This is a genomic window from Kribbella polygonati (assembly GCF_050320105.1).
Classification (GTDB): domain Bacteria; phylum Actinomycetota; class Actinomycetes; order Propionibacteriales; family Kribbellaceae; genus Kribbella.
Window position 1 is genome coordinate 342,547 of sequence record NZ_CP190129.1, and the last position, 112,145, is coordinate 454,691.

General features: G+C 69.3%; 108 protein-coding genes, 2 tRNA genes and 1 riboswitch (1 of these 111 running past the window's edge). Of the genes, 74 read left to right on the forward strand and 36 right to left on the reverse strand.

Features of this window, described 5'->3' with window-relative positions; all coding sequences use genetic code 11:
• Positions 1-18 precede the first annotated feature (18 nt).
• Complete coding sequence (locus ACQHIV_RS01530; RefSeq protein ID WP_427890914.1) at positions 19-540, forward strand: winged helix-turn-helix domain-containing protein; 522 nt, start codon at positions 19-21, stop codon at positions 538-540.
• A gap of 104 nt (positions 541-644) precedes the next feature.
• Here the strand turns inward: ACQHIV_RS01530 and ACQHIV_RS01535 are convergent, their stop codons facing one another.
• Positions 645-5,051 carry a S8 family serine peptidase gene (locus ACQHIV_RS01535; protein ID WP_427890916.1) on the reverse strand — a complete coding sequence of 1,469 codons (4,407 nt, stop codon included), beginning with the start codon at positions 5,049-5,051 and terminating at the stop codon, positions 645-647.
• 241 nt (positions 5,052-5,292) lie between these two features.
• On the opposite strand from ACQHIV_RS01535, the gene ACQHIV_RS01540 reads away from it, so the two are divergent.
• Entirely contained in the window at positions 5,293-5,850 is a 558-nt protein-coding gene (locus ACQHIV_RS01540; protein WP_427890917.1) for a winged helix-turn-helix domain-containing protein, read from the forward strand.
• Between the two features lie 11 nt (positions 5,851-5,861).
• Positions 5,862-7,025, forward strand: coding sequence for a threonine synthase (locus ACQHIV_RS01545; RefSeq protein ID WP_427890919.1), 1,164 nt, complete (start codon positions 5,862-5,864; stop codon positions 7,023-7,025).
• Between the two features lie 331 nt (positions 7,026-7,356).
• Here the strand turns inward: ACQHIV_RS01545 and ACQHIV_RS01550 are convergent, their stop codons facing one another.
• Entirely contained in the window at positions 7,357-9,345 is a 1,989-nt protein-coding gene (locus ACQHIV_RS01550; protein ID WP_427890921.1) for an alpha-1,4-glucan--maltose-1-phosphate maltosyltransferase, read from the reverse strand.
• A 161-nt stretch (positions 9,346-9,506) separates the two neighbouring features.
• On the opposite strand from ACQHIV_RS01550, the gene glgP reads away from it, so the two are divergent.
• On the forward strand, positions 9,507-12,101 hold the full coding sequence (gene glgP / locus ACQHIV_RS01555; RefSeq protein WP_427890923.1) for an alpha-glucan family phosphorylase: 2,595 nt from the start codon (positions 9,507-9,509) through the stop codon (positions 12,099-12,101).
• Positions 12,102-12,129: 28 nt separating this feature from the next.
• On the opposite strand, the gene ACQHIV_RS01560 is transcribed toward glgP, so the two are convergent.
• Positions 12,130-13,584 carry an MFS transporter gene (locus ACQHIV_RS01560; protein WP_427890925.1) on the reverse strand — a complete coding sequence of 485 codons (1,455 nt, stop codon included), beginning with the start codon at positions 13,582-13,584 and terminating at the stop codon, positions 12,130-12,132.
• A 51-nt stretch (positions 13,585-13,635) separates the two neighbouring features.
• Here ACQHIV_RS01560 and ACQHIV_RS01565 point away from each other — a divergent pair, with 51 nt between their 5' ends.
• Positions 13,636-14,220 carry a TetR/AcrR family transcriptional regulator gene (locus ACQHIV_RS01565; RefSeq protein ID WP_427890927.1) on the forward strand — a complete coding sequence of 195 codons (585 nt, stop codon included), beginning with the start codon at positions 13,636-13,638 and terminating at the stop codon, positions 14,218-14,220.
• Here the strand turns inward: ACQHIV_RS01565 and ACQHIV_RS01570 are convergent.
• The 4 genes from ACQHIV_RS01570 to ACQHIV_RS01585 all read right to left on the reverse strand — a co-directional run bounded on the left by ACQHIV_RS01570 (position 14,210) and on the right by ACQHIV_RS01585 (position 17,071).
• Positions 14,210-15,082, reverse strand: a complete 873-nt coding sequence (locus ACQHIV_RS01570; protein WP_427890929.1) for a transglutaminase-like domain-containing protein — start codon at positions 15,080-15,082, stop codon at positions 14,210-14,212. The genes ACQHIV_RS01565 and ACQHIV_RS01570 overlap by 11 nt on opposite strands.
• Positions 15,082-15,906, reverse strand: coding sequence for a MerR family transcriptional regulator (locus tag ACQHIV_RS01575; protein WP_427890931.1), 825 nt, complete (start codon positions 15,904-15,906; stop codon positions 15,082-15,084). Before ACQHIV_RS01575 ends, ACQHIV_RS01570 begins: the two co-directional genes overlap by 1 nt.
• Before the next feature lie 76 nt (positions 15,907-15,982).
• Positions 15,983-16,570: a hypothetical protein gene (locus tag ACQHIV_RS01580; protein ID WP_427889181.1), complete on the reverse strand. Its 588-nt coding sequence runs from the start codon at positions 16,568-16,570 to the stop codon at positions 15,983-15,985.
• Between the two features lie 102 nt (positions 16,571-16,672).
• Positions 16,673-17,071 (reverse strand): hypothetical protein, encoded by a 399-nt coding sequence (locus ACQHIV_RS01585; protein WP_427890933.1) that lies wholly within the window; start codon positions 17,069-17,071, stop codon positions 16,673-16,675.
• 294 nt (positions 17,072-17,365) lie between these two features.
• On the opposite strand from ACQHIV_RS01585, the gene ACQHIV_RS01590 reads away from it, so the two are divergent.
• The 4 genes from ACQHIV_RS01590 (at position 17,366) to ACQHIV_RS01605 (ending at position 20,088) form a co-directional block, all read left to right on the forward strand.
• Positions 17,366-17,782 carry a PadR family transcriptional regulator gene (locus ACQHIV_RS01590; protein WP_427890934.1) on the forward strand — a complete coding sequence of 139 codons (417 nt, stop codon included), beginning with the start codon at positions 17,366-17,368 and terminating at the stop codon, positions 17,780-17,782.
• A 73-nt stretch (positions 17,783-17,855) separates the two neighbouring features.
• Positions 17,856-19,151: an alpha/beta fold hydrolase gene (locus ACQHIV_RS01595; RefSeq protein ID WP_427890936.1), complete on the forward strand. Its 1,296-nt coding sequence runs from the start codon at positions 17,856-17,858 to the stop codon at positions 19,149-19,151.
• Positions 19,148-19,639 carry an RNA polymerase sigma factor gene (locus ACQHIV_RS01600; RefSeq protein ID WP_427890937.1) on the forward strand — a complete coding sequence of 164 codons (492 nt, stop codon included), beginning with the start codon at positions 19,148-19,150 and terminating at the stop codon, positions 19,637-19,639. Before ACQHIV_RS01595 ends, ACQHIV_RS01600 begins: the two co-directional genes overlap by 4 nt.
• Positions 19,636-20,088 carry a hypothetical protein gene (locus ACQHIV_RS01605; protein ID WP_427890938.1) on the forward strand — a complete coding sequence of 151 codons (453 nt, stop codon included), beginning with the start codon at positions 19,636-19,638 and terminating at the stop codon, positions 20,086-20,088. The genes ACQHIV_RS01600 and ACQHIV_RS01605 overlap by 4 nt, the downstream gene beginning before the upstream one ends.
• Here ACQHIV_RS01605 and ACQHIV_RS01610 read toward each other — a convergent pair.
• On the reverse strand, positions 20,078-20,818 hold the full coding sequence (locus tag ACQHIV_RS01610; protein WP_427890940.1) for an SGNH/GDSL hydrolase family protein: 741 nt from the start codon (positions 20,816-20,818) through the stop codon (positions 20,078-20,080). The genes ACQHIV_RS01605 and ACQHIV_RS01610 overlap by 11 nt on opposite strands.
• Before the next feature lie 66 nt (positions 20,819-20,884).
• A complete protein-coding gene (gene glgX, locus ACQHIV_RS01615; RefSeq protein WP_427896388.1) occupies positions 20,885-22,945 on the reverse strand; it encodes a glycogen debranching protein GlgX in 2,061 nt (686 codons plus the stop codon).
• Positions 22,946-23,112: 167 nt separating this feature from the next.
• On the opposite strand from glgX, the gene ACQHIV_RS01620 reads away from it, so the two are divergent.
• From ACQHIV_RS01620 to ACQHIV_RS01645, 6 genes are all read left to right on the forward strand, one after another.
• Positions 23,113-24,129: a Gfo/Idh/MocA family protein gene (locus ACQHIV_RS01620; protein ID WP_427890941.1), complete on the forward strand. Its 1,017-nt coding sequence runs from the start codon at positions 23,113-23,115 to the stop codon at positions 24,127-24,129.
• Positions 24,126-25,169 (forward strand): Gfo/Idh/MocA family protein, encoded by a 1,044-nt coding sequence (locus ACQHIV_RS01625; RefSeq protein ID WP_427890942.1) that lies wholly within the window; start codon positions 24,126-24,128, stop codon positions 25,167-25,169. Before ACQHIV_RS01620 ends, ACQHIV_RS01625 begins: the two co-directional genes overlap by 4 nt.
• A gap of 219 nt (positions 25,170-25,388) precedes the next feature.
• Complete coding sequence (locus tag ACQHIV_RS01630; RefSeq protein ID WP_427890944.1) at positions 25,389-26,168, forward strand: enoyl-CoA hydratase/isomerase family protein; 780 nt, start codon at positions 25,389-25,391, stop codon at positions 26,166-26,168.
• Complete coding sequence (locus ACQHIV_RS01635; protein ID WP_427890946.1) at positions 26,168-27,118, forward strand: class I SAM-dependent methyltransferase; 951 nt, start codon at positions 26,168-26,170, stop codon at positions 27,116-27,118. The genes ACQHIV_RS01630 and ACQHIV_RS01635 overlap by 1 nt, the downstream gene beginning before the upstream one ends.
• Before the next feature lie 21 nt (positions 27,119-27,139).
• Positions 27,140-28,003 carry an acyltransferase gene (locus ACQHIV_RS01640; RefSeq protein ID WP_427890947.1) on the forward strand — a complete coding sequence of 288 codons (864 nt, stop codon included), beginning with the start codon at positions 27,140-27,142 and terminating at the stop codon, positions 28,001-28,003.
• A gap of 1 nt (position 28,004) precedes the next feature.
• Positions 28,005-29,081 (forward strand): hypothetical protein, encoded by a 1,077-nt coding sequence (locus tag ACQHIV_RS01645; RefSeq protein ID WP_427890949.1) that lies wholly within the window; start codon positions 28,005-28,007, stop codon positions 29,079-29,081.
• Here the strand turns inward: ACQHIV_RS01645 and ACQHIV_RS01650 are convergent.
• Both ACQHIV_RS01650 and ACQHIV_RS01655 read right to left on the reverse strand, forming a co-directional pair.
• Entirely contained in the window at positions 29,068-29,847 is a 780-nt protein-coding gene (locus tag ACQHIV_RS01650; RefSeq protein WP_427890951.1) for a class I SAM-dependent methyltransferase, read from the reverse strand. The genes ACQHIV_RS01645 and ACQHIV_RS01650 overlap by 14 nt on opposite strands.
• A 3-nt stretch (positions 29,848-29,850) precedes the next feature.
• A complete protein-coding gene (locus ACQHIV_RS01655; protein ID WP_427890953.1) occupies positions 29,851-31,038 on the reverse strand; it encodes an RNA-guided endonuclease InsQ/TnpB family protein in 1,188 nt (395 codons plus the stop codon).
• A gap of 235 nt (positions 31,039-31,273) precedes the next feature.
• Between ACQHIV_RS01655 and ACQHIV_RS01660 the strand changes: the two genes are divergently transcribed.
• From ACQHIV_RS01660 to ACQHIV_RS01675, 4 genes are all read left to right on the forward strand, one after another.
• Positions 31,274-32,056 (forward strand): electron transfer flavoprotein subunit beta/FixA family protein, encoded by a 783-nt coding sequence (locus ACQHIV_RS01660; protein WP_427890955.1) that lies wholly within the window; start codon positions 31,274-31,276, stop codon positions 32,054-32,056.
• Positions 32,057-32,066: 10 nt separating this feature from the next.
• The gene (locus ACQHIV_RS01665) at positions 32,067-33,014 is read left to right on the forward strand and encodes an electron transfer flavoprotein subunit alpha/FixB family protein (RefSeq protein WP_427890957.1); all 948 of its coding nucleotides are present in this window, start codon (positions 32,067-32,069) and stop codon (positions 33,012-33,014) included.
• A 126-nt stretch (positions 33,015-33,140) separates the two neighbouring features.
• Positions 33,141-33,365, forward strand: coding sequence for a hypothetical protein (locus tag ACQHIV_RS01670; protein ID WP_427890959.1), 225 nt, complete (start codon positions 33,141-33,143; stop codon positions 33,363-33,365).
• 685 nt (positions 33,366-34,050) lie between these two features.
• Entirely contained in the window at positions 34,051-34,479 is a 429-nt protein-coding gene (locus ACQHIV_RS01675) for a hypothetical protein (RefSeq protein WP_427890961.1), read from the forward strand.
• A 148-nt stretch (positions 34,480-34,627) separates the two neighbouring features.
• On the opposite strand, the gene ACQHIV_RS01680 is transcribed toward ACQHIV_RS01675, so the two are convergent.
• Positions 34,628-36,151: a hypothetical protein gene (locus ACQHIV_RS01680; RefSeq protein ID WP_427890963.1), complete on the reverse strand. Its 1,524-nt coding sequence runs from the start codon at positions 36,149-36,151 to the stop codon at positions 34,628-34,630.
• Positions 36,152-36,261: 110 nt separating this feature from the next.
• Between ACQHIV_RS01680 and ACQHIV_RS01685 the strand changes: the two genes are divergently transcribed.
• The 6 genes from ACQHIV_RS01685 to ACQHIV_RS01710 all read left to right on the forward strand — a co-directional run bounded on the left by ACQHIV_RS01685 (position 36,262) and on the right by ACQHIV_RS01710 (position 43,543).
• Complete coding sequence (locus ACQHIV_RS01685) at positions 36,262-37,464, forward strand: cysteine desulfurase family protein (protein WP_427890965.1); 1,203 nt, start codon at positions 36,262-36,264, stop codon at positions 37,462-37,464.
• Positions 37,464-38,552, forward strand: coding sequence for a tRNA 2-thiouridine(34) synthase MnmA (mnmA, locus tag ACQHIV_RS01690; protein WP_427890967.1), 1,089 nt, complete (start codon positions 37,464-37,466; stop codon positions 38,550-38,552). The genes ACQHIV_RS01685 and mnmA overlap by 1 nt, the downstream gene beginning before the upstream one ends.
• Complete coding sequence (locus ACQHIV_RS01695) at positions 38,549-39,517, forward strand: methionine synthase vitamin-B12 independent (RefSeq protein ID WP_427890969.1); 969 nt, start codon at positions 38,549-38,551, stop codon at positions 39,515-39,517. Before mnmA ends, ACQHIV_RS01695 begins: the two co-directional genes overlap by 4 nt.
• 36 nt (positions 39,518-39,553) lie before the next feature.
• The gene (ligA, locus tag ACQHIV_RS01700) at positions 39,554-41,656 is read left to right on the forward strand and encodes an NAD-dependent DNA ligase LigA (protein WP_427890970.1); all 2,103 of its coding nucleotides are present in this window, start codon (positions 39,554-39,556) and stop codon (positions 41,654-41,656) included.
• A gap of 101 nt (positions 41,657-41,757) precedes the next feature.
• Complete coding sequence (locus ACQHIV_RS01705) at positions 41,758-43,302, forward strand: hypothetical protein (protein ID WP_427890972.1); 1,545 nt, start codon at positions 41,758-41,760, stop codon at positions 43,300-43,302.
• 16 nt (positions 43,303-43,318) lie between these two features.
• A complete protein-coding gene (locus ACQHIV_RS01710; RefSeq protein WP_344188287.1) occupies positions 43,319-43,543 on the forward strand; it encodes a hypothetical protein in 225 nt (74 codons plus the stop codon).
• Between the two features lie 56 nt (positions 43,544-43,599).
• Here ACQHIV_RS01710 and ACQHIV_RS01715 read toward each other — a convergent pair whose 3' ends face one another.
• Positions 43,600-44,244: an ACT domain-containing protein gene (locus tag ACQHIV_RS01715; protein ID WP_427890974.1), complete on the reverse strand. Its 645-nt coding sequence runs from the start codon at positions 44,242-44,244 to the stop codon at positions 43,600-43,602.
• Positions 44,245-44,446: 202 nt separating this feature from the next.
• Here ACQHIV_RS01715 and gatC point away from each other — a divergent pair, with 202 nt between their 5' ends.
• From gatC to gatB, 3 genes are read left to right on the forward strand one after another with little or no spacing between them, the layout of a single operon-like run.
• Positions 44,447-44,743, forward strand: coding sequence for an Asp-tRNA(Asn)/Glu-tRNA(Gln) amidotransferase subunit GatC (gene gatC, locus ACQHIV_RS01720; RefSeq protein WP_427890976.1), 297 nt, complete (start codon positions 44,447-44,449; stop codon positions 44,741-44,743).
• Between the two features lie 2 nt (positions 44,744-44,745).
• Positions 44,746-46,251: an Asp-tRNA(Asn)/Glu-tRNA(Gln) amidotransferase subunit GatA gene (gene gatA / locus ACQHIV_RS01725; RefSeq protein ID WP_427890978.1), complete on the forward strand. Its 1,506-nt coding sequence runs from the start codon at positions 44,746-44,748 to the stop codon at positions 46,249-46,251.
• Positions 46,248-47,744, forward strand: coding sequence for an Asp-tRNA(Asn)/Glu-tRNA(Gln) amidotransferase subunit GatB (gatB, locus tag ACQHIV_RS01730; protein ID WP_427890980.1), 1,497 nt, complete (start codon positions 46,248-46,250; stop codon positions 47,742-47,744). The genes gatA and gatB overlap by 4 nt, the downstream gene beginning before the upstream one ends.
• Positions 47,745-47,797: 53 nt before the next feature.
• Here gatB and ACQHIV_RS01735 read toward each other — a convergent pair whose 3' ends face one another.
• The 4 genes from ACQHIV_RS01735 to ACQHIV_RS01750 all read right to left on the reverse strand — a co-directional run bounded on the left by ACQHIV_RS01735 (position 47,798) and on the right by ACQHIV_RS01750 (position 52,122).
• Positions 47,798-48,208: a hypothetical protein gene (locus ACQHIV_RS01735; RefSeq protein ID WP_427890982.1), complete on the reverse strand. Its 411-nt coding sequence runs from the start codon at positions 48,206-48,208 to the stop codon at positions 47,798-47,800.
• A gap of 171 nt (positions 48,209-48,379) precedes the next feature.
• Positions 48,380-49,348: a PQQ-dependent sugar dehydrogenase gene (locus ACQHIV_RS01740; protein WP_427890984.1), complete on the reverse strand. Its 969-nt coding sequence runs from the start codon at positions 49,346-49,348 to the stop codon at positions 48,380-48,382.
• A gap of 111 nt (positions 49,349-49,459) precedes the next feature.
• The gene (locus ACQHIV_RS01745) at positions 49,460-50,746 is read right to left on the reverse strand and encodes a class I SAM-dependent methyltransferase (protein WP_427890985.1); all 1,287 of its coding nucleotides are present in this window, start codon (positions 50,744-50,746) and stop codon (positions 49,460-49,462) included.
• Positions 50,743-52,122: an FAD-binding oxidoreductase gene (locus ACQHIV_RS01750; protein WP_427890987.1), complete on the reverse strand. Its 1,380-nt coding sequence runs from the start codon at positions 52,120-52,122 to the stop codon at positions 50,743-50,745. The genes ACQHIV_RS01745 and ACQHIV_RS01750 overlap by 4 nt, the downstream gene beginning before the upstream one ends.
• 76 nt (positions 52,123-52,198) lie before the next feature.
• Here ACQHIV_RS01750 and ACQHIV_RS01755 point away from each other — a divergent pair, with 76 nt between their 5' ends.
• From ACQHIV_RS01755 to ACQHIV_RS01770, 4 genes are read left to right on the forward strand one after another with little or no spacing between them, the layout of a single operon-like run.
• On the forward strand, positions 52,199-53,131 hold the full coding sequence (locus ACQHIV_RS01755; RefSeq protein WP_427890989.1) for a 2-hydroxyacid dehydrogenase: 933 nt from the start codon (positions 52,199-52,201) through the stop codon (positions 53,129-53,131).
• Positions 53,132-53,144: 13 nt separating this feature from the next.
• Positions 53,145-54,239 carry a WD40/YVTN/BNR-like repeat-containing protein gene (locus ACQHIV_RS01760; RefSeq protein ID WP_427890991.1) on the forward strand — a complete coding sequence of 365 codons (1,095 nt, stop codon included), beginning with the start codon at positions 53,145-53,147 and terminating at the stop codon, positions 54,237-54,239.
• Positions 54,236-54,499: a MoaD/ThiS family protein gene (locus ACQHIV_RS01765; protein ID WP_427890993.1), complete on the forward strand. Its 264-nt coding sequence runs from the start codon at positions 54,236-54,238 to the stop codon at positions 54,497-54,499. Before ACQHIV_RS01760 ends, ACQHIV_RS01765 begins: the two co-directional genes overlap by 4 nt.
• Positions 54,500-54,517: 18 nt before the next feature.
• Positions 54,518-55,057: an AAA family ATPase gene (locus ACQHIV_RS01770; RefSeq protein ID WP_427890995.1), complete on the forward strand. Its 540-nt coding sequence runs from the start codon at positions 54,518-54,520 to the stop codon at positions 55,055-55,057.
• Positions 55,058-55,113: 56 nt separating this feature from the next.
• Here the strand turns inward: ACQHIV_RS01770 and ACQHIV_RS01775 are convergent, their stop codons facing one another.
• Both ACQHIV_RS01775 and ACQHIV_RS01780 read right to left on the reverse strand, forming a co-directional pair.
• A complete protein-coding gene (locus tag ACQHIV_RS01775) occupies positions 55,114-55,980 on the reverse strand; it encodes a 5-aminoimidazole-4-carboxamide ribonucleotide transformylase (protein ID WP_427890997.1) in 867 nt (288 codons plus the stop codon).
• A 19-nt stretch (positions 55,981-55,999) separates the two neighbouring features.
• A riboswitch (ZMP/ZTP riboswitch) is annotated at positions 56,000-56,077 on the reverse strand.
• 27 nt (positions 56,078-56,104) lie between these two features.
• On the reverse strand, positions 56,105-56,824 hold the full coding sequence (locus tag ACQHIV_RS01780; RefSeq protein WP_427890999.1) for a class I SAM-dependent methyltransferase: 720 nt from the start codon (positions 56,822-56,824) through the stop codon (positions 56,105-56,107).
• Between the two features lie 311 nt (positions 56,825-57,135).
• Between ACQHIV_RS01780 and ACQHIV_RS01785 the strand changes: the two genes are divergently transcribed.
• The 5 genes from ACQHIV_RS01785 (at position 57,136) to serA (ending at position 63,565) form a co-directional block, all read left to right on the forward strand.
• Positions 57,136-58,887, forward strand: coding sequence for an acetolactate synthase large subunit (locus tag ACQHIV_RS01785; protein WP_427891000.1), 1,752 nt, complete (start codon positions 57,136-57,138; stop codon positions 58,885-58,887).
• Positions 58,887-59,522: an acetolactate synthase small subunit gene (gene ilvN, locus ACQHIV_RS01790; RefSeq protein ID WP_427891002.1), complete on the forward strand. Its 636-nt coding sequence runs from the start codon at positions 58,887-58,889 to the stop codon at positions 59,520-59,522. The genes ACQHIV_RS01785 and ilvN overlap by 1 nt, the downstream gene beginning before the upstream one ends.
• Positions 59,523-59,549: 27 nt before the next feature.
• Positions 59,550-60,569, forward strand: coding sequence for a ketol-acid reductoisomerase (gene ilvC, locus ACQHIV_RS01795; protein ID WP_427896390.1), 1,020 nt, complete (start codon positions 59,550-59,552; stop codon positions 60,567-60,569).
• Positions 60,570-60,670: 101 nt separating this feature from the next.
• Positions 60,671-61,849 carry a trypsin-like peptidase domain-containing protein gene (locus ACQHIV_RS01800; protein ID WP_427891004.1) on the forward strand — a complete coding sequence of 393 codons (1,179 nt, stop codon included), beginning with the start codon at positions 60,671-60,673 and terminating at the stop codon, positions 61,847-61,849.
• A gap of 117 nt (positions 61,850-61,966) precedes the next feature.
• Positions 61,967-63,565, forward strand: coding sequence for a phosphoglycerate dehydrogenase (gene serA, locus ACQHIV_RS01805; protein WP_427891005.1), 1,599 nt, complete (start codon positions 61,967-61,969; stop codon positions 63,563-63,565).
• 98 nt (positions 63,566-63,663) lie between these two features.
• On the opposite strand, the gene ACQHIV_RS01810 is transcribed toward serA, so the two are convergent.
• Positions 63,664-64,230, reverse strand: a complete 567-nt coding sequence (locus ACQHIV_RS01810) for an O-methyltransferase (RefSeq protein ID WP_427891007.1) — start codon at positions 64,228-64,230, stop codon at positions 63,664-63,666.
• Between the two features lie 146 nt (positions 64,231-64,376).
• On the opposite strand from ACQHIV_RS01810, the gene ACQHIV_RS01815 reads away from it, so the two are divergent.
• From ACQHIV_RS01815 to ACQHIV_RS01865, 11 genes are all read left to right on the forward strand, one after another.
• A complete protein-coding gene (locus ACQHIV_RS01815; protein ID WP_344188266.1) occupies positions 64,377-64,535 on the forward strand; it encodes a hypothetical protein in 159 nt (52 codons plus the stop codon).
• Positions 64,532-65,581 (forward strand): 3-isopropylmalate dehydrogenase, encoded by a 1,050-nt coding sequence (locus tag ACQHIV_RS01820; protein ID WP_427891010.1) that lies wholly within the window; start codon positions 64,532-64,534, stop codon positions 65,579-65,581. The genes ACQHIV_RS01815 and ACQHIV_RS01820 overlap by 4 nt, the downstream gene beginning before the upstream one ends.
• Before the next feature lie 80 nt (positions 65,582-65,661).
• The gene (locus ACQHIV_RS01825) at positions 65,662-66,744 is read left to right on the forward strand and encodes a branched-chain amino acid aminotransferase (protein WP_427891012.1); all 1,083 of its coding nucleotides are present in this window, start codon (positions 65,662-65,664) and stop codon (positions 66,742-66,744) included.
• Between the two features lie 119 nt (positions 66,745-66,863).
• Positions 66,864-67,262, forward strand: a complete 399-nt coding sequence (locus ACQHIV_RS01830) for a hypothetical protein (RefSeq protein WP_427891014.1) — start codon at positions 66,864-66,866, stop codon at positions 67,260-67,262.
• Between the two features lie 228 nt (positions 67,263-67,490).
• Positions 67,491-69,080, forward strand: coding sequence for a citramalate synthase (gene cimA / locus ACQHIV_RS01835; RefSeq protein WP_427891016.1), 1,590 nt, complete (start codon positions 67,491-67,493; stop codon positions 69,078-69,080).
• Positions 69,077-69,319, forward strand: a complete 243-nt coding sequence (locus ACQHIV_RS01840; RefSeq protein WP_427891018.1) for a hypothetical protein — start codon at positions 69,077-69,079, stop codon at positions 69,317-69,319. Before cimA ends, ACQHIV_RS01840 begins: the two co-directional genes overlap by 4 nt.
• Before the next feature lie 47 nt (positions 69,320-69,366).
• Positions 69,367-69,810, forward strand: coding sequence for a MarR family winged helix-turn-helix transcriptional regulator (locus tag ACQHIV_RS01845; RefSeq protein ID WP_427891020.1), 444 nt, complete (start codon positions 69,367-69,369; stop codon positions 69,808-69,810).
• A complete protein-coding gene (locus tag ACQHIV_RS01850; protein WP_427891022.1) occupies positions 69,807-71,132 on the forward strand; it encodes an MFS transporter in 1,326 nt (441 codons plus the stop codon). Before ACQHIV_RS01845 ends, ACQHIV_RS01850 begins: the two co-directional genes overlap by 4 nt.
• 12 nt (positions 71,133-71,144) lie before the next feature.
• Complete coding sequence (locus tag ACQHIV_RS01855) at positions 71,145-71,723, forward strand: isochorismatase family protein (RefSeq protein WP_427891024.1); 579 nt, start codon at positions 71,145-71,147, stop codon at positions 71,721-71,723.
• Positions 71,724-71,790: 67 nt separating this feature from the next.
• Positions 71,791-72,954, forward strand: coding sequence for an alginate lyase family protein (locus ACQHIV_RS01860; protein WP_427891026.1), 1,164 nt, complete (start codon positions 71,791-71,793; stop codon positions 72,952-72,954).
• A 67-nt stretch (positions 72,955-73,021) separates the two neighbouring features.
• Positions 73,022-73,858 carry an alpha/beta hydrolase gene (locus ACQHIV_RS01865; RefSeq protein ID WP_427891028.1) on the forward strand — a complete coding sequence of 279 codons (837 nt, stop codon included), beginning with the start codon at positions 73,022-73,024 and terminating at the stop codon, positions 73,856-73,858.
• Positions 73,859-73,861: 3 nt separating this feature from the next.
• Here the strand turns inward: ACQHIV_RS01865 and ACQHIV_RS01870 are convergent, their stop codons facing one another.
• Genes ACQHIV_RS01870 through ACQHIV_RS01885 form a run of 4 tightly spaced genes read right to left on the reverse strand, consistent with a single transcriptional unit; the run spans position 73,862 to position 79,621 of the window.
• The gene (locus tag ACQHIV_RS01870) at positions 73,862-76,606 is read right to left on the reverse strand and encodes a fibronectin type III domain-containing protein (protein WP_427891030.1); all 2,745 of its coding nucleotides are present in this window, start codon (positions 76,604-76,606) and stop codon (positions 73,862-73,864) included.
• Between the two features lie 23 nt (positions 76,607-76,629).
• Positions 76,630-77,469: a carbohydrate ABC transporter permease gene (locus tag ACQHIV_RS01875; RefSeq protein WP_427891032.1), complete on the reverse strand. Its 840-nt coding sequence runs from the start codon at positions 77,467-77,469 to the stop codon at positions 76,630-76,632.
• The gene (locus ACQHIV_RS01880; protein ID WP_427891034.1) at positions 77,466-78,335 is read right to left on the reverse strand and encodes a carbohydrate ABC transporter permease; all 870 of its coding nucleotides are present in this window, start codon (positions 78,333-78,335) and stop codon (positions 77,466-77,468) included. Before ACQHIV_RS01880 ends, ACQHIV_RS01875 begins: the two co-directional genes overlap by 4 nt.
• Positions 78,332-79,621 carry an extracellular solute-binding protein gene (locus ACQHIV_RS01885; protein WP_427891036.1) on the reverse strand — a complete coding sequence of 430 codons (1,290 nt, stop codon included), beginning with the start codon at positions 79,619-79,621 and terminating at the stop codon, positions 78,332-78,334. The genes ACQHIV_RS01880 and ACQHIV_RS01885 overlap by 4 nt, the downstream gene beginning before the upstream one ends.
• A gap of 81 nt (positions 79,622-79,702) precedes the next feature.
• Between ACQHIV_RS01885 and ACQHIV_RS01890 the strand changes: the two genes are divergently transcribed.
• The 3 genes from ACQHIV_RS01890 to ACQHIV_RS01900 are packed head-to-tail and all read left to right on the forward strand — an operon-like array spanning position 79,703 to position 82,213.
• Positions 79,703-80,431 carry a GntR family transcriptional regulator gene (locus tag ACQHIV_RS01890; RefSeq protein ID WP_427891038.1) on the forward strand — a complete coding sequence of 243 codons (729 nt, stop codon included), beginning with the start codon at positions 79,703-79,705 and terminating at the stop codon, positions 80,429-80,431.
• Positions 80,428-81,462, forward strand: coding sequence for a mannonate dehydratase (locus ACQHIV_RS01895; protein WP_427891040.1), 1,035 nt, complete (start codon positions 80,428-80,430; stop codon positions 81,460-81,462). The genes ACQHIV_RS01890 and ACQHIV_RS01895 overlap by 4 nt, the downstream gene beginning before the upstream one ends.
• A complete protein-coding gene (locus ACQHIV_RS01900) occupies positions 81,455-82,213 on the forward strand; it encodes an SDR family NAD(P)-dependent oxidoreductase (RefSeq protein ID WP_427891042.1) in 759 nt (252 codons plus the stop codon). Before ACQHIV_RS01895 ends, ACQHIV_RS01900 begins: the two co-directional genes overlap by 8 nt.
• 55 nt (positions 82,214-82,268) lie before the next feature.
• Here the strand turns inward: ACQHIV_RS01900 and ACQHIV_RS01905 are convergent, their stop codons facing one another.
• The 4 genes from ACQHIV_RS01905 to ACQHIV_RS01920 all read right to left on the reverse strand — a co-directional run bounded on the left by ACQHIV_RS01905 (position 82,269) and on the right by ACQHIV_RS01920 (position 88,229).
• Positions 82,269-83,309 (reverse strand): ribonucleotide-diphosphate reductase subunit beta, encoded by a 1,041-nt coding sequence (locus tag ACQHIV_RS01905; RefSeq protein WP_427891044.1) that lies wholly within the window; start codon positions 83,307-83,309, stop codon positions 82,269-82,271.
• A complete protein-coding gene (locus ACQHIV_RS01910) occupies positions 83,306-86,116 on the reverse strand; it encodes a ribonucleoside-diphosphate reductase subunit alpha (protein ID WP_427891045.1) in 2,811 nt (936 codons plus the stop codon). The genes ACQHIV_RS01905 and ACQHIV_RS01910 overlap by 4 nt, the downstream gene beginning before the upstream one ends.
• Positions 86,117-86,314: 198 nt before the next feature.
• On the reverse strand, positions 86,315-86,893 hold the full coding sequence (locus tag ACQHIV_RS01915) for a DinB family protein (RefSeq protein ID WP_427891047.1): 579 nt from the start codon (positions 86,891-86,893) through the stop codon (positions 86,315-86,317).
• 70 nt (positions 86,894-86,963) lie between these two features.
• Complete coding sequence (locus tag ACQHIV_RS01920; RefSeq protein WP_427891049.1) at positions 86,964-88,229, reverse strand: Fic family protein; 1,266 nt, start codon at positions 88,227-88,229, stop codon at positions 86,964-86,966.
• 79 nt (positions 88,230-88,308) lie between these two features.
• Here ACQHIV_RS01920 and ACQHIV_RS01925 point away from each other — a divergent pair, with 79 nt between their 5' ends.
• Positions 88,309-89,130, forward strand: coding sequence for a class I SAM-dependent methyltransferase (locus ACQHIV_RS01925; protein ID WP_427891050.1), 822 nt, complete (start codon positions 88,309-88,311; stop codon positions 89,128-89,130).
• Complete coding sequence (locus tag ACQHIV_RS01930) at positions 89,127-89,753, forward strand: class I SAM-dependent methyltransferase (protein ID WP_427891052.1); 627 nt, start codon at positions 89,127-89,129, stop codon at positions 89,751-89,753. Before ACQHIV_RS01925 ends, ACQHIV_RS01930 begins: the two co-directional genes overlap by 4 nt.
• Here the strand turns inward: ACQHIV_RS01930 and ACQHIV_RS01935 are convergent.
• Entirely contained in the window at positions 89,740-89,934 is a 195-nt protein-coding gene (locus tag ACQHIV_RS01935) for a hypothetical protein (protein ID WP_380196510.1), read from the reverse strand. The genes ACQHIV_RS01930 and ACQHIV_RS01935 overlap by 14 nt on opposite strands.
• A gap of 132 nt (positions 89,935-90,066) precedes the next feature.
• Between ACQHIV_RS01935 and ACQHIV_RS01940 the strand changes: the two genes are divergently transcribed.
• Positions 90,067-90,378 carry a hypothetical protein gene (locus tag ACQHIV_RS01940; RefSeq protein WP_427891054.1) on the forward strand — a complete coding sequence of 104 codons (312 nt, stop codon included), beginning with the start codon at positions 90,067-90,069 and terminating at the stop codon, positions 90,376-90,378.
• Here the strand turns inward: ACQHIV_RS01940 and ACQHIV_RS01945 are convergent.
• Positions 90,357-91,229 (reverse strand): 3-methyladenine DNA glycosylase, encoded by an 873-nt coding sequence (locus tag ACQHIV_RS01945; protein ID WP_427891056.1) that lies wholly within the window; start codon positions 91,227-91,229, stop codon positions 90,357-90,359. The two genes, ACQHIV_RS01940 and ACQHIV_RS01945, sit on opposite strands and share 22 nt — an antisense overlap.
• Entirely contained in the window at positions 91,226-91,708 is a 483-nt protein-coding gene (locus tag ACQHIV_RS01950; protein WP_427891058.1) for a GNAT family N-acetyltransferase, read from the reverse strand. Before ACQHIV_RS01950 ends, ACQHIV_RS01945 begins: the two co-directional genes overlap by 4 nt.
• A 206-nt stretch (positions 91,709-91,914) precedes the next feature.
• On the opposite strand from ACQHIV_RS01950, the gene ACQHIV_RS01955 reads away from it, so the two are divergent.
• The 10 genes from ACQHIV_RS01955 (at position 91,915) to ACQHIV_RS02000 (ending at position 100,445) form a co-directional block, all read left to right on the forward strand.
• Positions 91,915-92,703 carry a fumarylacetoacetate hydrolase family protein gene (locus ACQHIV_RS01955; RefSeq protein WP_427891060.1) on the forward strand — a complete coding sequence of 263 codons (789 nt, stop codon included), beginning with the start codon at positions 91,915-91,917 and terminating at the stop codon, positions 92,701-92,703.
• Positions 92,696-94,207 carry a glutamate--tRNA ligase gene (gene gltX, locus ACQHIV_RS01960; protein ID WP_427891062.1) on the forward strand — a complete coding sequence of 504 codons (1,512 nt, stop codon included), beginning with the start codon at positions 92,696-92,698 and terminating at the stop codon, positions 94,205-94,207. The genes ACQHIV_RS01955 and gltX overlap by 8 nt, the downstream gene beginning before the upstream one ends.
• Positions 94,204-95,109, forward strand: a complete 906-nt coding sequence (locus ACQHIV_RS01965; protein ID WP_427891064.1) for a CPBP family intramembrane glutamic endopeptidase — start codon at positions 94,204-94,206, stop codon at positions 95,107-95,109. The genes gltX and ACQHIV_RS01965 overlap by 4 nt, the downstream gene beginning before the upstream one ends.
• Before the next feature lie 120 nt (positions 95,110-95,229).
• Positions 95,230-95,301 (forward strand) — tRNA-Gln (locus ACQHIV_RS01970).
• 78 nt (positions 95,302-95,379) lie between these two features.
• Positions 95,380-95,455, forward strand: a tRNA-Glu gene (locus ACQHIV_RS01975).
• Between the two features lie 132 nt (positions 95,456-95,587).
• Entirely contained in the window at positions 95,588-96,898 is a 1,311-nt protein-coding gene (locus ACQHIV_RS01980) for an ABC transporter substrate-binding protein (protein ID WP_427891066.1), read from the forward strand.
• Positions 96,895-97,755 carry a carbohydrate ABC transporter permease gene (locus ACQHIV_RS01985; protein WP_427891068.1) on the forward strand — a complete coding sequence of 287 codons (861 nt, stop codon included), beginning with the start codon at positions 96,895-96,897 and terminating at the stop codon, positions 97,753-97,755. Before ACQHIV_RS01980 ends, ACQHIV_RS01985 begins: the two co-directional genes overlap by 4 nt.
• Positions 97,752-98,567, forward strand: a complete 816-nt coding sequence (locus tag ACQHIV_RS01990) for a carbohydrate ABC transporter permease (RefSeq protein WP_427891070.1) — start codon at positions 97,752-97,754, stop codon at positions 98,565-98,567. The genes ACQHIV_RS01985 and ACQHIV_RS01990 overlap by 4 nt, the downstream gene beginning before the upstream one ends.
• 8 nt (positions 98,568-98,575) lie before the next feature.
• Positions 98,576-99,481 carry a nucleoside hydrolase gene (locus ACQHIV_RS01995; protein ID WP_427891072.1) on the forward strand — a complete coding sequence of 302 codons (906 nt, stop codon included), beginning with the start codon at positions 98,576-98,578 and terminating at the stop codon, positions 99,479-99,481.
• Entirely contained in the window at positions 99,453-100,445 is a 993-nt protein-coding gene (locus ACQHIV_RS02000; RefSeq protein WP_427891074.1) for a LacI family DNA-binding transcriptional regulator, read from the forward strand. Before ACQHIV_RS01995 ends, ACQHIV_RS02000 begins: the two co-directional genes overlap by 29 nt.
• On the opposite strand, the gene ACQHIV_RS02005 is transcribed toward ACQHIV_RS02000, so the two are convergent.
• The gene (locus ACQHIV_RS02005; protein WP_427891076.1) at positions 100,442-101,008 is read right to left on the reverse strand and encodes an HdeD family acid-resistance protein; all 567 of its coding nucleotides are present in this window, start codon (positions 101,006-101,008) and stop codon (positions 100,442-100,444) included. The genes ACQHIV_RS02000 and ACQHIV_RS02005 overlap by 4 nt on opposite strands.
• An 80-nt stretch (positions 101,009-101,088) precedes the next feature.
• On the opposite strand from ACQHIV_RS02005, the gene ACQHIV_RS02010 reads away from it, so the two are divergent.
• Complete coding sequence (locus ACQHIV_RS02010) at positions 101,089-101,478, forward strand: VOC family protein (protein WP_427891077.1); 390 nt, start codon at positions 101,089-101,091, stop codon at positions 101,476-101,478.
• 22 nt (positions 101,479-101,500) lie between these two features.
• Positions 101,501-101,917: a 2'-5' RNA ligase family protein gene (locus tag ACQHIV_RS02015; RefSeq protein ID WP_427891079.1), complete on the forward strand. Its 417-nt coding sequence runs from the start codon at positions 101,501-101,503 to the stop codon at positions 101,915-101,917.
• Here the strand turns inward: ACQHIV_RS02015 and ACQHIV_RS02020 are convergent, their stop codons facing one another.
• Positions 101,918-102,637 carry an IclR family transcriptional regulator gene (locus ACQHIV_RS02020; protein WP_130387568.1) on the reverse strand — a complete coding sequence of 240 codons (720 nt, stop codon included), beginning with the start codon at positions 102,635-102,637 and terminating at the stop codon, positions 101,918-101,920.
• Between the two features lie 106 nt (positions 102,638-102,743).
• On the opposite strand from ACQHIV_RS02020, the gene leuC reads away from it, so the two are divergent.
• From leuC to ACQHIV_RS02040, 4 genes are all read left to right on the forward strand, one after another.
• Positions 102,744-104,168, forward strand: coding sequence for a 3-isopropylmalate dehydratase large subunit (gene leuC, locus ACQHIV_RS02025; protein ID WP_427891082.1), 1,425 nt, complete (start codon positions 102,744-102,746; stop codon positions 104,166-104,168).
• 14 nt (positions 104,169-104,182) lie between these two features.
• Positions 104,183-104,782, forward strand: coding sequence for a 3-isopropylmalate dehydratase small subunit (leuD, locus tag ACQHIV_RS02030; protein WP_427891084.1), 600 nt, complete (start codon positions 104,183-104,185; stop codon positions 104,780-104,782).
• 247 nt (positions 104,783-105,029) lie between these two features.
• Positions 105,030-106,196 carry a magnesium/cobalt transporter CorA gene (gene corA / locus ACQHIV_RS02035; RefSeq protein WP_427891085.1) on the forward strand — a complete coding sequence of 389 codons (1,167 nt, stop codon included), beginning with the start codon at positions 105,030-105,032 and terminating at the stop codon, positions 106,194-106,196.
• A gap of 181 nt (positions 106,197-106,377) precedes the next feature.
• Entirely contained in the window at positions 106,378-106,947 is a 570-nt protein-coding gene (locus tag ACQHIV_RS02040) for an HU family DNA-binding protein (RefSeq protein WP_427891086.1), read from the forward strand.
• A gap of 92 nt (positions 106,948-107,039) precedes the next feature.
• Here the strand turns inward: ACQHIV_RS02040 and ACQHIV_RS02045 are convergent, their stop codons facing one another.
• Positions 107,040-107,246: a hypothetical protein gene (locus ACQHIV_RS02045; RefSeq protein WP_427891088.1), complete on the reverse strand. Its 207-nt coding sequence runs from the start codon at positions 107,244-107,246 to the stop codon at positions 107,040-107,042.
• A 1-nt stretch (position 107,247) separates the two neighbouring features.
• Positions 107,248-107,919 (reverse strand): 2-phospho-L-lactate guanylyltransferase, encoded by a 672-nt coding sequence (cofC, locus tag ACQHIV_RS02050; RefSeq protein ID WP_427891089.1) that lies wholly within the window; start codon positions 107,917-107,919, stop codon positions 107,248-107,250.
• Positions 107,920-107,935: 16 nt separating this feature from the next.
• Here cofC and ACQHIV_RS02055 point away from each other — a divergent pair, with 16 nt between their 5' ends.
• The 3 genes from ACQHIV_RS02055 to ACQHIV_RS02065 are packed head-to-tail and all read left to right on the forward strand — an operon-like array spanning position 107,936 to position 110,630.
• Positions 107,936-108,718 carry a lysophospholipid acyltransferase family protein gene (locus tag ACQHIV_RS02055; RefSeq protein ID WP_427891090.1) on the forward strand — a complete coding sequence of 261 codons (783 nt, stop codon included), beginning with the start codon at positions 107,936-107,938 and terminating at the stop codon, positions 108,716-108,718.
• On the forward strand, positions 108,715-109,719 hold the full coding sequence (locus ACQHIV_RS02060; protein ID WP_427891092.1) for an NAD(P)H-dependent glycerol-3-phosphate dehydrogenase: 1,005 nt from the start codon (positions 108,715-108,717) through the stop codon (positions 109,717-109,719). Before ACQHIV_RS02055 ends, ACQHIV_RS02060 begins: the two co-directional genes overlap by 4 nt.
• The gene (locus ACQHIV_RS02065; protein ID WP_427891094.1) at positions 109,716-110,630 is read left to right on the forward strand and encodes an aminoglycoside phosphotransferase family protein; all 915 of its coding nucleotides are present in this window, start codon (positions 109,716-109,718) and stop codon (positions 110,628-110,630) included. The genes ACQHIV_RS02060 and ACQHIV_RS02065 overlap by 4 nt, the downstream gene beginning before the upstream one ends.
• 279 nt (positions 110,631-110,909) lie before the next feature.
• Here ACQHIV_RS02065 and ACQHIV_RS02070 read toward each other — a convergent pair whose 3' ends face one another.
• Positions 110,910-112,025: an ROK family protein gene (locus ACQHIV_RS02070; protein WP_427891096.1), complete on the reverse strand. Its 1,116-nt coding sequence runs from the start codon at positions 112,023-112,025 to the stop codon at positions 110,910-110,912.
• A 75-nt stretch (positions 112,026-112,100) separates the two neighbouring features.
• Here ACQHIV_RS02070 and ACQHIV_RS02075 point away from each other — a divergent pair, with 75 nt between their 5' ends.
• On the forward strand, positions 112,101-112,145 hold the 5' end (the start) of the coding sequence (locus tag ACQHIV_RS02075) for a Gfo/Idh/MocA family protein (RefSeq protein WP_427891098.1). The gene runs 1,050 nt beyond the window's last position; the window shows 45 of its 1,095 coding nt (coding positions 1-45); its start codon is at positions 112,101-112,103; its stop codon lies beyond the right edge, outside the window.

Below are 112,145 nucleotides of genomic sequence, written 5' to 3' on the forward strand. Positions count from 1 at the left end.
ACTGGGGAGGGGCTTGCTGTGCTGCCGATCGCTGCTGGGCCGGAAGACAGGCCGTCCGAGACGTCGCTGATCGTCGGGGTGGCCGCGTCCACCGCCGAACGGGTGCACCTGGCCCGCCTGCTGGGTGGGGCCGACGCGCTGCTGCTGGTGTCGAACGCCGACCAGGCACGCGCGTTCTTCGAACTGGCGGGTACGGCGCCGCGGATCGTCACCGCGCACGAACCCCCACAGATCAAGGCGGTCCCGGAGCCGATCGCCGAACTGCGGCTGGATGTCGAACGTCGCGTGGTCCGCTGGAAGGACCGCGAGCAGCCGCTGACCCGGCTCGAGCACGACTTCCTGCACTGCCTGGTCGCGGAACCCGGGCAGGTGTGGACGTACGAGCGCCTGCACCACGAGGTCTGGGGCAACGAGCACCTCGGCCACGGCTCGCACATCCACTCGGTCGTCAAACGTTTGCGCCAGAAACTCACCAACCTCGGCGCGGCCGTCACCATCCACGCCGTCCGCGGCGTCGGCTTCCACCTCTTGCCCGCCTGATCTTTGCGGAACTTTTCCGGCACCAGCCGCAGGAAAAGTTCCGCAGTACAAGGCTCGGCCCCCGCGACCAAGTGGTCGCGGGGGCCGAGCTTCGGGCTACCTGCCTACTTGATCGACTTCAGGGCGAAGTCTTCGACGACGGGGATCCCGCTGACCAGCTTGGTGGTGCGGGTCTGGGGCTTGTAACCGTCCTTCGCGGCGATCAGCGTGAGCGGGTTGTTGCGACGGTCCAGCCAGTACGCGTACTGGCCGTTGGTGTCGGTGATGAACGTGTAGGACTGCGCCCACGAGTCCACCTCGACGATCGCACCCGCGAGCGGGGCGGACGCGCCGGCCGAGCTGACGCCCGTGACCGTGCCCATCAGCTTGCTCCAGGTGGTGGGCGGAGTGACGTTCATCGTCACGCCGACCGGAGCGACCGTGTAGGGGGTGTTCTCACCGATCGTCACGGCACCCGTGTAGGCGCCGGGCTGGTCGACGCTCGCGGAGAGCGTGACCTTGACGGTCGTCGACTGTCCCGGGGCCAGCGTGGCCTCGGTCTGGTCGAGCGACAGCCAGCTCACGTCCGCCGACGACTCCGCACAGTCCTCGAGACCCGGCAGGGCCTCACTGTCCACGGTCGCCGTGAAGCCGCCGGACGAGCCGCCGACCTTGTAGAAGCCGCACGCCGCGCCACCGCGGTACCGCGGCAGGTTCGCGTTCGGCAGTGCCGACCAGGTCTCGGCCGACGGGTCATAGGCGAACCCGGCGTTGGTGACCGCACCGGCCTGGACGCCGCCGACGATCAGCAGCTTCCCGCCGGCGACGGCGTACGACGCCGCCCAGTGGTCGGCCGGGGCGTCCGCGATCGCGGTCCAGGAGTCCGCTCCCGGATCGTAGACGTAGGCCGACTTGAGCGAGTTCGTGCCGTCGTTGCCGCCGGCGCAGTACAGCTTGCCGTCGATGGCGCCGCAGGACGCGAACGCGACCGACTTCGGGTAGTTCGCCAGCGTCTGCCAGCTGTTGGCGTCGGCGTCGTACCGCACCACGGTGTTGCTCATCGGGGTGCAGTTCGCGGTGGTGCAGCCGCCGACGGCGTACAGCTTGCCGTCGAGCACGGCCTGGCCGGCGGCGGCCCGGGGAGCCGGGTTGGCCGCGACCGCGGTCCAGGCGTTGGCAGCCGGGTCGTACGACCAGGTGTCTGCGGCCGGACCGGAGGATCCCCAGCCGGAGCTGGCGACGATCTTGCCGCCGACGACGCCGACGGTGATCGCGTTGCGAGCGCCCGGCAGCGGGGCGATCGCGGTCCAGGCGAGCGACGCCGGGTCGTACACGTAGCTGTTCGCCGTCGACGCGCTACCGTTGCCACCGGCAATCGAGTAGATCTTGCCGTCGAGGTTGACCACCCGGTTGTCCATCACCGTCGCCGGGTAGTCGGCGATGTCGGCCCACGGAGCCGCCATCGGCTTCGCGGCCGCCGTCGGCGTGCCGGTCTTGCCGGACAGCATCCGGGCGAACGACGTGTCCACCGCGAGCCGCTGCAGCGGGGCGCCGACCCCGTTCTCCACCTCGGCCTTGGAGGTCTTGGTGCCGTTCGCGTTCTCCAGCACGAAGCCGCTGTTCTTCTCGCCGAACTTCACGTCCACCGGCGCGCCGCCGGTGTTGGTGACCTTGAACGACTTGGTCACCTTGCCGGTCGGCAGCCTCAGGCTGCCGGTGATGCTGCCCGGCGTGACGGCCAGCCGGCCGGCCTTCAGCGTGTAGTCGGCGGTGGTGGCCCAGTCCGCCTCGACCCCGACGGTGGCGGTCGAGCTGACGTAGTTGCCGGCCTTGGCGGTGAAGCCCTGGTTGCCGTCGGCCGCCGTGTACAGCCAGTAGAAGCCGTCGTTCAGACCGGTGTCCTCGGGCGTCGCCGCGGTGGTGGCGCTCTCGGTGGTGCCGTCGTGGCTGACGACCGCGCCGTTCACGTAACCGTTCGTGTTGGCGTCCTTGACGTTGCCGACGACGATGCCGCCGCCGGTCGGCACACAGGTGACCTGGCTGCCGATCAGGACGTTGTCGACCTCCCACCACCACGCGTACTTCGCCTCGTAGTAGTGGAACCGGACCTGCACTGATGCCTGTCCGGCCGCCTGCGGGATCGCGATCTCCTTCTGGCCGGTGGCGTTCGCGGTCTGCGCCAGCACGGTGGTCCAGGTGGCACCGCCGTCCAGCGACAGGTCCACGTCGGCCTTGTCACCCAGCCGCTTGAAGTCCTGGTTGAACCGGATCACCGGAGCGGCGACCGAGGTCAGGTCCACGACCGGGCTGACCAGCGAGGTGTCCTGCTGCCCGCCGCTGCCGTACTTGTCGGAGTCGGCGATCGCGAAGTTGCCGCTGCCGCCGGAGGTGTTGCCCCGGTTGCCCGGGTTGTCGAACTTCCAGACCTGGCCGTTGCCCTTGCCGTCGACGACCGTCCAGCCGTTCGGCGCGGAGGTGCCGTCGAAGGTCTCGTACACGCCGTCCGAGCCCCACTTGTAACCGGGCGCGGTGGTGCACGAGGTGGAGTCGGCCGGGACCGAGATGTTCTGCGTCAGGTTGCCGCTGCCGACCGTGATCGGCTGGCTGACCGTGGCGTACCCCGGGTACTTCGACTCGATCTTCAGCGAGTAGGCCGCACCCGACGGGACCTTGAGGCTGTACCGGCCGTTGCTCGGGGTGGTGTAGTCGAACACGCCGCCCGGACCCTCGACCGAGACCTTCGCGTACAGCGGCCAGCCGTGGCCGGAGCCGTCCGTGACGGTACCGCCGACACTCACCTGCGGAGTGCTCTCCAGCGCGAAGTCCTTGGTGGTGGTCTGACCGGTCGTGATGGTCGCGGTCGCGGTGGCGGTCTTGTAACCGAAGGACGAGACCGTCAGGTTGTAGTCGCCGGCCGGCAGCACGGACGAGAACGTGCCGTTGCTGCTGGTGGTCAGCGTCTTGTCGGCCTGGCCGTCGGCCTTGATCGTCACGCTCGCACCGGCCAGCGCGGCACCACCGGTGGCGGCGGTGACGGTACCGGACAGCGTGCCGGTGTCGCCGATCGGCGCGGCGCTCACCAGCGCCAGCGCGTCCAGGCGGCCCTGGCCGAAGACGTTGTTGTTCGCGTCGGTGCCGCCGCACTGGCTGTCCGGCGTGTCGATCGCGGTCTGGTTCAGCAGCGCGCGGGTCGCGGCCACGTCACCCTTGAGGGCCGGCGACGCGGACCACAGCAACGCCACGGTGGCCGTCAGGTGTGGTGTCGCCATCGACGTACCGTTGAACGCGCCGTACGTGTTGCCCGGCAGGCTGGAGCGGACGTTCACCCCCGGCGCCGAGATGTTCGGCTTGATGGTGCCGTTCTGCCCCGCACCGCGGCCGGAGAACGACGCGATGTTGTTGTTGATGTCGTAGGCGCCGGCCGAGTAGTTGCTCGTCAGGCTTCCTGGCGAACCGCTGCTCTGACAGGCCGATCCGCTGTTGCCGTTGGCGAACGCACCGAAGATCCCGGACGCGGTCCAGGCCAGGGTGATGTCCTCCATGAACGGGTCGTTCGACGGCAGCGTGGAGCCCCAGGAGTTGTTGATGACGTTCGGGCGCTTGCTCGCGTCCGGGTTCTGGCCCTGGAGGTCGGTCGGCTCCAGCATCCACTGGCCCGACGAGATCAGCGCGGCGTCGCTCGGGCAGCAGCCGTTCGCGGCGATCCACTTCACGCCCGGCGCGACACCGATCTGGTTGCCCGCGCCGTCGTCGCCGACCATGGTGCCCATCGTGTGGGTGCCGTGGCCGTTGCCGTCGGACGGTGCGTTCGGCGAGGTGCCGGCCGCGTCGAACCAGTTGTAGTTGTGGTTGAAGGTGCCGTCGCCGTTGTTGCCGCGGTACTGGTGCACCAGCGCCGGGTGGTCGTACTGCACCCCGGTGTCGATGCTGGCGACGACGATGCCCTCACCCTTGTCGCCGTACTGCGACCAGACCTGGTTCGCCTTGATGTTCGCGACGCCCCACTCGACCGACTGGACCGCCTTCTCCTGCGTGCCCGGCGTGACCTTCGGTACCTCGATCTGGACCGGTGCGTACAGGCCCTCGACCTCGGAGTGGGTGGCCAGGTCCTGGGCGAGCGCGAGCGAACCGTTCTCGATCCGGATCGCGTTCGTACCCCAGAAGGCCTGGTACTTCACGTGTTGCGCGTCCAGGTCGGCGCGGATCTTCGCCTGGCTGTCCGCGGCGGCCTTCTTCAGCGCGGCGGCGACCGCCGTACCGCGCTCGTTCCAGTTGCTGATCTTGCTGGCGGCGGTCAGGTCGGCCTTGGCTCCGAACCGGACCCAGTAGTCGGACGCCGACTTGGCGTCCTGGCCCTCCAGCAGGTTTTTGAGTTCCGGCTTGATCTTGGCGGCGGGCGATGGCGTGGCTTCCGGTTTGGTCGGTGGCGACGCCTGGGCCTGGCCGGCGGCGGCCATCCCGGTCGCGACGACGGCCAGCGCCGCCAGGGTGCTCACCAGTGATCTGGCGAGCCCCTTCCGTTGATGTGACATCTCTGCAGCCCCTCACTTGTACGACCCCGAGTCGACTCCCCCGAGCCATCTGCTGCAGCAGCGCGGCATGTGACACCGCGAGCCTGACGTGGACCTTATGTGTCAGAACAACGTGGTAACAAGCACACTTGGTGAGCAACTTGTGACTAGCTGTCGCGCCGATCGAGGCAACTGTGAGCAAACTGAGCAAACGTCGTCAGTTTCGTTGACGATCGAAGGCGGCGATTGTCATCGTGATCAGATGGTCACCGCCCGTGAACCCGCCCCAACGGACGATCTGCCAGAGACCTTCCCGCTGCTGATCGCGGTCGCCGCGTCGCCGGACCAGCGCGTCCGGCTGGCCGAGCTCGTCGACGACGTCGCGCCGCTGCTGCTGGTCTCCAGCCTCGACGAACTCCGTCGGCTGCTCGCGCCCGCCCAACCGCCGCCGCCCGCCGTACCGGCTCCGGACGCGGGCGCCGCGCCGGCGCCGGGGGAGGACGACCAGCTGACGGTCGACCCGGCCCGCTCGGTCGCCCGGTGGGGTACCCGCGAGATCCAGCTCACCGACCTCGAGCAGGAGCTGCTCGGCCGGCTGATGTCGGCGCCGCTGCGGGTCTGGTCGTACGACGCCCTGCACCAGAGCGTCTGGCCCGGCCGCGACGTCCGCGGCACCGCCGACGTGCACTCGGTGGTGAAACGCCTGCGCCGCAAACTCGACGACCTCGGTACGACCGTGACCATCGACGCCGTCCGCGGGATCGGGTTCCGGCTCACCGATCACCAACGCCCGCTGATCAGCGATCTGCGCGCGGGGTAACGTCGCCTGGCGTGACCTTCTCTGCTTCGTTTTCTGCGCTCAGCCATCTCGAATGCCCGCGGTGCGGGGCGACCCATGACGCCGACCAGATCATCGGGCTGTGCCCGTGCGGATCGCCGCTGCTCGCGCGGTACGGCGTACCCGATCTGAAGAAGGCGGATCTGGCCGGGCGGGCGCCGGATCTGTGGCGGTACCACGAGCTGCTGCCGGTGCGGTCGCCGGAGAACGTGATCACGCTGGGGGAGGGGATGACGCCGCTGCTGCCGCTGCCGCGGTATGGCGCGGAGCTCGGGGTGGAGCGGCTGCTGATGAAGGACGAGGGGCTGATCCCGACCGGTACGTTCAAGGCCCGGGGCGCCGCCGTCGGGGTGTCGCGCGCGTACGAGGTCGGCGTACGGAAGATCGCGATGCCGACGAACGGCAACGCCGGGTCCGCGTGGGCGGCGTACGCGGCACGGGCCGGGATGGAGGCACTGATCGCGATGCCGGTCGCGGCGCCGGAGATCTGCCGGCGCGAGGTGACCGTCGTCGGTGCGCGGCTGCAGCTGATCGACGGGCTGATCGGCGACGCGGCGGCTTATGTGCGGGAGCAGTCCGGGTACTTCGACGCGTCGACGCTGAAGGAGCCGTACCGCATCGAGGGCAAGAAGACGATGGGCCTGGAGATCGCCGAACAGCTCGACTGGCAGCTGCCCGACGTGATCGTCTACCCGACCGGCGGCGGCGTCGGCATCATCGGCATCTGGAAGGCCCTCAACGAACTCCGCGACCTCGGCTGGATCAACGGCCCCCTCCCACGCCTGGTCGCCGTCCAGTCCACCGGGTGCGCGCCGATCGTGCGCGCCTGGGAGCAGGGCCTGCCCGAGAGCGAGCCCTGGCCGGACGCCCGCACCGTCGCGTTCGGCATCACCGTCCCCAAGGCACTCGGCGACTTCCTCGTCCTGCAGGCAATCGCCGAAACCGGCGGCTGCGCCGTCGCCGTGGACGACAAGGACATCCTGGCCGAACAACACCGCGTCGCCCGCCTGGAAGGCATGTTCATCTGCCCCGAAGGCGCCGCCAACTTCGCCGCGATCCGCGAACTCAGCGATGCCGGCTGGATCCACCCCGGCGAACAGGTGATAGCCCTCAACACCGGCGCCGGCCTGAAGTACCCGGAAACCGTTCCGCTCTGAACAACTGATCCGACCCCACGCGGTGCTACCCGCCGCTCACACCCGCCCCCGGGCTGGTACCCGGAAGCCTCTTCCGGCTGGCGCCGGCGGCGTAGTTTTCTGGTGAAGGGCGTTGGCTTGACACTCATGTGCGAGCGGTAGCTAGCCAGTTACCGGCGGCAGCCGACAACTCCTGGTGCCAGCCGGAAGCTGTGTTCCGGGCGTAAGCCGGGGGGTGGGAGGGGCGCGTAGCGCTGCGAGGCAGGAGCCGTGCGTCGCACCACGTGGGTTGTTCGACCCGCTTCGTGCAGACGGTTCCTGTCAGCTCTTCCCCTGGCGCGCGCAGTTCCTGTCAGGCCTGGCCGCGGCGGACGGCGAGGATGTGGGCGGGGTTGGTGTTGGGGTCGAGTTTTACGTAGTTCTGTTGGCCCCAGCGCCAGGTGGAGCCGCTGATTTCGTCGTAGACGGTGAAGGTGTCCTCGGGGCGCATGCCGAGGGCGGCCATGTCGAGGTGGACCATCGACTCGCGGACGGCGTGCGGGTCGGTGTTGACGACGACGATGACCGTGTCGCTGTGGCCGTCGGGGGCGGTCGAGCGTTTCGAGTAGCACATGATGCCCTCGTCCTCGACCGAGTGCAGCGTGAGGTTGCGGAGCTGCTGGAGCGACGGGTGGCGGCGGCGGATGTTGTTCAGCAGCGTCAGGTACGGCGCCAACGTGCGGCCTTCGCGTTCCGCCGCCTCCCAGTCTCGCGGGCGGAGCTGGAACTTCTCGGTGTCGAGGTACTCCTCCGACCCGGGCCGCAGTGCGACGTGCTCGAACAGTTCGTACCCGGCGTACACGCCCCAGGCCGGTGACGCCGTGGACGCGATCGCGGCGCGGATCTTGAACGCGCCCGGTCCGCCGTACTGCAGATAAGCAGTCAGGATGTCCGGTGTGTTCACGAAGAAGTTCGGCCGCAGGAAGTGACCCGTCTCCTGGGTCAGCTCCGCCAGATACTCCTCCAGCTCCCACTTCTCGTTGCGCCAGGTGAAGTACGTGTACGACTGGTGGAAACCGACCTTCGCGAGCTCCTGCATCATCGGCCGCCGGGTGAACGCCTCGGACAGGAACACCACGTCCGGGTCGGTCTTGCGGATCTCGCCGAGCAGGTACTCCCAGAAGTTCACCGGCTTGGTGTGCGGGTTGTCGACCCGGAACACCGTGACGCCCTTGGAGATCCACAGCTTCACGATCCGCAGTACTTCGGCGTAGATCCCTTCCGGGTCGTTGTCGAAGTTGATCGGGTAGATGTCCTGGTACTTCTTCGGCGGGTTCTCGGCGTACGCGATCGAGCCGTCGGCGCGGACCGAGAACCACTTCGGGTGCTCCTTGACCCACGGGTGGTCCGGCGAGGCCTGCAGCGCCAGGTCGATCGCGACCTCGAGGCCGACCTCGCGGGCGCGGCCGACGAAGTACTCGAAGTCCTCGAAGGTCCCCAGCTCCGGGTGGATCGCGTCGTGGCCGCCGTCCTCGGAGCCGATCGCCCACGGCGAACCCGGGTCGCCCGGCTTCGGGTCGAGGGTGTTGTTCGGGCCCTTGCGGAACGAGTGCCCGACCGGGTGGATCGGCGGCACGTAGAGGATGTCGAAGCCCATCTTCGCGACCGCCTCGAGCCGCCGGGCCGCGGTCCGGAAGGTCCCGGACTTCCACGTCTCGGTCTCTTCGTCGTACTCCGCACCCTCGGAGCGCGGGAAGAACTCGTACCAGCTGCCGTACAGCGCGCGGGTCCGGTCGACCCACACCGGGTACGTCTCCGACGAGGTGATGAGCTCGCGCACCGGGTACCGCCCGAGGGCCGCCCGTACCTGTGGCGAGATCCCCGCGGCGAGTCGCGCCTCCGGCGGCAGCGCGCCGTTCGCCAGCGCGTGCGCGGCATCGCCCAGCGTCGACCGGTCCGCCCGTACGGCGGGTGGTACGCCGGCCGCCGCGCGGTCGAAGAACGCGGCGCCCTCCATGAACATCAGGTCGACGTCGAGCCCGGCCGGCACCTTGATCTCGGCGTTGTGCCGCCAGGTCCCGTACGGGTCGCTCCAGCCCTCGACCGCGAACGTCCACGCGCCCTGCTCCTGCAGCGTCACGTCGACCGTCCACCGGTCGGTGCCGGGCGCGCCCGGGGTCATCAGCATCCGTCTGGTCTGTCCCGACGGCGAGGTCAGTACGACGTTCGCGTTCACCGCGTCGTGTCCCTCGCGGAACACGGTGGCCGCGATCGTGAACGTCTCGCCGACCACTGCCTTGGCCGGATACGCTCCGGCGTCGACGGTCGGGGTGACATCGGTGATCGGGATGCGCCCAGTCATGGCGTAGCGGACCTTCGCTTTCCGAAGTAGTAGCTGTAACACTGACCGTATCGGTATCCACGCCCCGCGCGTGACATGCACAGCTGCAAAATCTTGCTCGCGTTGCAAGATCGATGCATCCCGAGGGTGTTTTGCGCACCGTCGCCCGGTACGGTGTCCCGGTGCGAGCGATACGACGATTCTCCGTCCGCCCTGTCCTGCCCGAGCCGCTGACCGGCCTGGGCACCCTGGTGAACAACCTCCGCTGGGCCTGGCACCCGGAGACGCAGGACGTCTTCGAGGCTGTCGACCCGCAGCTGTGGCGGAGCACCGGCGGTGACCCGGTCAAGCTGCTCGGCGAGGTCCCGGCGGCCCGGCTCGACGAGCTGGCCAACGACCACGCCTTCCTGCGCCGGCTGGAACTGGCTGTCGCCGACCTCGACGGCTACGTGACCGACGACGGGTGGTTCCAGACCGCGGGCGGTTCGCCGCTCGACGCGGTCGCCTACTTCTCGCCGGAGTTCGGCATCACCCACGTGCTGCCGCAGTACTCCGGCGGTCTCGGCATCCTCGCCGGTGACCACCTGAAGGCGGCCAGCGACCTCGGCGTACCGCTGATCGGTGTCGGGCTGCTGTACCGGCACGGCTACTTCGCGCAGTCGCTCAACCGTGAGGGCTGGCAGCAGGAGCGTTACCCCCTGGTGGACCCGGACGGGCTGCCGATCAGCCTGCTCCGGGATGGTGACGCCCCGGCGCAGATCACGCTGGCGCTGCCCGGCAACCGCGAGCTGCACGCGCAGATCTGGGTCGCCCAGGTCGGCCGCGTCCCGCTGCTGATGCTCGACTCCGACATCGAGGAGAACGAGCCGTCCGAGCGCGAGGTGACCGACCGGCTGTACGGCGGTTCCACCGAGCACCGGCTGCTCCAGGAGCTGCTGCTCGGCGTCGGCGGTGTCCGCGCGGTCCGCACGTACTGCCGGATCACCGGTCACGCCGCGCCCGAGGTGTTCCACACCAACGAAGGTCACGCCGGTTTCCTCGGTGTCGAGCGGATCCGCGAGCTGGCGACCGAGAAGGGGCTCGACTTCGACACCGCGCTCGAGGTCAACCGCGGCGGCACGGTCTTCACCACGCACACGCCGGTCCCGGCCGGTATCGACCGGTTCCCGGTCGAGCTGATCCAGCAGCACTTCTCCGCCGACGTGTTCGGCCCGGAGGTCCCGATCGAGCGGATCCTCGAGCTCGGCGCCGAGGACTTCGAGGGCGGCGACCCGGCGCTGTTCAACATGGCGATCATGGGCCTGCGGCTGGCGCAGCGCGCGAACGGCGTCTCGAAGCTGCACGGTGTCGTCAGCCGCGGGATGTTCGCCGGGCTGTGGCCGAGCTTCGACCCGGTCGACGTACCGATCACCTCGATCACCAACGGCGTGCACGCGCCGACCTGGGTGGCGCGCGAGGTGCACGACCTGACGTACGCGAACTACACCGCCGACGGCGACTCGGTGTTCGAGGGTCTGGACAAGACCACGGACGCGCAGATCTGGGAGACCAAGCGGCTGCTCCGGCAGCGGTTCATCGACGACACCCGGTCGCGGGTGCGGCAGTCCTGGATCAACCGCGGCGCCAGCGAGGCCGAGCTCGGCTGGGTCGACTCGATCCTGGACCCGGACGTGCTGACGATGGGCTTCGCCCGGCGGGTTCCGTCGTACAAGCGGCTGACGCTGATGCTGCGCGACCCGGCCCGGCTGAAGTCGCTGCTGCTGCACCCGGAGCGGCCGGTGCAGATCGTGATCGCCGGCAAGGCGCACCCGCACGACGAGGGCGGCAAGAAGCTCATCCAGGAGATGGTGCGGTTCGCCGACGACCCGGAGGTGCGGCACCGGATCGTGTTCGTGCCGGACTACGACATCGCGCTCGCGCAGCCGATGTACCCGGGCTGCGATGTCTGGCTGAACAACCCGCTGCGTCCGTACGAGGCCTGCGGTACGTCGGGGATGAAGGCGGCGCTGAACGGTGCGCTGAACCTCTCGATCCGCGACGGCTGGTGGGACGAGTGGTACGACGACGAGTTCGGCTGGGCGATCCCGTCCGCGGAGGGGATCGAGGACACCGAGCGCCGCGACGACCTCGAGGCGCACGCGCTGTACGACATCATCGAGAAGCAGGTCGCGCCGCGGTTCTACGACGGTGAGGTCCCGGGCCGCTGGATCGAGATGCTCCGGCACACGATCAAGGAGCTCGGCCCGAAGGTGCTCGCCACCCGGATGGTCAAGGACTACGTCGAGCAGCTGTACGTGCCGGCGGCGCAGTCGTCGCGGGCGCTGAACTCGACGTACGAGGGTGCCCGTGAGCTGGCCGCGTGGAAGCAGAAGGTCCGGGCGGCGTGGCCGCAGATCCGGGTCGACCACGTGGAGCTGCAGGGCCTCGGCGACGTACCGCAGCTCGGCACCACGGTCGGCCTCCGAGCGTTCGCCGCGCTCGGCGACCTGCAGCCGGCCGACATCTGCGTCGAGGTGCTGCACGGCCGGGTCGACGCGAACGACGAGATCAAGGACCCGGTCCGGACGACGCTGTCGCTGGCCGAGACGTACGAGGGCAACCGGCACCGGTACGAGGGCGAACTGAAACTCGACCGCACCGGCCCGTTCGGCTACACCGTCCGCGTCGTCCCGAACCACCAGGGCCTCGCCTCCGTCGCCGAACTCGGCCTCGCCGCCGGCCCGTCCGACCCCGACGACCCCACCACCCCCGACCTCCCCGCCGGCTCAGAATTCTGACCCGCCCCAAACCACGCCCCCGCCTGCCTCACCAGGCGGGGGCGTTCGCGTTTCCCGACCTGCTTCTGACGATTCCGTAGGCAACTAGTGCGGCGGCCAAGGTGGTCAGGGTGAGGGAGGCGGTGGTGGTGGCGGTGTGGAACTGGGCCGTTTGGTTCGGGGTCCAGGTCGGGGTGGTGATGGGGCCGGTGAAGAGGGTGGCGAGGATGGTGCCGGTGAGGGCGATGCCGGTGGCGGAGGTTACTTCGGTGGCGGTGTCGGTGAGGGCGGCGCCGATGGTGGTGCGGTTGGGTGGGAGGCCGCGGAGGACGTTGACGCCGGCGACCACGCCGACGACGCGCATTCCGGCCGCGACCAGGACGAGCGCGATCGCGACCCACAGGTAGCCGTAGCGGCTCAGGGCGCCGTACACGGCGAGGCCGGCGACGACGGACGTGGCGCTGATCCAGGCGGCCCGGGACAGGCCGACCCGTTCGACGAACGGGCGGATCAGGGCACCGCCGGCGACCAGTACGACGACCTGGGGGAGCAGGCCGATCGCCGCGAGCGCGGGCGTCCAGCCCCAGTCGAGCTGGAGCTGCAGCGTCACGAGGTACCCGAGCCCGGCCGTCGCCAGGCCGGCCGCGGCCTTGAAGGCCAGTCCGCTCGAGACCAGCGGATGCGCGAGCAGCCGCGGATCCAGCAGCGGGTACGCCGCCGTCCGCTCGCGGCGGAAGAACAAGATGCCTCCGGCAACAGCCGCCCCGGTGAACGCCCACGGGACCCACGACCCGGCGCCCGCGTCGACGAACATCGTCGGTGCGACCAACGCCAGTACGATCGTCGCCGTACCGAGCACCGCGCCGGCCACGTCCACCGGATCGCGGTGCAGCTCGGCCGGTTGATCGGCCGCGATACCACGCCGTACGCCGATGATCGCCAGCACCGCGATCGGTACGTTGACGAGCAGCAGCACCTGCCACGGCGCGACCGCGAGGACGAACCCGCCGGCCGTCGGGCCGACCGCGAGCCCGACCAGGCCGACCGTCGAGATCAGCGTCGTCGCCCGCACCCGCAGGCCGTCGTCCGCGAACAGCCGGAAGCTCAGCGCCATCGACCCCGGCGTGGTCATCGCGGCCGCGACCCCCATCGCGACCCGTACGGCGATCAGTTGCCCGACCGTGCCGACGAACGCGGTCGCGAGGCTGGCGACCGCGAGCAGGACCAGCCCGGCGAGCATCACCCGGCGCCGCCCGAACCGGTCCGCGACCGCCCCGAACCCGAGCATCAGCCCGCCGAACACCACCGCGTACGCACCGGTGACCCACTGCAGCGCGGTCGTCGACGCGTGCAGTTCGCGGCCGATGGTGGGCAGCGCGACGTTCAGGATCGAGTTGTCGAGCATCTCGAACAGGAACACCGCGGACAGTCCCGCCAACGCCACCCATGCCTCCCGCAGCGAACGCGGGCCGGCTGCTATGACAGTTGTCTGAGCTGAGGACATGCCACTAGGTTAAGTGACTAAACTTAGTGACACAAGAGAGTGAGGTCGCAGATGCCCAGAACCGCAGCCCGCGGCGGACCGCAGACCCGTGCGCGGATCTCGCAGATCGCCACCCAGCTGTTCCTGGAGCGCGGGTTCGAGGCGGTCACGGTCGCCGAGGTCGCGCGCGCGGCGGAGGTGTCGAGCGTGACCGTCTTCAAGCACTTCCCGCGCAAGGAGGACCTGCTGCTCGACCGCGCCGACGACGCGGCCGAGCTGCTGCGTACGGCGGTCCGCGCGAACGGCGACGTACTGGCGTCCCTGCGCGCCGCGACGCTCCGCCTGGTCGACGAGCGGCACGCCCTGTCCGGCCTGAAGGACGGCTCGGTCCCGTTCTTCGCGACGGTCGCGGCGTCCCCCGCGCTGATCGCCCGCGCCCGCGAGATCGCCGACGACCTCCAGCAAACCCTCACCGAAGAACTGACCGCTCCTGATGCGGAACTGCTCGCGGCGTTCTATGTGAGCGGTTATACGACAGTTCTGGTCGAGACGGCCCGGCGGCAGTTGGCGGGGGAGTCGCCGGACGAGGTCGTCGACGACCACCGGGCCCGCGTGGAACTGCTCTTCGACCGGCTCCGGACCGGCTTCAGCGGCTGAGGTCCTGCCAGCTGAACGCTCCGCCCGACGCCGGCGACGTGACGAACGCACGACCCGTGAACGTGAGTCCCGGATCGGTCCGGTAGAGCTCGCCGGCCTCCTTCGCGGCTGCCTCGTCACCGTTGTCAGCGGCAACCATCAGCCGAGCGATCCGGTCCGTCCCGTCGACGTCCGCGCCGTCGAGCGTGTCCGACATGCTGCCCCAGTTGTCCCACAGCAGCAGCTCGTCGCCGTTCAGATGCGCCAGCTGATAGTGCACGTACGTCCGGATGAACCACCCGCCGTGCAACTTCAACGGCGCCTCCGGGTTGGGATCGGCGCCGTACAGATCCCCGTTGAGCTCCCCGGCCCGGTAGCCCAGCCACACCTCGGCGGCCGACGTGAACGGACCGGCCGGCATGTCAGCCGGGTCGAAGGGGTGGCTGCCCGGCTCCAGCTCGGTGTCGACCATCACCCACCGCTCGCCGTTCCAGTACTCCGCGACCACGTGGTCGTTGTTGAACCCTTCGGTGAAGTAGCCCCCGAACCCGACCCGGCTACGCGCCGGGATCCCCTTGTGCCGCAGGACCGACACGAACAGCAGCGTGTGGTCCCGGCAGCACCCGACCACCTTGTCGACCGGCTCCCGCGGCACCGTCAGCGGCGTACCGTTGCGCTTCTGGTCGACGTCGAGGATCGCCGACACCCAACGGCTGTCGATCTCCGCGAGCCGTTCGCCGGTGAACTCGATGCCACCGCCGCGGTAGTGGATCACCAGGTTCCGCACGACCGCGGCGATCCCGGGAATGTCGTCCGGCAGCGCGTCGAACAGCCCTGCGTGTACGCCGGGGTCGCTGAACCGGCTCTGGATCGCGTAGTCCATCAGAGAGTCCTTTCGAGTACAGGGAGTGCGATATCGACGGCCGGCTGGTCGCGGGGGAGCAGGTGGCAGTCGGGGAGGTACACCTCGCGCGGCGGACCGGACTCGGGGAGGCCGTGCGCGCGGACGTGGTCGTAGACGAGGTCGTACGCGAGCATGATCCGCGGGTACGCGCACTCGTCCATCGTGATCGTGCAGTACGCCTCGCGGTGCGCGGGCTCGACCCGGATCCCGATCCGCCCGGCCGGGTCGACCAGCCCGTCGAACGGGACGCACACCTCGACCGTCGCCTCGCCCTCGGGCGTGACCGCGCCGTGGTAGATCACCCACGACCCGACGGTCGCGTCCGCCCCGGCGGCTCGCAGGTACGTGAGGATCTCGTCGGTGCACGTGACGATCACCCCGATCAGCTGCTGCTGGTCGGTGTCGGCGCGGATGCTGGCGATCTTGGTCGCCGGTACGTCGCGGGTGTTAACCGGGCGTGGGGCGAGTCCCGGCGTACCGGAGCGGGCGAGGCGGTCGCGCAGGTACTGGAAGGTCGCCCGCCGCGCGGCAGTGGTCGCCTCCTCGGCGGCCCACCAGCGGTCGAGCCGGATCATCGCGGCCTCGTCGGAGCCGGCGAGTACCTCGGCGATCGTGGTCAGCGGCATGTCCAGCTGCCGCAGCACGCTGATCCGGCGCGCCCGCTCGAGCTGCGCCTCGTCGTAGCGCCGGTAGCCGTTGGCCGGATCCACTTCGGCAGGTGCGAGCAGGCCGGACACGTCGTACAGCCGCAAGGCCTTCAACGAAAGGCCTGCGCGGCGCCCGAACTCACTGATCGTCAGCACGGGCCCATCAAACCCCCTGCCCCTGGGGCAGAGTAAACCCCCGGCCGAAGCGGCCGGGGGTTCGCGACGAGCAGGCTCAGTTGGCCGTCACGCAGGTGACGAACGGCTGGACCGTGATCGTGCCCTTCGGGTCGTTGTTCGTCAGCGCGACCGTCCAGGAGGCGGCCGTCGAGACGCCGTTGGCCTCGGTGATGTCGCTCGGGTAGGAGCCGTTCAGGAACACGTCGGCGGCCGTGGTGCTGCCGGTGTCCCACTTGAGGCCGCCGCCGATCGCCTTCTTGCCGTCGGCGCAGGTGAGCGTCACGGTGCTGTAGCCCTTCGGCACCGTCTTCTGCGGGCCGTCCACCGAGAGGCCCGAGACACCGTCCTTGCCGGCTGCACCGGCTGCGCCCTCGGGACCCGCGGGACCCTCGGGTCCGGCCGGGCCGGCCGCACCGCCGACCTTGTTGAGCTTGTCCTTGACGGCGGGGGCGAGGTCGACCTCGGCCACCGAGTTGTCCACGATCTGCACCGACGCGACCGAGCGTGCGCAGAGCGGGTAGGTGAGAGTCGCGCACCCGGTTCCGCCCGCGGCGTTCGCGGCGATCGCACCCGCCCCGATGACACCGACCGCCGCGATCGACGCGGCGACGAGCTTCTTCTTCTTGGTGTTGAACAGCCTCACAACTGCTTCCCTTCTGAAGCCCCCGGCACTCCCAGTTGGGCCGGGTGACGCGTGAAGGTATCAGGTCTGCACCGGTATCCGCACCCCCTCGGCGGCTGAACTTCACCCATCCTTGAACTTGGGGAACGGCCGTACGTCGGGTTCCACCCATCCGGTGCGCGCATCCGCCGACGCCAGCGCGCGCGAACTGTAGAAATGCGTCAGCAGCCGCTTGTCCAGCAACCCCGGATTCCGCCCGACCAGCTCCTCGAAACTCTCATCCGGCACCTCACCCATGTGGTACGCCGTCAACTCGACCCACGCCCTGCTCACGGTCGCGTTGTACTTCTGCGGCACCCCGGCGTACCGCGCGGTCCGCCGGATGCCGTCGCTGATCAGCCCGACCGCGTCGCTCGTTCCGCAGCGCCGTACGGCGAGCCAGGTCAGCCGGACGTGCTCGCGGTGACCGAACCGTTCGGCGGTCGACATCACTTCGCTCATCAGTTCCTCGAACGTGCTCATCTCCCCACGGTCGGGACCTGCGGCGCCGGCGGCAACCGAGTTTCGGCGCGGGGGTTGTGTTGATGACGGTAACGATATATCGTTAGTGTCATGAAGAATAACGAGGAGGAAATGATGAACACCCCCAACGAACTGCGTGGTCGCGGACGCGGCCACCGTCACCCCCGTCGCGGTGGACCGCGGATGGGAGAAGGCATGCCGATGCACCGTGGCCGTGGAGGCCGCGGGCCCGGAGGTGGCCCGGGTCGTGGCCGCGGCCGGGCTCCGCGCGGTGATGTCCGTACGGCCGTCCTGATGCTGCTCGCCGAGGAGCCGATGCACGGCTACCAGCTGATGCAGGCCATCGCCGACCGCAGCGACGGGCGCTGGACCCCCAGCCCCGGCGCGATCTACCCGACCATCAACCAACTGGAGGACGAGGGCCTGGTCACCGTGACCGCGGAAGCCGGCCGCAAGCTCGTCACGCTCACCGACGCCGGACGCGAGTACGTCGAGAGTCGCACCGCCGACCCGTTCGCCGCGTTCGCGAGCGCCGCACCCGGGGCGGACCTGCGAGGCCTGCTCGAGGAACTGCACTCGGCGACCCGGCAGGTCGCCCGCAGCGGCTCGGAGGAGCAGCGTACGGCGGCCGCCAAGATCCTGGCCGACGCCCGCCGCTCGCTCTACCTGCTGCTCGCCGACGCCCCGGCGGACCCCGAGGCTGAGATCTAGGTCACCCAGGGGAACGTCTGCGCCGAACCACTCCTCTTCCGAGTTGTCATCCACAACGTGAGGAGGGTTCGGGATGCGTTCTCGAAGGATCGTCGCGGGCGTGCATACCGTGCTGGCGGCGCTACACATCTACTGGGCGACGGGTGCGACCTGGCCCGCGTCCGACGAGCGTTCACTCTCCCGAGCCGTGCTCGGCATACAAGTCTCGTTCGCTCCGCAGGTGGTGTTGCCTCTCGCAGCACTGCACCTGCTGCTGGCCTTCGCGGTGCTCAGGTCCGACCGGTCCCCGGTCGCCAGGCTGGTCGTCACCGGCCTCGCCGCAGGCCTGGCCTTCCGTGCGGCACTAGGTGTCGCCTGGGCCTTCAGCTACAGCAGTACTGCGTTCTACTGGTTGAACGTGCTGCTCTATACGCCGGCTTGTATTGCGCTGTGTGTGGCTGATGTGAGGATGCTTCGAATCCGATGGGTGAAGGCGGCCGTTGTCGCGGGCCCAATTGCTGTGGTGACGGTGTTGGCGTTGGTTGCCTACGTTTACCAGCCCGGCGAGCGGCCTCACCCGGCTGAGGCAGGGAGGTATGTGGAGACGCCATTGGCGCGGGTCCACTACCTACAGCAGGGGACAGGATCGCCTGTGGTGCTGCTGGCGCCGGGAGCGTCTCCTGCGCTCGCTTGGTATCAGGAGATGGCTGTACTCGCGAAGAACCACACCGTGTACGCCGTCGACCTGCCAGGCCAGGGGGAGACCCGGCTGGACGACAAGGGCTTCGCCTTTGATCTCAACGGGATGACCGACGCCCTCGAGCAGTTCCTCAACGCGCTGCACCTGCAGAACGTCGTACTCGGTGGCAACTCCTGGAGCGGCGGCTGGGCCCTCGCCTACGCGCAGCGGCATCCCGAGCAGGTCAGCAAGCTGCTCCTGCTCGCGCCGTCGGGTCTGGACGAACCCGATGTCGCGAGCTGGGAGATCCTCAAGCTCCCGCTCGTCGGTGAGGTCCTCGGCAAGCTCGCGGCCAACCGCAGCATGGTCGAGTCCGCCGACCGCGGCCTGTTCGTCCACAAGAACCGGGTGACACCGCAACTGGTCGACGCGATGTGGATCCCCGGAACGTATCGTGACAACGTGCGATCCATGTACGCACTCGAGCGCGACCTCGACTGGAGCGTCACCGAGAAGGCGCTCCCGTCCACGCGGCAGCCGACCCTCGTGGTGTGGGGCGACCACGACACCGTCCTACCGGTCGCCCAGGCCGGCCACTTCGCCAAACTGTTGCCGAACGCAACCGTCCACGTGCTCGCGAACTGCGGCCACGCCCTGACCGTCGACTGCCCGGACCAGGTAACTCCGCTGATGGCGGCCTTCCTCGGATGATCGACCCGCAGCGGATCCGCGCGGCCCAACGCGGCGACACCGTCGCGATGAACGACGTCCTCGACGCGCTGACGCCGTACGTGGGGAAGATCTGTGCGCCGATCGCGCTGAACGACGGGCCGGACGCCGCGCAGGAGGCGCTGATCGCGATCTTCCGCGGGCTGCACGGCCTGCAGGACCCGGTCGCGCTGTACGGCTGGGCGCGCGCGATCGCGGTCCGTGAGGCGGTCCGGGTCGCGCGCCGCGGTCAACGCCAGCAGCCGGCCGAGCTGGCGGAGCTGCCGGACCGAGACGACCCGCAGTTGCTGGTCGACGTACAGGACGTGCTGCGCCGGCTCTCACCGGAGCACCGTGCGGTCCTGGTACTGCGGGACCTCGAAGGAATGGACGAACAGGCGGCGGCCGCGGTGCTCGACCTGCCGGCGGGTACGGCGAAGTCGCGGTTGCACCGAGCACGCGCGAGCTTCCGGAAGGCGTGGAGATCATGAACTGGCCCCAGATCGAGCTCACCGACGTCGAGCGGTTCCGCGCGCTCGCGGCCGGCGTACCGGGCGCCGCCGTCACTGAACGCGTACTGCCTCAGGAATCCGACCGGGTGAAGGCGATGCTGAACGACCTCGACGTGTTCGCGGAGATCCAGGCGGACTTCGTGTCGGCGACGATCGAGCAGCGCGACGGCGACCACGTCGTCGTACGAGCGAGAGGCGCCAGGGGACAACGTGCCCGGTTGGTCGGTCAGCTCCGCCCCGGGTGGTGCTGGTTGCAGAGCCGCTTGCTGATCATCGGTATGGCGGCCGCACCCGAGCCTGGCGGTGGTACGCGCGTCGCACTCACCGGTGGGATCCGTGTCCCGGGCAGGGCGAGGATCGTACCGATCGGTGTCCGGCAGGAGAGTAAGAAGGCGCTGGACCGGCTGGAGGAGCTTCTTACGAGCTGAGCACGCCAGACGGGAGTGCGGCGAGCAGGGCGTCGGCGTGGCGCCGGTAACCGAGGTTGTTCGGGTGGAACGCGTCCGGCGCGAGCATGCCGCGCCACGGCGGCCGTGCGTACCGGGAAACCTCGGCAACAGGCAGTCCACGGGATGTGGCGGTGTTGCTGATCAGCTGGTTGATGCCGGACACGTACGGGCTGACAGCGCCCCCGATCCGCCAGAGCCGGTCAGGAACGGTCAGATCCATCACGACCGAGGAGGACGGCAGCCTGTCGATCACCTGGCGCAGGTGGTCCCGGAAGCGCTTCGGCGGCGTGGCGAGGATGTCGTTGTTGCCGATCCCGCAGGTGACGAGTGCCGGGTTCAGCCCGTCCAGGAACGGCAGCTGGTCCTCCAGCACGTGCTTGGTCTGTGCACCGGACCGTGACAGGTTCAGCACCCGCCAGGGCGTTCCCCTACGGCGTAGGGCGTTCAGGACCTGTCCGACGTACCCGTGCAGTGGTGAGGAAGCTCCCAGACCCTGTGCGGTCGAATCACCCAGTACTACCCACAACGGCCCGTCGCCGGTGAGGGCGTTGGTGTTCTGGCGGGTCCAGTAATCGGCGTACGTGCGCGCCTGGACGTCGACGTACGCCACGCCGTCCACCCAACGCTGGACGGCCAGCCGGGAACTGGTGCGCTCGGCCTCGCCCCAGCGCATGATGGCGCGGTGCAGCGCCCCGATCGGTGTGGTCAACGTCGGTCCCCCCAGAGGTGAACAACAGATGACCGTCGAATGTACAGGCGGAAGGTTAACGACCTCTCAGAGCGCGCGCAGCAGCACCAGACAGCGCGGTGCGAGTGGCACGGTCGCGCCCGCTTCCACCTCCGTCACCATGCTCTTGCTCGTGTCCAGCACCACCTCGTACGCCGGTGCCCAGGAGGCATCCGGTACGACGACGTTCCGGGTCTCGGGCGTCGCGTTCAGCGCGAGCAGGAACGAACTGTCGGTGAGCGCGTTGCCCTCCGTGTCGGTCGCCCGCAGCGCGTCGCCGCGCAGGAACATCCCGATCGTCCGCAGGTTCCCGTCGAACCAGTCCGCGTCGGTCATCTCGCCGCCGTGCGGCGCGATCCACGACAGGTCCTTCCGGCCGCCCGGTACGACGGGCTGCCCGGAGAAGTAGTGCCACTGCCGCAGCGCGGGGTGCGCGGCCCGGAGCCGGATGAGCTGCTTCGTCAGCTCGAGATGGTCGGACCAGGTGGCCGGCAACGACCAGTCGAACCACGACAGCTCGTTGTCCTGGCAGTACGCGTTGTTGTTGCCGTCCTGCGTCCGCCCGCACTCGTCGCCGGCGGTGATCATCGGTACGCCGGTCGACAGGATCAGCGTGGACATCAGGTTCGCCATCTGCTGTTTGCGCAGCGCGATCACGCCCGCGTCGCCGGTCTCGCCCTCGACGCCGCAGTTCCAGGACCGGTTGTCGTCGGTGCCGTCCCGGTTGTCCTCGTGGTTCGCCTCGTTGTGCTTGTGGTCGTAGCTGACCAGGTCGCGGAGCGTGAACCCGTCGTGGGCGGTGACGAAGTTGATCGACGCGTACGGGTACCGGCCGTCGTCGCCGTACAGGTCGCTGGAGCCGGAGAGCCGGTAGGCGAGGTCCTTCACGCCGTCGGACGTGTTCCGCCAGACGTCGCGGACGCTGTCGCGGAACTTGCCGTTCCACTCCGACCACGGCGTACCGAAGTTGCCGACCTGGTAGCCGAACGGGCCGACGTCCCACGGCTCGGCGATCAGCTTCACCCGGCCGAGCACCGGGTCGGCCGCGACCTCGGCGAGAAACGGGTGGTCCGGGATGTCGACCTCGTGCCGTTCGTTGCGGACCAGCGTCACGGCCAGGTCGAACCGGAACCCGTCGACGCCCATCTCCTCGACCCAGTAGCGCAGCGAGTCCATCACGAGTCGCCGTACCTGCGGGTGCGAGGTGTCGACCGAGTTGCCGGTGCCGGTCACGTCGTACATCGCCGCGCCGTGGCTGAGCCGGTAGTACGCGCGGTTGTCGATGCCGCGGAAGCTCAGCGTCGGCCCGTCGAAACCGCCCTCGGCCGTGTGGTTGTAGACCACGTCGAGGATCACCTCGATGCCCGCGGCGTGGAACGCGGCGACCATCGCCTTGAACTCGTTCACCTGCTCGCCGCGCGACCCGGACGACGAGTACGGCGCGTGCGGGGCGAAGAAGCCGAGCGTGTTGTAGCCCCAGTAGTTCGGCAAGCCGCGCGCGGAGATCGCCGGCTCGGTGAGGAAGTGGTGGATCGGCAACAGTTCCACCGATGTCACCCCGAGCTCGGTCAGATACTTGATCACCGACGGGTGCGCGAGTCCGGCGTACGTCCCGCGCTGCTGCTCAGGTACGTCGGGGTGCAGCTTCGTGAAGCCCTTCGTGTGCAGCTCGTAGATGACGGTCTCGCCCCAGTGCACCGGCCTGCTGATCGGCGGCGGGGGAGGCGAGTCCGCGACCACCACACCGACCGGCACATGCCCGGCGGAGTCGCCGTCGGACGAGTCGTAGATCAACGGGCTGCCGTAGTCCAGCTCGCCGTCGACGGCCCGCGCGTACGGATCCAGCACCAGCTTCGACGGATCGAACCGCAACCCGTGCGACGGGTCGAACGGCCCATGCACCCGGTACCCGTACCGCTGCCCCGCCCCGACCCCGGGCACGAACCCGGTCCAGAACTCGCCCGTGTGCGTCAGATCGAAGTTCCGCTGACTGCCGTCGTCCCCGATCAGCGCCAGCTCGACCCGCTCGGCCGCCGGCGCCCAGAGCGTGAAGGTCGTCCCATCGGTCTGGACCACAGCACCGGGCCGCGGACCGGTCTCGGGGGACAGGTCCGGAGCGCTCGGGGCGGCGGTCGCTTCTTTCACCGGGACATTCTGCACAGGTCGTTGTGAGTTCACGATAGTGCGGTGGTTTTGTTCGTGAGACGGTGGTTGCGAACGTCTCTGCGCAGTGATACGCAAGGACTATTACTAATTCACCCACCTATGGGGATCACATGTCGGAAGAGTTGGCCGGTCTGACCGTTGGTCTGATCGGCGCGGGCAACATCTCGCACGTCCATGCCGCGTCCTGGAAGGCCGTCGGCGCACGGGTGCTGGTGTATTCGCTCGAGGGGGCCGAAGCGCTGGCGGAGCAGTACGGGCTGGAGGTCGTGCCGTCGCTGGAGGCGGTGCTGGCCGAGGCCGAGTTCGTCGACATCGTCACGCCGTCGGCGACCCACAAGGAGATCACGCTGGCCGCGATCAAGGCGGGCAAGAACGTGATCTGCGAGAAGCCGCTGACGCTCACCGCGGCCGATTCGCACGAGGTGATCGACGCCGCGGCGGCGGCCGGCGTACGGCTGTACCCGGCGCACGTCGTGCGGTACTTCCCGGCCTACAAGGCGGCGTACGACGCGATCCAGGCCGGGCGGATCGGTGACGTCGCGGTCGCACGGTTCTACCGGCAGGCGTCGTCGCCGGCCGGCGCGGGCTGGTACCGCGAAGTGGCCCGGTCGGGCGGCGTGATCATGGACCTGATGGTGCACGACCTCGACCAGGCGCGCTGGCTGTGCGGCGAGGTCAAGACCGTGTACGCCGTACAGAACCCGCCGACAGTCGACGGCATCAGCCCGGTGAACGTCGCCGCGCACGTGACGCTGACGCACGAGAACGGCGCGATCAGCCACTGCCGTGCGACCTGGGGGGCGACCGGTACGACGTTCCAGACCGGCTTCCAGGTGGCGGGCGCGAAGGGCGTGCTGAAGTTCAAGTCCGACGCCGACACCGGGTACAAGGACGAGCTGACGGACTCGGCCGGCGGCGACCTGCTGATCCCGTCGGCGCTGGGCGAGAGCCCGTACCTGACGCAGCTGCGTGAGCTGGCGATCGGCCTGCGCGGCGGGCCCGAGCCGCGGGTGCTGGCCGGCGACGGCGCGACCGCGGTCTACCTGGCCGAGGCGGCGCGCGCGTCGATGGAGTCGGGTCAGCCGATCGACATGAAGACCTTCGTCTCGACGGGAGCAGTGGCATGAGCTTGAAGGTTGCGATCGCGTCGTTCGCACACGTGCATGCGGGGTCGTACGCGCATCTGCTCGCGGCGATGCCTGACGTCGAGGTGCTGGCCGCCGACCCGGACGGTGCCGCGGCGCCGGACGCCGGTCCGCGCGGGGCGGAGCTGGCGAAGCTGTTCGGCGTTCCGTACGTCGACACGTACGACGAGCTGTTCGCGTGGGGGCCGGACGCGGTAGTGGTGACCTCGGAGAACGCGGGTCACCGGGAGCTGGTGGAGCGGGCCGCCGCGGTCGGTGCGCACGTACTGTGCGAGAAGCCGCTGGCCACCCAGGTCGCCGACGGCGAGGCGATGCTCGCCGCGTGCGAGGCGGCCGGGACGATCCTGATGATCGCGTACCCGGTCCGGTTCGCGCCGTCGTACCTGCAGCTGCGGGCGAACGTCGAAGCGGGCCGGCTCGGTGACGTGTTCGCCGTACTGGGCACGAACAACGGGAAGATCCCGTACGACGCGCGCCAGTGGTTCACCGACGCGGAGCTGGCCGGCGGGGGAGCGCTCGTCGACCACACGGTGCACTGCGCGGACCTGATCGACGGGCTGACCGGCGGCGCGTCCGCGACCCGGGTGTACGCCGCGGCGAACCGGATCCTGCACCAGGACAAGAACGTCGAGGTCGAGACCGGCGGGCTGGTCACGATCAACTACGACAACGGGCTGCTGGCAACCATCGACTGCTCGTGGAGCGTCCCGGACAACGGGGCGACCTGGGGCGGTGTGTCCCTGCAGGTGACCGGCACCAACGGCTCGGTCGAGATCGAGCCCTTCGTCGCGCACGTCGGCGGCACCGACCCCGCGGGCGAGGTCTTCCTGCCGATCGGCGGCAACCTGGACGAGTCCCTCCTGGACACCTTCCTCGACGCCGTCCGCACCACCGGCCCCGCCACCCCCGGCACCCCACCGGCCGTCGTCCCCCAACCCGACGGCGCCGTCGGCCTCCGCACCCTCAAAATCGTCGACGCCGCCCGCCGCTCCGCCACCACCGGCCAAGCGGTGGATGTCTAACCATCCCAACCCGTGGGGCGGACCCCTCCGCCCGGGCTCAGCCGCGCCGAGGCTCGTCCGGAGTGGGATCGGCTCACTGGACCACCCGGCGCGTCAGCGCCTTCTTCTCGTCGCCTCCCGCTGCCGCAGGCAGCGGGAGGCGACGTGCGTTGGGTTGTCGGGGTCCGGTACCGTTCCCCGGGATGTGACCCGTGGGTAGTTCCCGGAAGGAGCGACGTGATGGGCGAGTTCGTCAACCTCACCGTGAGTGAAGGTGTCGGGACCATCCGGCTGGACCGGCCGAAGATGAACGCACTGAACGTCCAGGTGCAGGAGGAGATCCGCGCCGCCGCTCTCGAGGCGACCGCTGACGACGACGTCCGTGCGGTGGTCGTCTACGGCGGCGAACGCGTCTTCGCCGCCGGCGCGGACATCAAGGAGATGGCCGACATGTCGTACGCCGACATGGTGAAGCGCTCCGGCCCGCTCCAGTCCGCCCTCACCGCGGTCGCCGCGATCCCGAAGCCGACCGTGGCCGCGATCACGGGGTACGCCCTCGGCGGCGGCTGCGAGCTCGCGCTCTGCACCGACTACCGGATCGCCGCCGACGACGCCAAGCTCGGCCAGCCGGAGATCCTGCTCGGCATCATCCCGGGCGCCGGCGGCACCCAGCGGCTGTCCCGCCTGATCGGCCCGTCCAAGGCCAAGGACCTGATCTACACGGGCCGCTTCGTCGACGCCGCCGAGTCCCTCCGGATCGGCCTCGTCGACAAGGTCGTCCCGGCCGCCGACGTCTACACCGAAGCCGTCGCCTGGGCGTCGCAGTTCGCGAACGGCGCCGCGCTGGCCCTCCGTGCCGCCAAGGAGGCGATCGACTCCGGCCTCGGCGTGGATCTGTCCACCGGGCTGGAGTTCGAGCGCCAGCAGTTCGCCGCACTGTTCGCCACCGAGGACCGCACGATCGGGATGAAGTCCTTCGTCGAGAACGGCCCCGGCAAGGCCGAGTTCAAGGGAATCTGATGCCTGCAACCTCCAAACCCGCTGCCTCCGCCGAAGATGTGGAAGCCGCCTGGAACGACAACAAACTCGCCCAGGTCCTCTACCACGACTGGGAAGCCTCGACGTACGACGAGAAGTGGTCGATCTCGTACGACGAACGCTGCGTCGACTACGCCCGGGACCGCTTCACCGCGGTCGCCGGCGACCGGGGCTGGCCGTACGGCAAGACCCTCGAGATCGGCGCCGGCACCGGCTTCTTCACGCTGAACCTGAAGCTCGCCGGCGTCCTCGACGAGGCGCACGTCACGGACCTCTCGCCCGGCATGGTCGAGGCCGCGAAGAAGAACGCGAAGACCCTCGGGTTCGCGATCGAGGGCAAGGTCGCCGACGCCGAGCAGCTCCCGTACGACGACAACACGTTCGACCTGGTGATCGGCCACGCCGTCATCCACCACATCCCGGACGTCGAGCTGGCGTTCCGCGAGATGCTCCGGGTCCTCAAGCCCGGCGGCCGGTTCGTGATCTGCGGAGAGCCCACCCGGTACGGCGACTTCGTGGCCCGGCGACTGTCCCGCTTCACCTGGTGGGCGACCACGAACGTCACCAAGCTCCCGGCCCTCACGCACTGGCGGCGCCCGCAAGAGGAGCTCGACGAGTCGTCCCGCGCGGCCGCCCTGGAAGCGGTCGTGGACCTGCACACGTTCGACCCGGACACCCTCGCGCGGATGGCCGGGCGGGCCGGTGCCGTGGACGTGAAGACCGTGACGGAGGAGCTGCTGGCCGCGTGGGTCGGGTGGCCGATCCGCACGTTCGAGGCCGCCGTACCGGAGCAGAAGCTCGGGTTCGGGTGGAGGATGTTCGCGTACAAGTCGTGGCTGCAGCTGTCCAAGGTCGACAAGGTGCTGTCGTCGGTCGTCCCGGACGAGCTGTACTACAACGTCTCGATCACCGGGGTCGCAAACAAGCAGTAGGACAAGCAGTAGGGTGTGTCGATGCGGTTGCTGTCCGTGGCGAATCTGCGCTGGGTGGTGCGCCATCGGGCGTGGACGCCGTACTACCTGAAGCGGTACTGGCGGTTCGCCTGGTTCAAGCTGCGCCACCCGCAGGTGATCACCGAGGGGTTCGTGTTCCTCGGCAAGCACCTGGAGATCGTGGCGCGGCCCGGGCACGGCCGGATCGTGCTCGGCAAGTGGGTGCACCTCGGCGACGAGACCCGGCTGCGCGCGCACGAGGGCACGCTGCGGATCGGCGACAAGGTCGTGTTCGCGCGCGACGTCACGGTGAACTGCTACCTGGACGTGGAGATCGGCGCGTCGACGCTGATCGCGGACTGGACGTACATCTGCGACTTCGACCACAAGACCGAGGACCTCGACCTGCCGATCAAGGACCAGGGGCTGGTGAAGTCGCCGGTCCGGATCGGGCCGGACTGCTGGCTGGCCACCAAGGTCACGGTCACCCGCGGCGCCGACATCGGCCGGGGCGTGGTGATCGGCGCGAACAGTGTTGCCCGCGGCAACATCCCGGCGTACGCCGTGGCGGCCGGCGTACCGGCGAAGGTGCTCGCGGACCGGCGGACCCGGTACGCCGCCGACGCCGAGCGGCGCAAGTACCTGGCCGGCCTGGCCGACGCGAACGACCGGACCGCGGCCCAGTTGCAGGCCGGGATGCCGCCGGTGGAAAAGCCCGCAAGCGTGGCGCCGGGCGATGCGGTCGGTGATGGGGTAGAAGCAGGTGGTGAAAAAGAGAGCCCCGAGGGGTTCTCAAGTTACTCACCAGTCGGGCACTATGGCCCCCACGTCCGGTCGGACGCCCGGGACGGCATGGACCGGATGCGCATCGGAGAGGAGAAGTAGCGTGGCTGACCAGGCCGAGGCTGCCCAGCAGGCCGCCCGGTCGCCGCTGGACCAGGCCGCGGCCGACGGCTCGATCACGCAGGCGCGCACGCGTGCGGTCGACCCGGTGCCGATCGTGGCCGAGATGGCGGCCGGCAGCGCTACGTTGGAACCAGTGCTTGAAACGAACGAAACAGACATGGGCGTGAGCGTGGACCCGGATGTACAGACAGTTGACGGCGTGAGCGGCGGATCGGCGGACGGTGGTACGGCGCCGGCCGCCGGCGCCCGCCGCCGGCTGTCGCCGCGCCCGGTCCCGGTCAGCCGGCGGAGGAGAGCGCCGGCTGCCACGGACGAGGAACGGACCCCGGCTGAGGAGATGGACGACGTGGGTACGCAGGACGACAAGGCGGAAGCGGCCGCCGAAGCCGCCACGGCCGGCACGACGCCGGGGACCGACACGGGCGCCGCGGCGAGTAGTGCGAGCGGCACGACGGCGACGAAGACCGTGCGGCCGAAGACGGCTGCCGAGATCGTGGCCGAGCAGCGGGCGCGGGAGAGCGCGGCGGCTTCGTCGGCTTCGTCAGCCTCGGCAGGCGACGCGCCGGCGGCTGCGGCGGGCTCGGAGGATGCCGCGGCCGGTACGCCGGCCGCCGCCGGGGGTGACGCGGAGAAACCCGCGGCCACCGGTGCGACCGCGGCAGCGAAGCCGCCGGCCAAGCCGTCGGGTGCCTCTGGCAACAAACCGCCGGTGTCGAAGAACGCGTCCGCGGGCTCCGGCAAGGGCAAGCAGGCGCTGACCTCGGTCGGCTCCGGCGTCCGCAAGCTGCGGAACCTGATCGCCTCGCTGATCTGGCTGATCGCGGTGCTCGCGGCCGCCGTACTCGCGCTGGGCGCGCTGTTCACCGCGCTCGACCAGACCAACCAGAGCAACGAGATCGTGCGCTGGATCCTGGAGCGCGGGCACGACCTGGTAGGCCCGTTCAAGGACCTGTTCCGGCTGCAGACCGCGAAGAACTCCCTGCTGGTGAACTGGGGGATTGCGGCGCTGGTCTACCTGATCGCCGGCAAGATCGTCGAGAAGATCATCCGGCCGTAGCGACGAGGATCAGATCGAGAGATTCGTCCAGGTCGCCTGGACGGATCTCGAAGTCCTCGTACGTCGTACTCCGCACGAGCCCAGCCAGCTCGTCGTCCCACTGCTCGTGCGGGGTCGCGAGCTGGGCGTCCACGCAGGAGCCGTACTGCGACTCCCACGACGTCAGCCGCGCGCCGTGGCGCAGCCCGAGCGCCTGCGTGATCTCGAAGTACGGCTCGAGCAGCTCGACGAACTCGGCGGCGGTCAGCTCGCGCGTGTGGTACCAGTTGCCGCTCGGGAAGGTCAGGCGGTTCGGCGTACTGAGGACCAACGTGCCTTGCGGTGCGAGGATCCGCGCGCACTCCGCGACGAACCGCGGCTGCTCCCACAGGTGCTCGATCGTCTGCATCGAGGTCACGGTCGCGAAGGCCCGGTCGGCGAACGGCGTCTGCACCAGATTGCCTTTCGCGACATTGACCTGTGGATAAACGCGGCGGACGTGCCGCAACGTCGTATCTTCATAGTCGAGTCCGGTCACGGAGCTCGCCCCGGCCCGCCGGAGCAACTCCGCGCCATACCCCTCGCCGCACCCGGCGTCGAGGACCCGGCCCCCCGGCTCGATCGGCAGATTGTCCGTGATCCAGCGATAGGCAGCGTCGTGGCGCGCGAACCAATAGTTCTCATGCCAGATCCCAGGCGCAGTCCGTTCGCCGGTCAGCGGTAACTTGACTGCTCCCCGCTCTGGTGGGTCAGTTTCTCGCCCATCAGTAACGACGTCGGGATTCATGGCTCACGCTGCCTTTCCAGTCGGCGACCGGACAGGTCTTCCGCGATCAGCACCATCCGGGTTCAGACCTGCCCGGTTGAGCATTACACGCGCGGAGTTCTTGTCTCTGGGCGAGACCGCTCCGCACGCGATGCAGGTGTAGGTGCGCTCACCCAGCGGCAGTGCGTGCTTGGCTCTCGCTCCGCACTGCGCGCAGTCCATCGTGGTGTGCGCGGGGTGTACCAGCAGGACGGTCCTGCCGTGCTTGTGCCCCATCTCGACAGGGGCCTGCTTGGTGGCCGCGATGGCGGCGTCGGCGGCCTTCCTGGCCATCGTGGACCTGGTGAGGAATCTCGGACGGAAGTCCTCCACGGCCAGCGAATCGTGGTCGCGGACGACCCGCTTCGCCCACTTGCGCGCGTAGTCCTGACGCTGCCGTGCGACTTTCTTCAGCACCTTCGCACGCCGCTTCTTCGCCTTCCGGTACCCGTTGCTCTGCGGTTGGCCCTTCGGCCTGCGGCGTCGCGATGCCACCTTGTTGACGGCTGCCAGTTCCGCCGCTGCCTGCCTTCCGAAACCAGGGTGTGGCAAGTCATGGCTGTCGCTGGTGGTCGTGGCGATCTCCTTGACTCCCCAGTCGATCCCCAGGGCAGCGCCCGTGACAGGCAGCCGCTGTGTCGCGGTCTTGACGACGAACGACGCGTACCAGTGTCCCAGCGAGTCGCGGTAGATGCGGACGCTCGACGGCGCCGATGGCAACTCGCGGGACCACACCACGTTCACGGTGATGTTGCCGACGAGATTGAGCTTGCGACCCCTGAGCCTGAAGCCCGGGCGGGTGTAGTTGAGACTCGGGTCTGCCAGGCTCCGCTTCTTGAAGCCGGGCATGCCTGCCCGTCTGCGCAGCGGGAGCCTGCTGGCGATGTCTTTGATCGCCTTGGCGCGCGACTTGCCGAAGTCGCGGATGATCTGTTTCTGCGGAAGTGACGCACCCGCCCGCAGCCACGCGTGCTCGGCCCGCCAAGCCGTGCACATCTTGTCCAGTGCCGCAGGCCCGATCCTTTGCCCCCGTTCGTACGCAGCCTTGGACTCGGCGACGCACTGGTTCCAGACCCAGCGGCAACGGTCCCACTCCGACAGCAGCAACTGTTCGGCGCTCGATCCGACACGTAGCCGGTAGGTGTACCGCGCTGAAGTGGTCGCCGCGTCCATGGCTCCACATCCTGCACCTGGATCACGACAATTTCTGACGTCGCCCCCGGCGGACGTGTGCCTGTGCACCGAGCCATGGACCGCCTGGGTCAGGCTAAGGTGCGTCAGTACGGCGCCGGAGTGCCAGCCGGTGCTGCGCTGACTGTGATGGGACTCGCACCGGACGTATGTTTCTCGCGGGTAACATCCATGGCAGGCTTGGAGAGACCGTTAACCAGAAGGGGTCCCACACGCTATGAAGATCGTCGTCTGCGCGAAGTTCGTGCCGGATGCCACCGCGGACCGCCGCTTCCGCTCGGAGGACAACACGGTGGACCGCGCCGGTGTCGACGGGCTGCTGTCCGAGCTGGACGAGTATGCCGTCGAGACCGCGCTGACCGTGAAGGAGGCCGGCGACGCCGAGGTGACCGTTCTCACGGTCGGCCCGGAGCAGGCCGCGGACGCGGTGAAGAAGGGTCTGCAGATGGGTGCCGACGCCGGCGTCCACGTGCTCGACGACGCGATCCACGGTTCGGACGCGATCGCGACCTCGCTGGTCCTGTCGAAGGCGCTGGCCAAGCTCGAGGCCGACCTGGTCGTGTTCGGGATGGGCTCGACCGACGGCGGCATGGGTGTCGTTCCGGCGATGGTGTCGGAGCGGCTCGGGCTGCCGGCCGTGACGCTGGGCTCGGAGGTGACCGTCGACGGCCAGACCGTCCGGATCCGCCGCGACGGCGACACCGCGAGCGAGACGATCGAGGGCACGCTGCCGCTGGTGCTGTCGGTGTCCGACCAGGCCAACGAGCCGCGGTACCCGTCGTTCAAGGGCATCATGGCCGCGAAGAAGAAGCCGGTCGAGACCTGGTCGCTGGCCGACCTGGAGCTGACCCCGGATCAGGTGGGCGGGTCCGGCGCGTGGACCGAGGTGGTCGAGGTGACCGCCCGCCCGGCGCGCACCGCCGGCACGATCGTCACCGACGAGGACGGCAGCGGCGCTGCCGAACTGGTCGAGTTCCTGTCCACCAACAAGTTCCTCTGAGGGGCGCGTTATGTCGAACGTTCTGGTTCTCGTTGACCACTCCGCGGGCGCGGTCCGCAAGACGACCGCCGAGCTCCTCACGATCGCCCGCCGGCTCGGCGAGCCGGTCGCCGTGTTCATCGGTTCCGAGGTGCAGGCGGCGCTGCCGGCGCTGGGGCAGTACGGCGCCACGAAGGTGATCGCGCTCTCCAACCCGGAGCTCACGCAGTACCTGGTGGCTCCGAAGGCGGAGGCCCTGCAGCAGGTCGCGGCCAAGATCGAGCCGTCCGCGATCCTGATCTCGTCGAACGCCGAGGGCAAGGAGATCGCGGCCCGGCTCGCGGTCAAGCTGGACTCCGGCCTCATCACGGACGCGGTGGACGTGCAGGAGGGCCCCGTCACCACCCAGTCGGTGTTCGCGGGCAACTTCACCGTGCAGGCGAAGGTCACCCACGGCACCCCGATCATCACCGTCAAACCGAACGCCGCGACCCCGGAGGCCGCTGAAACCTCGCCGGAAGTGGAGGAGTTCGACGTGACGATCTCCGACGCCGCCAAGACCGCGCGGATCACCGACTCCAAGCCCCGCGAGGCCACCGGCCGCCCCGAGCTCACCGAGGCCGCCATCATCGTCTCCGGCGGCCGCGGCACCGGCGGCGACTTCGGCCCGATCGAGGCGTTCGCCGACTCCCTCGGCGCGGCGGTCGGCGCGTCCCGCGCGGCGGTCGACTCAGGCTGGTACCCGCACGCCTACCAGGTCGGCCAGACCGGCAAGACGGTATCGCCGCAGCTGTACGTCGCGGCCGGCATCTCCGGCGCCATCCAGCACCGCGCCGGCATGCAGACCTCGAAGACGATCGTCGCGGTCAACAAGGACCCCGAAGCCCCGATCTTCGAACTGGTCGACTTCGGCGTAGTGGGCGACCTCCACAAGGTCCTCCCCACCGCCACCGAAGAAGTAACTAAGCGCAAGTCCTAACCCCCACAGCACGGAGCGGCCGCCCACCTCAGCAGACGGGCCGGCCGCCCGTCCTGAACACGGGAGCGGCCGCGCACCTAGCACCACGCGGCGTCCGCCTCCCGCGGTGGACGCCTCCTGCGGCGGATGCCGCACGCAACCTCCGCACGACCCTGGCACCACCCCGACAGCACCTCCGCACCACCCGACAGCCCGGCCGGCCACAAACCGCCGGGCTGTTGCGTTCCCACCCACACCGGCCGCCACGCCTGCCACCCGCAGAACCCGCAGAACCCGCAGAACCCGCAGAACCCGCAGAACCCGCAGCACCCGCAGCACCCGCAGCACCCGCAGCACCCGCAGTACCCGTAGCACAGGCGACCGGATCAGGTGGCGCCCGATGAATGACCCCGCCCGGCTCCACCCCTCAGCCACACCACGACCAACTGCACGCCGAGGAGCCCGTACGCCGAGGAGCCCGCACGCCGAGGAGCCCGCACGCCGAGGAGCCCGCACGCCGAGGAGCCCGCACGGAACCCTCAGCACTGGGAGCATCCGCGCGGGGACCGCCGCGCACCACCCCTTCGGCCCATGCGGCAGGCGACTCTTCCGACGGGTGCTCTCTCCAACAGCCACACGCCCGAGCCCGGCTGGCCCGTAGCCGTGCCGAGCTCTCGTGTTCACGTGGCTCGTCCAGGCCGGCTCCGATACGGCCCGCAAGCGGTCGCGCCGACAAGGCCCGTCCTACACCGGCTCTTCCAGCGCACGGCCCCTCCAGCGCACCGGCTCCCTCCAGCGCAGCGGTCCCCAGCGCACTGGCTTCTCCAGCGCGCCCGCCACCGAACCCAGCAGATCTGGCGACAGATGTCGGCATGCAGCAACCGCACAACCCATCAGCTTGGGCGACCTACAGCTGCCGCCGTGCTGTTGCGTCTCGCCCTTGGAGGGGCTTCAGTCCACACCGGGAACACCCAGTGTGGACTGGCGACAAGGTATGGCCTGTCCTCAGTCCCCATAGCGTGTTCCCAGTGTCCAAGGGGTATCGCAGGTTCGCGGGATGCGCCGCCTGCTGCTTGCCGAAGCGGGGGTCCGTGATCGCGGTGGAGGTTGGGCGGCGGGCGCCTGGGGTACGTCGGAGTCCGTCCGCGTCGGGCTGGTTCGCGTACGCCGAGTCGGCGCCGCGCCGCTCACAACCTGCCGTCTCCAGAAGCACGTCGGCCTGATGACGCCGGTGCTACTGACCGGTCGCCGGTTCACGACGTACGTGCACCCGCTGCCCGCGCCGGTGACCGGGGCCCGTCTCGCGTTGTGCGTGCGCGTGGTGCCTGTGTCGGTGGGCGGGGCTTGTGTCGCGTCGTGCGTGCACCCGGTGCCTGTGTCGGTGGCCGGGGTCTGTCTCACGATGTTCGGGCGTTTGGTGCTCGCGCCACTCAGCAGGCCGGGCCCCTGGAAGTACGTCGGCTTGGCAGTCGCTTGCGAGTGGTAGATCGCGAGCCGGCCGCGGTAGCGGGCAGAAGGCTGGCGCTAAGCCGGGGGTGGGAGCGCGCGTCGCAGGGGTGGGAGGGAGCGGTGCGAGTGGAGCACCTGCGGAGTGCGCGGGGGTGACCACCTCCGCACGTGCGTTGGACTTGGGGTCAGGTGGTGGGGGTTAGTTGGGTGCGGAGGTGGGTTAGGTCGGTGGTGATGGATTGGCGGCGGGTGGGGGTGTTGTCGAGGTAGGTGGTGAGGGTGGTGGTGGCGGTGGTGCAGCGGTCGTTGAGGTTGGTTACTTCGCTTTCGGCGCGGGCTCGGTCGGCGGCGAGGTTGGTGCGGAGGTTGCGGTAGCTGTTGAGGCCGATGCCGATCAGGACCAGGCCGACGACGATCCAGAACCAGTGCACGAGGAGCCCGAGACCGAGCGCCACCAGTACGCCCGCGCCGAGGAATCCGATCGGTGCCGCGAGTTGCCTGGCGGTCGGGCCGCCGACGCGGGACGTGATGGCGGCCGCCGCGGCCGCCAACTGGAGCTGGTCGGGGCCGTCCTTGCGGATGGTGACGGTCTGGGTGCCGCTGTCGACGGAGACCTCGGACGGGCCGGGCTGGTCGGCGGTGTGCGCGAGGCTTTCCACGGCGGGGAGGACCGATGGGCTGATCACCCGGAGCGCGGTTGCGGCCAGGTGGGGTTCGGCGGCCAGGGCGAGGTCGTCGGCGAGGAGGGCGTCGACCTTGCCGGCGGAGTCCGAGAGGGTTTCGGCGGATTCGGCGCCGCCGGTGACGCGGGAGCGGAGTACGGCGATGCGGGCGAGGGTCTGGCGTTCGGGTTCGCTGCCTTCGGAGATCAGGAGGCGGAGCAGGGCCGCGGTGCTGTTCTTGTCCGGTTCGGTGGCGTCGGCGGTGAGGTTCGGGTCGGGTTCGCGAGCCTCGGTGTTGCCGAGGATGGAGTCGACCGCGTCCCGGACCCGGCTCAGCCGCATCCACGCGTCGTCCTGCTTCTCGGTGCCCTTGAGCCCGCGCGGCCGGGCCGTCGTACTGCCGCGGGACTCGAGCCGGCTCAGCCAGGCCCCGTCGGGGGACATGGCTGCCTGCAGACGCCGTACGACGAGGTCCAGCGACTCGGCGCTGAAGCCGCCGCGCGCGGCCGTCGTCCACAGGACGCGCTGGACCCGGGTCAGCGTGCCGTCGTCGGACGGTACGCCGAACGCCGCGTCGATCCACTCGTTCCGTACCTGGTGACGCTGCCCGAGCGCGGCCGACGCCAGCGCCAGGAACGTCGACGTACGGCGCTCGTCGAGCTTGATCGCCGTACTCACCGCCTCCTCGTCGGGGGTGCCGGCGTGCAGCGAGACGAGTGCGGCGACGGCCGGCTCGAGCCAGTACTGCGGTACGGGACGGCCGGCGGCGGGGAGTTCCGCGCCGGCGGCCATCGCGCTCAGGACGCGGGTGGCGTAGCGGCGGAGTTCGGCGGCGTCGATGAAGGCGACGGTCTCCTGGCGCAGGTCGGACAGCTCGACGAACGCGTCGAACGCCCGCGACATGCTGTCCACCCGGCTCTGCAGGCTGCCCTGGATCCGGGACAGCTGCGAGCGCAGGCTGGACGCCTCCGACCGCGCGTACGACATCTCGCTCTGCAGGTCCGACAGCTGCTGGTTCTGCCGCCGCTCTGTCCACCAGTCGCTCATGTCTCCGCCTTCCGTACGCGATGAACCCCCGGGGAAGAATGACGCGCGGGCGGGTCACGCGGCTCCCGGGGAGCGGGAACATCCGCAGCGGACATACCCTTGAAACCGATATGACTTCCTCCGACCGTCGTACGGTGTATCTGGACCACGCGGCGACGACCCCCATGCTCCCGGCCGCGATCGAGGCGATGACGCTGCACCTCGGCCGCACCGGTAACGCGTCGTCCCTGCACGGCTCCGGACGGTGCGCACGCCGTACGGTCGAGGAGGCGCGCGAGTCGATCGCCGCCGCGCTCGGCGCCCAGCCGAGCGAGATCGTCTTCACGTCGGGCGGTACGGAGGCGGACAACCTCGCGCTCAAGGGCCTCTGGTGGTCCCGGCTCCAGCAGGACCCGCGCCGCCGCCGGATCCTGCTGAGCGGGATCGAGCACCACGCGGTCCTCGACCCGGCGGTCTGGCTCGGGCAGCACGAGGGCGCCGAGATCGAGTGGCTGCCGGTGGACGAGCTCGGCCGGGTGCGGCCGGACGATGTACGGCGGGCCGTCGAGCGGGACCCGGAGACCGTGTCGTTCGTCACGCTGATGATGGCGAACAACGAGGTCGGCACGCTGCAGCCGGTCGCGGAGGTGGCGGCGATCGCGCAGGAGTACGGCGTACCCGTGCACACCGACGCGGTCCAGGCGATCGGGCAGGTGCCGGTGGACTTCGCGGCGCTCGGCGTGGACGCGATGACGGTGTCGGCGCACAAGCTCGGCGGTCCGTTCGGGATCGGTGCGCTGGTCGTGCACAAGGAGACGCAGCTGACGCCGATCCTGCACGGCGGGGGACAGGAGCGCGACGTACGGTCGGGCACCCTCGACGCGCCGGCGACCGCCGGGTTCGCGGTGGCCGCCGAGCACGCGGTCGAGCACCAGGCCCTGGAGGCAGCGCGGCTGACCGAGCTGCGGGACACGTTGATCCACGGCATCACCAGCACCGTCGAGGGCGCCAAGCTCTCCGGTGATCCGGCCGGCCGTTTGCCCGGTAACGCACACTTGTCCTTCAGCGACTGCGAGGGCGACTCGTTGTTGCTGCTGCTCGACGCGCGCGGGATCGAGGTGTCCACCGGTTCCGCGTGCAACGCCGGCGTCGCCGAGCCCAGCCACGTGCTGCTCGCGATGGGGTACGACGACCAGCGGGCCCGCGGCTCGCTCCGGTTCACTCTCGGGCACACCTCGACCCGGGCCGACATCGACGCGGTCCTGGACAACATCGGACCGGTCGTGGAGCGGGCGAAGTCGGCCGGACTGCAGAACGTGGGAAGGAACACCTGATGCGGGTACTCGCAGCCATGTCCGGCGGAGTGGACTCCGCGGTCGCGGCCGCGCGGATGGCCGAGGCCGGGCACGACGTGACCGGCGTGCACCTGGCGCTCAGCCGGAACCCGCAGTCGTACCGCAGCGGTGCGCGCGGCTGCTGCACGATCGAGGACTCCCGCGACGCCCGCCGGGCCGCGGACGTGATCGGCATCCCGTTCTACGTCTGGGACCTGGCCGAGCGGTTCCACGCGGACGTGGTCGAGGACTTCGTCAGCGAGTACGCCGCGGGCCGTACGCCGAACCCGTGCCTGCGGTGCAACGAGAAGGTCAAGTTCAGCGCCGTACTGGAGCGGGCCCTCGCGCTCGGGTTCGACGCGGTCGCGACCGGGCACTACGCGCGGATCGTCGACACCTCGTCCGGACGGGAGCTGCACCGGGCGGTCGATCCGGCCAAGGACCAGTCGTACGTGCTCGGAGTGCTGACCCAGCAGCAGCTCGCCCATGCCTTCTTCCCGCTCGGCGACACGGTCAAGACCGAGGTTCGCGAGGAGGCCGAGCGGCGTGGGCTGTCGGTGGCCGCGAAGCCGGACAGCCATGACATCTGCTTCATTGCCGACGGCAACACCGCGGGCTTCCTGGGCGCACAGCTCGGCGAGGCGCCGGGCGACATCGTCGATGCACAGGGCAACAAGCTCGGCGAGCACCACGGCACCCACGGCTTCACGATCGGCCAGCGCAAGGGCCTGAAGATCGGTACGCCGGCCGCAGACGGCAAGCCCCGCTTCGTCCTGGACATCAGCCCGGTGGACCGCACCGTGACGGTCGGATCCCGCGCAGAGCTGGCCGTGTCCCACCTGACCGCCTCCAAGCCCCGCTGGTGCGGCCCCGCGCCGGCCGCCGAGCTGCACGCCAAGGCCCAGCTCCGAGCCCACGGCGAAGAGGTACCTGTGGTCGCAACGGTCCAGGGCGATCGCGTAGAGGTCTCCTTCGACGAGCCCACCTCTGCCGTCGCCCCGGGGCAGGCCGTGGTGCTGTACGACGGCACCCGGGTCATCGGCTCGGCCACGATCGACAGCGTCCAGCGCGTCAGCGCCGCCGTATGACCACGACCGGTCTGGGCTCGGTCCCGGGCGACGACATCCGCGAATGGATGCGCGCAGTACTCGAGCTGGTCGACCTCCCGTTCCTCCCGGAGCTGCCGGCCCGCCCGTACGGCGACATGATCAGCCGGAGCATCGCCGTACTCACGGAGCTCGCGGCTGACCTGCAACCCGTCGGGTGGCGCCTCACAGGTGGTGGAGACGCCAGGGCCAGCCTTGACCAACGGCGGGCTCGGGCCTTGCTTCAAGAGGACCTGGATGTGCTGGAGGAGTACGCCAACGGGTACCAGGGCCAGCTGAAGGTACAGGTCACCGGCCCGTGGACGCTGGCTGCTGCCGTAGAGCGGCCGCGGGGTGACAAGGTGCTGGCGGATCACGGTGCGCGGCGGGACCTCGCGCAGGCGTTGGCGTACGGCGTGGAGCAGCACCTGGCCGACGTACGCAAGCGTGTGCCGGGCGCCGAAGTGGTGCTACAGCTGGACGAGCCGGGGCTGCCCGCCGTACTGGCTGGTGCTGTACCGACGGCGTCAGGCTGGAGCAAGCACCGGTCTGTGGACGGTCCTGGTGCTGTGGAGCTGCTGAGCCTGTTCCCGCCGAGCGTCGTGCACTGCTGCGCTGCACGGCCGCCGATCGAGGTGTTCACCAAGTCCGGCGCCAACGGGATCGCCGTGGACGTTTCACTGCTCAACAACGCGGCATGGGACCAGGTCGCGGCCGCAGCGGAGGCAGGCATCAAGATCTACGCGGGCGTCGTGCCGACCACAGGGGCGATCCCGCGACCGGAGCAGGCCGCACGGCCACTCGTACGGCGCTGGCGCGAGCTCGGGCTCGACCCAGAACTCCTGAAGCAGGTGGTGATCACGCCCGCGTGTGGACTCGCGGCCGCGCCGTCGCCGGCGGACGCCCGAGCGCGCCTCAAGCTCCTCCGCGACATCGTCGACGTGGTAGGCGAAGCCGCCAGCGAGTAACGGAAAACTGTCCGTAGGGCCATGTAAGTTCTGCTTATGAGCGAGAACGTTGGGGCGCCCGCGGATGTCCGGACGCGGCATGCGGAGCTGAGCCAGGAGATCGAGGACCACCGGGCGCGGTACTACCTGTCCAGCCCGATCATCTCGGACGCGGACTTCGACGCGCTGATGCACGAGCTGCAGGGCATCGAGGAGCAGTACCCCGAGCTCCGCACCCCGGACTCGCCCACCCAGAAGGTCGGCGCCCCGATCTCGACGCTGTTCACGCCGGTCGACCACCCGATGCGGATGGAGAGCCTCGGCAACGCGTTCTCCGCCGAGCAGATGGAGGCCTGGGCGAAGCGGCTGGAGCGCGAGGTCACGGTCCAGCAGATCGTGGACAGCGGGTTCCTGTGCGAGCTCAAGGTGGACGGCCTCGCGCTGGACCTGGTGTACGAGAACGGCAAGCTCGTCAGCGGCGCCACCCGCGGCGACGGGCGGACCGGCGAAGACGTCACGCCGAACGTGCGGACGATCAAGAGCATCCCGGAGCACCTGCACGGCGACGACCTGCCGGCGTTCCTGGAGGTCCGCGGCGAGGTGTACTTCCGGGTCGAGGACTTCGAGGAGCTGAACGCCCAGCTGGTCGAGGCCGGCAAGGACGTCTTCTCGAACCCGCGCAACAGCGCGGCCGGATCACTGCGGCAGAAGGACCCGCGCGTGTCCGCGGCCCGTCCGCTGCGGTTCGTCGTGCACGGCCTCGGCAAGGTCGAGGGGCACACCTTCGGTCGGCTCTCCGACGCGTACGGGCAACTGAAGGCGTGGGGCCTCCCGGTCAGCGACCGCGCCCGCCGGGTCGGCACGCTCGACGAGGTGAACGAGTTCATCGCGTACTACGGCGAGAACCGGCACTCGGTGGACCACGAGATCGACGGCGTGGTGGTGAAGGTCGACGAGCTCGACCTGCAGCGCGCGCTCGGGTCCACGTCGAGCGCCCCGCGCTGGGCGATCGCGTACAAGTACCCGCCCGAAGAGGTGAACACCAAGCTCATCGAGATCGAGGTGAACGTCGGCCGCACCGGCCGGGTCACCCCGTTCGCGCACATGGAGCCGGTCCGGGTGGCCGGGTCCACCGTGGAGTACGCGACCCTGCACAACGCCAAGGAGGTCGCCCGCAAGGACGTCCGCCCGGGCGACACCGTCGTACTGCGGAAGGCGGGCGACGTGATCCCCGAGGTGCTGGGGCCCGTGGTGGACCTGCGCCCGAAGGGGCTGCCGCCGTGGGAGATGCCGACGCGGTGCCCGTGGTGCGACACGGTGCTGGCGCCGGCCAAGGAGTCCGACGTCGACATCCGCTGCCCGAACTCGCAGTACTGCCAGGGGCAGCTCCGGGAGCGGCTGTTCTATCTGGCCGGGCGATCCGCGTTCGACATCGAGGGGCTCGGGTTCAAGGCGGCGGACGCGCTGATCAGTGGCGGGCTGCTCGCGGACGAGGGCGACCTGTTCGCGCTGACCGAGGAGAAGCTGGCCGAGAGCGAGTTCTTCACGACGAAGGCCGGTGCCCTGTCGGCGAACGCCCGCAAGCTGCTGGCGAACCTGGAGGAGGCGAAGGCCAAGCCGCTGTCGCGGGCCATGGTCGCGCTGTCGATCCGGCACGTCGGGCCGACCGCGGCGGCCGCGCTGACCGAGGTGTACGACAACATCGACGACGTCCGGGCCGCGAGCGAGGAGCAGCTGGCCGAGATCGAGGGCGTCGGGCCGACCATCGCGCAGGCGATGATCGAGTGGTTCCAGGTGCCGTGGCACCAGCAGATCGTCGACAAGTGGCAGGCGTCCGGCGTGCGGATGCGCGAGGAGCGAACCGGTCCGACGCTGCCGCAGACGCTGACCGGGCTGTCCGTCGTGGTGACCGGGACCGTCGAGGGGTTCAGCCGCGACGAGGCGACCGACGCGATCGTCGGACGCGGCGGGAAGGTCGCGAGCTCGGTGTCCAAGAAGACGTCGTTCGTCGTGGTCGGGGACTCGCCGGGGTCGAAGTACGACAAGGCCGTGCAGCTCGGCGTACCGATCCTGGGCTCCGCGGGGTTCCGGGTGCTGCTGGACGACGGGGCCGAGGCGGCGGCCGCGGTGGCGAGTACGCCGGCGGCCGGGGAGTCCTGAGACTCGCCGAAGAATTCGCGGGCCGGACGGATCCGCCGACGGGGCTGAGCCGTCCGACTGTTAACTTTGCACGTCGAGATCTGGGTCAGAAGGAGCAACATATGACGACGCCGCCGCAGGGACCGTGGGGTCCTGGGCAGCCGGGGGGCCAGCCAGGCGGGCAGCACGGGGGACAGGGAGGTGCGCCGCAACAGCCTCAGCAGGGTGGGTGGGGACAGCAGCCTCCCGCTCAGGGTGGTGGCTGGGGGCAACAGCCTCAGCAACCGCAACAACCTCAGCAGCACGGCCAGCCGCAGCAGGGCCAGCCGCAGCAGGGCCAGCCTCAGCAAGGTCAACCGCAGCAGGGCCAGCCTCAGCAGGGGCGCCCGCAGCAGGATCGGCCGCAGCAGGGTGGCTGGGGACAGCAGCCCGGCCAGCAGGGTCAACCCGGTCAGCAGGGCCAGCCTGGTGGTGGCTGGGGTCAGCAGCCGCAGCAGGGCGGCGGTGCGTACCAGCAGCAGTCCTGGGGTCAGCGTCAGCAGCAGCCGCAGCAGGGTGGTTGGCACCAGCAGCAGGGCGGACAGCCCGGGCAGTGGCAGCCGAGCGGCCAGGGTGGCCCGGGTGGCGGCAAGGGTCCGGGCGGCATCAGCAAGGACAAGCTGCCGCTGGTGATCGGCGGTGGCGTGGTCGGCATCGTGCTGATCGGTCTGCTGGTGTTCCTCGGCATCCGCGCGTTCGGCGGCGGTGACGACACCCCGGCGAGCCAGCCGACGACCGGCCAGAGCCAGGGCGGCGACCCGTCGACCTCCCCGACCACAAGTGGCGGCACCGGCGGCGAGCTCGGCAACGCGACCGGCCAGGCGAAGACCGTGACCGACAAGCTGCAGGGCATGGGCTTCGGCTGCAGCGACCTGTTCAACACCGGCCAGGGCGCGCACCGCGGTTGCTTCAAGCTCGACGGCAACAGCCGGTCGTCCCAGGTCATCTTCCAGTTCAAGTCCGACGGCACGATCATCGCGACCTCGGTCGAGGCGCAGGACCTGGACAACAACAACAACGCTCAGGTGGCCTTCGGCCAGTCCTTGCAGGCGATCGGTAACGACACCTTCGGCGGCGACTCGGTCTCGAAGATCCAGGATGCGGTCAAGACCGGTCAGCGGTCCGCGGAGGTCGGAACGACCTGGGGGTCGTTCCAGCTCAGCAACGACGGTTCCCGGCTGAGCGCGTCCGGGCACAAGAACGGCGAGGAATCGCTCGATCTGCCGGATCAGACCTTCGACACCACGGCTGCGCAGATGACCGCGGCGATGAAGGCGAAGTCGTACGCGTGCACGAGTTCGTGCCGCAAGGAGGTCGCCAAGTACGGCTCACAGAGCGTGTACTTCTTCGCCAGCGAGGGCAAGGGGATCAAGAGCCTCGACATCCGGGCGTCGGCAGAGAGCAGCAGCGCCGTGAAGGCCGCGATGACGTCCGTGATGGGCGACACGTTCGGTGTCCTCAAGGGCGGGAACGTGGCCGCGGTAAAGGCGTACGTCGAGGCACACAGCGACGGCAAGCAGTACGCTGCCTATGTCGGCGGCTGGTACGTCGAGATCGACAGCGACAACAGCTCGAGTGGCTACGGGTCGCAGGAGGTCACGATCAAGTACGAGTCGTTCTACGCCTGATACACGGAGGCCGGATGTGAAGTTCCCCCGGGAGAAGCGGGAGTCGCGGACGGTGGCCCAGCCGCCGCCCGAGGCCGTCCAGCGCGTCGACGGCGGCGGGGCCTGGGGCCCCACCCAGTTCGACCTCCCGGACCGGAACGGCTCGAACAGCCAGGCCATCCTGATCGTCACCCTCGTCGGCGTCGTCGTCCTGCTGATCATCGCCGGCCTCTGGGCCCTCGCCTACTTCCAGTTCACCTGAGCCGGAACGTCACGAACCCCGCTCGCCTCGGCGAGCGGGGTTCGTTGTTGTACGGGTCAGGCGGTGGCGCGGATGGTGACGGCCAGGGAAGCCAGGTAAGAGAGGCGGGCTACCTCGGAGCCGAGGAATTCGGGGCCGCCGCGGCGGCCGATGACCAGGACCCGGCGGTCGGACTCCAAGGGAGCCGCGACCAGGACGGACTCGGCGAGGCCCTTGTGGTCCGGGGCTTCGAGGGTGGTCGCCTTCGCCAGCGGCAGCCAGCGGCCGGCGACGTCGCCGAACTCCGGGGTCGCGCTGGTCTCCAGGGCGACCTTCACCTCGCTGCCGGTGCCGTCCAGCAGTGCCGCCCAGTCCGCGTGCAGCACGGCCGGGGACTGCTCGACCAGGATGTCGATCGCGTCCGCGGGTGCGGACGTCATCTGCTCGACGGCCTCGAGATCCATGTGCAGGCCGCCGCCGGCGCCGTACCGCGAGAACCAGATGACCTCGACGTCCGGGACGCTGTTGCAGGCCGAGACCAGCCGGTCCGGCAGTACGCCGGGCGGCAGGTCGACCACGATGTCGTCGACCGCGGTGCCGTTCTCGCGGCGGTGCTCGACGATCTCGATCGCGTGGATGTCGGCGTTCACCTCACCGAGGGCCGTTGCCACGACGCCCAGCGAACCGGGCCGGTCCGGGATGATCAAGCGCAGCAGGAACACCGAACGATCATCTCCCAGCCCATCACCGTGCGCGTAACGCCTTGTCGCCGCCCATGTTACAGAGCGGTAGGGGAGGACACGCCCGCCCGTCTCATCGAGCTGTTGTCCACAGGCGAAATACCTCTGTCACAGGCGGCCCACTAAGCTGACGTAGGTCATGTGGACACATGACCTAGAGCTACTGCACGCATTGGATCAGTTCATGCCTTCGATTACCCGCGAAGAGGTTGCGCACCTGGCGCGACTGGCGCGGATCGAGCTCTCCGACGACGAGCTCGACCACCTCGCGCCGCAGCTCGACCAGATCATCACGCTGGTCGGGCAGGTCAGCCAGGTGGCGGCGGACGACATCCCGCCGACCTCGCACGCCCTGCCGCTGACCAACGTGATGCGCGTGGACGAGACCGTCCCGTGCCTCACCCCCGAGCAGGCGCTGTCCGGCGCGCCGGCCGTGGAGGAGCAGCGCTTCCGGGTGCCGCGGATCCTGGAGGAGGACTGACGATGAGTGACCTGACGCGGAAGACCGCGGCCGAGCTGGCGGACCTGATGACGTCCAAGCAGGCCAGTTCGGTCGAGATCACGCAGGCCCACCTGGACCGGATCGCCGCCGTCGATGGTGACGTACGGGCGTTCCTGCACGTCGACACCGAGGGTGCGCTCGCGCAGGCGAAGGCGGTCGACGACAGGCGGGCCGCGGGCGAGCAGCTGTCGCCGCTGGCCGGCGTGCCGCTGGCGTTGAAGGACGTGCTCACCCAGGAGGGTGTGCCGACCACGGCCGGTTCGAAGATCCTCGAGGGCTGGAAGCCGCCGTACGACTCGACCGTCGTGAGGCGGCTGAAGGACGCCGGGATCGTGATCCTCGGCAAGACCAACATGGACGAGTTCGCGATGGGCTCCTCCACCGAGAACTCGGCGTACGGCACGACCCACAACCCGTGGGACCTGACCCGGATCCCGGGCGGTTCCGGCGGCGGTTCGTCCGCGGCGATCTCGGCGTACGAGGCACCGCTGGCGATCGGCACCGACACCGGCGGATCGATCCGCCAGCCGGGGGCGTTCACCGGGACGGTCGGCGTCAAGCCGACGTACGGCGGCACCTCGCGGTACGGGCTGATCGCGCTGGCGTCGAGCCTGGACACGCCCGGCCCGTGTGCGCGGACGACGCTCGACGCGGCGCTGCTGCACGAGGCGATCGCGGGCTGGGACCCGATGGACTCCACCTCGATCAACCAGGACGTCCCGCCGGTCGTCGCGGCGGCCCGCAACGGTGATGTCGCCGGGCTGCGGATCGGCGTCGTCAAGGAGCTCGGCGGCGAGGGGTACCAACCGGGTGTCGAGGCCCGCTTCCACGAGGCGGTCGAGCTGCTCACCAAGCTCGGCGCCGAGGTGGTCGAGGTCTCCTGCCCGCACTTCCAGTACGCGCTCCCGGCGTACTACCTGATCCTGCCGAGCGAGGCCTCGTCCAACCTGGCCAAGTTCGACGCGATGCGGTACGGCCTGCGCGTCGGCGACGACGGCGAGAACAGCGCGGAGAAGGTCACCGCGCTGTCCCGCGAGGCCGGGTTCGGCGCCGAGGTCAAGCGCCGCATCATCCTCGGCACGCACGCGCTCTCCAGCGGGTACTACGACGCCTACTACGGCCAGGCGCAGAAGGTGCGGACGCTGATCGCCCGCGACTTCGCGAACGCGTACGAGCAGGTCGACGTGCTGGTCTCGCCGGCCACGCCGACGACCGCGTTCGCGATCGGCGACCGGATCGACGACCCGATCGCGATGTACAAGAACGACCTGTGCACGATCCCGTCCAACCTGGCCGGCAACGCGGCCGCGTCGTTCCCGTGCGGCCTCGCCGACGAGGACGGCCTGCCGGTCGGCTTCCACGTGATGGCGCCGGTGATGCGCGACGACCTGCTGTACAAGGTCGGCGGCGCGCTCGAGGTGGCACTGGCCGACCAGTGGGGCGGCGTACTGATGACCAAGGCTCCGGAGCTGGAGGTGACCCGATGACTGCTGAGGTCCTTGAGATCAACGACGCGTTGACGCAGTACGACCCGGTGATGGGCCTCGAGGTCCACGTCGAGCTGAACACCCGGTCGAAGATGTTCTGCGGCTGCCCGACCGAGTTCGGCGCCCCGCCGAACACCCAGACCTGCCCGGTCTGCCTCGGCCTGCCGGGCGCGCTGCCGGTGGTGAACGCGACCGCGGTCGAGTCGGCGATCAAGATCGGCCTGGCGCTGAACTGCGAGATCGCCGAGTGGTGCCGGTTCGCCCGGAAGAACTACTTCTACCCGGACATGCCGAAGAACTTCCAGACCTCGCAGTACGACGAGCCGATCGCGTTCAACGGCTGGACCGAGGTGGCCGTCGACGGCGAGACGTACCGGATCGAGATCGAGCGCGCGCACATGGAGGAGGACACCGGCAAGGCCACCCACGTGGGCGGCGCGACCGGCCGGATCCACGGCGCGACGCACTCGCTGGTCGACTACAACCGGGCCGGCATCCCGCTGATCGAGATCGTCACGAAGACGATCGAGGTACCGGGCGAGAAGGCGGCCGCGGTGGCGCGGGCGTATGTCGCGATGCTGCGCGACCTGCTGTTCTCGCTGGGCGTCTCCGACGTCCGGATGGACCAGGGCTCGCTGCGCGCCGACGTCAACGTGTCGCTGAAGTCGTCCGGCTCGACGGCCCTCGGTACCCGTACCGAGACCAAGAACGTGAACTCGTTCCGTTCGGTCGAGCGCGCGGTGACGTACGAGATCACCCGGCAGGCGGCGGTGCTGTCGGCCGGCGGGAAGATCCTGCAGGAGACCAGGCACTGGCACGAGGACACCGGCATCACGACGGCCGGCCGGGAGAAGTCCGACGCGGACGACTACCGGTACTTCCCGGAGCCCGACCTGGTGCCGGTGGCGCCGTCGCGCGAGTGGGTCGAGGAGATCCGCGCGACGCTGCCCGAGGCGCCGGCCGTACGGCGGGCCCGACTGCAGCAGGAGTGGGGTTTCACCGACCTCGAGATGCGCGACGCCGTGAACGGCAACGCGGTCGAGCTGATCGTGTCCACGGTCGAGCTCGGGGTGTCGCCGGCCGCGGCGAAGAAGTGGTGGCTGGGCGAGCTGGCCCGCGCGGCCAACGACTCCGGTGCGGAACTCGACGCGCTGCCGGTCGGTCCGGCCGAGGTCGCCGAGGTGCAGAAGCTCGTCGACGACGGCACGCTGAACGACAAGCTCGCGCGGCAGGTGTTCGAGGGTCTGCTCGCCGGTGAAGGAACGCCGGCCGAGATCATCGAGAAGCGCGGGCTGGCGCTGGTGTCCGACGACTCGGCGCTGCTCGAGGCGATCGACCGCGCGATCGCGGCGAACCCGGACGTGGTCGAGAAGGTGAACTCGGGCAAGCCGGCCGCCGCCGGTGCGCTGATCGGCGCGGTGATGAAGGACATGCGCGGCCAGGCCGACGCCGCCAAGGTCCGCCAGTTGCTGAACGAGAAGCTCGGTATCTGACGCCGTCCTGAAGTGCCGGACCCCGCTGCACAGGGTCCGGCACTTCAGTGCTTTCAGGCGGCGTCGCGGTGTTCCACCTGCGGCTCGTCCGCGCCGGCGCCAGGCTCGTCGTCGGCCGCGGTGGCGAGCAGGGTCTGGGCGACCGAGAGCTCGTCGGACGGGCAGCGGAGCTCGTACCGGGTCGGGTGGATCTCGGTGGTGACCGTGTCCGGGCGGTTGCGGAACAGCGCGCGGAACAGACCCCAGAGCGTGCCGACGATCAGCCCGTACACGAAGCCCCACAGCACGACCGCGAAGCTGGTCAGCGTGGTCTGCGCGACCAGCGTGACGAAGACGGCCGCCAGGATGCCGAGGAGTGCGCCTTGCAGCGCGCCGACGGCGGTCAGCCGGACGACCGGGATTCGCGGCCGTCTGGTGGCCTGCCGGAGTCCGGCGCCGACGATGTCCAGGCTCGCCGCGTCCATCCCGTAACTTCTCAGGTACTCCGCTGTTCGCCGAGCGTCCGCGAAGCTGCTCACCGATGCGATCACACTGCTGGGGACGCCAGACGCCTGGCCGGTCGGCATACCGATCTCCTCCTCGGGTCGTGTCTTCAACAACTACCAGACGACTTCAAGGCGGAAAGGGTTGACTGGTTACGAGGTGCTGATCGTCACGCGAAGAATTCGGTCGTCGCCCGCGCGCGGTTGACCGCGGCCGTCGGTGTTCGACGTGGTGAGCCACAGCGAGCCGTCGGGGGCGAGCTCGACCGTGCGCAAACGCCCGTACTGCTGGGTGAAGAACGCCGTCGGCTCGCCGATTCGCTTGCCATTGGCAACGGGTATCGCCCAGAGCCGCTGGCCGCGCAGGCCGGCCATGAAGATGTACCCCTTCGCGAACGTGATGCCGGACGGCGACGCGTCGGCGGTCGGCCACTGCGCGATCGGGTCGGTCATACCGTCCAGGTGACTGATCCCCTCAGCGGCCGGCCAGCCGTAGTTGTTGCCCGGGGTGATCACGTTGAGCTCGTCCCAGGTGCTCTGGCCGAACTCCGAGGCGTACAACTGGTTCCCGTCGAACGTCAGGCCCTGCACGTTCCGGTGGCCCTTGGTGATCCACACCCGCCCGTCCGGGTTGCCCGGGGCGGCCTTCCCGTCGGTGGTGATACGCAGGATCTTCCCGCCCAGCGAGTTGTCGTCCTGGGAGTTCGGCTGCTCGGAGCCGTCGCCGGTGCCGGCGTACAGGAAGCCGTCCGGGCCGAAGCGCAGGCGTCCGCCGTTATGGATCGCCGCCTCCGGAATCCCGTCCAGGATCACCTGCTGGTCCGAGAGCTTCCCGTCCTGGTAGGTGATCCGCGCGATCCGGTTGTCGCTGCCGCTGGAGTAGTACGCGTAGACGTACGGCTTCCCCGGATACCCGGGATCCACCGCGATCCCCAGCAGCCCGCCCTCCGACGAGGACTTCACCCCGTCGACGCTCCCCACCTCGGTGACCCGCCCACCGGCGACCCGCACGATCTTCCCGGCGTCCCGCTCGCTCACCAACGCACTCTTGTCCGGCAGGAACGCGACCCCCCACGGCACCTCGAGCCCGGTCACCACGGTCGAGGCCACGGCCAACTTCACCGGAGCGGCAGTCGGCGCACTGGACGACGCGGAGCTGCTCGGCGTCGGCTCGGAGCACCCCACGACGAAAGCCAGTACAGCGGCCACCGCCGCGGCTTTACCTCGCACGACTCAGCTGCCCCAGGTCGGGCGGAGGGGGAAGTGGGCGTTGCCGCGGTGGTCGAGTTTGGCGGCCAGGACCTGGTGGAGCTGGATGGTGTTGTGTTCGAAGCCGGCGCGGCTCGCGGCCAGGTACAGGCCCCAGATCTTGGCGGTGGCGGGGCCGACCTCGGCGACGGCTTCGTCCCAGTGGGTGACGAGGTTGTCGTTCCAGGCGGCCAGGGTGAGGGCGTAGTGCTCGCGCAGGTTCTCCTCGTGGCGTACCTCGAAGCCGGCGTCCTGGGCCTCGGCGATGATCCGGCCGGAGCCGATCAGTTCGCCGTCGGGGAAGATGTACCGGTCGATGAAAGCGCCGGTGTTGCGGAAATGGTTGTCCGGCCGGGTGATGCAGTGGTTGAGCAGCCGGCCGCCCGGCCGGAGCCGGTCGTACAGGAACGCGAAGTACGACGGGTAGTTGCGGACGCCGATGTGTTCGGTCAGCCCGATCGAGCTGATCGCGTCGAAGTCCCGCTCCGGTACGTCGCGGTAGTCGAGGAACCGTACTTCGGCCAGGCCCTCGAGCCCCTCGCGCTTGATCGCCTGCTGCGCCCACTCGGCCTGCGCCTCGGACAGCGTGACGCCCAGCGCCTGGACGCCGTACTCGCGGGCCGCGTGCCGGACCATCCCGCCCCAGCCGCACCCGACGTCGAGCAGCCGCATGCCCGGCTTGAGGTCGAGCTTGCGCGCGACGAGGTCGTACTTCTCGAACTGCGCCTCCTCCAACGAAGCGTCAGCCGTCGGGTAGACCGCGCACGTGTACGTCATCGACGGCCCGAGCACCCACTCGTAGAACGTGTTCGACACGTCGTAGTGGTGGTGGATCGCCGACTTGTCCCGCGCCTTCGAGTGCCGCAGCCCCTCGAACGTCCGGCGCCACTTCGGCAGGTGTTCCTGCGGCGGCGGGGGCGGCGGCTTCAGGTGGCTCCAGCCGAGACCGCGGATGATCCGCAGCGCCTCGGCGGCCTTCGGGCGGTGGAAGTGGAACTGGTCGAGGATCAGCCGCATCAGCTCGTACGGGTTGCCCGGGTGGACGCCGGTGATCTCCAGGTCGCCCATCACGTACGCGCGGACCATCCCGAGGTCGCCAGGCGCGGTGAGGATGTAGGACAGCCCTCGCTCGGAGGCCAGGTGCAGGTGGATCGGGGAGTCCTCGGGTCCGGCCGCACTGCCGTCGTACGCCGTGAACCGGAACGGCAGTCCGTCCGGGATCACGGTCGTGAGGGCTTCGGCGATCGAAACCTGGGTCGCGAGCGTCGTCACTGGCGCGTCACCGCCTTCTCGTAGAGCCCGGTGAGCCGGGCGTCCGGGTCGTAGCGTTGTTTCACCGTGGTCAGAGCCGGGACGTTGTACAGCCGGTCGAACGTGTCCCGGTCGTAGTACGCGTCGGAGTACAAGGACTTGTGGCCGCCGAAGCCGGTCACGGCCTGCTCGATCCGCCGGTTGACGTCGCCGTCCGCGGCGCCGGGCGCGATCGGTACCGTGCCCCAGAAGCCCACGTTCACGTAGGTTTCGCCGGGCTTCAGTGGATAGAGCGGCCACGACTCGGAACCGCGCAGCCGCAACGGGCACAGCCAGACCGGCCGCATCCCGACCTCTCGGTCGAACCAGCGCAGGAAGTCCGAGAGCCGGGCGACCGGGATCTCCACGTCCTGGACGACGCGTTCCCGGTCCGGGCGGCCGCGCCGGTGGTTCAGCCGGGCCGCGTAGTGGTGCCGGTTCTCGAAGCCGACGATCTTGTGGAACACGTCGCTGCGCCGCCAGCGCCGCGGCCACAGCCGCCGTACGACGGGCTGCTGGGCGCCGAACGCCGCGGAACACCAGAACCAGTCGGTGTCCCAGCGCCACAGGTAGTCGTGCGCGGTGAGGAAGTCCTGCTGCCGCTGCCGGATCGACCGGTAGTAGATCTGCTGGCCGGTGTAGTCGCTGGTGCGCACGGCGGCGTCGCTGTTCCGGCCGAGGGTCAGGTACGCCTCGGACGGGCTGAAGACCACGCCGTCGACGAAGTGCACGGGCTCGTCGTTGTACTTGCCGTCCGCAACGATCGTGGAGATGGCCGGGTCCAGTTCGTCGAGCGCGACCCGGACGTGCCGGAGCGCGACGTACGGCGAGATCCGGTCGAGCTCGATCCGTAGCCGGGTCGCGTAGCCGAGCGTGCCGTACGAGTTCGGGAACGTCCGGAACAGCTCCGCGTGCTCGCCCTCCGGGCGGGCCGTGACGACGTCGCCGGCGCCGGTCAGGATGTCCAGCTCGAGCACCGACTCGTGCGGCAGCCCGGCGCGGAACGACGAGGACTCGATGCCGAGCCCGGTGACCGCGCCGCCGAGCGTGATCGTCTTGAGTTGCGGGACGACCATCGGCGTGAGCCCGTGCGGGAGGGTCGCGGCGACCAGGTCCTCGTACGTGCACATGCCCTGGACGTCGGCGGTCCGGGCGTCCTGGTCGACGCCGATCACCCCGGTCAGCCCCGAGACGTCCAGCCCGGGACGCTCGGTGTCGGTGCGCGGCCGGAACAGGTTCGAGCTGCGCTTCGCGAGCCGGACCGGTTCGCCGGGCGGGATCCGTTCGTACGACTCCCGCAGCCGCCCGACGGCCTGATCGTGCGCCACCACCGCCGCCACATCCGATGTCGAAGGCACCGATCCAGAGTACGACGGTGCCCGCTCCGTGGCACGGGAGTTCAAACTGTCCACGGCTCCGAGTAGGTTCTGTGACATGGCTGACGTGGTGAAGGCATGGCTTCCGTGGGAGGACCCCGAGGCGTTTCTCGGAGGGGTGCCCGCGGGGTTCGACGTGGAGCTGTTCGCCGGCGGAGAGCGGCCGAAGTCGCTCGCCGAGGTGGAGTTCTACGTGCCCAGCTACATGGGCGGCGGTGACGTGTTCGACGTCGTCAAGGAGATGCCCTCGCTGCAGGTCGTGCAGCTGCAGACGGCCGGGTTCGAGCACGTCCAGTCGCGGCTCGCCGACGGCGTGACGTTGTGCAACGCGCGCGGCGTGCACGACGCGTCCACGGCGGAGCTGGCGGTCGGGCTGATCCTGGCGACGTTCCGGAACCTCCCGCGCGCGGTCCGCGACCAGGACCGGCAGTTCTGGCCGGGCTCGTACGACGAGGTCGACGACTCGCTCGCGGACCGGACCGTGCTGATCCTCGGGTACGGCGCGATCGGCGAGGCGCTGGAGCGGCGGCTGACCGGGTTCGAGTGCGACGTGATCCGGGTCGCGCGGCGGCCGCGGGACGGCGTACACCCGATCTCCGAGCTGCCCGAGCTGCTGCCGCGTGCGGACGTCGTCGTACTGCTGACCCCCGCGACGCCGGAGACCACGCGGATGGTGGACGCGACGTTCCTCAAGCGGATGAAGGACGGCGCGCTGCTGGTGAACGTCGCGCGCGGTGTCGTCGTGGACACCGACGCGTTGCTCGCCGAGCTCGGCACCGGGCGGATCCGGGCCGCGCTGGACGTCACCGACCCCGAGCCGTTGCCCGCCGGACATCCGCTGTGGTCTGCTCCGAACGTGCTGATCAATCCGCACCGCGGCGGCGCGTCGACGGCGTTCGCGCCGCGGGTCGCCCGGCTGGTGCGGGCGCAGCTGGAGCGCCACGCGTCCGGGGAACCGTTGATCAATGTGGTGGCAGGTCCACCGCGCTAGGAGGAGGACGACGATGTCCGAGGCCGTACTGCTGATCGGGACCAAGAAAGGGCTCTGGATCGGCCGGAGCGACGCTGCCCGGAAGGACTGGCGGCTCGACGGGCCGGTGCCCGAGTTCGAGATGCAGGGTGTGTACGCCGTCGGCGTCGACACCCGCGGCGACCGGGCGCGGCTGTTCGTCGGCGGCACCAGCGAGCACTGGGGGCCGGCGGTCTTCCACTGCGACGACCTCGGCAAGACCTGGGCGGAGCCGCCGGAGGGCTCGATCGGGTTCCCGAAGGACGCCGACGCGTCGCTGGAGCGGGTGTGGCAGATCCAGGCCGCGCCGGAAGGCCAGCCCGGCGTCGTGTACGCCGGCACGCAGCCGTCCGCGCTGTGGAAGTCGACCGACGGCGGCGTGACGTTCGAGCTGGTCAGGGGCCTGTGGGACCACCCGCACCGGAAGGACTGGGGTGCGGGATTCGGCGGTCAGGCGGTGCACACGGTGCTGCCGCACGCCACCGACCCGGACCGGCTCAGCGTCGCGATGTCGACCGGCGGCGTCTACCAGACCACCGACGGCGGGACGACCTGGTCGCCGGCGAACCACGGCATCAAGGCGTACTTCATGCCGGACCCGGACCCGGAGTTCGGCCAGTGCGTGCACAAGCTGGCGGCGCACCCCGACGTACCGGAGCGGATGTTCGCGCAGAACCATCACGGCGTCTACCGGTCCGACGACGGCGGCGCGATCTGGAAGTCGATCGCGGACGGGCTGCCCTCGGACTTCGGGTTCCCGATCGTCGTGCACCCGCACGAGCCGGAGACCGTGTACGTGTTCCCGCTGGTCGCGGACGGCAACCGGATCCCGACCGACGCGAAGTGCCGGGTCTACCGCTCGCGCGACGCCGGCGCCACCTGGGAGCCGCTGACCTCCGGCCTGCCCGACGTGTCGTACGTGCCGGTCCTGCGGGACGCGATGACGACCGACACCGCCGACCCGGCCGGTGTGTACGTCGGCACCCGGGACGGCTGCGTCTACGCCAGCGCCGACGCGGGCGACAGCTGGGTCGAGGTCGCCAGCCACCTGCCCGACATCCTCACGGTCCGCGCAGCGGTGCTCGAATGATCGCTGTCCGGCTGCCGACGGTGCTCCGCCCGTTCGCGGGCGGAGCCGAACGCGTGGAGGTCGAGGCCCGCACGGTCGCGGAGGCCTTCGCCGCGCTCGACGCACCACTCCGGCGGCGGCTCACCGACGAGCAGGGAGCGGTCCGCCGGCACGTCAACGTCTACCTGCGCGACGAGAACATCCGCGACCTCGACGGCCTCGGCACACCGGTCCGCGACGGCGACGAACTGCTGATACTCCCGAGCGTCGCGGGCGGTTGATCGGTACCGTCGGTCGGCATGAGCGAGGTGTTGCTGCTGACCGGTCCGTGCGGTTCCGGCAAGACGACGGTGGCGCGTCTGGTGGCGACCGGCGCGCCGCGGCCGACGATGCACCTGACGACCGACGAGTACTACCGCGGGATCCGCACCGGCTTCGTCGCGCCGTATCTCCCCGGATCCCAGCGGCAGAACGAGGTGGTGATCGACGCGGTCGTCGCGACCGTCGGCGCCTACGCGCGCGGCGGCTACGACGTGGTGGTGGACGGCATCATCGGCCCGTGGTTCCTCGCGCCGTTCCGGACCGCCGCGGCGCAGGGGGAGTGGACGATGTCGTACATCGTCCTGCGCCCGGACCTCGGGACGACCCTGCGGCGTGGGCAGGACCGTCCCGAGTCCGAGCTGACCGACGCCGAGGCGCTGACCGGCATGCACCAGGCGTTCGCGGACCTCGGCGAGCTCGAGCGGCACGCGATCGACACCACCCGCCTGGACGCGCCGCAGACCGCTGCCGAGGTGCGTGCAGCTGTTGCCGCAGGCACCCATCTGCTCAGTGTCTGAAGCGCCGGCTTGGGGAGGATTTCACGCCCGGAGCGGGACAGGATCCTCCCCAACCCTCAGTGTCGGAAGAGGCGGACGGCGGTGGGGGTCCAGGTGATTCCCCGGGTTGCGCAGGCAGCCGCGACCTCGTCGGACCGGATCGACCCGCCCGGCTCGACGATGTGGGTCACGCCGTACCGATGCGCCACCTCGACGTTGTCCGCGAACGGCAGATGCCCGTCCGACACCATCGTCACGCCGGCGAGCGGCCCGGCCGACCAGAGCGCCGCCTTCTCCCCGGCCAGGCGGGTGCAGTCGACGCGCGACTGCTGCCCGGCACCGACGCCGATCGTCATCCCGTCCTTGACCAGCACCACGGTGTTCGACTGGGTGTAGCGCGCGACGATCATCCCGAGCACCGCGTCGTCCGGCAGGTCGCGGGGGAGCGGCGCGGCGTCCCGCTCCTGCGTCAGCCGTACGCCGTACACCTCGCGCACCTCCTCCACCGGCGGCTCATACGACGGGTCGATCGCGAGCACCAGGTACGTCCCGCGCTTCTTCGCCGCCAGGATCTCCAGTACGCCGTCGTCGTACCCGGGCGCGATGATCCCGTCCGACACGACCCGCTTCAGCATCGCGGCCAGCTCCAGGTCGACGCGATGCGAGACCGCCACGAAGTCGCCGTACGACGACTTCGGATCGGCATCCCGCGCCCGCGTGTACGCCTCCGCCGGCGTCGTACCGAGCGCCGCACCGGCGGGCGAGACGTGCTTGTACGACGCCGCGGCCGGTACGCCGAACCGCTCCGCCGCCTCGCGCACCAGTTGCCAGCCGGTCAGCGCGTCGAGGATGTTGATGTACGACGGCGCACCCGCGAGCACCGTGAACGGCGCGTTCTCGAGAGTGGCCGCCTGATGGGGATTCATGCCGTACCGCAACCGCATCCGGACCTCCGAACGACGTCCGAGGCGCCCAGGCGGACGACGCCCCGCTCGAAAGCTCCCCGGTGGTACCCCACCCTCGCCAGTCGCGGTGCCGCCAGCTTAGGGCGTGTCTGGCAGACACGCCCTACTTCGTCGCCCGCACCACCAGCAGCCGCGAGTCCGCGGCCAAAGGCTCGCCCTGCCAGCCGCCGTTGACGACCACCTCGGAGAAGCCGGCCGCACGCAGGTCGGCGGTGATCTCGTCGGCGGACCGGAAGTACAGGACGTTGCGGTAGACCGCGTCGTGCCCGTCCTCGAACACGTTGTGCGCGTCGAACACGACCCGCCCGTCGGCGATCTCGATCAGCTCGAGCCACTCCTTCAGGTGCCCGGCGACCGTGTCGCGTTCGCCGTACGTCGCCTCACTGGTCCACTGCTCCCACGCGCGCATCGCCGGGTTCCGCGACTCGAACGCGAACACGCCGCCGGGACGCAGCGCGGCGGCCAGCGCGGCCACGCTGGCCGCGTGTTCGGCGACGTGCATCATCGTGTTGCCGCTGCTGACCACCAGATCCACGTCGCCGGTCGGCGCGACGGCGCGGTAGTCGCCCTCGATCCAGGTGACCGCGTCGGCGCCGGGCTGCTTGCGCGCGTACCCCAGCATCGTGGAGCTGGGGTCGATGCCGATCACCTCCCGCCCGGGCGAGACCAGCGACCGCGTCAGCAGGCCGGTGCCGCAGCCGAAGTCGAGGACCTTCGTGGTGCCCTCGGCCAAGGCGCGGTAGTACGCGTGGTCCGCACCGGCCGGATTGTCCAGATCGTAGAGCTGTACCAGTTGTTCGTCGCCGTACGGATCGTCTGTCACCCCGAAAGCCTAAGGGGTGTGCCCGTAAGACGGGCGTCTCAGAAAATGAGACGGTGGGCGGCTGAACTTGACCCGGTCGGCAGGTTTCGGCGAATAATGCCTACATGCGATCGATTCTCCTCGTACTTGTGCGGCGCGCCGACTGACGCGACCACAGAGTCGAGCGCGCCCCTTCAGCCAACCCGGCGGAAGGGGTTTTTTGTTGCCAGGGCGACTATCTGCGACCCAGTAGTGCCAGGACGACGGCCACAAGCGAGGATGGATCGGTCGCGAAAGTACAACCATCGTGACAGGACTGAGGGAAGGCACTCATGAGTGAGCAGCTGACCGGGGCACAGGCTCTGATCCGCGCACTGGAACATGCCGGAGTGGACACCGTCTTCGGCATCCCGGGTGGCGCGATCCTCCCGGCGTACGACCCGATGCTCGACTCGACCCAGATCCGCCACATCCTGGTACGTCACGAGCAGGGCGCCGGCCACGCCGCCCAGGGGTACGCCGCGGCGTCCGGCAAGGTCGGCGTCTGCATGGCGACCTCCGGGCCGGGCGCGACCAACCTGGTGACGCCGATCGCCGACGCCTACATGGACTCGGTGCCGCTGGTGGCGATCACCGGCCAGGTGGCGGGCGCCGCGATCGGTACGGACGCCTTCCAGGAGGCGGACATCCGCGGCATCACGATGCCGATCACCAAGCACAACTTCCTGGTGACCGACCCGAACGAGATCGCGACCACGATCGCCGAGGCGTTCCACATCGCCTCCACCGGCCGGCCCGGCCCGGTGCTGGTGGACGTCACCAAGGATGCGATGCAGACCACCGGCGTCGACTTCCGGTGGCCGACCGAGCTCGCGCTGCCCGGCTACCGGCCGGTGACCCGCCCGCACCCGAAGCAGGTGCGCGAGGCGGCCCGCCTGATCGTCGCGGCCGAGAAGCCGGTGCTGTACGTCGGCGGCGGCGTGATCCGCGCGCAGGCCAGCGCCGAGCTGAAGGAACTCGCCGAGCTGCTCGGCATCCCGGTGGTCACCACGCTGATGGCCCGCGGCGCGCTGCCCGACACCCACGAGCTGCACTTCGGGATGCCCGGTATGCACGGCTCGGTGTCCGCGGTCGGCGCGCTGCAGCGGTCCGACCTGCTGATCACGCTCGGCGCCCGCTTCGACGACCGGGTGACCGGCAAGCTGGACTCGTTCGCCCCGGACGCGAAGGTCATCCACGCCGACATCGACCCGGCCGAGATCGGCAAGAACCGGGCCGCGGACGTGCCGATCGTGGGCGACTGCAAGGAGGTCATCACCGACCTGATCGCCGCGCTCCGGACCGAGATCGCGACCGCCGGCCGGACCCCGTCGTACGACGCCTGGCGGCACCAGCTGGAGGACGTCCGGGCCCGTTACCCGCTCGGGTACGACGAGCCCGAGGACGGCACGCTGTCGCCGCAGCACGTGATCCAGCGGATCGGCCAGATCGCCGGCCCGGACACCGTGTACACCGCGGGCGTCGGCCAGCACCAGATGTGGTCCGCGCACTTCCTGCCGTTCGAGAAGCCCGGCCACTGGCTGAACTCCGGCGGCCTCGGCACCATGGGGTACGCCGTACCGGCCGCGATGGGCGCCAAGGTCGCCCGCCCGGACAAGACCGTCTGGGCGATCGACGGCGACGGCTGCTTCCAGATGACCAACCAGGAGCTGGTCACCTGCGCGCTGGAGGGCATCCCGATCAAGGTCGCGGTGATCAACAACCAGTCGCTGGGCATGGTCCGGCAGTGGCAGACGCTGTTCTACGACAAGCGGTACTCCAACACCGACCTGCACTCGACCCGGATCCCGGACTTCGCCAAGCTGGCCGAGGCGATGGGCGGCGTCGGGCTGCGCTGCTCCGACAAGGACTCGCTGGACGCCACCATCGAGAAGGCGATGGCGGTCACCGACGCACCGGTCGTGGTCGACTTCGTCGTGCACCGGGACGCGATGGTGTGGCCGATGGTCGCCGCCGGCGTCAGCAACGACGAGATCCAGATCGCCCGCGACATGGCGCCGAGCTGGGAAGGCGAGGAACTCTGATGTCGAAACACACCCTGTCGATCCTGGTCGAGAACAAGCACGGTGTGCTGGCCCGGGTGGCCGCGCTGATCTCCCGTCGCGGGTTCAACATCGACTCGCTCGCGGTCGGTCCGACCGAGCACCCCGAGGTGTCCCGGATGACGATCGCGGTGACCGTCGAGGAGCAGCCGCTCGAGCAGATCACCAAGCAGCTGAACAAGCTCGTGAACGTGATCAAGATCGTCGAGCTCGAGCCCACCCAGACGGTCCAGCGCGAACTGCTGCTGGTCAAGGTCAAGGCGGACACGCTGACCCGCGGCCAGGTGCTGGAGACCGTCCAGCTGTTCCGTGCCAAGGTGGTGGACGTGGCACCGGACGCGATCACGATCGAGGCGACCGGCAATCCCGAGAAGCTCGAGGCCATGCTCCGGGTGCTGGAACCCTTCGGCGTCCGCGAGCTGGTGCAGTCCGGCATGGTGGCGATCGGCCGCGGCAGCCGCTCGATCTCCGACCGCACCCTGCGGCCGGTCCCGGTGCCGCCGCCGCACGTCCAGACCGGACCGCCGAACGTCCAGGCGCGACCCGCCAACCACTCGCACCCGGTACCGGCGCCGCCGCCGGGCCGTACCGCCGCCGCCGTACCGAATCAACACTAAGGAGAAGTGCCCGAAGTGGCTGCTGAAATGTTCTACGACGACAACGCCGACCTGTCGGTGATCCAGGGCCGGCACGTGGCCGTCCTCGGCTACGGCTCCCAGGGCCACGCCCACGCGCTCTCGCTGCGCGACTCCGGCGTCGACGTCCGGGTCGGCCTGCCGGAAGGCTCGAAGAGCCGGGCCAAGGCCGAGGCCCAGGGCCTGCGGGTCGTCACCCCGGCCGAGGCCTGCGAGGAGGCCGACGTGATCGTCGTCCTCGCTCCGGACCCGGCACAGCGCAAGCTCTACAAGGACGCCATCGAGCCGAACCTGGTCGACGGCGACGCGCTGGTCTTTGGGCACGGCTTCAACATCCGGTTCGGCTACATCAAGCCCCCGGCCGGCGTGGACGTCTTCATGGTCGCCCCGAAGGGCCCGGGCCACCTGGTCCGCCGCGAGTACTCCGAGGGCCGCGGCGTACCGGTGCTGGTGGCCGTCGAGCAGGACGCCACCGGCAAGGCGTGGGACCTGGCGCTCTCGTACGCCAAGGGCATCGGCGGTCTGCGGGCCGGTGGGATCAAGACCACCTTCACCGAGGAGACCGAGACCGACCTGTTCGGTGAGCAGGCTGTCCTCTGCGGTGGCGTGTCGGCGCTGATCCAGGCCGGCTTCGAGACGCTGACCGAGGCCGGGTACCAGCCCGAGGTCGCGTACTTCGAGTGCCTGCACGAGCTCAAGCTGATCGTCGACCTGATCTACGAAGGCGGCATCGCCAAGCAGCGCTGGTCGGTGTCCGACACCGCCGAGTACGGCGACTACGTGTCCGGCCCGCGGATCATCGACGCGTCGGTGAAGGCCCGGATGAAGGAGGTCCTCGGCGACATCACCGACGGCACCTTCGCGGCCCGCTTCATCGCCGACCAGGACGCCGGCGCGCCGGAGTTCGCCGAGTTCCGCAAGAAGAGCCAGGAGCACCCGATCGAGGCCGTGGGCAAGGACCTGCGCGGCCTGATGGCGTGGGTCAAGTCGCACGACGACGACTACGTCGAGGGTTCTGCCGCCCGCTGACCGAGCTCGTGAAGGGCCCGGACCGTCCAGGTGGACGGTCCGGGCCCTTCGGTTTGCAACAATGTGTGACGATTCCGGTTCGGTGGGGGAGGTGAGCGGTGGTGAACGACGCATCGCCACGCCCGCCCCGGCGGATCCCCGGCGGCGGATCGCTCACCCAGCTGGAGAGCCCGGCCCGCCCCGCGACCGGCGCCGAACCACCACCCCGCGGCCCCTGGCTCTTCGGCCGCTTCCTGGCCGGCCTGATCGCCCTGATCCTGGTCGTCGGGGCCGGCGGCGCGGCCGGCTGGTACTTCCGTCAGCGCAGTGTGCGCATCGACACCGCCGCCGTACTGGAGTCCGCGAGGCCCGCCGTGGTCCGGATTCTCGCCACGACGTGCGCGGGCTCCGGTGAGGCGTCCGGCGTACTGATCGACAACGGCCGGATCCTGACCGCCGCATCGGCCGTCGACCAGCCGAAGTCGATCGTCGTGGTGGCACCCGACGGCCGGATGCGGCGGGCCAACCTGCTCGGGACCAGCGCCGACGGTGTCGCGGTCCTGCAGTCGATCGGCTTCGACGACCCGCCGCTGCACCTGCCGGCGGCCGACCCGGGCAACCGGGCCGAGCGGGCCCTGATCGGGTACACCGCGGCCGGCAAGCAGGTCGTCAACGAGATCGGGTCCACGGCCGATCCGAAGCCGCTGAGCCAGTTCATGAACGCGGCCAAGCTCGGCGGCCCGGTGGTCGGAAAGTCCGGCGAACTGGTCGGCCTGGTCACCGGTCCCACGGTGCAGACCGCCGCGGTCGTCCCGGTCGGCAGACTCCGCGAGTACGTCGCACCCGCGTCGTCCGGCATCACCGTCGCGTCCGCGGGGACCTGTCCGGAGTCACGTGGTCCGCAGGGCGGGATCGTCCCGGTGCTGCAGGTCGCAGGCACCCCGTCGGCCCTGAAGGTGCGGCAGTTGCTGGCGAACTACCTGACCCTCGAGAACAAGCACGACTTCGACGCCCTGCAGGCGCTGTACTCCCCGCGCCTGGCAGCGTCCCTGACCGTGGCCCGGGACCGGCAGGGCCACTCGACGTCGTACTTCTTCAACCCGAGGATCACCGATCTGGCACCGGACGGTTCCTATGCGCGGATGGCGTACAACGTGCTGTTCGCGGGGACCGCGAAAGGCGCCGGGGGTGGCATCTGCAACCGGCTGGACGGGCGGGTCGACCTGGTGTGGGTGGGCGGCAAGCCGGTGATCGACGGGATCGCCTACGCGACCGACCCGGTGAGCTGCGACACCGACTGACCGGCATCCGGGTCCCCGAGCGGGGCGGATGCCGGACGCGGTACGATCAACTCAGCGGGCACAGCGCGGTGCTCTGAAAATCATGAGCCCCGAACCGCTTCTGCAGGAGATTCCTCCATGACTGACGTAACCCGGCCCGTCGTCCTGATCGCCGAAGAGCTCAGCCCGGCCACCGTCGAGGCGCTCGGCCCCGACTTCGAGATCCGCCACGCCAACGGCGCCGACCGCGCCGAGCTGCTCCCGGCCATCGCCGACGTCGACGCCATCCTGATCCGCAGCGCCACCAAGGTGGACGCCGAGGCGCTCGCCGCCGCGAAGAAGCTGAAGGTCGTCGCCCGCGCCGGTGTCGGCCTCGACAACGTGGACGTGAAGGCCGCCACCCAGGCCGGCGTGATGGTGGTCAACGCGCCGACCTCCAACATCGTCAGCGCCGCCGAGCTCGCCGTCGCGCTGCTGCTCGCCTCCGCCCGCCGGGTCCCGGCCGCGAACGAGTCGCTGAAGAAGGGCGAGTGGAAGCGCAGCAAGTACTCGGGTGTCGAGCTGTTCGAGAAGACCGTCGGCATCGTCGGCCTCGGCAAGATCGGTGTCCTGGTCGCGCAGCGGCTGGCCGCCTTCGGCATGAACGTGATCGCCTACGACCCGTACGTGCAGGCCGGCCGGGCCGCGCAGATGGGCGTCCGGCTCGCCTCGCTGGACGAGCTGCTGGCGGCCAGTGACTTCATCTCGGTGCACCTGCCGAAGACCCCGGAGACCATCGGCCTGATCGGCGACGAGCAGCTGCACAAGGTCAAGCCCGAGGTCATCATCGTGAACGCGGCCCGCGGTGGCATCGTCGACGAGCAGGCGCTGTACTCGGCACTGAAGGAAGGCCGGGTGGCCGGCGCCGGGCTGGACGTGTTCGCGTCCGAGCCGTGCACCGACTCGCCGCTGTTCGAGTTCGAGAACGTCGTCGTCACGCCGCACCTCGGCGCGTCCACCGACGAGGCGCAGGAGAAGGCCGGTATCGCGGTCGCGAAGTCGGTCCGGCTGGCGCTGTCGGGCGAGCTGGTCCCGGACGCCGTGAACGTCCAGGGCGGCGTGATCGCCGAGGACGTCCGGCCGGGGATCGGGCTGACCGAGAAGCTCGGCCGGATCTTCACCGCGCTGGCCGGCGGCGTCGCGCAGCAGCTCGACGTCGAGGTCCGCGGCGAGATCACGCAGTACGACGTGAAGGTGCTCGAGCTGGCCGCGCTGAAGGGTGTCTTCGCGGATGTCGTCGAGGACAACGTCTCGTACGTGAACGCGCCGCTGCTGGCCGCCGAGCGGGGCCTCGAGGTCCGGCTCGTCACCGACCACGACAGCCCCGAGCACCGGAACCTGATCACGCTCCGCGGCACCCTTGCCGACGGCGCGCAGGTGTCGGTGGCCGGCACCCTGGTCGGCGTCCGGCAGTCGGAGCGGCTGGTCGAGATCGACGGGTTCGACGTCGAGATCGAGCTCGCCGCGCACCTCGCGTTCCTCACCTACGAGGACCGCCCGGGCGCGGTCGGCCAGATCGGCCGGATCCTCGGCGACGCCGACGTGAACATCGCCGGCATGCAGGTCAGCCGGGACCGCAAGGGCGGCAAGGCGCTGGTCGCGCTGTCGGTCGACTCGAAGATCGCGGCGCCGGTGCTGGACGAGATCACCGCCGCGGTGCAGGCCGCCACCGCCCGTTCCGTGGACGTCGAGGCCTGATTCACCCGAACGACTGATTTACTGGAGGCGGTCAGCCGCCCGCAGGCGCATGGCGGCTGACAAGGGCCCGAGCTCCATAGCTCGGGCCCGCCTTCGTTTCAGCGCCGGGTGGCGAGCAGTACGGCGGCGTCCGCGGCGACCATGACCTCGACCGTGGTGAAGCGCTGGTCCATCAGCCATTCCTGGCGCAGCGTGTCGACCCGGCCCTCGTACATCGGCGGCCAGACCGCGGACGGCGTGAAGTCGTCGAGCACGACGAAGCCGCCCGGCTCGACGACGTCCGCGATCACGTCGCGGGCGGACAGCTTCGCCTCGCGGGCGTCCACGAACAGCAGCGCGAACGGGCCGCGCTCGATCAGCGCGGTCCAGTCGGCCGACACGACCTCGATCCGCTCGTCCGCGGCGAACAACTCGCCGACGGCCTGCGCGAGCTGCGGGTCGCTCTCCGCGGTGACGATGTTGGTGCCCTCACCGGCGCCGCTGCGCAGCCACGCCGAGCCGACGCCGCAGCCGGTACCGAGCTCACCGAGCAGGCCGGACTTCGAGGCCGCGAGGGTGGCGAGCAGCCGACCCGTCTCGTTCCTGGTGGAGCTGACGAATCCGCGCCGGCCGGACAGGCTGAGGGCCGCTGACACCAGCGGCGGCAGTTCTGGAGGAGCACTCACGGGCTGAGAGTGGCACAGGTCGGGGCCGGCGCCCGCACCGGGATCTCATATTTCGGGACAACCTGCCCGCATTGTGGAGAATTAGTCGGACGTGCGAGTAAATTCGTGCGCATCCTGCCGCCCACGACATATTGGGAAGGAGCAGCATGTACGACATGTATCCAGCCAACTGGCCGGCCGTCGACGGCCGCGAGCGGAAGGCCGCCCGCCGGCGCCGTCCGGCTCGCCCGGCGCCCGCGGCCGAGGTCAAGGCTGTCCAAGAGGCCATGAACCGCCGTGACAATGGGGGAGAACCCAACAAGTGAGCGAGACGAAGAACTTCACGCTGGCCGTCGTCCCGGGTGACGGGATCGGACCGGAGGTGACCACCGAGGCGCTCAAGGTCCTCGACGCGGTCGCCGCGCAGCACGGCGTGACGTTCGAGCGGACCGAGTACGACCTCGGCGCGAAGCGCTGGCACGCCACCGGTGAGACGCTGCCGGACGCCGAGCTGGAGGAGATCCGCACGCACGACGCGATCCTGCTCGGCGCGGTCGGGGACCCGAGCGTCCCGTCCGGCGTACTCGAGCGCGGTCTGCTGCTCAAGCTCCGGTTCACCCTCGACCACTACGTGAACCTGCGGCCGTCGAAGATCTACCCGTCCGTCGGCTCGCCGCTGGCGAACCCGGGCACCGTCGACTTCGTCGTGGTCCGCGAGGGCACCGAGGGCCCGTACGTCGGCAACGGCGGCGCGCTCCGGGTCGGCACCCCCGCCGAGATCGCCACCGAGGTGTCGGTGAACACGGCGTACGGCGTGGAGCGCGTGGTGCGGGACGCCTTCGCCCGGGCGCAGGCGCGGCCGCGGAAGAAGCTCACGCTCGTCCACAAGAACAACGTGCTCGTGCACGCCGGCCACCTGTGGAAGCGGACCGTCGACAAGGTCGCGACCGAGTTCCCCGACGTGGCGGTCGACTACCTGCACGTGGACGCGGCGACGATCTTCCTGGTCACCGACCCGGCACGGTTCGACGTGATCGTCACCGACAACCTGTTCGGCGACATCATCACCGACCTGGCGGCCGCGATCAGCGGCGGGATCGGGCTGGCCGCGAGCGGCAACATCAACCCGGACCGGACCGCGCCGAGCATGTTCGAGCCGGTGCACGGCTCCGCGCCGGACATCGCCGGCCAGCAGAAGGCCGACCCGACCGCGGCGATCCTGTCCGCGGCGCTGCTCCTCGAGCACCTCGGGCTGACCGAGGCGGCGCGCGCGATCGAGGCGGCCGTCGAGGCGGACATCGAGGAGCGTACGGGCGCTGCCCGCAGTACCGCCGAGATCGGCGACGCGATCGCCAAGCGCGCGGCGGGCTGACGCGTGCCGGCAGATCAGGCTCCCGCTGCGGCCGGGGCCGACGCTCGCATGACCAGTTGGTCGAGAGGTACGGTGCGGCTATGAGCGAGTTCACCGTTGAGCCAACCACCACACCGGCCAGCGACGACCAGCGCGCCCAGATCCTGGCGAACCCGGGATTCGGGCAGTACTTCTCCGACCACATGGCGATCGCCACCTGGACGGCCGGAAAGGGCTGGCACGACGCACGGATCACCGCCTTCGGTCCGCTGGAGCTTTCTCCCGCGACCTCGGTGTTCCACTACGCCCAGACGATCTTCGAGGGGATGAAGGCCTACCGGCATCCCGACGACTCGATCCACCTGTTCCGCCCCGAGGCGAACGCGGCCCGGTTCCAGCGGTCCGCGCAGCGGCTCGCGCTGCCGGAGCTGCCGACCGAGGTCTTCCTCGACTCGCTGCACAAGCTGGTCGAGATCGACAAGGCCTGGGTGCCGGGCGGCGGTGAGACGTCGCTGTACCTGCGGCCGTTCATGTTCGGTTCCGACCCGTTCCTCGGCGTCCGGCCGTCCGCGCAGGTGACCTACTGCGTGATCGCGTCGCCGGCCGGTTCGTACTTCGCGAACGGTGTGAAGCCGGTCCGGATCTGGCTGAGCGAGGAGTACACCCGCGCGGCTCCCGGCGGTACCGGTGCGGCGAAGACCGGCGGCAACTACGCGTCGTCGCTGCTCGCCCAGGCCGAGGCGATCGAGAACGGCTGCGACCAGGTCGCGTTCCTGGACGCGGTCGAGAAGAAGTGGGTCGAAGAGCTCGGCGGGATGAACCTGTACTTCGTCCTCGACGACAACTCGGTGGTCACGCCGGAGCTGTCCGGCACGATCCTCGAGGGCGTCACCCGGGACTCGATCCTGAAGCTGGTCACCGACCTCGGCTACACCGTCACCGAGCGCAAGATCTCGGTCGACGAGTGGCGCGAGGGCGCTGCCTCCGGCAAGGTGAAGGAGGTGTTCGCCTGCGGCACCGCCGCGGTCGTCACCCCGGTCGCCTCGCTGAAGTGGCGCGACGGTGAGACGCGGATCGGCGACGGCAACGGCGGCCCGGTCACCGCGGCCGTCCGGTCGGCCCTCCTCGACGTGCAGTACGGCCGCGCGGCCGACCCGCACGGCTGGATGACCCGCGCCTTCTGACCCCGCTCGTTCGAACGCCCGGCAGCCACGGCTGCCGGGCGTTTTCATAGCTTCTTCTCAGCTCGGGGTGTGGGACGGCGCTCGCTGCCCGTCGGCCGAACCCGATAGGGTCGGGCGGCATGAGCGGCTTTCCGGCTGAGGTCGAGGGGTACTACGCGGAGCTGGCCGAGCGGCGCGGGTGGTCCGGCGAGACCGTCGCGGCGATCCGGTCGACGGTCGAGCTGATCCGGGACCTCGACCGCGGCACGGCGCCGCGGACGTACGGCGCCGCGGTCGACGACTACGGGACCGACTGGCTGTACGAGGCCGTCTGGCACGAGCGGGAGTGGGTCGTGATCCGGCAGCTCGGCGCCGGCGAGGACGGCGAGGTCACGCGGTACTGGTGGCAGCGGCTCGAGGACGACGAGGGCATGCTCACCGACCAGGCACTGGACCGCGACGACTGGGGTCTGCGCCCGTTGTCCCGCGAGGACTTCTACACCGCCTGGGACGACCCGGGTTGGTCCCTCAGCGCCTGATCTTTGGGCCTGAACTTCAGTACCCGTTTGCGTACTGAATGGTCGAGATGCGAGACGGCACCGTTACCGATCGGTGATTGTGTGGCAGACTTCGAAGCGTCATGAAGCACTATCGGGTGATTATTCTCTAGGCGCGCTCAGCCAGCTGTACCTGAGCGCGCAGACCTCTCGCACCTTGCGGGAGGTTTTTTGTTTGCCCGAACAGACCCCTCCGGAAGGCCGACCCGTATGAGCATCTCGGACGATTTCCACGTGTACGACACCACTCTGCGCGACGGTGCGCAGCAGGAGGGTCTGGCGCTGTCCGTGGCCGACAAGATCGCCATCGCGCAGCACCTGGACGAGCTGGGGGTCGGCTTCATCGAGGGCGGCTGGCCGGGTGCCGTACCCAAGGACACCGAGTTCTTCGAGCGGGCGCGGACCGAGCTGCACCTGCGGAACGCGACCTTCGCGGCCTTCGGCGCGACCTGCAAGCCGCAGGCCGTTGCCGCCGACGACCAACAGGTCGCCGCGCTCCGCGACTCCGGCGCGGGCGTCGTCACACTCGTTGCCAAGAGCCACGACGCGCACGTCGAGCGGGCGCTCCGGACGACCCTCGACGAGAACCTGCGGATGGTCGCCGACACGGTCCGGCACCTGCGGGACAACGGGCAGCGGGTCTTCCTGGACACCGAGCACTTCTTCGACGGCTACCGCGCGAACCGGGCGTACGCGCTGGAAGTGGTACGCGTGGCGGCGGAGGCGGGCGCCGACGTGGTGGCCTTGTGCGACACCAACGGCGGCACCCTGCCGCGGGAGTTGCAGGACGTCGTCCGCGACGTACTGGAGTCGACCGGGGCCAGGCTCGGCATCCACTGCCACAACGACGCCGGCTGCGCGGTGGCGAACTCGATCGCCGCCGTCGAGGCCGGCGTCACGCACGTCCAGGGCACGATCAACGGGTACGGCGAGCGCACCGGCAACGCCGACCTGCTCGCGATCGTCGCGAACCTCGAGCTGAAGCGCGGGCTGGAGCTGCTGCCCGCGGGTAACCTGGCCGAGTCGTTCCGGATCGCGCACGCGATCGCGGAGGTGACGAACGTGCCGCCGTCGAACCGGGCGCCGTACGTCGGGCTGTCGGCGTTCGCGCACAAGGCCGGGCTGCACGCGAGCGCGATCAAGGTGGACCCGGATCTCTACCAGCACACGGATCCGGCGCGGGTCGGCAACGACATGCGGATGCTGGTGTCGGAGATGGCCGGCCGGGCGAGCATCGAGCTGAAGGGCCGCGAGCTCGGGTTCGACCTCGGCAACGACCGGGAGCTCGTCGGCCGGGTGGCCGACCGGGTGAAGGACCTGGAGTCGCGCGGGTACACGTTCGAGGCGGCCGACGCGTCGTTCTCGCTGCTGCTCACCGAGGAGGTCGACGGGAAGCGGCCGAGCTTCTTCGACGTCGAGTCGTGGCGGGTGATCACCGAGTCGCGGGCCGACGGCGAGGCGGTGTCGGAGTCCACGGTGAAGCTGGTCGCGGCGGGGGAGCGGGAGATCGTCACCGGTGAGGGGAACGGCCCGGTGAACGCGCTCGACCACGCGCTGCGGACCGCGATCGAGCGCGCGTACCCGGCCGTGAACAAGTTCGAGCTGGTCGACTACAAGGTCCGGATCCTCGACCAGGGGCACGGCACGGACGCGGTGATCAGAGTTCTGATCGAGACCGCGGACGGCGAGGGCTCGTGGGTCACGGTCGGCGTCGGGCACAACATCGTCGAGGCGTCCTGGGAGGCGCTGGTCGACGGGTTCACGTTCGGCCTGCTGCGCCACAAGGAGGTCGCGCGATGAGCCTGCTGGCCGTCGAACGCGTACTCACGGTCTTCACCGCACAGGTGGCGGAGGTCGAGGGCCTGCTGGCGCGGGTCGCCGTACTGCTGAACCCGTACGACGTCCGGGAGCTGACGTTGTCGCTGGACCGGGGCGAGCTGCGGGTCGTCGTCGAGGGCAACGGCTTCGACGCCGGCCGGGTCGCCGCCCGGTTGGACAAGGTGATCGGGGTGCTGGAGGTATCCGTCAGCTCCAACTGATCAGTCTGAACTGGACAGTTTGGCCTGTCTAATTTAGTGTTGGCGATGTGATCAGTGCATCGGCGACACAAGCTGCTGGTGAGGTGCGGGTGGTCTTCGGCCGGGTCAAGCGCCGGCTGAAGGACCTCGCGGAGACCGACGACCTGACGCCGTCGCAGTTGTCGATGCTGAGCCGGCTGGACAAGGACGGCCCGGCGACGGCGAGCCAACTGGCCGCGGCGGAGCGGATCCGGCCGCAGTCGGTGGCCGCGATCCTGACCGCGCTGCGCAACGCCGACCTGATCGAGCGGCACCCCGATCCGTCCGACGGCCGACGGCAGGTGGTGTCGTTGACGTCCAAGGGCCGGCACCGGCTGCAGGGTGATCGCAAGGTCCGGCAGGAGTGGCTGGCGCAGACGTTGCAGGAGCACTGCTCGGAGGCCGAGCGGCAGACGATCATCAAGGCGCTGGCGCTGCTGGACCACGCGATCGAGGCGGCGACCGACCGTTGACGGACCACTTCGACCGGCGGCTGATCGCCCCGATGCTGGTCGGGTCGGTGCTGAACCCGATCAACTCGTCGATGCTCGCGGTCGCGCTGATCCCGATCGGCGCCGCGTTCGGCGTACCGCCGTCGCAGACCGCCTGGCTGGTCACCGGCCTGTACCTCGCGACCGCCGTCGGCCAGCCGGTGATGGGCCGGCTGGTGGACCTCTTCGGACCGCGCCCGCTCTACCTGATCGCCACCTCGCTGGTCGGTGTCGCCGGCCTGCTCGGCGCCTTCGCCCCGAACCTCGGCGTACTGATCGCCTCCCGGGTCCTGCTCGGCTTCGGTACGTCGGCGGCGTACCCGGCGGCGATGTCGCTGATCCGGACCGAGGCGGACCGGACCGGGATGGAGACGCCCGCGGTCATCCTGAGCAGCCTGTCGATCGCGAACCAGGTGATCGCGGTGATCGGCCCGACGCTGGGCGGCCTGCTGATCGGGCTCGGCGGCTGGCACCTGATCTTCACCATCAACGTGCCGCTGTCGCTGACCTGCGTTGTCCTCGGCGCACTCTGGCTGCCGCGGACCGCCCGCTCGCGGAGCGCCGGGGGACTCGACTATGCGGGGATCGTGCTGTTCGCGGCGACGTTGGTCTCGCTGATGCTGTTCCTGATGCGGCCGGCCGTGGCGCGGTGGTACCTGCTGGTGCTCGCGCTCGCTCTGGGCGTCGCTTTCGTGATCGCGCAGTTGCGGGCGATCGCGCCGTTCATCGATCTGCGGGTGCTCGGCGGCAATCGTCCGCTGATCATGACGTACCTGCGGCAGGTGCTCGCGTTCGTCGGCGCGTACTCGTTCCTGTATGGCTTCACCCAGTGGCTCGAGGAGGCGCGCGGGCTGAACGCCTCGAAGGCCGGCCTGCTGCTGTTGCCGTTGTCGCTCGCGGCAGTGGTGGTCACCGCGGTCACCGGACGGCGGGCGGCGATCCGCGGCAAACTCGTTGCCGGCGGCGCCTTTCTGCTGGCGGCCGCTGGGGCGCAGCTGTTCGTCGGCGCGAGTACGCCGGTGTGGATCCTCGCGGCCGTCGGCGTGATCGCCGGCGTACCGCAGGGGCTGAACAACCTCGCCAACCAGACCGCCCTGTACCAGCAGGCCGATCCGGCCCGGATCGGCTCGTCCGCCGGGCTGCTCCGGACCTGCGTGTACGTCGGCGCGCTGATCTCCGCGGCCGCCAACGCGCACTTCTTCCAGCACGGCGCGACAACAACCGGCCTGCACGAGATGGCGGTCTTCCTGCTCGTCGTCGCCGGCCTGCTGATGCTGGTGACCCTCCTGCAACTTCCCGAATAGAGAGGTTCCGCTGTGCCTGTCACAACTCTTGACCCGAAGACGGCGCTCGTCGTCGTCGACCTGCAGAACGGTGTCACCGCCCTGCCGGGCGACCCGCACGCCACGCCTGAGGTGATCGCCAGGACGGTCGAGCTCGCCGACGCGTTCCGCAAGCACGACCTGCTCGTCGTCCTGGTCCGGGTGAGCATCGCCGCCGACGGCGCCGACTGGGTCCCGGGCCGCACCGAGCAGGCGCCGCGCTCCGCGCGCCAGGCCCCGCCGCCGGGTGCCGACCAGATCGTCGAGCAGCTGGCCGGCCACGCCGAGGACATCGTCGTCACCAAGCGCAACTGGGGTGCGTTCCACGGCACCGACCTCGACGTCCACCTGCGCCGCCGCGGCATCACGCAGATCGTCCTGACCGGGATCGCGACCAGCATCGGCGTCGAGTCGACCGCCCGCGCGGCGTTCGAGCACGGCTACCACGTCACGCTCGCCACCGACGCGATGACCGACCTGTCCGCCGACGCCCACCACAACTCGCTGACCCGGATCTTCCCGCGCCTGGGCGAGACCGGCACCGTCGCCGAAATCATCGCCCTCCTTGGTTAGGAAGGTTTACTAATAGTTCGTTGAGCGCTAGCTTGGCTGTTTCCGCCCCACACCGCAGGAGGCAGCCATGCGCCCACTCCTACTCACCCTGATCGTCACGTTGACCGCGGGGTTCCTCGCGGGTCAACCGAGTACCGCCGCACCGCCGGCGTTCGAGCACCCCGGCGTCCTGGTCGACCAGGCGCAACTCGACTACGCACGACAGCAGGTCCAGAAGGGCGCCCAGCCCCAGAAGGCGGCGTACGACGCGATGAAGGCCAGCCCGTACGCCGCCTTGTCGTACACCCCGAAGCCGCGCGCGATCGTCGAGTGCGGCTCGAGCTCGAACCCGAACAACGGGTGCTCCGACGAGCGCAACGACGCGCTCGCGGCGTACACCCAGGCACTGATGTGGTACTTCACCCGCGACGACCGGTACGCGAAGAAGTCGATCCAGATCATGGACGCGTGGTCCGCCGTACTGAAGGACCACACCAACACCAACGCGCCGCTGCAGACCGGCTGGTCCGGCGCCTCGTTCTCGCGGTCCGGTGAGCTGATCAAGCACACGTACGGCGGCAGCTGGCCGCAGCGCGGGCGCTTCGAGAAGATGCTCCGCGACGTGTACCTGCCCGAGGTACGCAACGGCGCCGGCTGCAAGAACGGCAACTGGGAACTGATCATGACCGACGCCGCGATCGGGATCGCGGTCTTCCTCGACGACCACGCCGCCTTCGACAAGGCGCTGAGCATCTGGCGCGGCCGCCTGCCCGGGTACGTCTACGAGAAGTCCGATGGCGCGTACCCGAAGGCGCCGTCGACCTGCCCGAAGAGCAGCCGCCAGGAGATCGTCGACTATTGGCAGGGCCAATCAACCTTCACCAACGGCCTCGCCCAGGAGACCTGCCGCGACTTCGGTCACACCGGCTGGGGACTGACCGCCGCCACCCAGATCGCCGAGACCGCCTACCACCAGGGCGTCAACCTGTACGCCGAAGCCGGCAATCGTTTGACTGACGCGTACAACTTCCACACCCGCCTGGAGAACGGCGCATCGACACCGTCGAACCTCTGCGGCGGAACCGTGAAGAAGGGCCTCGGCCCGGTTACGGAGATCGTCTACAACCACTACCACAACCGCCTCGGCCGGCAACTGCCCGCAGTCCTGCAGTACACCGAGGCCAAGCGCCCGGCCGGCGCGAACTACTTCTTCGCCTGGGAGACCCTGACCCACGCGAACAATCCGCGCTGATTCGATTCCCAGGACGGCCCCCTCCGGGCTAGCGTCGTGAGCATCACTGACCTGGAGGGGGTTGTCGATGTCTCTCACCGAGCGCGAGCAGTCGGAGATCGAGCAGGCGAACACGTCCGGCAAGCCGCCCGTGGTGTTCATCCACGGGCTCTGGCTGCTGTCGAGCAGCTGGGACCGGTGGCGCCGGTTGTTCGAGGACAACGGATACAGCACGGTGGCGCCCGGCTGGCCGGACGACCCGGAGACGGTCGCCGAGGCCCGCGAGCACCCGGAGGTGTTCGCGCACAAGATGGTGCAGGCGGTGACCGATCACTACCTGGAGGCGATCCGCGGACTGGACCGGAAGCCCGCGGTGGTCGGGCATTCGTTCGGCGGGCTGATCGCGCAGAAGATCGCGGGGGAGGGCGCGGCCGCGGTCACGGTGGCGATCGACCCGGCGCCGGGCCGCGGCGTACTGCCGTTGCCGCCGTCCGCGCTGAAGTCGGGCTCGCCGGTGCTGGGGAACCCGGCGAACGCGCGGCGGTCGGTGACGCTGACGTTCGACGAGTTCAAGTACGGCTGGACGAACAACCTCGACGAGGACGAGTCCCGGCAACTGTACGACGAGTTCCACGTCGCGGCGTCCGGCGTACCGATCTTCCAGGCGGCCGTGGCGAACCTGAACCCGTTCAGCGAGACCAAGGTCGACTACAAGGCCGCGAATCGCGGCCCGATCCTGCTGATCTCGGGCGAGAAGGACCACACGGTGCCGCACGCGATCACGCACGCCGCGTACAAGCAGCACACGAAGAACGCGGGCGTCACCGAGTTCGTGGAACTTCCCGGCCGTGGCCACTCACTGGTGATCGACCACGGCTGGGAAGAGGTCGCCCGGACGGCGCTCGACTTCATCCAGAAGAACTAGCGCTCACTGGGCGGGGTGGTAGCTGACGGTCAAGTTGTCGAAGTCGTAGACGACGCTCTGGTTGCCCAGTTGGGCGGTGAACCTCGGCGCCAGCTGGTTCTGTTTGAGCCAGGGGGTGTCGAAGAGCTTGAACGAGTCGTAGTCGATCGGCTCGCCGTTCACCAGGTGGGTCGGGCCGGGGGCCGCGGTGGCGGAGTCGAACGTGATGTCGAGGTCCTTGCCGCGCAGAGTGTGGTAGATCAGCCGTGGGTTGGCGTCGTCGACGTGGCTCGTGTCCAGGCTGGTCTTCTTGAGCAGCTCGGCGGTGAACGCGTCCAGGTTCGGGTACGCCGTGGCGTCCGCGGTCTCCAGCACCCAGCCGTTGGTGTCGGCCTGGCTGCGCAGGATGTCGTAGCTGTAGGCCAGCGTCGCGGTCGGGTGGATCTGGGCCGTCGTCTTCACCTTGTTCGACGGGTCGTTCGGCGTCTGGTGGTACCAGGTCGCCGGCTTGGCCAGCTTGAAGGCGAAGTACGCCGACCCCGCGTCGACGACCGTCCAGCCGTCCACCTCCTTGCGCTGCTTGATCGAGCCGTTGGCGGGGAACATCGCGTTCAGGTAGTTGGACGTCTGATCGCCGGAGGTCTTGTAGACACCGACGGCGGTCGGACCGTCCTGCATCACCCGATGGTCGGCCGGCTGGTCGTACGAACCGATCGGCGCGTTGCCCTGGTCGGTGGACAGCCGGAACAGCGGGTTCGGCGCGTCCGACTTCCAGCGCAGGATCATCGGCTGGTCCTCGATCCAGTTGTCGACCCGCCGGTACTGGACCTCGGTGGCCAGCCCGTACGTCGGCCGCACGTAGCTCGTGCGGTAGATGTCCATCGCGTGCCCGCTGGAGTTCTGCAGGTTCGTCTTGTGTGCGGTGTACGACTTCCCGGTCGTCTGCCCGATCTGGACCGCGAGCGCCGGCGGCTTGTACGTCGTCCCCGTCCACGCGAGGAACCCGGCGTACTCGAGGTCCGGCCGGTACGCCGACGGCGCCGGGTTGTCGGACTCGCCCACGCCCTGTTGTGCGCGGTGCGCGCCGAAGTACGTCCAGGCGACGGTCGCGTGGTCGGCGGGCCGCCAGGTCGGGTCGTTGACCGAGGCGAGGTCGCCCTTGGCGCGGCTCTCCGAGGAGATCAGGTAGCCGTCGTTCCAGTCGTTCGCCCACTCGAACCACATCACGTCCATCGCCATCTTGACCTGCCGGCGGAGCTCCTGGTCGTCGGCCCACTGGTAGATCGCGTTCAGGCAGACGTACGTCATCACCGTGTACTCGGGGCTCTCGTACTCGGCCCAGCCACGGCGTACGGCGGCCTGCACCATCTCCAGGATGTTCGCCTTGTTCATCGCCATCAGCCTGGCGCCGGAGTTGCCGTTCAGGTCGACGACGTCGGGGAACGTCTGACCGACGAGGTAGCCGGTGACGTAGTTGCTCATCCGCAGGTTCTCGGTCTGGTTGAGCTTCTTGTACCCGTACTTCGCGAAGTAGTTGCGGACGTCCTGGACCATCGCCGGGCTGAACTGGTCGCCGGCCATCAGATACGCGTACATCTTCGCGACGCTCTTGTACTGCTCGTAGTCGTAGCCCTGGAAGAGCTTGTCGAGCTTGGCGAGGTTCACGTCGACGTTCTGGTGGTCGACGAGCTGCGCGGTGTACTCCGCGACGTTGATCGGGCCCTCTTCCTCCTGCATGGCCTTGGTCTTGTCCCAGAGCCACTGCGTGCGGGACTCGATCGTGCCGGGGAACGGTGCCGGCTTGGTCGGTACGCTCGCCGCGGTCGTCACATGGACCGGAGCGCTCTGCGGGCTGACGTGGCCGAACGCGTCCTTCGCGCGGACGGTGAAGTCGTACCCGGTCGACGGCATCAGCCCGCCGACGGCCGCGATCGTGGTCGAGCCGCTCACCGACGCGACCTGGTACCCGTCGCGGAACACGTCGTACCCGGTGACCCGGGTGTCGTCGGTCGACGGCTGCCACTGCAGGGCGACCCCGCTCGAGGACGGCGGACCGGCCACCAGACCGGTCGGCGTCGTCGGCGGTGACGTGTCGTTGACGGCGCCGGCGTCGTACACGCCGAGGTTGTCGACGGTGATCGCCTCGTCGGTGCCGCCGGTGTCGACGCGGACCTGGAACCCGAGCTCGACCGTCGTGACGAGCCGCTTGCCGCCGTTCGGGACGACGGTGAAGCGGTACTCCGGGATGTCGGCCTCGGTCACGGTGCCGCCGGTCGTGCTCTTGTACGCCGCTGTCGTGGTCAGACTGACCGACGGGACCGGGAACCGCGGTACGGCGACGTCGTCCCAGTTGCCGAACGAGATCTGCGCATAGATGTCCTTGGCAACGGGTTTGCTGCTGGCCGCGGTGCGCTTGAGATCGAACTGCAGCACGAACTGCTCCGCCGGACTGCCGACCGGCTGGCTGTAGATCGCGTTGACGCGGTCCTTGAGCGTGCCTGTGGAGAACCGGTGGTAGAAGTAGCTGGCCAGGTTGGCGTTCTGCGAGGAGTCGCGGAGTTCGACAGCGTTGTCGATCACCTGCTGGCTGCCGCCGCTGGTGGTGCTGGACAGCGTGAACGGGCTGACACCGGTGTCGATGCCGGTGTCCATGTCCGCGGCGAGCAGGTTGACCGGCGGATCAGCCGTTGTGGCAGCTGTTGCGCCGGAGGACTGTGCTGCGAGCAGCAGTGCGATGGACAACACCAAAGCTGAGGTTCTCACCCTCATGGATCATCCCTTTCGATTGGGCACTACTTGACGGCCCCCGTGACCAGGCCCTTGCTCCAGAACGACTGCAGTGACACGAACATCGCGACCACCGGCACGACCGACAGCAACGCCCCGGTGACGACGGTCGTGTAGCCGATGGGGTAGCCCTGCATCTCGCGCCAGCCGACCAGCCCCACGGTGACCGGCTGCAGCGAACTGTTGGCGAGCATGAGCGAGGGGAGCAGGAAGTTCGTCCAGATCGCGACGAACTGGAACAGGAAGACGGTGACCAGCGCCGGCGCCATGATCCGCATCCCCATCGCGAAGATGCGGAACTCCCGGGCACCGTCGATCCGGCCGGCCTCGATCAGCGCGTCCGGCACCGACGAGGCGGCGTAGATCCGGCTGAGATAGACACCGAACGGACTGACGATGCTCGGGATGAACACCGACCAGAACGTATTCACCACTCCGGTGTGACTGAACAGCAGATACAGCGGTACGGCGAGCACCGGCGCGGGCAGCAGTACGGCGGCCAGCACCGTACCGAAGACCGCCTCCCGTCCCGGGAACGGGAACTTCGCCAACGCGTAGCCGCACATCGCCGACAGCAGGGTCGACACGGCCCCGCCGCCGACGGCGTACAGCAACGAGTTGAGCAGCCAATGCGAGTAGATGCCGCCCTGGGCACGGAACAGCGTCTGGACGTTGTCCCACAGAGCGAAGTGGTGCCCGAGCCAGAAGCCGTTGCCGGAGAACAGGTCTCCGCTGCTCTTGGTCGCCGACACGACCAGCCACCACACCGGCAGCAGGAAGTAGAGCGCGGCAAGAGTCATGACCGCCAGCACGAACAGCCGAGAGGTCGGGCTCACCTTGGTCATGCATCAGTCCTTTTGGCGGAGGCCCGGAAGACGAGGACGGACAGTACGCAGATCAGTGCGCCGAGCACCACCGACTGCGTGGCCGCGTAGTTGAAGTTGTTGGCCGACAGCGAGCGCAGCGCGGCCATGATCGGGGTGTACGTCGACGACAGGTTCGGCGCGACGGACTTCATCGTGACGGGCTCGTTGTAGAGCTGGAACGTGCCGATGATCGAGAACACCAGCGCCATCAGCAGCGCGGGCCGGACCTGCGGCACCTTGATGAACAGCGCCGCCTTCCAGCCCGAGCAGCCGTCCACCGCGGCGGCCTCCAGCGTCTCCTCCGGGATGGCCTGCAACGCGGCGTACACGAGGATCGTGTTGTAGCCGGTCCAGGCCCAGGTCAGGATGTTCGCGATCGAGAACGGCAGCGCGCCGTCACCGACGAAGCTGAGGTGCTCGAACACGCGGGTGATCGGGCTCAGCGACGGCGCGTACAGGAACGACCAGACCAGCCCTGCGATCACGCCCGGCAACCCGTAGGGGATGAAGTACGCGATCCGGAAGAACCGCGCACCCTTCGTCGTCCGGGCGTCGAGCAGCAGCGCGAGGAACAGCGCGATGACGAGCATCGCCGGCACCTGGATGATGCCGATGAACGCCACCCGGCCGAGCGCCGCGAGGAAGTCCTTGTCCTGGAACACCTGCGTGTAGTTGCCGAAGCCGGTGAACACGGTCTCGGACCCGCCGAGCCCGAGCCCCGAGCGTTTGACCGCGAAGAAGCTCTGCTCGATCGAGTACGCGGTCGGCACCAGGTAGACGAACACGAACAGCACGAGGAACGGCAGCACGAACGGTGCGGCCCGGCGGAGCTCCTTCGTCCTCATTGGCTGACCGAGAAGCCCTGCGACTTGAGCGCGGACACGGTGTCCTGCTGGGCCTTCGCGAGCGCGTCGCCGTACGTGCTCTTCTTGGTGGGGATCTTGCCCAAGCCGTCACCGAGCGACTTGGCCGAGGTCGACATGATCGGTCCCCAGACCCAGCCGTCGTTCACCTTGCCGGCCTCGCTGCGGAACAACTTGTAGATCGGCTGACCGCCGTAGTAGCTCTGCGGTGCGTCGAGCGCCGCGTTGGTCAGACCGGGCTTGGACGCCGGCAGGATCGCGGCGGACGCGATCAGGTTCGACACCGACGCGTTGTCGGTCGACATCCAGAGCGCGAACTGGGTCGCCTCCTTCGGATGGGCGCAGCCCTTCATCACGGCCGTCGCCGATCCGCCCGAGTTGCCGACGGAGTCGCTGCCGCTCCAGCGCGGCATCGGTGCCACCGCCCACTTGCCGGCCGAACCCGCGGCGTTGTCGCGGATCAGGGACGCCGACCAGACCGGCCCGACCTCGGCCCACACCTTGCCCTTGCTCCACGCGGAGTACAGCGTCGCGTCGAACGCCGGGTACGAGGTGACGAGACCCTTGTCGAACAGCCCTTGCCAGTAGTCGCCGACCTTCTTGCCGGCGTCGGTGTCGAACGAGACCGACCAGGCGTTGTCCTTGACGCCGAACCACGGCGCGTCCGCCTGCCACGAGAAACCGGCATACAGGTACGGATCGGTCGGCAGGTTCATGATCCGCGCGGCCGGGTCCGCGGCCTTCACCTTCGCGGCGGCGTCGGCGAACTCCTCCCACGTCGTCGGTACGGCGATACCGGCCTTCTTGAACAGGTCGGCCCGGTAGAAGGTCGCCATCGGCGCGGTGTCCACCGGTACGCCGTACGCCTTGCCGTCGACGCCGACGTTGCCCCACACCCAGTCCGGGAACTGGCCCTTGTCCTTGGCGACCGCGTCGCTGACGTCCTGGAGCGCGCCCGCGGCGAGGAAGCTCGCGAACGTCTCGTACCCGATCTGGGCCAGGCACGGCGCGTTGCCGGCCTTCGCGGCGGTCAGCATCTTGTCGTAGCCGCCGGCACCGCCGTTCGTGATCGCCTCGTACTTCACGTGGATGTCCGGGTGCGTCTGGTTCCAGAGGTCGACGGACTTCTGGTAGCCGGCCGCCCAGCCCCAGAACGTGACCTCGGCCGGGCCGCTCCGACTGCTGCTGGTGCTCCCGCCACCACACCCGGCCAGTACCAGACCGGCCGCGGCCGCTGCCGTTACTGCTGCCGCCATTCGCTTGTTCATGACGCTCTCTCTGTCTCTCTGTGCAGCGTGGATCGTGTCGGGATACTTGCATACAAGTAACCCACATGCAACGATTCAGGGGTGAATCCACGACCTGCCACCGTCCGGACGCCGGATCCGACCGGGGTCCTGTCGCCGATCAGCCGGACCCGGGCCCGCACCCGGACCTCCGACCTGGTGTACGGCGAACTGGTCTCCGCGATCCGGGACCTCCGGCTCGCGCCGGGCGCCTCGCTGTCCGAGACCGAGATCGCGGACCGCCTCGAGGTGTCCCGGACCCCGGTCCGGGAGGCGATCGCGCGACTCGTCGACGCCGGCCTGGTGCACGTCGTACCGCAGGTCGGCACCCGGGTCGGGCTGATCCGGCTGCGCGAGGTGGAGGAGGCGCGGTTCGTCCGCGAGAGCCTGGAGACCTCGGCGTTCGAGGCCGCCTGCGGTACGGCGACCCTGGACGTCGGCGCGCTGCGTGAGCTGCTCGACGTACAGGAGCGGAGCTGCCGGGCCGAGGACTACGACGCGTTCTTCGAGGCCGACGAGGCGTTGCACAGCGAGATCTTCGCGCTCAGTGGGTATCCGGGCGCGTGGCAGGCGGTGCAGCGGATGAAGCTCCAGCTGGACAGGTTGCGGCGGCTCGCGCAGCCGGACGCGGCCAGCATCCGCACGCTGATCGACGAGCACCGGTTGATCGTCGACGCGCTCGAGGCGCGGGACGTCGACGGTGGCCGCGGGCTGATCAGTCGCCACGCACGGCGGGCGCACGATCTCGCGCCGGCCCTGCAGGCGCAGTACCCGGACTACTTCGTCGAATGACCATCCGGATCTCCCTCGGGCACATCGACACCTACGACGCGCGGGTCGCGACGTTCGCCCATCAGCTCGGGCTGCGTGGCGTCCAGCTGCACACGCCGGACGTGCTGCCGGGCGTGGACGGCTACTGGAGTCTGCCGGAGCTGCGCGCGCTCCGGGAGCGGTGCGACGCGGACGGGCTCGCGATCGACGGTCTGGAGAACGTTCCGCTCGCGCACTTCTGGAAGATCCAGCGCGGGCTGCCGGGCCGCGACGAGCAGCTCGAGAACTACCGGAAGACGATCCGGAACCTCGCCGCGGTCGGGATCGACCTGCTCGGGTACAACTTCCTGGCGACGTACGTGTGGCGTACGTCGATGTCCGCCGGTGGGCGTGGTGGCGCGAAGGTCAGCGCCTTCGATCTCGCGGACGTGTCGCGGGGCAACGCGCTCGCCGGGTACCGGTTGACGCCGGACGAGCCGGTGGTCGAGCCGATCGACGCGGCGCGGATGTGGGCGAACCACCAGTACTTCCTGGACGCGGTGCTGCCGGTCGCGGAGGAGGTCGGCGTACGGCTGGCGCTGCATCCGGACGATCCGCCGGTCGACGAACCGCTGGGCGGGATCGCGCGGATCTTCACCTCGCCGGCCGCACTCGGCCGGGCCCGTGCGCAGGCGGGTGGCAGTCCGGTGTGGGGGTTGAACCTCTGCCTCGGCACGGTGTCGGAGATGGCGGGGGAGGACAGCGTCAACGAGGTCATCGACCTGCTCGGGCCGGCGATCTGGTACGTGCATTTCCGGGATGTGCAGGGGACGGTGCCGCGGTTCAGCGAGTGCTTCCTGGGGGAGGGGAACTTCGATCCGGCGCGGGTGATCCGGCGGTTGCAGGCGGCCGGGTTCGACGGGTTCCTGATCGACGATCACGTGCCGGCGATGATCGGCGATCTCGACACCTGGGGCGACATTTCCTCGGAGGCGTACTGCAGCCGGGGCCGGGCGCACGCGATCGGCTATCTGCAGGGCGTCCTGAACGGGATCGGAGCAACTGATGGCTGAGTTCGACGGCAAGGTCGCGATCGTCACCGGCGGGCTGAGCGGGATCGGCGCGGCGGCCGCCGAGTTGCTGTCGTCGCGCGGCGCGACCGTCGTCGCAGCGGGACTGCCCGGTCCTGCGTCGGCCGGCGTCGAGCTCGACGTGACCGACGCGGCCGGGTGCTTCCAGCTTGTCGACGAGGTCGTTCGCACGCACGGGAGACTCGACATCGTGGTCGCCGCCGCCGGGATCCAGCGGTACGGCGACGTGGTGGAGACGACTGCGGAGGAATGGCAGACCGTCCTCGACGTCAACGTGACCGGCGCGTTCAACATCGTCAAACCCGCGCTCCCGCACCTGCGCGCCCGGGGTGCGGGTGCGATCGTGCTCGTCTCCTCGGTGCAGGCGTTCGTCACCCAGGAATCCGTCGCCGCCTACACCACCAGCAAAGGCGCCCTCAACGCCCTCACGCGCTCCATCGCCGTCGACGAAGCCGCCCACGGCATCCGGGCGAACACCGTCTGCCCCGGCTCCGTCGACACCCCGATGCTGCGCGCCTCCGCCCGCACCTTCAGCGACGGCAGCCCCGTGGGCGAACAGCAGCTGATCGACACCTGGGGCCGGATGCACCCGCTCGGCCGCGTCGCCCGCCCCGCCGAGGTCGCCGAAGCCATCGCGTTCCTCGCCGGCGACCGCTCGTCCTTCATCACCGGCATCGCCCTCCCGGTCGACGGCGGCCTCCTCGCGAAGGCCGCCGTACTGCTTCCGGACTGACGGGGCGGAAGGCCCGCGGAGCGGCGAGTTGCACCGCGGGCCTTCCTGATCGGGGTCAGTCCCAGCTCAGGCCGCTGGAGGACTGGTACTCGATCACGCGGGTCTCGAAGAAGTTCTTCTCCTTCTTCAAGTCCATCACCTCTGACATCCATCCGAAGGGGTTCCGCGTTTCACCGAAAATCGGATTCAGTCCGATTTGTTCCGCTCTGCGGTCGGTGACGAAGTGCATGTACTGCTCGCACAGGTCCGCGGTCAGGCCGAGCATCCCGTTCGGCATCGTCGCCCGCCCGTACGCCACCTCCAGCTCGCAGGCCTCGGTCAGCATCTGCCTCACCTCGGCCTGGAACTCGGTGGTCCACAGGTGCGGGTTCTCCTGCTTGATCTGGTTGATGCAGTCGATGCCGAAGTTCAGGTGGATCGACTCGTCGCGCAGGATGTACTGGTACTGCTCGGCGATCCCGACCATCTTGTTCCGCCGGCCGAGCGACAGGATCTGCGCGAACCCGGTGTAGAACCACATCCCCTCGAACACCACGTAGAACGCGATCAGGTCGCGCAGGAACGCGGTGTCGGCCGCCGGCGTACCGGTGCGGAAGTCCGGGTCCTCCAGGTGCTGGGTGTACTTCAGCGCCCACGCGTCCTTGTCGGAGATCGACGGGACCTCGCGGTACATGTTGAACAGCTCGCCCTCGTCGAGGCCCAGCGACGTACAGATGTACTGGAAGGTGTGCGTGTGCACCGCCTCCTCGAACGCCTGGCGCAGCAGGTACTGCCGGCACTCGGGGTTGCTCAGCTGGCGGTACACCGCGAGCACGATGTTGTTCGCGACCAGGGACTCCGCGGTGGCGAAGAACCCGAGGTTGCGTTTGAGCATCAGCCGCTCGTCGTCGGTCAGGCCGTTGCGGGACTTCCACAACGAGATGTCCGCCTGCATCGAGACTTCCGTGGGCATCCAGTGGTTGTTGCAGGCGGCGAGGTACTTCTCCCAGGCCCACGTGTACTTCAGCGGCAGCAGCTGGTTGACGTCCGCGCGCGAGTTGATCATCGCCTTGTCGGCGACCTGCACGCGGTCCGCTCCGATCGAAATCGCGCTCACTGGCAGGCCTCGCAGTCCGGGTCGTCGATGGAGCAGACCGCTCCGGTGGGCTCGGGAAGGGCGACGGCGACCGCGTTCAGCCGGCCGTCGGTGCCTTGCAACGTGGACTTCTCCACATGGGTAGCTGACTGGGAACGCAGGTAATAAGTCGTCTTGAGGCCATAGCGCCACGCTGACCGGTAAAGCTCATCCAGCGCGCGACCGGACGGCTTGGCCATGTAGAGGTTCAGCGACTGCGCCTGGTCGATCCACTTCTGCCGCCGCGAGGCAGCCTTCACCAGCCACATCGGGTCGATCTCGAACGCGGTCGCGTACAGCTCGCGCAGGTCCGCGGGGATCCGCTCGATCCCGGCCAGGACGCCGTCGTGGTACTTCAGGTCCGACACCATCACCTGGTCCCACAGCCCGCGCGCCTTCAGGTCCGCGACCAGGTACGGGTTCGCGACCGTGAACTCGCCGGACATGTTCGACTTCACGAACAGGTTGCTGTACGTCGGCTCGATCGACTGGCTCACGCCGCAGATGTTCGAGATCGTCGCGGTCGGCGCGATCGCCATGACGTTCGAGTTCCGCATGCCGTCGCGCAGCACCTTCGCGCGCAGCGTCTCCCAGTCCAGCCGGGTGCTCCGGTCGATCACCACCTCGCCGTCGCGCGCCGTGTGCAGCAGGTCGAGCGAGTCGATCGGCAGGATCCCCAGACTCCACAGCGACTCGTCGTACGACGAGTACCGGCCGCGCTCGGCGGCGAGCTCACTGGACGCCTCGACCGCGTAGTAGCTGATCTCCTCCATCGAGCTGTCCGCGAACTCGACCGCCGCATCGGAGGCGTACGGAATCCGTAGCTTCGCGAGCGCGTCCGCGAACCCCATCAGCCCGAGCCCGACCGGCCGGTGCCGCTGGTTCGCCCGCTCGGCCTCCGGGGTCGTGTAGAAGTTCACGTCGATGACGTTGTCGAGCATCCGCACCGCTGTCCTGACGGTGTCCCGGAGCAGGCCGGCGTCGAGCCCGTCCGCGGTCAGGTGCGCGACCAGGTTGACCGAGCCGAGGTTGCAGACCGCGGTCTCGTCGACGGTCGTGTTCAGCGTGATCTCGGTGCACAGGTTCGACGAGTGGACGACCCCGTCGTGCTGCTGCGGCGACCGGAGGTTACAGGCGTCCTTGAACGTGATCCACGGATGCCCGGTCTCGAACAGCACCGTCAGCATCCGCCGCCACAGGTCGACCGCCTTGACCCGCTTGAACACCCGGATCTCGCCACGATCCGCGGCCGCCTCGTACCCACGGTAGACCTCCGCGAACGCGACACCGTACAACTCGTGCAGCTCCGGCACCTCGTCCGGCGAGAACAACGTCCACTCCGCACCGGCCTCGACCCGCTGCATGAACAGATCCGGCACCCAGTTCGCGGTATTCATGTCGTGCGTCCGCCGTCGCTCGTCCCCGGTGTTCTTCCGCAGGTCGAGAAACTCCTCGATGTCGACATGCCACGTCTCGAGGTACGCACACACCGCCCCCCGGCGACGGCCGCCTTGATTCACTGCGACGGCGGTGTCGTTGGCGACCTTCATGAACGGGACCACGCCCTGGGACTCGCCGTTGGTGCCGTGGATCTTGGCGCCGATGCCGCGGATGGGGGTCCAGTCGTTGCCGAGGCCGCCGGAGTACTTGGCGAGCAGGGCGTTGTTGCGGATGCCGGTGAAGATGCCGGACAGGTCGTCCTGGACCGTGGTGAGGAAGCAGGACGAGAGTTGCGGGCGGGTGGTGCCGGAGTTGAAGAGCGTCGGCGTCGAGGACATGAAACGGAACGAGCTGAGCAGTCGGTAGAACTCGATCGCTCGGGCCTCGCGGTCGTCCTCGCGCAGCGCCATGCCCATCGCGACCCGGAGGAAGAACGCCTGCGGAAGCTCGTAGCGCACCTTGTCGACATGCAGCAGGTATCGGTCGTACAGGGTCTGCAGGGCAAGGAACGTGAAGGTCAGGTCGGCGTCGGGGTCGATCGCGGCGGCCAGCCGGTCGAGGTCGAAGGTGGCCAGCTCGGGGTCGAGCTGCCCGGCCTCGATACCGACCTCGATGTACCGCGCGAAGTAGGTCCTGTACGCCGCCCGCATGTCGGCCTGGCTGGCCTGCCGGGGCTCGCCGTGCACCCGGCCGAGCGCCTCCCGGCGGATCCGGTCCAGCAGGAGGCGGGACGCGGCGAAGCTGTACTGCGGCTCGGTCTCGACGTACGACCGGGCGGCCATCACCAGCGCGAGCTCGACCTCGTGCTGGGCGATGCCGTCGTAGCAGGCGCCGAGCGTCTCGTTCAGGATCAGTTCGGGGTCGACGGCGTCCAGGCCGGCGGCGGCCTCGGCGACCACGACGCGGAGCCGGTCGACGTCCAGCGGGGACCGGCTGCCGTCGGCCGCGCGGACGGTCAGCGCCGGCTTCTCGGTGATGCCGGACGGGTCGGCGGGCGTGCGGGCCTTGGTCCGCTCCTCGCGGTACAGCACGTAGGCGCGGGCGACCTGGTGCTCGCCGGCGCGCATCAGCGCCAGCTCGACCTGGTCCTGGATGTCCTCGACCTGCACGCTGCGGCGGACCTCACCGCGGCTGGTCAAGGCGGTCACGACCCGGCCGGTCAGGTCGGCCACCAGGTCCCGGACCCGGTGGGTGCTGCCGGCGTCGGCGCCCTCGACAGCGAGGAACGCCTTCGACATCGCGACGGAGATCTTGGTGACGTCGAACGGAGTACTGCTGCCGTCGCGGCGGACGACGGTCAGCTCGATGGCCGCGCCCGTCTCCACAGGTGACGAAGAAGCAATGGTCACAGGTATGCGCTCCAGAAGAGTTCGGAGACCCGTGAGGTCTCGGACCGCGTGCACCGGCGGTACACGCACCGATGTCCGGGCATGCCAATACCACATCTTGTGGCATGAGACTCCCCGAACCACCAGTGGTAGTGATGCTAGGCGGGGAGATCTAGATCTTGTGGTAGCGCCACGCCGCAGATCGCACATCTTGTGTCCTCACGCCGCGACCGCGTACAGATCCTGGAGCGTCATGATCTCGGAGCCGTGATGGATCAGCTCCCGGTTGAGTCGCAGGACGACATGCCCGAACGGCTCGGCGGCGTCGAGTTCGTTCGCCTGGCTGAGGCCGACGGTCATCGCCTCGCTCTCGTCCAGGTCGGCGATCGCCTCCTGCCAGGCCTCGACCCAGTACGTCAGCCAGGCGACCGCGTCCTGTGCGTTGCCGTGCAGCGTGATGTCCGCGCGACCCTGCCGGCTCGCGCCGAACGTCCACTCCCAGCGCTCGAAGAACGTCTCGGTCAGATGCGCGATCAGCCACGCGATCGTCCGTGGTCCGCGATGGTCCGGCTCGTCCGGCCACTGGGCGACCCACTCGCCGGACCCGAGCGGCCGGTACTGCCCGGTGTAGTGCCGGCGTACGACGGTCAGCGCCTCACTGCTCGGTCTCCAGAAGTACTGCTCGTCGGTGAGTTGGTTGAGGCGGCCGGACAGCACCATCCAGCTGAAGCCCAGTTGGCCGCGGACCATCGCCATCGCCGAAGGCCGGTGCAGGATGTCCCAGTCGAACGCCGCCATCTCAACTCTCCCCGGTACGATCGAACATGTGTTCGAATTCTTGCTCGATCTCCGGAGGAAAGTCAAACGCCTAGCGTGTCGGTCCTGGCCTCGGTGGAACCGGTCTGCTAGGCCGCTCGATCCGCGTGTCCGCGGCCGGGCTCGCGAACCGGCGTTCGAGCAACGTGAAGGCGTCGATCAGCTCGGGCGCCTCGTAGACCCGGTTGCGCCGGCCGTCGGTGAGCTCCCGCAGTACGCCGACCTCGACCAGGCGGGCGAGGCCCTGGTTCGCGGCCTGCTGCGAGCGGTCGATCAGCTGTGCCGCGGCCGCGAGGGTCAGCACCGGCGCGGCCGGCAGCGCCTCGATCAGGAGCTCGGCCGCGGAACCCGCCCGCAGCGGTGCGGCCCGCTCCCGCCAGGCGGTCTTGAGATTCGCGGCCGTCTGCTCGAAGCGGGCGGCCTCGGCGGTCGCATGCGTGCAGGACGTCGCGAACATCCGCAGCCACGGGTTCGCGGCCGCGCGGGCCTTGGCGGTGGTGGCGCGTCCGACGTACCGGAAGGCGGTCAGCGCGTCGACGTACTCGCCCGCGTGGGTGGCGAGCGCGAGGGAGACCGGTGGGACGGTCCGCGTGATCAGCCCGTCGGCGCGCAGGATCAGGTGGATCAGCGCCCGCCCGGTCCGGCCGTTGCCGTCGGCAAACGGATGGATGGTCTCGAACTGCGCGTGCGCGATCGCGGTCTTCGCCAGCACCGGCAGCCGCGACTCGCGGACGAACGTCATCAGGTCCGCGAGCAGGTCGGGCACCAGCTGTGCGGGTGGCGGGACGTAGTACGCCTCGGCGGGGGAGCGGCCGCCGATCCAGTTCTGCAGGTAGCGGATCTCGCCGCCGTACTCCGGGTGCGGCGACGGCGCCATCAACCGGCGGTGCGCCTCCAGCAGATGGTCGACCTCGAGTTTGTCGCCGGCCTGCACGGACTCGGTCACCCAGGTCATCGCGTCGACCGCGCCGAGCACCTCCTCGGCGGTCACGTCGCGGATCCGGTCCCGCAGTACGTCGGCCTTCAGCAACCGCCGCGCGCCGACGACCAGGCCCTCGATGTGCGACGACCCGACCGCCTCGGCCCGCAGCAGCAACCGCGCCAGTGCCTCACTATTGGTCAGTACGGCGGCGGTCGCGTCCAGGCGGGCGAGATCGCCGGCCGCGTCCTCGAGCAGCGCGAGCACGTCGTCGGGCAGGTCGAAGTCGCGCCCGGTCAGCGGGTCGGGCAGATACAGCTCGTACGACCCGCCGAGGCGCTCCGCCCGGGTGAACCCATCGGGGTGCCCGGGCCAGCGGTGCAACTCGACCCTCGCCATACCCTTATTCAAGCTTATCCACAAACCTTGAACAAGAGCTGTGGATAAAGTGGCCCAGGCGGCGGGCAGACTGGTGCTTGTGACTCTGGACGCGCAGACGCAGCAGATGGTGGCCGCCAACCAGGCCGACTGGGACGCCCGGGCGCCGCTGCACGCAGCGAGCGCGTTCTACGACAAGCCCGCCGAATACTGGTTCGCCGACTACGAGTGGGCGGACCTCGGCCCGCTCGACGGTCGCGACGTACTGCATCTGCAGTGTCATCTCGGCACGGAGACGATCGAGTTCGCGCGCCGCGGTGCACGGACCAGTGGGCTCGACCTGTCGGAGAAGTCGCTGGAGGCGGCGAACCGGATCGCCGCCCGCGCCGGGGTGGACGTCGAGTACCTGCAGGCCAATGTGTACGACGCGGCGCAGGCGGTCGAGGGGCGGCAGTTCGACATCGTCTACACGGGCAAGGGCGCGCTCTGTTACCTCCCGGACCTGAAGCAGTGGGCGGACACCGTCCGTGACCTGCTGAAGCCCGGCGGATTCCTGTACCTCGTCGAGTTCCACCCGCTGCTGAACGCGCTCCGCGAGGTCAGCCTCCCCGGGGAGTCCGACGACCTGACCCTCCGCGCCGACTACCTCGATGGCCGCGGCGCGATCGCGCACGACTCCACCGTGACCTACACCGGCGACGAGGTCCCCGGCCGGCAGACCAGCTACGAATGGCGCCATGGCCTCGGCGAGATCGTCAGCACGCTCGCGTCGGCGGGCTTCGGGATCAGCACATTGCGCGAGTCCGAAGTGCTCCCGTGGCCGCGCTGGCCGCGGATGCAGCAGACCCCCGAGGGCTGGTGGCGGCTCCCGGACGACGCCCCGCGGATCCCCTTGTTCTTCGCGCTGAAGGCCACTCGATGAGCCGCGCCGACCGCGAACACGACCTGGTCGCGTACTACACGGGCGAGCTGCACGCCCGGGTCGATCGCGAACTCGCCGAGCCGCGCGTAGCCCGCCGTTCGGCGTACCTCGACCAGTTGCGGGTGGAGAGCCGGCGGACGGTCGTGGAGATCGGCTCCGGCCCCGGCCGGGACGGGGAGGCGATCGCGGCGGCGGGCTTCGACTACACCGGCGTGGACCTGTCGCCCGCGAGCGTAGAAGCCTGCCGCGCATTGGGTCTGCGCGCGGAGGTTGCGTCGGTGCTCGAGTTGCCGTTCTCGGACAGCACCTTCGACGCGGGCTGGACGATGAGCACGCTGCTGCATGTGGCTGACGAGGACCTCGACCAGGCGCTGCGGGAGATTGTGCGTGTTCTGCGGCCCGGCGCTCCGTTGGCGATCGGGTTGTGGGGAGACCTAAACGGCAGTGAGCACGTCTGGGAAGACGGCAAGGGCTACGGGCCCGGGCGGTTCTTCAGCATCCGCTCCGACGACGGGCTCCGATCGGTCCTGGACCGGTACGGCGAAGTCGAGCAGTGGGCGACCTGGGACGAGGACCGCGTCATGCACTACCAGTGGGCGGTGCTTCGGGTCAGCGCTTCTTAGGTCCGCGGAACGCGACGAAGATCAGGGCTACACCGAAGGCGGCGACGATTGGACCGACGGTCGCCCAGAGGGTCTGCCCGGTCATCGAACTGCCCTTGAGGTAACCGAGCCCCTGAAAGGTCCAGACGCCACCGACCGCGATCAGCAGTGCGGCGAAGGCGATGGCGACGATCTTTCCCATGCCTGCAGCCTAGCGCGAGCCTATGTCTAGTCTGGGTTCGTATGCGGCGACGGCTGGAGATGGTCGACAGTGGAGAGATCGCAGGACGTTCCGATCCCTGGCCTGACGGTTCAGAGCAGGGTCCCCACAATCGTGATGCAGGCTGCGTTGGAGGGGACCATCGAAGTCACCTCCACCAACTGCCTCGTCGTTCGGATGCCGTACACGTCGCCACCCGGTGTGGAGCGCTACAGGAATGTGGACGTGGCCTGGCCGCTCGGGTGGAGTGCGGGAGTTCGTGAAGGTACGCCGGTTCTGATCGATGCCGATGGGCAGGTTGTGGCGCGCCTGGGTGACGAGGTGCGGGTCGGGGGAGGCTTCATCGAGGCCGCGAGGATCGGCGTGGTTCCGTGCACAGGGCAGGAGGGGCGCATCTTCGAGGCCTACGAGCTCACTCGTATCTGAGGTGAGTCGAGCAGGGTGTCGCAGAGGGCCACCAGTTGTCGGCGGAGCGGTCGGGCGCGGTCGGCGAACGCGCGCTGGGCGGCCGTGTACTCAGCCTTGCCGTCGGGGGTCTCGATGCGGACGGGGGAGTAGCCGAGCGCGGCCAGGTCGTACGGTGAGGCGCGCATGTCCAGGGTGCGGATGTCGTGGGCGAGCTCGAAGCAGTCGAGCAGCAGCGAGCTGGGTGTGAACGGCATGAGTTTGCAGGCCCACTTGTAGAGGTCCATGTTCGCGTGCAGGCAGCCGCCTTGTTCGAGCGCCGGCTGGGACTCGCGGGTGGGTTGGAGCGTGTTGAGCGGGCGCGCGGGCGTGGTGAAGAAGCGGAACGCGTCGAAGTGCGAGCAGCCGATCCGGTGCGACTCGACGACCTGATCGGTGCCCTCGGCACCTAGTCGCAGCGGCCAGGCGGTGTGCCGTACCTCGGGCGTCCGGTACACCATCGCCCACTCGTGCAGCCCGAAACACCCGAACTGCGGCTGCCGGTCCAGCGTCGAGGACAGCAGCGCGCGGATCCACTGGATGCTGTCCGTACGGCGTTCGACCTCGGCCGGGTCGAGCGAAGCGGTTCCGCCGACGACCACGTACCCACGCCGGCCCTCGTACGACACCCCGCCGAGCAGCCGCACCCCCGGCCCCGGATGCCACACCCGCAGCTGGTTCGGACGGGTGGGGTAATAGGTGAAGAGGAAATCCTCGACGGGATGCGCTTCCCGGCGCTTTCGTCGGTCCAAGTGACCAGCAAGCAGTACGTCGACGCGCGCCGCGTGCTCGGAGGCGTACGACGTCCACTCGGCAAACGGCAGCGTGGTCATAGGTCGAGGGCGAATGCGTACAGATCGACGCCTGGGATGGGGGCCCAGTCACGTTCCGGGAGGCGGGTGAAGCCGAGGCGCTCGTACAAACGGTGGGCGGTGGTCATGTACTGCGCGCTGCTCATCACGACGCGGCGCATGCCCAGCTCGCGGGAGCGGTCGATGCACCGCTCGGTCAGGGCGGTCCCGACGCCGAGACCGCGGGAGCGGCCGGCGACGGCGAGCATGCGGAACTCGCCCTCGTCGTCGGCGCCGATCTCGCGGTAGACCGAGCCGACCGGGCAATAAGTAACAGTCCCGAGCAGCCCGGAGGAATCGGCCGCCACCCAGAGCTCCGCCTTCGCGGCGCGGTCGGCGGCCGCACGCAGCGTCATCGCGTACTCACCGCGGACGAAACCGTCGTGCGAGTAGGCCTCCACGGTCAGCTCGCCGACCGCGTCGTACTCCGCGGGATCGGCCGGCCGGATCTCGAAAGTCACCGGAATACTGTCTCATCGAGGGGGCGTCTCCTGGTCCCCCGCCTACTGCGCGGCACTCGGCACGGCACCTCGCCGCACGAGGGCGAAGGCCACGATGCTCCGCATCGAGACCTTCACCCCCGCACGACGATGCACCGCACCGAGCACCTGCTCGCTACGACGGGGGACCAGGAGACGCCCCCTTGCACCGACGGTAGGCTCGGCCCGTGCGTATCGCCAGATTCTCCGTGGACGACGAGCCGAAGTACGGCGTCGTCGAGACCGATGACCCCGAGGGGCTCGTCGGCACTGTCAACGTTCTCGACTCGGACCCGCTCTACCGGTCGGCCCAGTTCACCGGGGAGAAGCTGCAACTCGCGGACGTCCGGCTGCTGGCGCCGGTGATCCCGCGCAGCAAGGTGGTCTGCGTCGGCCGGAACTACGCGGCCCACGCCGCCGAGCTCGGGAACGACGTACCGAAACAGCCGATGATCTTCCTGAAGCCGAACACCAGCGTGATCGGCCCGCGGGACGGCATCGTCTACCCGGAGCAGACCAACGACCTGCACTTCGAGGGCGAGCTCGCGATCGTGATCGGCCGGATCGTCCGGGACCTGCCCAAGGAGCGGGTGAACGAGGCGATCTTCGGCTACACGATCGCGAACGACGTGACCGCACGCGACCTGCAGAAGTCCGACGGGCAGTGGGCCCGGGCCAAGGGGTACGACACGTTCTGCCCGCTCGGCCCGTGGATCTCCACCGAGCTCGACGTGACCGACCTGCGGGTCAGCACCGAACTGAACGGCGAGCCCCGGCAGGACGGGCGGACCAGCCAGTTCATCTTCGACATCCCGGAGGTGCTGGCCTACATCACCTCCTTCACCACGCTGCTGCCCGGCGACGTGGTCCTCACCGGCACCCCGGCGGGGGTCGGCCCGATGCTGCCCGGCGACGAGGTCTCGGTCAGCATCGAAGGAATCGGAACTCTGACGAACAAGGTGATCGTGCGTGACTGACGACGTGCTGGGCGACCTCGAACCGACCGAGGTGCGGCTGCGCTTCGCCCCTTCCCCGACCGGCCTCCTGCATGTCGGGAACATCCGCACGGCGCTGTTCGCCTGGGCGTTCGCCCGGCACTTCGGCGGCAAGCTGGTGCTCCGGATCGAGGACACCGACACCGCCCGGAACACTCCCGAAGGACTGCAGTACACGCTGGACTCGCTGCGCTGGCTGGGCATCGACTGGGACGAAGGCCCCGAGAAGGGCGGCGACTTCGGGCCGTACCAGCAGAGCGCGCGGATGGACATCTACACCGATGTCGTCGCGAAGCTGCTCGCGGCGGGCAAGGCGTACCACTGTTACTGCTCGCAGGAGGAGCTCGACCAGCGTCGCGAGGCGGCGCGGACGGCGGGCCAGCACAGCGGGTACGACGGCCACTGCCGCACCCTGACGCCGGAGCAGGTCCAGGCGTACGTCGACGAGGGCCGCCGGCCGGTGGTCCGGCTGCGGATGCCCGATCGGCCGATCGTGTTCGACGACCTGGTCCGCGGTGAGATCACGTTCCTGCCGGAGAACCTGGGCGACTACGTCCTCGTCCGCGCGAACGGCTACCCGCTCTACCCGCTGGTCAACCCGGTGGACGACGCGCTGATGCAGATCACGCACGTCCTGCGGGGCGAGGACCTGCTGCCGTCGACGCCGCGGCAGATCGCCCTGTACGAGGCGTTGGCCGAGATCGGGGTCGGCACCGGCCGGACCCCGCGGTTCGGTCACCTGCCGTTCGTGATGGGCGAGGGCAACAAGAAGCTGTCCAAGCGCGACCCGAACTCCGGGCTCGGCGAGTACATGGCCCGGGGGTTCCTGCCGGAGGGTCTGCTGAACTACCTCGCGCTGCTCGGCTGGTCGATCGCCGAGGATCGTGACGTGTTCACGATGCCGGAGATGATCGAGGCGTTCGACATCCGCAAGGTGAACTCGAACGCGGCCCGGTTCGATCCGAAGAAGTGCGAGGCGATCAACGCGGCGCACATGCGGATGCTGCCGGCCGACGATTTCGCGCGGCGGATGGTGCCGTTCCTCGCGCAGGCCGGTGTGTTGCCGGCGGAGCCCTCGGATGCGCAGTTGGGTGTGTTGAACGCTGCGGTGCCGCTGGTGCAGGAGCGGATGAACACCCTGTCCGAGTCCGTCGACATGCTTGGGTTCCTGTTCGTGGACGACGCGCACTTCGGGGTCGACCCGGATGCGGCGGCGAAGGTGCTGACCGGGGACGCGGACGCGGTGCTGGACGCGGCCGCCAAGGCGCTCGCGGACGTCGACTGGACGACCGAGGCGATCGAGGCGGCGCTGCGGGCGTCGTTGATCGAGGGGCTCGGGCTGAAGCCGAAGAACGCGTTCGGGCCGGTCCGGGTGGCGATCTCCGGCCGCCGGATCTCGCCGCCGCTGTTCGAGTCGCTGGAGCTGCTCGGCCGGGACAAGTCCCTGCACCGGCTCGAGCAGGCACGTCGTACGACGACGTCATGAGCGGTACGCCGTACCAGCGGCTGCTGAAGAACGACGTCACGCCGCGGGCGTACGTCGTTCTCGGCACGCTGACGATCCTCGTCGGCTGGATGCTCGGCAGCGTGGTGCTCATCGGGATCCAGGGCGGCATCCGGAAGGACCCGCCCGGGACCCTGTCCTGGTTCGGGCTGCTGATGACGAACCTGACGCTGATCATCCTGATCCCGCTGTCGATGCTGGTCGCCAAGCTGCTGAACCGGCAGACGCCCGGGCTGCTGTCGTCGGTCGTCGGCAAGCTCCGCTGGCGGCCGCTGGCCTGGTTCTCGCTGGCGGCGATCGTGCTCGAGCTGGTGGCCTTCGCGGTCGTCCAGTTCGGCAACGTGCCGCTCGCCACCGGTGAGCGGCACGGCGGGCCGGCGGCGCCGGACGTGGTCGCGGTCATCGTGATCACGTTGCTGACGTCACCGATCCAGGCCGCGGGGGAGGAGTACTACTTCCGCGGCTACCTGCTGCAGGCGGTCGGGACGTACCTGCGCGGCGCGATCGTGGCCGTGGTCGTCACCGCTGTGCTGTTCACGCTCGCGCACGGCATCCTGCCGTGGCAGAGCCCGGCGTTGTTCGTGGACCGGCTCGCGTTCGGCCTGGTCGCCGGGTTCCTCGCGATCCGGACCGGCGGGCTGGAGTCCGGGATCGCGTCGCACGCGGCGAACAACGTGGTGACGTTCGTGTTCGCCGGGCTGACCAACAGCCTCGGCGCGAGCCTCCAGGTGCACGACGCGCCCTGGGCGCTGGTCGTGGTGGACGTGCTGAAGTTCGCCGCGTTCGGGGCGGTCGCGGTCTGGATGGCCGGCCGGATGAACCTGCGGACGGAGTCCGAGCTGCCGCTCGCGACGCTGCCGGCGGGTGCTCCGGGACGGGTGTGACGGGCGTGACAACCCGCCGACGGGGGCCCGTTTTGGTGTCCGGTCGCATGCTCGGGTAAGCTCTCCGAGCCGGGTTGGTGAGGGCGGAAACAAACTCTCCAACTTCAGTGAAAATGCCTTTGGGGTATGGGGTAATTGGCAGCCCGACTGATTCTGGTTCAGTTAGTCCAGGTTCGAGTCCTGGTACCCCAGCGGATTGGACCGCGCCGATGAAAATCGGTAAAGTTCAACCTCGTTGCCCGGGTCGCAAGATCCGGACGACAAACCTCTGGCCCCGTTGTGTAGCGGCCTAGCACGCCGCCCTCTCAAGGCGGTAGCGCGGGTTCGAATCCCGTCGGGGCTACCAGAGTGGAAGGCCTCCGTCCTCGCGGACGGGGGCCTTCGTCGTTCTCCGGCCACCTTCTGGACACCTCGAGGTCTAAGCGCTTAGAGTCTAACCGCTTAGACCTTCTCCCTGCGTGATGGAAAGGGGATCGCTGTGCGGCGGAACCTCTTCGCTCTTCCGGCCGCGGCGGTTGCCGCGGCCCTGCTCCTGGCCGGCTGCGGCGGCGGCTCGTCCGGGTCCGGCAGCACCACCACGGCCGACCCCGGCCCCGAGACCGGCACGATCACGTTCACCGGCACCGACAACGCCGAGACCTACCAGCCGGTGATCAAGGCCTTCGAGGCGAAGAACCCGGGGATCAAGGTCACCTACACCCAGATCCCGTTCGACCAGTTCAACGCGACCATGCAGCAGCGGCTGAGCGCGAAGGACACCGGGATCGACGTCTACACGGTCGACGAGCCGCGCGTCTCGCAGCTGGCCGCGAAGGCGTTCCTCACCGATCTCAGCGACCTGGACGCCAAGGTGAAGAGCAGCTTCACCAAGGCGGCGTACGAGACCAACCACTTCCGCGACAAACTCTGGTCGCTGCCGATGTGGAACTCCACGCAGTACCTCTTCTACAACAAGACCGCGCTCGCGAAGGCGAAGGTCACACCGCCGACCGCGGACCCGCAGCAGCGCTGGACGTGGGAGCAGGTCGAGGCGGCCGGCCGGAAGAGCATGCAGGCCGGCGGCACGAAGTACGGCCTGTTCATGGAGCAGCCGGAGGCGTACTACCAACTGCAGCCGCTGGCCGAGTCGCTCGGCGGCGGCTCCGGTATCGAGGGCGACGACGCGCTGACCCCGGCGATCGAGACCGACGGCTGGAAGAAGGCGATGCAGTGGTACGGCGCGACCTTCGCCAGCGGGCTGTCGCCGCGCGGGATCGGCGGGTTCCAGACCGGACCGGTGTTCTCGAACGGTGACGTGGCGTTCTTCGTCGGCGGCCCGTGGGACCTGAAGATCTTCGGCAGCTCGAAGATCGACTGGGGCGTCGCGCCGCTGCCGTACTTCCAGGGCGGCAAGCCGGTCACCCCGACCGGCTCCTGGTCGCTCGGCATCAACCCGGCGTCGAAGCAGCAGGGGATGGCCCGCAAGTTCGTCGAGTTCGCGACGCTCGACCCGGCCGGCAACCTGGCCACCACGAGTACGACGACGATCATCCCGGCGAACCTCGACGCGCAGCAGCAGTACACCCCGAAGATGGACGCGTTCTCGGGCGCGAAGACGGCTGGTGCCGCGGCGATCACGGCGTACGACAGTGAGCACACCGCGGTGTCGCGGCCGGTCAGCGTCGGGTACATCCAGTTCGAGGAAGTGCTGGGCAAGGCGTTCGCGGACATCCGCAACGGGACGAACCCGGACCAGCGGCTCCAGCAGGCCACTCAACAGCTCAACGAGGCCTGGAAGTCCATCAAGTGAAACAGCGGCAGGGCCTGATCGCCCTGGCCTTCCTGACGCCGGCGTTGGTGTGTCTCGCCGTACTGCGGATCGTTCCGGCGATCTCCGCGGTCGTCGAGAGCTTCTACAGCGAGAGCCTGCTGCGGGGCGGCCGGGTGTTCACCGGGCTGAGCAACTACACGGATCTGCTGGGCAGCAAGGACTTCCGGCAGTCGGTCGGTGTCACGTTGCTCTTCACCGTGCTGGTGAACCCGATCCAGGTCGTGGTCTCGTTCCTGCTCGCGGTGCTCTTCACCCAGAAGGCGGCCGGCTCGAAGCTCTGGCGGACGTTGGTGATCCTCCCGATCGCCACCCCGCCGGCGGTGTCGGCCGTCATCTGGAGCGTCATCTACCGCCCCGACGGTCTCGGGAACGGCGTACTGGAACGGCTCGGTCTGCCCGCACAGCCGTTCCTCACCTCGCCGAGCCAGGTATTGCCGTCGCTGATCGTGTTGCTCTCCTGGATCGGCGTCGGGTACTGGATGCTGTTCCTGATCGCCGGCATCCAGGAGGTCCCGGTCGAGGTCCGCGAGGCCGCGCTGCTGGACGGCGCGGGCCCGTGGCGGCGGATGATCTCGGTGATCCTCCCGTTGGTACGGCGGCCGCTCGCGTTCGTGCTGGTCGCGGACACGGTGTCGAACCTGCTCGTGTTCGCGCCGGTGCAGATCCTCACCAAGGGCGGGCCGAACGGCAACAGCAACCTGCTGATGTACGACGTCTACAACCGCGCGTACGCGCTGGGCGACATCCACGTGGCGCAGGCCGAAGTGGTCATCCTGGTCGCGCTGACGTTGGCGATCGTGGCGGGTCAGTTCCGGCTGCTGCGAGGTGACCAGTGAAGCGGGTCAGCCTCTCGGTGCTCGGCGGCGTCGTCGGCATCCTGTTCTTCCTGCCGCTGCTCTGGGTGGTGACGAACTCGCTGCGCCCCGGCTCGGAGACGTTCGCGCATCTGAAGCTGTCGTGGCAGACGTTCTTCGAGCTGCAGCCGACGTTGCACAACTACTCGGCTCTGTTGAGCAGCGATGTCGGGCGGGCGACGCTCAACTCGATCTTCGTCAGTGCTCTCACGGTGATCATCGGGCTGGTGGTCTGTGCGACCGCGGCGTTCGGGCTGGCCGCGTTCGAGTTCCGCGGCCGCGGGCTGGTGTTCGGGATCGTCGTCCTGAGCTTCCTGGTGCCGTTCGACGCGATCGCGATCCCGTTGTCGACGATGTTCCGGGACTGGCACCTGACCAACACCTTCACCGGGTTGATCCTGCCGGGGATCGGGAACGGGATGGCGATCTTCCTGCTCCGGCAGTTCTTCCTCGGCGTCCCGGCCGAACTGGTCGAGGCCGGCCGGCTGGACGGGCTGGGGTGGTTCGGCGTCTTCCGCTGGATCTACCTGCCGCTGTCCAAGCCCGCGTTGATCGGCGCCGGGCTGATGCTGTTCCTGTTCCAGTGGCAGGCGTACGTGTGGCCGCTGCTGATCGGCACCGACGCGAAACACATCCTCGGCCCGGTCGCCCTGTCCAATCTGCAGGGCCAGAACTTCGCCGACTACGGTCTCGTCTTCGCGGGCGCCGTGGTCCTCACCGTCATCCCGTTGGTGGTCATTGCCGGCTTCCAGCGGTACTTCGTCCAGTCCGTGTCGAGTACCGGGCTCAAGTAAGGAGATACGTGCGATCCCTCATTCTCGATACCGACATCGGCTCCGACGTGGACGACGCGATGGCGCTCGCCCAACTGCTCGGCAGCCCGGAGATCGACCTCGCCGAGGTGCACACCGTGTACGGCGACACCCGCCTGCGGGCCCAGTTGGCGCGGCGGTACGGCGTACTCGCCGGCCGTGAGCTGACCGTCGTACCGGGGCTCGTCGAGCCGTTGTCCGGGAAGGACGTCTGGTGGGCCGGACACGAAGGCACGCTCCACGACGGGCTGGCCGCCGAGACGATCAGCACGGACAGCGCGCCGGAGCGGCTGGTCGAGCTGCTGCGGGCGCGTCCGGGTGAGCTCGACGTGGCGGCGATCGGGCCGTTGACCAACATCGCGGCCGCGCTGCGGCTGGAACCGCAGGCCGCGTGGTGGATCCGGCACCTGTGGGTGATGGGCGGGTCGTTCGGTGACGACGTGTGCGAGCACAACTTCAAGTCCGACGACGTCGCGGCGCGGGAGGTGCTGAGCGCCGGGATCCCGACGACGATCACCGGGCTGGAGATCACCCGGCAGGTGACGATCGAGAAGGCCCGGTTGGAGCGGATCCGGGCCGCCGGTGCGTTGGGGGCGGCGCTCGGGGCTGATATCGAGCAGTGGTGGGCTTATTGGAACGAGACGTGGAACGTGCCGCATGATCCGGTTGCGGTGCTCGCATTGAGTTGCCCAGAGCTGTTCAGTTTTTCGGAGCTCGGGCGGGTGAGTCTTGCTGAGGGTGGACACAGTACGTTCGCGGCTGGGGCCGAGGGGACGGTGCGGATCGTGACCGCGGTGGAGGCCGAGGCGGTGGCGGAGGAGATCACGCGGCGGATCGTGGCCGGCGGGACGGCTTACGCTGTGCGGCGTGGGGAGATCGATGGCGACCGCGCGTGACGTCGCGGAGCGCGCCGGTACGTCGACCGCGGTGGTCAGCTACGTGTTCAACAACGGGCCGCGGCCGGTGTCCGCGGAGACCCGGCGGCGCGTACTGGAAGCGGCCGCGGAGCTCGAGTACCGGCCGAACATCCTGGCCCGGGCGCTGAGCGCGGGCCGGACGTACTCGCTCGGGCTGCTGATCCCGCAGATCCGCAACCCGTACTTCGCCACCCTCGCCGAGCACCTGGAGAACTTCGCCCGGCAGCACGACCACCTGTTGCTGATCGGCGACTCGGCCGGCGACCCGGCGCAGGAGTCCGCGCACATCGGGTCGTTCATCGAGCGCAAGGTCGACGGCGTCGTCCTGGTCTCGCTGCTGGTGGAGCCGGCGATCCAGCGGTTCGCGGCGGCCGGCGTACCGGTGGTGGCCCTGCATCCGGTGCCCGAAGGCGTCACGGTCTCGACCTTGTCGATCGACTACGTCGCGGGCGCCGAGGCGTCGGCGGATCACTTGCTGTCGCACGGGTACCGCACCCTCGGCGTCGTCACCGGCCCGGATGAATCGCCCGGTACGGCGGAACACCGGCGCGGCATCGAACGCGCGCTCACCAAGCATCCGAAGGCGTCGGCGCGGTACGTCGCCGCGCCCGTTTCCCGGTTCGCCGCGCGGGACGCCGTACGGCCGTGGTTCCGGCAGAAGCGGCCGCCGCGGGCGATCTACTGCTCGACGGACGAGCAGGCGTTCGGCGTACTGTTCGCGGCCTGGGAGGCCGGGCTGCACGTGCCGGACGACGTGGCCGTGATGGGGTTCGACGGCACCAGCGAGTGCACGGTGACGGTTCCGCCGTTGGCCAGTGTGCGGCAGCCGATCGAGGAGACCGCGCGGCAGGCCGTCGACCTGCTCCTGGACCGGAGCAAGCCGACGGCGGCGCGGCACGTGCTCGACTACGAGTTGGTCCCCAGCACCTCCTGCGGGTGTTAGGCGGGTGACGGGGTCTCGGTCGTCGTAGGGCCGGTGGCCGCACGGCGTACCGACCAGGCGACCCCGATCAGTACGGCGCCCCAGATGAGTGCTGTGACGCCCAGGAGTACGGCGATGCTGACCGCGCCGGCGCCCGGGTTGGCGGCGAACAGGATGCCGATCAGCAACGAGAGCAGGCCGTTCAGGACCAGGAGCCAGCGCGGCATCGGCAGGTGGCTGCTGAACGCGCCGGCGAGCTCGAAGATGCCCCGGACGATCAGCCAGATGCCGAGGATCCAGGTCAGCGTGGCGACGGTCATCCCGGGGTGCACGATCGCGAAGAACCCGGCGAGCAGCGCGATCACGCCGAGCACGATCAGCCAGAGCCGGCCACCCTTCGACTCGGGCTGGAACGCCTGGGCGATCGAGCCGATGCCGTCGGCCAGCGCCCAGATGCCCCAGAGCAGCGCGAGCGCGATCGCCGTCGAGATCGGCCAGGCGATCGCCAAGATTCCGAACACAATGCCCAACGCACCACGGACGAGCAACATCTTCCAGCCGAGAGTCAGCCAGTCCCGCTCCATGTCGGACCTCCTTGAGGGCTCATTGCTCTCATGGTGATCTCAGTAACGCGCCGTGACAACCACCGGCGTAGGCTGAACGAATGGCTGTCCAGTTCAACCACACGATCGTGAGCAGCACTGACAAGGAGGCGTCCGCGCGCTTCCTGGCCGGAATCCTCGGGACCGGCGAGCCGAGCAGCTACGGGCCGTTCGCGGTGGTGCAGCTCGCGAACGGGACCTCCCTGGACTTCGCCGACGGCCGCGGGCGGCTGCACACGCAGCACTACGCGTTCCTGGTCTCCGAGGAGGAGTTCGACCAGATCCACGCGCGGATCGTCGAGCAGGGGCTGACCTACTGGGCGGACCCGTTCCATCAGCACGAGGGCGAGATCAACACCAACGACGGTGGCCGCGGGCTCTACTGGGACGACCCCGACGGCCACAACCTCGAGATCCTCACGGTCCCGTACGGCGGCTGGCCCTCGAGCTGATTCGGCGCTCTACCGTTGGGGTATGGCCCTGGCGGTGTGCTGGTTGTTCGATCGGCGGTCCGATCGCCTGCTCCGGAACCTCTGGGCGCGGCTGGAGGACCTCGGCGTGCCCACGCTCCTGTCCCACACGCACGGTCGTCACGTCCCGCACATCTCACTCGCCGTACTGCGGGAGTGGGACCTCGACGAGGTGACGAAAGCGGTCCAGCCGCTGCTCACGGGGCAACGGCTGGAGTTGTACTTCGACGCACTCGGGACGTTCCGTCGGGGACGGGCCTGGCTCGCGCCCGCCGCGGATTCCGAAGTACTGCGTCTGCAAGAGGACGTGGTGTCAGCCGTCACGCTGACGGCGGCTGTGTACGACGTACTTCCGTTGGAAGCCACGGCCGACCGCGCTGCTCTGGTCGACAGCGCAACGGGACAGCTCTGGCCGCTCTAGTTACTCGGACGCCCTGCGGAGGGCCTCGGAAAGTCGTTCCGCGGCGGCCATGACGGCGGGGGCATGCATGCGGCCGGGCTGGCGGGACAGGCGTTCGATCGGGCCGGAGACCGACACCGCGGCGATCACCTTGCCGCTGGGGGAGCGGACCGGGGCCGAGACCGACGCGACGCCCTGCTCGCGTTCGCCGACCGAGTGTGCCCAGCCGCGGCGCCGTACACCGGCCAGCGCGGCCGCGTTGAAGGAGGCGTTGTGGAGGCCGCGGTGCATCCGCTCCGGGTCCTCCCAGGCCAGCAGTATTTGCGCAGCCGACCCGGCCGCCATGGTCAGCTGCGAACCCACCGGCACGGTGTCCCGCAGACCGGAAGGGCGCTCCGCGGCGGCGACGCAGACGCGGTACTCGCCCTGGCGGCGGAAGAGCTGGGCGGACTCACCGGTGATGTCGCGCAGTCGCGCCAGCACCGGGCCGGCGGTCGCGAGCAGCCGGTCCTCACCGGCGGCGGAGGCCAACTCGCTCAGTCGCGGGCCGAGCACGAAGCGTCCCTGCATGTCGCGCCCGACCAGCCGGTGGTGCTCGAGAGCGACCGCGAGACGATGTGCCGTCGGGCGCGCCAGCCCCGTCGCCGCCACCAGTCCGGCCAGGGTCGCCGGCCCGGACTCGAGTGCGGACAGAACGAGAGCTGCTTTGTCGAGAACACCGACTCCGCTAGAGTTGTCCATGGGACGATATTGCCGTCTCGAATCGTGGAACGCAAGTCGCTTCAGGGGCCCAATCGAGAGCACTGTGAGCGAAAGCACCACACTTCCTATCTCAAAGGAGAGTCTGATGGGCAGGACGTTGTCGGAAAAGGTCTGGGATGCGCACGTCGTGCGCCATGCCGACGGAGAACCCGACCTCCTCTACATCGACCTCCACCTGGTCCACGAGGTGACCAGTCCGCAGGCCTTCGACGGTCTCCGGCTGGCCGGCCGTCAGGTCCGGCGGCCGGATCTGACGATCGCCACCGAGGACCACAACGTCCCGACCTTCGACGTCGACAAGCCGATCGCCGACCCGGTGTCGCGGACCCAGGTGGACACGCTGCGGAAGAACGCCGAGGAGTTCGGCATCCGGATCCACACCCTCGGCGACCCGGACCAGGGCGTCGTCCACGTCATCGGCCCGCAGCTCGGCCTGACCCAGCCGGGGATGACGGTGGTCTGCGGTGACAGCCACACCTCCACGCACGGCGCCTTCGGGGCGATTGCCTTCGGCATCGGTACGAGCGAGGTCGAGCACGTGCTGGCCACCCAGACGCTGATGCAGGCCCGCCCGAAGACGATGGCCGTCACCGTCGACGGCGTACTGCCGGACGGTGTCTCGGCCAAGGACCTGGTGCTGTCGCTGATCGCGCAGGTCGGTACCGGCGGCGGCCAGGGCTATATCGTCGAGTACCGCGGCGAGGCGATCCGCGCGCTGTCGATGGAAGCCCGGATGACGATCTGCAACATGTCGATCGAGTGGGGCGCGAAGGCCGGCATGATCGCGCCGGACGAGACCACCTTCGAGTACCTGAAGGACAAGCCGCACGCGCCGCAGGGCGTCGACTGGGAGGCGGCCGTCGAGTACTGGAAGAGCCTGGCCACCGACGAGGACGCGACCTTCGACCGTGAGGTCGTGCTGAAGGCCGAGGAGATCACGCCGTTCGTCACCTGGGGCACCAACCCGGGCCAGGGCGTCGCGCTCGCCGACGTGGTCCCGTCGCCGGACGACTTCGACAACGAGAACGACAAGGTCGCCGCCGAGCGCGCGCTGGAGTACATGGGCCTGACCGCCGGTACGCCGCTGCGCGAGATCCACGTGGACACGGTGTTCCTCGGGTCCTGCACCAACGGCCGGATCGAGGACCTGCGGGCCGCGGCCGGCGTACTCGCCGGGCGGAAGGTTGCCGAGGGCACCCGGATGCTGGTGGTCCCGGGCTCCGGCCGGGTCCGGTTGCAGGCCGAGGCCGAGGGCCTGGACGCGATCTTCAAGGACGCCGGCGCCGAATGGCGTGGTGCCGGGTGCTCGATGTGCCTGGGCATGAACCCGGACCAGCTGGCCCCGGGCGAACGCAGCGCCTCCACCTCGAACCGGAACTTCGAAGGCCGCCAGGGCAAGGGCGGTCGTACCCACCTGGTGTCGCCGCTGGTCGCCGCCGCGACCGCTGTCACCGGGACCCTGGCCGCACCGGCCGACCTGCCGCCCGTCGCCGTACCTGCGAACGCCTGAGGAGCAAGGGAATCATGGAAGCCTTCACCCAGCACATCGGTACGGCGGCCCCGCTGCGCCGGAGCAACGTCGACACCGACCAGATCATCCCGGCCGTGTACCTGAAGCGGGTCACCCGGACCGGCTTCGAGGACGGGCTGTTCGCGGCCTGGCGCAACGATCCGGCGTTCGTCCTCAACCAGCCCGAGTACGAAGGGGTCTCGGTGCTGGTCGCGGGACCGGACTTCGGGACCGGATCGTCGCGGGAGCACGCGGTCTGGGCGCTGCTCGACTACGGGTTCCGGGTCGTCGTCTCGTCCCGCTTCGGCGACATCTTCCGCGGCAACTCCGGCAAGGCGGGGCTGCTCGCGGCGCTGGTGACGCAGGACGTCGTCGAGCAGCTGTGGACCGCGGTCGAGTCCGACCCGGGCACCAAGGTCACGGTCGACCTGGAGAACAAGACGATCTCGGCCGGTGACGTCTCGGCACCCTTCGAGATCGACGACTACACGCGCTACCGGCTGCTGAACGGCCTGGACGACGTCGGCATCACGCTGTCGCACGCGGACGAGATCGCTGCGTACGAAGCAACCCGGCCGTCCTTCAAGCCGGCAACCCTTCCCGCGAAGGCCTGAGAGGTCCTCAGAGTTGGCGCCCCCGTAACGTTTGACGGGGCGGGGGCGATAACTCTGGTGTTACCCTTGCGTGGTTGTCAGAACAAGGCTTGCGAGACCGAGGAGGTGAGGACGCATGAACAACAGCGATCCCTCCAGACATACCGGTCTCGCTCGGCCTTCGGGGGACTGACTTTCCTCCTGTAGTTGTGGGGTCGGGCAGACGTGCGCTCATCACTTGCCTGATTCACCCGCATCTGGAGGACTCATGTCCGACCTGCGCCTGCGCACCTTCCGTGCCTTCAGCCGTACTCCGTCACTGCGCGCCGCCGCCCGCAAGCACGCCGCGGCCGTTGCCACCGCCGGGATCGAGCCGGAGACCAAGCAGCCGCGCGATCCGCAGAAGCCCAAGGGGCACAGCGTCGTCGACAGCGCGATCTACTGCGGCGGCAACCGGGTCGCGTCCCCGCATTCGCTCGCGGACACCTACTCGGCGCTGCACGATGCCCCGCAGAGCCTGGCGTGGATCGGCCTGTACCGGCCGGACCGCCGCGAGCTCGCGTCGCTGGCGCAGGAGTTCGACCTGCACGAGCTGGCGATCGAGGACGCGAACGAGGCGCACCAGCGGCCGAAGCTGGAGCGGTACGGCGACACGTTGTTCGTCGTACTGAAGGCCGCCCGGTACCGGGACGCGACCGAGGAGGTCGAGTTCGGCGAGGTGCACGTGTTCGTCGGCAGGGACTTCGTGGTGACGGTCCGGCACGCCGAAGCGCCGAACCTGGCCGCCGTACGGCGCCGGGTCGAACGCGATCCGGAGCTCCTCAGCCGCGGTGCCGAGGCCGTGCTGTACGCGATCATGGACAAGGTCGTCGACGGGTACGCGCCGGTGGTCGCCGGCCTGGAGAACGACATCGACGAGATCGAGACCGAGGTGTTCCGCGGCGACCCGAAGGTGTCCCGCCGGATCTACGAGCTGTCCCGTGAGGTGATCGAGTTCCAGCGCGCCACCCGGCCGCTGATCGGCATCCTCGAGCAACTCCGCGGCGGCTTCCAGAAGTACGGCGTGGACGAGGAACTGCAACGTTCACTGCGGGATGTGGCCGACCACGTCACCGAGGTGGTGGAGAAGGTCGACGGCTTCCGCGAGCTGCTCCGCGACATCCTGACCGTGAACGCGACGCTGGTCGCGCAGCAGCAGAACGAGGAGATGAAGAGCCTCGCGATCGCCAGCAGCGAGCAGAACGAAGAGGTGAAGCGGATCTCCGCGTGGGCGGCGATCCTGTTCGCGCCGACGCTGATCGGCACCGTCTACGGGATGAACTTCGACAAGATGCCGGAGCTGCACTGGGAGTACGGATACCCGTTCGCGATCGGCCTGATGGCCTTGGTGTGTGGAGGTCTGCACCAGATCTTCAAGCGCCGCGGCTGGCTGTGACGTAGCCGGGAATCTGCTGCCAAAACCCCTCCAGGGACCCGGATCGGGCCGAATTGTGGTCCGAATCGCCTAAAACAAGGCCAAATTGCCGCGTTGGTGTTTGTGCATGGCCTGTTCAGTCCATAACGTTCCTGTGAGATCGAGCGCTGTGCTCGACGCCTAGTGTTCACGGAGGGAAGCAGTGAACAAGAGCCAGTTGGTCGAAGCGCTCGCAGTGCACTTCGACGGAAACCGCCGCCAGGCCCAGCACGCACTGGAGTCGGTGATCGACACCGTCCAGCGCGAGCTGACCAAGAAGGGTGGCAAGGTCGCCATCACCGGTTTCGGTGCCTTCGAGGCCATCGAGCGTGGCGCGCGCATCGTGCGCAACCCGCGGACCGGTGAGACCAAGCGCGCCAAGAAGACCACGGTTCCGAAGTTCCGCGCGGGTGCGGAGCTGAAGGCCGTCGTCTCCGGCGCCAAGAAGCTGCCGAAGCTGGTGGCCCCGAAGCCGGCCGCGACCGCCACCAAGGCGGCTGCTCCGGCGAAGAAGGCCGCGCCGGTGAAGGCCGCGGCAACGAAGACCGCCGCTGCGAAGAAGACGGTCGCCAAGAAGGCCCCGGCCAAGACGGTTGCCAAGAAGGCGCCGGCGAAGACCGTTGCCAAGAAGGCCCCGGTGAAGAAGGCCCCGGCCAAGAAGGTCGTCGCGAAGAAGGCGCCGGCCAAGAAGGCCCCCGCCAAGAAGACCGCGGCGAAGCGTACCGCTCGCTGATCTTCACGCACTGCGGCACAACGCACCACAGCGAAGGCCGGTCACCCCACTCCAGGGGATGACCGGCCTTCGCCGTTGTTCGGGGCAACTGTCTAGAGGCGGGTGGCGAACTCCACCCTGGTGATCGCCAGGGTCGCGCCGGAGCCGGTGGTCTCGATCCGGACCCGTTGGCCGACCCGCAGCTGCCGCACCGGGGTGTCCGCGACCGCGTGCACCGTGAACGGGAGTTCGATCCCGGTGTCGGTCAGCACGGCCCCGGCGAACGTCTCACCGTCGTACTTGCTCACAGTCGCCTGCATGTCAGCAGGCTAGACCCTCGGTCCCGGTCGCGGCACCGAGCACCAGCGACATCACGTCCGCCGTCGCCGGACCGACCCCGAGCTGCACGGCGTGCGCGAGATCCGCCGCGGTGTCGACATCACGACGTACCGACTCGATGCCGGCCACCTCGATCGGGATCGCCCCGGACGCCTGGTGGGCCAGGGCGGAGCCGACGCCGAACCGCGGATCCAGCGGTAGGCCGGGAGCGGCCGCGAGCAACGTCGTACCGGTGCCGGGCTGGTCGACGACGAAGGAACGTGCGGCGGTACAGGCCGCGAGTACGGCGGTGAGCTCAGCCGGGCGGAGTGCGGGAAGGTCCGCGGACAGGGCCGCGATGCCGTTGCCTGGGAGCTCCGCAGCCGCCACAGTGGCTCCGTGCAACAGCGCTTCGTTCAACCCGGCGGCGGGCAGGTCCGGCACCACCCGGGCACCGGCCGCGGTCACGTCGGCGCCGACCAGCGGGTCGTCGGTGACCACCAGGACCGTGTGCACCAGGGGCGACCTGAGCGCGGCCGCAGTAGTGTCGACAGCGAAGGCACGGGCCAGCTCGGGACGGTGCTGAGGGTAGGCCGGAGCGAGCCGGCTCTTCGCGATCGCCGTACGCTTCACCGGGATCACCAGGGTCCAGGGAGCGACCTGTAGGTCTGCCATCAGGCAGGATTCTCCCATGACCGACGGCGCGTTCGACCACCAGGAGGCAGCAGTGGACAGCAAGGGTGCCGATCCACGGCCGCCGCGTGGATTCTGGTTCGGCATCATCGTGGCGATCGTCAAACCGTTCATGATCGTGTTCACCAAGTGCCGGTTCACCGGCCGGGAGAACATGCCGCGGCACGGTGGCGTGGTGTACGTGCCGAACCACATCTCGCATTTCGACCCGGTGCTGCTCGGCTATTTCATCTGGGAGTGCCGGCGGATCCCGCGGTTCCTCGGCAAGGCCTCGGTGTTCAAGATCCCGGTGCTCGGCAGCATTATCAGCGGGGCCGGGCAGATTCCGGTGTACCGCGATTCCGCGCAGGCCGCGGACGCTTTCCGGGACGCCGTCGCCGCGGTCGAACGCGGTGAGTGCGTGGGCGTTTACCCAGAGGGCACGATCACCCGCGACCCGGCGATGTGGCCGATGACCGGCAAGACCGGCGCGGCCCGGATCGCGTTGATGACCGGCTGCCCGGTGATCCCGGTCGCGAACTGGGGCGCGCAGGAGATCCTGAAGTCGTACACCGGCAAGATCCGGTTCCGGCTGCTGCCGCGGAAGACGCTGCAGGTGCGGGCCGGGGCCCCGGTCGACCTGAGCGCGTTCGAGGGCAAGCCGATCACCAACGAGCTGTTGCGCGAGGCAACCGAGGCGATCATGGCCCGGGTCGCAGGGACGCTCGGCGAACTGCGCGGGGAAGAACCGCCCAAGGAGCTCTACGACCTGCGCAAAGCCCGACGTGAGGAGAAGGAATGACGAAAGTCGCGGTGTTCGGTGCCGGGTCCTGGGGTACGGCGTTCGCCACGGTGCTGGCGAACGCGGGGAACCAGGTGTCGGTGTGGGCCCGGCGGGAATCGCTCTGCGCGGCGATCAACAGCGCGCACGAGAACGCCGAGTACCTGCCCGGGATCCGGCTGTCCGAGGCGATCACCGCGACCCACGACCCCGCCGCCGCGGCCGACGGAGCGGAGGCCGTCGTACTCGCGGTGCCGTCGCAGTCGTTGCGGGACAACCTCACCGACTGGGCCGGCGTACTGCCGAACGCCGTACCGCTGGTCAGCCTGATGAAGGGCGTCGAACTCGGTACGACGAAGCGGATGAGCGAGGTGATCGCCGAGCTCACCGGCGCCGGGCCGGAACGGATCGCGGTCGTCTCCGGGCCGAACCTCGCGCGGGAGATCGCCGAGGGGCAACCGGCCGCGTCCGTGGTGGCGTGCGCGGACGAGGGGACCGCGGCGCGGTTGCAGAAGCTGTGCCACTCGCCGACGTTCCGCCCGTACACGAACAACGACGTGATCGGCTGCGAGCTCGGCGGCGCCTGCAAGAACGTGATCGCGCTGGCGGTCGGGATGGCGGTCGGCCTCGGCTTCGGCGACAACGCCCGCGCCTCGGTGATCACCCGCGGCCTGGCGGAGATCGCCCGGCTCGGTACGGCGCTGGGCGCCGAGGAGCACACGTTCTCCGGGCTGGCCGGCCTCGGTGACCTGGTGGCGACCTGCTCGTCGCCGCTGTCCCGGAACCGGACGTTCGGCGAGAAGCTCGGTCAGGGGATGTCGGTCGCGCAGATCCTGGAAGGCACCCGGCAGGTCGCGGAAGGGGTGAAGTCCTGCGCCTCGATCAGCGAGCTCGCGCATCACCACGACGTCGAGATGCCGATCGCCGAACACGTCACCAAGGTCGTCGCCGGCGAGCTGACGCCGAAGGACATGCTGTTCAGCCTGGTCTCGCGCTCGGCCAAGTCGGAGCGGTGGGGATGATCCCGGATGCCTTCGCTCGCCTCACTGTTGAGCGCGAAGGTGCCGCCGGTGAGGCCTGGCTGGCGGAGTTGCCGGGGATCGTCGAGGAGTTGTTGGGGCAGTGGGGCGTCGCGCGGGACGGCGACGTACTGCACGGGCAGGTCGGTGTGGTGGTGCCGGTCGAGGGGGACGCCGTACTGAAGGTGTCGTTTCCGCATCCGGGGAATGTGCATGAGCCGGATGCGTTCGAGGCCTGGGGTGGGCGGGGCGCGGTCAAGCTTTATGAGCGGGACGATGCGCGCTACGCGATGCTGCTCGAGCGGGTGCAGCCGGTGACGTTGGGCGCGCACGGCGACGGGGCTGCGGCGATCGCGGGGGACGTGCTGCGACAGTTGACGATTGCTGCTCCGGACGGGCTGCCGCGGATGGCGGACCAGGCCGAGTCGTGGCGCGAGGAGCTGGTGAAGGACGCGGCGGAGTTGGATCATCCGCTGCCTGCCTCGGTTGTCGATGGAGCGGTTGCCGTGGTGGACGAGCTGTGTCGCGTGCAGCCGGAGACGCTGGTGCACGGGGACTTCCACGCGCGGAACATCCTGCGCGCGGAGCGGGAGCCCTGGCTGGTGGTCGATCCGAAGGGGTACGTCGGCGATCCGGGCTTCGATGCGGGGATCTTCCTGCGGACCCGTGCGTACTACCTGTTCATCGACGACGGCCTGACCGGTGTGGAGCTGCTCCGTCGGTTGCGGGCGGAGCTGGACGAGTTTGCCGGGGCGTCCGGTGTCGACGCCGAACGGATCCGCCGGTGGACCCAGCTGATCGCCGTCCAGGCGTCGTTCTGGGGCCGCCGCCACGGCTACGGCCGCGCCCGCGGCGGCCGCGAACTGGACCGCCTGGTCGAGCTGATCGACGAAGTCGCGATCGCTTTGAGCTAGGGGCGGACCGCCAGGCCATCACAATCGCGCGCCGCCGCCCGCGCTGAGCGCGGCGGGCACCCGGGGCCGAGCATTGTGATGGCCTGCAGGTCCGCGCCCACGCGAGAACTTCCGTGGGGACGGAGGGTTGCGTCGCCGAGGGGTGGGTGTCCGGGGTTGGTGTGGCGCGTCTGCGTGGGTGCTTGGGTGTGGCGGTGGGTGGCGTCGCGGAGGGGGAGTCGGGGGTTGGTGTGGCGTGTCTACGTGGGTGCTTGGGTGTGGCGGAGGGCGGCGGCGCGGCTACGCGAGGACCTGGGTGAGGACTAGGGTGGCGGCGCCGAGGAGGGCGGCGTCGTGGGTGGTTTGGGAGGGGACGACGCGGAGGTGGGTTGTGGCCAGGGGCAACGATCGGGCGTAGATGGTTTCGCGGAGGCCGGCCAGGAGGCTGTCGCCGGCTTGGGCGAGGGAGCCGCCGACGACGATCACCGACGGGTTGAGCAGGCTGACGGCGGCGGCGAGTACGGTGCCGATCTCGCGGCCTGCCTGGCGTACGGCGGTGGTTGCCTCGGTGTTGCCGGCGCGGACCAGGTCGACGATGTCCTGGCTGGTCCCGACGCCCAGCTTGCTCGCCAGCGCCGCCGCGGACGCGATCGCCTCCAGGCATCCGGTGTTCCCGCAGCGGCACACCTCGGTATGCCCGGGCGCCTGGATGTGCCCGATGTCGCCGGCCGCACCTCGCGCCCCGCGATGCAGCCGGCCGCCGCTGATCACGCCCGCACCGATGCCGGTGGCAACCTTCACGAACAGTAGGTGCTCGACGTCCGGGTACGCCGTCGCGTGTTCGCCGAGCGCCATGATGTTCACGTCGTTGTCGACCAGCACTGGCCCCGGCAGCGTCTCGCGCAACCGGCCGACCACGTCGTACGAGTCCCAGCCCGGCATGATCGGCGGATGGTTCGGCCGGCCGGTGCTGTGTTCGACCGGCCCGGGTAGCCCGACCCCGGTCCCGGCCAGCTCCGCCACCGAGCGCCCCGCCGTACGCAGCAATGCCTGTCCCGCCGCGGCGACCGCGTCGAGCACGACCTCGGGTCCTTCGGCGATCGCGAGCGGCGTCGTCGACCGGTCGAGGATCGCGCCGGTCAGATCGGTGAGCGCCACCGACAGATGCGTCGCGCCGACGTCCGCGGCGAGCACCAGCCGCGCCGTCGGGTTGAACCGGAACCGCGCCGGTGGCCGCCCGCCGGTCGACGCCGCCTCGCCGGACGGTACGACGAGCCCGCTCGCCAGCAGCGCCTCGATCCGCCCGGTCACGGTCGACCGCGCCAGGCCGCTGAGCTCGATCAGTTCGGCCCGCGTCCGTGGCTGTCCGTCCCGGAGCACCCGCAGCAGCGGGTCCGCCGTACCGAGATCGCTCATTCACCGGACTTTCGTCGTACAGGGCGTGGACTTTTGCTTGACAGGGTTCAAAAGGGTCCCATAGCGTCCTCGAACGTGTCCACCAGTGCGCGCAAGCTCAGGGTCGGGATCGTCGGCGGC

Bases quoted from the DNA above. Each gene is read 5' to 3' on its own strand.
- ACQHIV_RS01755 (WP_427890989.1), top strand. From the start codon at position 52,199: ATGGCTGACGTGGTGAAGGCATGGCTTCCGTGGGAGGACCCCGAGGCG.
- ACQHIV_RS01965 (WP_427891064.1), top strand. From the start codon at position 94,204: ATGAGCGGTACGCCGTACCAGCGGCTGCTGAAGAACGACGTCACGCCG.
- ACQHIV_RS01560 (WP_427890925.1), bottom strand. From the start codon at position 13,584: ATGTCCTCAGCTCAGACAACTGTCATAGCAGCCGGCCCGCGTTCGCTG.
- ACQHIV_RS01865 (WP_427891028.1), top strand. From the start codon at position 73,022: ATGTCTCTCACCGAGCGCGAGCAGTCGGAGATCGAGCAGGCGAACACG.
- ACQHIV_RS01735 (WP_427890982.1), bottom strand. From the start codon at position 48,208: ATGGACGCGGCGAGCCTGGACATCGTCGGCGCCGGACTCCGGCAGGCC.
- ACQHIV_RS01640 (WP_427890947.1), top strand. From the start codon at position 27,140: ATGCGGTTGCTGTCCGTGGCGAATCTGCGCTGGGTGGTGCGCCATCGG.
- ACQHIV_RS01875 (WP_427891032.1), bottom strand. From the start codon at position 77,469: ATGACCAAGGTGAGCCCGACCTCTCGGCTGTTCGTGCTGGCGGTCATG.
- ACQHIV_RS01670 (WP_427890959.1), top strand. From the start codon at position 33,141: ATGCCGCACGCAACCTCCGCACGACCCTGGCACCACCCCGACAGCACC.
- ACQHIV_RS01900 (WP_427891042.1), top strand. From the start codon at position 81,455: ATGGCTGAGTTCGACGGCAAGGTCGCGATCGTCACCGGCGGGCTGAGC.
- ACQHIV_RS02055 (WP_427891090.1), top strand. From the start codon at position 107,936: ATGACCGACGGCGCGTTCGACCACCAGGAGGCAGCAGTGGACAGCAAG.
- ACQHIV_RS01895 (WP_427891040.1), top strand. From the start codon at position 80,428: ATGACCATCCGGATCTCCCTCGGGCACATCGACACCTACGACGCGCGG.
- ACQHIV_RS01540 (WP_427890917.1), top strand. From the start codon at position 5,293: ATGGTCACCGCCCGTGAACCCGCCCCAACGGACGATCTGCCAGAGACC.
- ilvN (WP_427891002.1), top strand. From the start codon at position 58,887: ATGTCGAAACACACCCTGTCGATCCTGGTCGAGAACAAGCACGGTGTG.
- ilvC (WP_427896390.1), top strand. From the start codon at position 59,550: ATGTTCTACGACGACAACGCCGACCTGTCGGTGATCCAGGGCCGGCAC.
- gatB (WP_427890980.1), top strand. From the start codon at position 46,248: ATGACTGCTGAGGTCCTTGAGATCAACGACGCGTTGACGCAGTACGAC.
- gatC (WP_427890976.1), top strand. From the start codon at position 44,447: ATGCCTTCGATTACCCGCGAAGAGGTTGCGCACCTGGCGCGACTGGCG.
- ligA (WP_427890970.1), top strand. From the start codon at position 39,554: ATGAGCGAGAACGTTGGGGCGCCCGCGGATGTCCGGACGCGGCATGCG.
- leuC (WP_427891082.1), top strand. From the start codon at position 102,744: ATGGGCAGGACGTTGTCGGAAAAGGTCTGGGATGCGCACGTCGTGCGC.
- ACQHIV_RS02045 (WP_427891088.1), bottom strand. From the start codon at position 107,246: ATGCAGGCGACTGTGAGCAAGTACGACGGTGAGACGTTCGCCGGGGCC.
- ACQHIV_RS01705 (WP_427890972.1), top strand. From the start codon at position 41,758: ATGACGACGCCGCCGCAGGGACCGTGGGGTCCTGGGCAGCCGGGGGGC.
- corA (WP_427891085.1), top strand. From the start codon at position 105,030: ATGTCCGACCTGCGCCTGCGCACCTTCCGTGCCTTCAGCCGTACTCCG.
- ACQHIV_RS01760 (WP_427890991.1), top strand. From the start codon at position 53,145: ATGTCCGAGGCCGTACTGCTGATCGGGACCAAGAAAGGGCTCTGGATC.
- ACQHIV_RS02020 (WP_130387568.1), bottom strand. From the start codon at position 102,637: ATGGACAACTCTAGCGGAGTCGGTGTTCTCGACAAAGCAGCTCTCGTT.
- ACQHIV_RS02060 (WP_427891092.1), top strand. From the start codon at position 108,715: ATGACGAAAGTCGCGGTGTTCGGTGCCGGGTCCTGGGGTACGGCGTTC.
- ACQHIV_RS01765 (WP_427890993.1), top strand. From the start codon at position 54,236: ATGATCGCTGTCCGGCTGCCGACGGTGCTCCGCCCGTTCGCGGGCGGA.
- mnmA (WP_427890967.1), top strand. From the start codon at position 37,464: ATGCGGGTACTCGCAGCCATGTCCGGCGGAGTGGACTCCGCGGTCGCG.
- ACQHIV_RS01605 (WP_427890938.1), top strand. From the start codon at position 19,636: ATGAACTGGCCCCAGATCGAGCTCACCGACGTCGAGCGGTTCCGCGCG.
- ACQHIV_RS01930 (WP_427891052.1), top strand. From the start codon at position 89,127: ATGAGCCGCGCCGACCGCGAACACGACCTGGTCGCGTACTACACGGGC.
- ACQHIV_RS01815 (WP_344188266.1), top strand. From the start codon at position 64,377: ATGTACGACATGTATCCAGCCAACTGGCCGGCCGTCGACGGCCGCGAG.
- ACQHIV_RS01830 (WP_427891014.1), top strand. From the start codon at position 66,864: ATGAGCGGCTTTCCGGCTGAGGTCGAGGGGTACTACGCGGAGCTGGCC.
- ACQHIV_RS01635 (WP_427890946.1), top strand. From the start codon at position 26,168: ATGCCTGCAACCTCCAAACCCGCTGCCTCCGCCGAAGATGTGGAAGCC.
- ACQHIV_RS01870 (WP_427891030.1), bottom strand. From the start codon at position 76,606: ATGAGGGTGAGAACCTCAGCTTTGGTGTTGTCCATCGCACTGCTGCTC.
- ACQHIV_RS01625 (WP_427890942.1), top strand. From the start codon at position 24,126: ATGAGCTTGAAGGTTGCGATCGCGTCGTTCGCACACGTGCATGCGGGG.
- ACQHIV_RS01535 (WP_427890916.1), bottom strand. From the start codon at position 5,051: ATGTCACATCAACGGAAGGGGCTCGCCAGATCACTGGTGAGCACCCTG.
- ACQHIV_RS01920 (WP_427891049.1), bottom strand. From the start codon at position 88,229: ATGGCGAGGGTCGAGTTGCACCGCTGGCCCGGGCACCCCGATGGGTTC.
- ACQHIV_RS01935 (WP_380196510.1), bottom strand. From the start codon at position 89,934: ATGGGAAAGATCGTCGCCATCGCCTTCGCCGCACTGCTGATCGCGGTC.
- ACQHIV_RS01570 (WP_427890929.1), bottom strand. From the start codon at position 15,082: ATGGACTACGCGATCCAGAGCCGGTTCAGCGACCCCGGCGTACACGCA.
- ACQHIV_RS02005 (WP_427891076.1), bottom strand. From the start codon at position 101,008: ATGGAGCGGGACTGGCTGACTCTCGGCTGGAAGATGTTGCTCGTCCGT.
- ACQHIV_RS01655 (WP_427890953.1), bottom strand. From the start codon at position 31,038: ATGGACGCGGCGACCACTTCAGCGCGGTACACCTACCGGCTACGTGTC.
- cofC (WP_427891089.1), bottom strand. From the start codon at position 107,919: ATGGCAGACCTACAGGTCGCTCCCTGGACCCTGGTGATCCCGGTGAAG.
- gatA (WP_427890978.1), top strand. From the start codon at position 44,746: ATGAGTGACCTGACGCGGAAGACCGCGGCCGAGCTGGCGGACCTGATG.
- ACQHIV_RS02070 (WP_427891096.1), bottom strand. From the start codon at position 112,025: ATGAGCGATCTCGGTACGGCGGACCCGCTGCTGCGGGTGCTCCGGGAC.
- ACQHIV_RS01675 (WP_427890961.1), top strand. From the start codon at position 34,051: ATGCGCCGCCTGCTGCTTGCCGAAGCGGGGGTCCGTGATCGCGGTGGA.
- ACQHIV_RS01630 (WP_427890944.1), top strand. From the start codon at position 25,389: ATGGGCGAGTTCGTCAACCTCACCGTGAGTGAAGGTGTCGGGACCATC.
- ACQHIV_RS01770 (WP_427890995.1), top strand. From the start codon at position 54,518: ATGAGCGAGGTGTTGCTGCTGACCGGTCCGTGCGGTTCCGGCAAGACG.
- ACQHIV_RS01565 (WP_427890927.1), top strand. From the start codon at position 13,636: ATGCCCAGAACCGCAGCCCGCGGCGGACCGCAGACCCGTGCGCGGATC.
- ACQHIV_RS01825 (WP_427891012.1), top strand. From the start codon at position 65,662: ATGAGCGAGTTCACCGTTGAGCCAACCACCACACCGGCCAGCGACGAC.
- ACQHIV_RS01785 (WP_427891000.1), top strand. From the start codon at position 57,136: ATGAGTGAGCAGCTGACCGGGGCACAGGCTCTGATCCGCGCACTGGAA.
- ACQHIV_RS01600 (WP_427890937.1), top strand. From the start codon at position 19,148: ATGATCGACCCGCAGCGGATCCGCGCGGCCCAACGCGGCGACACCGTC.
- ACQHIV_RS01595 (WP_427890936.1), top strand. From the start codon at position 17,856: ATGCGTTCTCGAAGGATCGTCGCGGGCGTGCATACCGTGCTGGCGGCG.
- ACQHIV_RS01880 (WP_427891034.1), bottom strand. From the start codon at position 78,335: ATGAGGACGAAGGAGCTCCGCCGGGCCGCACCGTTCGTGCTGCCGTTC.
- ACQHIV_RS01590 (WP_427890934.1), top strand. From the start codon at position 17,366: ATGCTGCTCGCCGAGGAGCCGATGCACGGCTACCAGCTGATGCAGGCC.
- ACQHIV_RS01775 (WP_427890997.1), bottom strand. From the start codon at position 55,980: ATGCGGTTGCGGTACGGCATGAATCCCCATCAGGCGGCCACTCTCGAG.
- ACQHIV_RS01860 (WP_427891026.1), top strand. From the start codon at position 71,791: ATGCGCCCACTCCTACTCACCCTGATCGTCACGTTGACCGCGGGGTTC.
- ACQHIV_RS01550 (WP_427890921.1), bottom strand. From the start codon at position 9,345: ATGACTGGGCGCATCCCGATCACCGATGTCACCCCGACCGTCGACGCC.
- ACQHIV_RS01840 (WP_427891018.1), top strand. From the start codon at position 69,077: ATGAGCCTGCTGGCCGTCGAACGCGTACTCACGGTCTTCACCGCACAG.
- ACQHIV_RS01685 (WP_427890965.1), top strand. From the start codon at position 36,262: ATGACTTCCTCCGACCGTCGTACGGTGTATCTGGACCACGCGGCGACG.
- leuD (WP_427891084.1), top strand. From the start codon at position 104,183: ATGGAAGCCTTCACCCAGCACATCGGTACGGCGGCCCCGCTGCGCCGG.
- ACQHIV_RS02065 (WP_427891094.1), top strand. From the start codon at position 109,716: ATGATCCCGGATGCCTTCGCTCGCCTCACTGTTGAGCGCGAAGGTGCC.
- ACQHIV_RS01585 (WP_427890933.1), bottom strand. From the start codon at position 17,071: ATGAGCACGTTCGAGGAACTGATGAGCGAAGTGATGTCGACCGCCGAA.
- ACQHIV_RS01885 (WP_427891036.1), bottom strand. From the start codon at position 79,621: ATGAACAAGCGAATGGCGGCAGCAGTAACGGCAGCGGCCGCGGCCGGT.
- ACQHIV_RS01945 (WP_427891056.1), bottom strand. From the start codon at position 91,229: ATGACCACGCTGCCGTTTGCCGAGTGGACGTCGTACGCCTCCGAGCAC.
- ACQHIV_RS01650 (WP_427890951.1), bottom strand. From the start codon at position 29,847: ATGAATCCCGACGTCGTTACTGATGGGCGAGAAACTGACCCACCAGAG.
- ACQHIV_RS01680 (WP_427890963.1), bottom strand. From the start codon at position 36,151: ATGAGCGACTGGTGGACAGAGCGGCGGCAGAACCAGCAGCTGTCGGAC.
- serA (WP_427891005.1), top strand. From the start codon at position 61,967: ATGACTGACGTAACCCGGCCCGTCGTCCTGATCGCCGAAGAGCTCAGC.
- ACQHIV_RS01695 (WP_427890969.1), top strand. From the start codon at position 38,549: ATGACCACGACCGGTCTGGGCTCGGTCCCGGGCGACGACATCCGCGAA.
- ACQHIV_RS01620 (WP_427890941.1), top strand. From the start codon at position 23,113: ATGTCGGAAGAGTTGGCCGGTCTGACCGTTGGTCTGATCGGCGCGGGC.
- cimA (WP_427891016.1), top strand. From the start codon at position 67,491: ATGAGCATCTCGGACGATTTCCACGTGTACGACACCACTCTGCGCGAC.
- ACQHIV_RS01660 (WP_427890955.1), top strand. From the start codon at position 31,274: ATGAAGATCGTCGTCTGCGCGAAGTTCGTGCCGGATGCCACCGCGGAC.
- ACQHIV_RS02015 (WP_427891079.1), top strand. From the start codon at position 101,501: ATGGCCCTGGCGGTGTGCTGGTTGTTCGATCGGCGGTCCGATCGCCTG.
- ACQHIV_RS01665 (WP_427890957.1), top strand. From the start codon at position 32,067: ATGTCGAACGTTCTGGTTCTCGTTGACCACTCCGCGGGCGCGGTCCGC.
- ACQHIV_RS02010 (WP_427891077.1), top strand. From the start codon at position 101,089: ATGGCTGTCCAGTTCAACCACACGATCGTGAGCAGCACTGACAAGGAG.
- ACQHIV_RS01915 (WP_427891047.1), bottom strand. From the start codon at position 86,893: ATGGCGGCGTTCGACTGGGACATCCTGCACCGGCCTTCGGCGATGGCG.